Source organism: Caulobacter sp. P4_E5 (assembly GCF_056401555.1).
The window spans coordinates 1-115,343 of the sequence record NZ_JBFUJD010000007.1 but is presented as its reverse complement, the minus strand read 5'-3'; the positions used below and the strand labels follow the sequence as shown (position 1 = coordinate 115,343).

Annotated in this window: 86 protein-coding genes and 1 tRNA gene (1 of these 87 running past the window's edge); 42 read left to right on the top strand and 45 right to left on the bottom strand. The window is 68.6% G+C overall.

Features of this window, described 5'->3' with window-relative positions; genetic code table 11:
• The 4 genes from AC1DSO_RS04070 to AC1DSO_RS04055 form a co-directional block, all read left to right on the top strand.
• Positions 1 to 1,463, top strand: the 3' portion of a protein-coding gene (locus AC1DSO_RS04070; protein ID WP_477067627.1) for a helicase-related protein. The gene continues 1,084 nt to the left of window position 1, outside the view; 1,463 of the gene's 2,547 nt are visible here — the last part of the coding sequence; the start codon falls outside the window, past its left edge; it ends in the stop codon at positions 1,461 to 1,463.
• Complete coding sequence (locus AC1DSO_RS04065) at positions 1,460 to 1,759, top strand: RNA-binding S4 domain-containing protein (RefSeq protein ID WP_477067626.1); 300 nt, start codon at positions 1,460 to 1,462, stop codon at positions 1,757 to 1,759. Before AC1DSO_RS04070 ends, AC1DSO_RS04065 begins: the two co-directional genes overlap by 4 nt.
• Before the next feature lie 52 nt (positions 1,760 to 1,811).
• Complete coding sequence (locus AC1DSO_RS04060; RefSeq protein WP_477067625.1) at positions 1,812 to 2,612, top strand: hypothetical protein; 801 nt, start codon at positions 1,812 to 1,814, stop codon at positions 2,610 to 2,612.
• 95 nt (positions 2,613 to 2,707) lie between these two features.
• A complete protein-coding gene (locus AC1DSO_RS04055; RefSeq protein WP_477067624.1) occupies positions 2,708 to 3,706 on the top strand; it encodes a sensor histidine kinase in 999 nt (332 codons plus the stop codon).
• 47 nt (positions 3,707 to 3,753) lie between these two features.
• On the opposite strand, the gene AC1DSO_RS04050 is transcribed toward AC1DSO_RS04055, so the two are convergent.
• On the bottom strand, positions 3,754 to 5,838 hold the full coding sequence (locus AC1DSO_RS04050) for a putative bifunctional diguanylate cyclase/phosphodiesterase (protein ID WP_477067623.1): 2,085 nt from the start codon (positions 5,836 to 5,838) through the stop codon (positions 3,754 to 3,756).
• Between the two features lie 266 nt (positions 5,839 to 6,104).
• On the opposite strand from AC1DSO_RS04050, the gene fdxA reads away from it, so the two are divergent.
• Both fdxA and AC1DSO_RS04040 read left to right on the top strand, forming a co-directional pair.
• Positions 6,105 to 6,446, top strand: coding sequence for a ferredoxin FdxA (fdxA, locus tag AC1DSO_RS04045; RefSeq protein WP_047408863.1), 342 nt, complete (start codon positions 6,105 to 6,107; stop codon positions 6,444 to 6,446).
• 474 nt (positions 6,447 to 6,920) lie between these two features.
• A complete protein-coding gene (locus AC1DSO_RS04040; RefSeq protein ID WP_047408402.1) occupies positions 6,921 to 7,424 on the top strand; it encodes a CarD family transcriptional regulator in 504 nt (167 codons plus the stop codon).
• A gap of 88 nt (positions 7,425 to 7,512) precedes the next feature.
• Here the strand turns inward: AC1DSO_RS04040 and AC1DSO_RS04035 are convergent, their stop codons facing one another.
• Both AC1DSO_RS04035 and AC1DSO_RS04030 read right to left on the bottom strand, forming a co-directional pair.
• Positions 7,513 to 7,743, bottom strand: a complete 231-nt coding sequence (locus AC1DSO_RS04035) for a hypothetical protein (RefSeq protein ID WP_477067622.1) — start codon at positions 7,741 to 7,743, stop codon at positions 7,513 to 7,515.
• A gap of 431 nt (positions 7,744 to 8,174) precedes the next feature.
• Positions 8,175 to 9,914 (bottom strand): putative bifunctional diguanylate cyclase/phosphodiesterase, encoded by a 1,740-nt coding sequence (locus AC1DSO_RS04030; RefSeq protein ID WP_477067621.1) that lies wholly within the window; start codon positions 9,912 to 9,914, stop codon positions 8,175 to 8,177.
• Positions 9,915 to 10,111: 197 nt separating this feature from the next.
• Between AC1DSO_RS04030 and AC1DSO_RS04025 the strand changes: the two genes are divergently transcribed.
• Positions 10,112 to 11,860 carry an ATP-binding protein gene (locus AC1DSO_RS04025; RefSeq protein ID WP_477067620.1) on the top strand — a complete coding sequence of 583 codons (1,749 nt, stop codon included), beginning with the start codon at positions 10,112 to 10,114 and terminating at the stop codon, positions 11,858 to 11,860.
• Positions 11,861 to 11,899: 39 nt separating this feature from the next.
• Here AC1DSO_RS04025 and AC1DSO_RS04020 read toward each other — a convergent pair whose 3' ends face one another.
• Positions 11,900 to 13,963: an MHYT domain-containing protein gene (locus AC1DSO_RS04020; protein WP_477067619.1), complete on the bottom strand. Its 2,064-nt coding sequence runs from the start codon at positions 13,961 to 13,963 to the stop codon at positions 11,900 to 11,902.
• A gap of 304 nt (positions 13,964 to 14,267) precedes the next feature.
• Between AC1DSO_RS04020 and AC1DSO_RS04015 the strand changes: the two genes are divergently transcribed.
• Both AC1DSO_RS04015 and nhaA read left to right on the top strand, forming a co-directional pair.
• Positions 14,268 to 15,557: a DUF5690 family protein gene (locus AC1DSO_RS04015; RefSeq protein ID WP_477067618.1), complete on the top strand. Its 1,290-nt coding sequence runs from the start codon at positions 14,268 to 14,270 to the stop codon at positions 15,555 to 15,557.
• A 1-nt stretch (position 15,558) separates the two neighbouring features.
• A complete protein-coding gene (nhaA, locus tag AC1DSO_RS04010; protein WP_477067617.1) occupies positions 15,559 to 16,743 on the top strand; it encodes a Na+/H+ antiporter NhaA in 1,185 nt (394 codons plus the stop codon).
• 159 nt (positions 16,744 to 16,902) lie between these two features.
• Here the strand turns inward: nhaA and AC1DSO_RS04005 are convergent, their stop codons facing one another.
• Positions 16,903 to 17,382, bottom strand: coding sequence for an Lrp/AsnC family transcriptional regulator (locus AC1DSO_RS04005; protein ID WP_477067616.1), 480 nt, complete (start codon positions 17,380 to 17,382; stop codon positions 16,903 to 16,905).
• 101 nt (positions 17,383 to 17,483) lie between these two features.
• Between AC1DSO_RS04005 and AC1DSO_RS04000 the strand changes: the two genes are divergently transcribed.
• From AC1DSO_RS04000 to AC1DSO_RS03985, 4 genes are all read left to right on the top strand, one after another.
• Positions 17,484 to 18,467: a pyridoxal-phosphate dependent enzyme gene (locus AC1DSO_RS04000; RefSeq protein WP_477067615.1), complete on the top strand. Its 984-nt coding sequence runs from the start codon at positions 17,484 to 17,486 to the stop codon at positions 18,465 to 18,467.
• Positions 18,464 to 19,084 carry a glutathione S-transferase family protein gene (locus tag AC1DSO_RS03995; RefSeq protein ID WP_477067614.1) on the top strand — a complete coding sequence of 207 codons (621 nt, stop codon included), beginning with the start codon at positions 18,464 to 18,466 and terminating at the stop codon, positions 19,082 to 19,084. Before AC1DSO_RS04000 ends, AC1DSO_RS03995 begins: the two co-directional genes overlap by 4 nt.
• A 74-nt stretch (positions 19,085 to 19,158) precedes the next feature.
• Positions 19,159 to 19,545: a DUF6491 family protein gene (locus AC1DSO_RS03990; protein ID WP_477067613.1), complete on the top strand. Its 387-nt coding sequence runs from the start codon at positions 19,159 to 19,161 to the stop codon at positions 19,543 to 19,545.
• 130 nt (positions 19,546 to 19,675) lie between these two features.
• Positions 19,676 to 20,401 carry a hypothetical protein gene (locus AC1DSO_RS03985; protein ID WP_477067612.1) on the top strand — a complete coding sequence of 242 codons (726 nt, stop codon included), beginning with the start codon at positions 19,676 to 19,678 and terminating at the stop codon, positions 20,399 to 20,401.
• A 9-nt stretch (positions 20,402 to 20,410) separates the two neighbouring features.
• Here the strand turns inward: AC1DSO_RS03985 and AC1DSO_RS03980 are convergent, their stop codons facing one another.
• The 7 genes from AC1DSO_RS03980 to AC1DSO_RS03950 all read right to left on the bottom strand — a co-directional run bounded on the left by AC1DSO_RS03980 (position 20,411) and on the right by AC1DSO_RS03950 (position 27,402).
• Positions 20,411 to 21,298: an RDD family protein gene (locus AC1DSO_RS03980; RefSeq protein ID WP_477067611.1), complete on the bottom strand. Its 888-nt coding sequence runs from the start codon at positions 21,296 to 21,298 to the stop codon at positions 20,411 to 20,413.
• On the bottom strand, positions 21,291 to 22,298 hold the full coding sequence (locus AC1DSO_RS03975; RefSeq protein ID WP_477067610.1) for a stage II sporulation protein M: 1,008 nt from the start codon (positions 22,296 to 22,298) through the stop codon (positions 21,291 to 21,293). The genes AC1DSO_RS03980 and AC1DSO_RS03975 overlap by 8 nt, the downstream gene beginning before the upstream one ends.
• A complete protein-coding gene (locus tag AC1DSO_RS03970; protein WP_477067609.1) occupies positions 22,295 to 23,605 on the bottom strand; it encodes a DUF58 domain-containing protein in 1,311 nt (436 codons plus the stop codon). Before AC1DSO_RS03970 ends, AC1DSO_RS03975 begins: the two co-directional genes overlap by 4 nt.
• Positions 23,602 to 24,558 (bottom strand): AAA family ATPase, encoded by a 957-nt coding sequence (locus AC1DSO_RS03965; protein WP_477067631.1) that lies wholly within the window; start codon positions 24,556 to 24,558, stop codon positions 23,602 to 23,604. The genes AC1DSO_RS03970 and AC1DSO_RS03965 overlap by 4 nt, the downstream gene beginning before the upstream one ends.
• Before the next feature lie 4 nt (positions 24,559 to 24,562).
• Positions 24,563 to 25,777 (bottom strand): DUF4350 domain-containing protein, encoded by a 1,215-nt coding sequence (locus AC1DSO_RS03960; RefSeq protein ID WP_477067608.1) that lies wholly within the window; start codon positions 25,775 to 25,777, stop codon positions 24,563 to 24,565.
• The gene (locus AC1DSO_RS03955; RefSeq protein ID WP_477067607.1) at positions 25,774 to 26,400 is read right to left on the bottom strand and encodes a DUF4129 domain-containing protein; all 627 of its coding nucleotides are present in this window, start codon (positions 26,398 to 26,400) and stop codon (positions 25,774 to 25,776) included. Before AC1DSO_RS03955 ends, AC1DSO_RS03960 begins: the two co-directional genes overlap by 4 nt.
• Before the next feature lie 87 nt (positions 26,401 to 26,487).
• Positions 26,488 to 27,402: a LysR substrate-binding domain-containing protein gene (locus AC1DSO_RS03950; RefSeq protein ID WP_477067606.1), complete on the bottom strand. Its 915-nt coding sequence runs from the start codon at positions 27,400 to 27,402 to the stop codon at positions 26,488 to 26,490.
• Between the two features lie 209 nt (positions 27,403 to 27,611).
• Between AC1DSO_RS03950 and katG the strand changes: the two genes are divergently transcribed.
• Positions 27,612 to 29,801: a catalase/peroxidase HPI gene (gene katG, locus AC1DSO_RS03945; protein WP_477067605.1), complete on the top strand. Its 2,190-nt coding sequence runs from the start codon at positions 27,612 to 27,614 to the stop codon at positions 29,799 to 29,801.
• Between the two features lie 94 nt (positions 29,802 to 29,895).
• Positions 29,896 to 30,330, top strand: coding sequence for a transcriptional repressor (locus AC1DSO_RS03940; RefSeq protein WP_477067604.1), 435 nt, complete (start codon positions 29,896 to 29,898; stop codon positions 30,328 to 30,330).
• Here AC1DSO_RS03940 and AC1DSO_RS03935 read toward each other — a convergent pair.
• The 6 genes from AC1DSO_RS03935 to AC1DSO_RS03910 all read right to left on the bottom strand — a co-directional run bounded on the left by AC1DSO_RS03935 (position 30,318) and on the right by AC1DSO_RS03910 (position 36,616).
• Complete coding sequence (locus AC1DSO_RS03935) at positions 30,318 to 30,521, bottom strand: hypothetical protein (RefSeq protein ID WP_477067603.1); 204 nt, start codon at positions 30,519 to 30,521, stop codon at positions 30,318 to 30,320. The genes AC1DSO_RS03940 and AC1DSO_RS03935 overlap by 13 nt on opposite strands.
• A gap of 15 nt (positions 30,522 to 30,536) precedes the next feature.
• Complete coding sequence (locus tag AC1DSO_RS03930; protein WP_477067602.1) at positions 30,537 to 31,811, bottom strand: hypothetical protein; 1,275 nt, start codon at positions 31,809 to 31,811, stop codon at positions 30,537 to 30,539.
• On the bottom strand, positions 31,804 to 32,025 hold the full coding sequence (locus tag AC1DSO_RS03925) for a hypothetical protein (RefSeq protein WP_477067601.1): 222 nt from the start codon (positions 32,023 to 32,025) through the stop codon (positions 31,804 to 31,806). The genes AC1DSO_RS03930 and AC1DSO_RS03925 overlap by 8 nt, the downstream gene beginning before the upstream one ends.
• Positions 32,026 to 32,379: 354 nt before the next feature.
• Positions 32,380 to 34,134: an adenylate/guanylate cyclase domain-containing protein gene (locus tag AC1DSO_RS03920; RefSeq protein WP_477067600.1), complete on the bottom strand. Its 1,755-nt coding sequence runs from the start codon at positions 34,132 to 34,134 to the stop codon at positions 32,380 to 32,382.
• Positions 34,135 to 34,145: 11 nt separating this feature from the next.
• Positions 34,146 to 34,553, bottom strand: a complete 408-nt coding sequence (locus AC1DSO_RS03915; RefSeq protein WP_477067599.1) for a hypothetical protein — start codon at positions 34,551 to 34,553, stop codon at positions 34,146 to 34,148.
• A gap of 17 nt (positions 34,554 to 34,570) precedes the next feature.
• Positions 34,571 to 36,616 (bottom strand): TIR domain-containing protein, encoded by a 2,046-nt coding sequence (locus AC1DSO_RS03910; RefSeq protein ID WP_477067598.1) that lies wholly within the window; start codon positions 36,614 to 36,616, stop codon positions 34,571 to 34,573.
• Positions 36,617 to 36,651: 35 nt separating this feature from the next.
• Between AC1DSO_RS03910 and AC1DSO_RS03905 the strand changes: the two genes are divergently transcribed.
• Positions 36,652 to 37,389 (top strand): Crp/Fnr family transcriptional regulator, encoded by a 738-nt coding sequence (locus AC1DSO_RS03905; protein WP_477067597.1) that lies wholly within the window; start codon positions 36,652 to 36,654, stop codon positions 37,387 to 37,389.
• Between the two features lie 3 nt (positions 37,390 to 37,392).
• Here AC1DSO_RS03905 and AC1DSO_RS03900 read toward each other — a convergent pair whose 3' ends face one another.
• A complete protein-coding gene (locus AC1DSO_RS03900; RefSeq protein WP_477067596.1) occupies positions 37,393 to 40,035 on the bottom strand; it encodes a glycoside hydrolase family 3 C-terminal domain-containing protein in 2,643 nt (880 codons plus the stop codon).
• Positions 40,036 to 40,375: 340 nt separating this feature from the next.
• On the bottom strand, positions 40,376 to 42,532 hold the full coding sequence (locus tag AC1DSO_RS03895) for a TonB-dependent receptor domain-containing protein (RefSeq protein ID WP_477067595.1): 2,157 nt from the start codon (positions 42,530 to 42,532) through the stop codon (positions 40,376 to 40,378).
• Positions 42,533 to 42,638: 106 nt separating this feature from the next.
• Here AC1DSO_RS03895 and AC1DSO_RS03890 point away from each other — a divergent pair, with 106 nt between their 5' ends.
• The 6 genes from AC1DSO_RS03890 (at position 42,639) to AC1DSO_RS03865 (ending at position 51,249) form a co-directional block, all read left to right on the top strand.
• Complete coding sequence (locus tag AC1DSO_RS03890; RefSeq protein WP_477067594.1) at positions 42,639 to 43,007, top strand: BlaI/MecI/CopY family transcriptional regulator; 369 nt, start codon at positions 42,639 to 42,641, stop codon at positions 43,005 to 43,007.
• Positions 43,000 to 44,523 carry a M56 family metallopeptidase gene (locus tag AC1DSO_RS03885; protein WP_477067593.1) on the top strand — a complete coding sequence of 508 codons (1,524 nt, stop codon included), beginning with the start codon at positions 43,000 to 43,002 and terminating at the stop codon, positions 44,521 to 44,523. Before AC1DSO_RS03890 ends, AC1DSO_RS03885 begins: the two co-directional genes overlap by 8 nt.
• Positions 44,524 to 44,636: 113 nt before the next feature.
• The gene (locus AC1DSO_RS03880) at positions 44,637 to 45,239 is read left to right on the top strand and encodes an RNA polymerase sigma factor (RefSeq protein ID WP_477067592.1); all 603 of its coding nucleotides are present in this window, start codon (positions 44,637 to 44,639) and stop codon (positions 45,237 to 45,239) included.
• Positions 45,208 to 46,209: a FecR family protein gene (locus AC1DSO_RS03875; RefSeq protein ID WP_477067591.1), complete on the top strand. Its 1,002-nt coding sequence runs from the start codon at positions 45,208 to 45,210 to the stop codon at positions 46,207 to 46,209. Before AC1DSO_RS03880 ends, AC1DSO_RS03875 begins: the two co-directional genes overlap by 32 nt.
• A 130-nt stretch (positions 46,210 to 46,339) precedes the next feature.
• Entirely contained in the window at positions 46,340 to 49,534 is a 3,195-nt protein-coding gene (locus AC1DSO_RS03870; protein WP_477067590.1) for a carboxypeptidase regulatory-like domain-containing protein, read from the top strand.
• Positions 49,535 to 49,617: 83 nt separating this feature from the next.
• Positions 49,618 to 51,249, top strand: a complete 1,632-nt coding sequence (locus AC1DSO_RS03865) for an alkaline phosphatase D family protein (RefSeq protein WP_477067589.1) — start codon at positions 49,618 to 49,620, stop codon at positions 51,247 to 51,249.
• A gap of 24 nt (positions 51,250 to 51,273) precedes the next feature.
• On the opposite strand, the gene AC1DSO_RS03860 is transcribed toward AC1DSO_RS03865, so the two are convergent.
• Positions 51,274 to 54,399, bottom strand: coding sequence for a PAS domain S-box protein (locus AC1DSO_RS03860; RefSeq protein ID WP_477067588.1), 3,126 nt, complete (start codon positions 54,397 to 54,399; stop codon positions 51,274 to 51,276).
• Positions 54,400 to 54,715: 316 nt separating this feature from the next.
• Here AC1DSO_RS03860 and AC1DSO_RS03855 point away from each other — a divergent pair, with 316 nt between their 5' ends.
• From AC1DSO_RS03855 to AC1DSO_RS03815, 9 genes are all read left to right on the top strand, one after another.
• Complete coding sequence (locus AC1DSO_RS03855) at positions 54,716 to 56,455, top strand: PAS domain S-box protein (RefSeq protein WP_477067587.1); 1,740 nt, start codon at positions 54,716 to 54,718, stop codon at positions 56,453 to 56,455.
• A 139-nt stretch (positions 56,456 to 56,594) separates the two neighbouring features.
• On the top strand, positions 56,595 to 57,173 hold the full coding sequence (locus tag AC1DSO_RS03850; protein ID WP_477067586.1) for a dihydrofolate reductase family protein: 579 nt from the start codon (positions 56,595 to 56,597) through the stop codon (positions 57,171 to 57,173).
• Positions 57,174 to 57,298: 125 nt separating this feature from the next.
• Positions 57,299 to 57,952, top strand: coding sequence for a hypothetical protein (locus AC1DSO_RS03845; protein ID WP_477067585.1), 654 nt, complete (start codon positions 57,299 to 57,301; stop codon positions 57,950 to 57,952).
• 35 nt (positions 57,953 to 57,987) lie between these two features.
• A complete protein-coding gene (locus tag AC1DSO_RS03840; protein ID WP_477067584.1) occupies positions 57,988 to 58,227 on the top strand; it encodes a hypothetical protein in 240 nt (79 codons plus the stop codon).
• 161 nt (positions 58,228 to 58,388) lie between these two features.
• The gene (locus AC1DSO_RS03835; protein WP_477067583.1) at positions 58,389 to 59,159 is read left to right on the top strand and encodes a response regulator; all 771 of its coding nucleotides are present in this window, start codon (positions 58,389 to 58,391) and stop codon (positions 59,157 to 59,159) included.
• A complete protein-coding gene (locus AC1DSO_RS03830) occupies positions 59,156 to 60,478 on the top strand; it encodes an ATP-binding protein (RefSeq protein WP_477067582.1) in 1,323 nt (440 codons plus the stop codon). Before AC1DSO_RS03835 ends, AC1DSO_RS03830 begins: the two co-directional genes overlap by 4 nt.
• A 166-nt stretch (positions 60,479 to 60,644) precedes the next feature.
• Positions 60,645 to 61,340 (top strand): carbonic anhydrase, encoded by a 696-nt coding sequence (locus AC1DSO_RS03825; RefSeq protein WP_477067581.1) that lies wholly within the window; start codon positions 60,645 to 60,647, stop codon positions 61,338 to 61,340.
• Entirely contained in the window at positions 61,337 to 62,914 is a 1,578-nt protein-coding gene (locus AC1DSO_RS03820; RefSeq protein WP_477067580.1) for a SulP family inorganic anion transporter, read from the top strand. Before AC1DSO_RS03825 ends, AC1DSO_RS03820 begins: the two co-directional genes overlap by 4 nt.
• Before the next feature lie 60 nt (positions 62,915 to 62,974).
• Positions 62,975 to 63,391, top strand: coding sequence for a Ros/MucR family transcriptional regulator (locus tag AC1DSO_RS03815; RefSeq protein WP_477067579.1), 417 nt, complete (start codon positions 62,975 to 62,977; stop codon positions 63,389 to 63,391).
• Positions 63,392 to 63,455: 64 nt separating this feature from the next.
• On the opposite strand, the gene AC1DSO_RS03810 is transcribed toward AC1DSO_RS03815, so the two are convergent.
• The 9 genes from AC1DSO_RS03810 to AC1DSO_RS03770 form a co-directional block, all read right to left on the bottom strand.
• Positions 63,456 to 66,209: a TonB-dependent receptor domain-containing protein gene (locus AC1DSO_RS03810; RefSeq protein ID WP_477067578.1), complete on the bottom strand. Its 2,754-nt coding sequence runs from the start codon at positions 66,207 to 66,209 to the stop codon at positions 63,456 to 63,458.
• 271 nt (positions 66,210 to 66,480) lie between these two features.
• Complete coding sequence (locus tag AC1DSO_RS03805) at positions 66,481 to 68,481, bottom strand: 3-hydroxybutyrate oligomer hydrolase family protein (protein ID WP_477067577.1); 2,001 nt, start codon at positions 68,479 to 68,481, stop codon at positions 66,481 to 66,483.
• Complete coding sequence (locus tag AC1DSO_RS03800; protein WP_477067576.1) at positions 68,478 to 68,798, bottom strand: AtuA-related protein; 321 nt, start codon at positions 68,796 to 68,798, stop codon at positions 68,478 to 68,480. Before AC1DSO_RS03800 ends, AC1DSO_RS03805 begins: the two co-directional genes overlap by 4 nt.
• A complete protein-coding gene (locus AC1DSO_RS03795) occupies positions 68,795 to 70,153 on the bottom strand; it encodes an acyclic terpene utilization AtuA family protein (RefSeq protein WP_477067575.1) in 1,359 nt (452 codons plus the stop codon). Before AC1DSO_RS03795 ends, AC1DSO_RS03800 begins: the two co-directional genes overlap by 4 nt.
• Positions 70,150 to 71,451, bottom strand: a complete 1,302-nt coding sequence (locus tag AC1DSO_RS03790) for a CitMHS family transporter (protein WP_477067574.1) — start codon at positions 71,449 to 71,451, stop codon at positions 70,150 to 70,152. The genes AC1DSO_RS03795 and AC1DSO_RS03790 overlap by 4 nt, the downstream gene beginning before the upstream one ends.
• A gap of 127 nt (positions 71,452 to 71,578) precedes the next feature.
• Entirely contained in the window at positions 71,579 to 72,463 is an 885-nt protein-coding gene (locus AC1DSO_RS03785) for a LysR family transcriptional regulator (protein ID WP_477067573.1), read from the bottom strand.
• 236 nt (positions 72,464 to 72,699) lie between these two features.
• Positions 72,700 to 74,166 (bottom strand): hypothetical protein, encoded by a 1,467-nt coding sequence (locus AC1DSO_RS03780; protein WP_477067572.1) that lies wholly within the window; start codon positions 74,164 to 74,166, stop codon positions 72,700 to 72,702.
• A gap of 122 nt (positions 74,167 to 74,288) precedes the next feature.
• Entirely contained in the window at positions 74,289 to 75,161 is an 873-nt protein-coding gene (locus AC1DSO_RS03775) for an HNH endonuclease family protein (protein WP_477067571.1), read from the bottom strand.
• A gap of 191 nt (positions 75,162 to 75,352) precedes the next feature.
• On the bottom strand, positions 75,353 to 77,593 hold the full coding sequence (locus AC1DSO_RS03770; protein ID WP_477067570.1) for an AAA family ATPase: 2,241 nt from the start codon (positions 77,591 to 77,593) through the stop codon (positions 75,353 to 75,355).
• Positions 77,594 to 77,972: 379 nt separating this feature from the next.
• On the opposite strand from AC1DSO_RS03770, the gene AC1DSO_RS03765 reads away from it, so the two are divergent.
• From AC1DSO_RS03765 to AC1DSO_RS03755, 3 genes are read left to right on the top strand one after another with little or no spacing between them, the layout of a single operon-like run.
• Positions 77,973 to 80,879 carry a hypothetical protein gene (locus AC1DSO_RS03765; RefSeq protein WP_477067569.1) on the top strand — a complete coding sequence of 969 codons (2,907 nt, stop codon included), beginning with the start codon at positions 77,973 to 77,975 and terminating at the stop codon, positions 80,877 to 80,879.
• A gap of 37 nt (positions 80,880 to 80,916) precedes the next feature.
• A complete protein-coding gene (locus tag AC1DSO_RS03760; protein ID WP_477067568.1) occupies positions 80,917 to 81,750 on the top strand; it encodes a hypothetical protein in 834 nt (277 codons plus the stop codon).
• A gap of 1 nt (position 81,751) precedes the next feature.
• The gene (locus AC1DSO_RS03755; RefSeq protein WP_477067567.1) at positions 81,752 to 84,424 is read left to right on the top strand and encodes an SH3 domain-containing protein; all 2,673 of its coding nucleotides are present in this window, start codon (positions 81,752 to 81,754) and stop codon (positions 84,422 to 84,424) included.
• Between the two features lie 348 nt (positions 84,425 to 84,772).
• On the opposite strand, the gene AC1DSO_RS03750 is transcribed toward AC1DSO_RS03755, so the two are convergent.
• Both AC1DSO_RS03750 and AC1DSO_RS03745 read right to left on the bottom strand, forming a co-directional pair.
• Positions 84,773 to 85,675: an ATP-binding cassette domain-containing protein gene (locus AC1DSO_RS03750; RefSeq protein WP_477067566.1), complete on the bottom strand. Its 903-nt coding sequence runs from the start codon at positions 85,673 to 85,675 to the stop codon at positions 84,773 to 84,775.
• Positions 85,557 to 86,252: a hypothetical protein gene (locus AC1DSO_RS03745; protein WP_477067630.1), complete on the bottom strand. Its 696-nt coding sequence runs from the start codon at positions 86,250 to 86,252 to the stop codon at positions 85,557 to 85,559. The genes AC1DSO_RS03750 and AC1DSO_RS03745 overlap by 119 nt, the downstream gene beginning before the upstream one ends.
• Positions 86,253 to 86,390: 138 nt before the next feature.
• Here AC1DSO_RS03745 and AC1DSO_RS03740 point away from each other — a divergent pair, with 138 nt between their 5' ends.
• A complete protein-coding gene (locus AC1DSO_RS03740) occupies positions 86,391 to 86,777 on the top strand; it encodes a DUF938 domain-containing protein (protein ID WP_477067629.1) in 387 nt (128 codons plus the stop codon).
• Between the two features lie 170 nt (positions 86,778 to 86,947).
• On the opposite strand, the gene AC1DSO_RS03735 is transcribed toward AC1DSO_RS03740, so the two are convergent.
• Positions 86,948 to 87,024, bottom strand: a tRNA-Arg gene (locus AC1DSO_RS03735).
• Positions 87,025 to 87,112: 88 nt separating this feature from the next.
• Here AC1DSO_RS03735 and AC1DSO_RS03730 point away from each other — a divergent pair.
• Together AC1DSO_RS03730 and AC1DSO_RS03725 are read left to right on the top strand one after the other, a co-directional pair.
• The gene (locus AC1DSO_RS03730; protein ID WP_477067628.1) at positions 87,113 to 88,381 is read left to right on the top strand and encodes a dicarboxylate/amino acid:cation symporter; all 1,269 of its coding nucleotides are present in this window, start codon (positions 87,113 to 87,115) and stop codon (positions 88,379 to 88,381) included.
• 176 nt (positions 88,382 to 88,557) lie between these two features.
• A complete protein-coding gene (locus AC1DSO_RS03725) occupies positions 88,558 to 88,917 on the top strand; it encodes a response regulator (RefSeq protein WP_477067565.1) in 360 nt (119 codons plus the stop codon).
• 6 nt (positions 88,918 to 88,923) lie between these two features.
• On the opposite strand, the gene AC1DSO_RS03720 is transcribed toward AC1DSO_RS03725, so the two are convergent.
• The 8 genes from AC1DSO_RS03720 to AC1DSO_RS03685 all read right to left on the bottom strand — a co-directional run bounded on the left by AC1DSO_RS03720 (position 88,924) and on the right by AC1DSO_RS03685 (position 98,353).
• Positions 88,924 to 89,814 (bottom strand): LysR family transcriptional regulator, encoded by an 891-nt coding sequence (locus AC1DSO_RS03720; protein WP_477067564.1) that lies wholly within the window; start codon positions 89,812 to 89,814, stop codon positions 88,924 to 88,926.
• A gap of 90 nt (positions 89,815 to 89,904) precedes the next feature.
• Positions 89,905 to 90,987: an esterase-like activity of phytase family protein gene (locus tag AC1DSO_RS03715; RefSeq protein ID WP_477067563.1), complete on the bottom strand. Its 1,083-nt coding sequence runs from the start codon at positions 90,985 to 90,987 to the stop codon at positions 89,905 to 89,907.
• The gene (locus tag AC1DSO_RS03710) at positions 90,984 to 92,156 is read right to left on the bottom strand and encodes a glycosyltransferase family 61 protein (protein WP_477067562.1); all 1,173 of its coding nucleotides are present in this window, start codon (positions 92,154 to 92,156) and stop codon (positions 90,984 to 90,986) included. Before AC1DSO_RS03710 ends, AC1DSO_RS03715 begins: the two co-directional genes overlap by 4 nt.
• Before the next feature lie 5 nt (positions 92,157 to 92,161).
• A complete protein-coding gene (locus AC1DSO_RS03705; protein ID WP_477067561.1) occupies positions 92,162 to 93,409 on the bottom strand; it encodes a glycosyltransferase family 61 protein in 1,248 nt (415 codons plus the stop codon).
• 5 nt (positions 93,410 to 93,414) lie between these two features.
• The gene (locus AC1DSO_RS03700) at positions 93,415 to 95,886 is read right to left on the bottom strand and encodes a glycoside hydrolase family 99-like domain-containing protein (RefSeq protein WP_477067560.1); all 2,472 of its coding nucleotides are present in this window, start codon (positions 95,884 to 95,886) and stop codon (positions 93,415 to 93,417) included.
• Complete coding sequence (locus tag AC1DSO_RS03695) at positions 95,883 to 96,803, bottom strand: class I SAM-dependent methyltransferase (protein ID WP_477067559.1); 921 nt, start codon at positions 96,801 to 96,803, stop codon at positions 95,883 to 95,885. Before AC1DSO_RS03695 ends, AC1DSO_RS03700 begins: the two co-directional genes overlap by 4 nt.
• Complete coding sequence (locus AC1DSO_RS03690; RefSeq protein WP_477067558.1) at positions 96,800 to 97,552, bottom strand: ABC transporter ATP-binding protein; 753 nt, start codon at positions 97,550 to 97,552, stop codon at positions 96,800 to 96,802. Before AC1DSO_RS03690 ends, AC1DSO_RS03695 begins: the two co-directional genes overlap by 4 nt.
• A 9-nt stretch (positions 97,553 to 97,561) precedes the next feature.
• Positions 97,562 to 98,353, bottom strand: a complete 792-nt coding sequence (locus AC1DSO_RS03685) for an ABC transporter permease (protein WP_477067557.1) — start codon at positions 98,351 to 98,353, stop codon at positions 97,562 to 97,564.
• 437 nt (positions 98,354 to 98,790) lie between these two features.
• Between AC1DSO_RS03685 and AC1DSO_RS03680 the strand changes: the two genes are divergently transcribed.
• The 4 genes from AC1DSO_RS03680 to AC1DSO_RS03665 are packed head-to-tail and all read left to right on the top strand — an operon-like array spanning position 98,791 to position 104,667.
• Positions 98,791 to 99,783, top strand: coding sequence for a substrate-binding domain-containing protein (locus AC1DSO_RS03680; protein WP_477067556.1), 993 nt, complete (start codon positions 98,791 to 98,793; stop codon positions 99,781 to 99,783).
• 8 nt (positions 99,784 to 99,791) lie between these two features.
• On the top strand, positions 99,792 to 101,351 hold the full coding sequence (locus AC1DSO_RS03675) for a sugar ABC transporter ATP-binding protein (protein ID WP_477067555.1): 1,560 nt from the start codon (positions 99,792 to 99,794) through the stop codon (positions 101,349 to 101,351).
• Positions 101,348 to 102,367 (top strand): ABC transporter permease, encoded by a 1,020-nt coding sequence (locus tag AC1DSO_RS03670; RefSeq protein WP_477067554.1) that lies wholly within the window; start codon positions 101,348 to 101,350, stop codon positions 102,365 to 102,367. Before AC1DSO_RS03675 ends, AC1DSO_RS03670 begins: the two co-directional genes overlap by 4 nt.
• Before the next feature lie 5 nt (positions 102,368 to 102,372).
• Positions 102,373 to 104,667 carry a GH92 family glycosyl hydrolase gene (locus tag AC1DSO_RS03665; RefSeq protein WP_477067553.1) on the top strand — a complete coding sequence of 765 codons (2,295 nt, stop codon included), beginning with the start codon at positions 102,373 to 102,375 and terminating at the stop codon, positions 104,665 to 104,667.
• Between the two features lie 246 nt (positions 104,668 to 104,913).
• Here the strand turns inward: AC1DSO_RS03665 and AC1DSO_RS03660 are convergent, their stop codons facing one another.
• The 4 genes from AC1DSO_RS03660 to AC1DSO_RS03645 all read right to left on the bottom strand — a co-directional run bounded on the left by AC1DSO_RS03660 (position 104,914) and on the right by AC1DSO_RS03645 (position 114,620).
• Positions 104,914 to 106,266, bottom strand: a complete 1,353-nt coding sequence (locus AC1DSO_RS03660; RefSeq protein ID WP_477067552.1) for a glycoside hydrolase family 27 protein — start codon at positions 106,264 to 106,266, stop codon at positions 104,914 to 104,916.
• Positions 106,267 to 106,276: 10 nt separating this feature from the next.
• Positions 106,277 to 108,808, bottom strand: coding sequence for a glycosyl hydrolase 115 family protein (locus tag AC1DSO_RS03655; protein WP_477067551.1), 2,532 nt, complete (start codon positions 108,806 to 108,808; stop codon positions 106,277 to 106,279).
• Between the two features lie 55 nt (positions 108,809 to 108,863).
• On the bottom strand, positions 108,864 to 111,419 hold the full coding sequence (locus AC1DSO_RS03650; RefSeq protein WP_477067550.1) for a GH92 family glycosyl hydrolase: 2,556 nt from the start codon (positions 111,417 to 111,419) through the stop codon (positions 108,864 to 108,866).
• A 123-nt stretch (positions 111,420 to 111,542) separates the two neighbouring features.
• Complete coding sequence (locus AC1DSO_RS03645) at positions 111,543 to 114,620, bottom strand: TonB-dependent receptor (RefSeq protein WP_477067549.1); 3,078 nt, start codon at positions 114,618 to 114,620, stop codon at positions 111,543 to 111,545.
• A 457-nt stretch (positions 114,621 to 115,077) separates the two neighbouring features.
• Between AC1DSO_RS03645 and AC1DSO_RS03640 the strand changes: the two genes are divergently transcribed.
• Positions 115,078 to 115,343 (top strand): hypothetical protein (locus tag AC1DSO_RS03640; RefSeq protein ID WP_477067548.1); only part of this gene is annotated, 266 nt, incomplete at its 3' end.

The window sequence follows — 115,343 nt, the reverse complement described above, 5'->3', positions numbered from 1 at the left end:
GCTCGGCCCTGCTCCGGCTATGGGACGTCTGCCAGACGCCGGACTTCCGCAAGACCACCGACGACGACCACCAGCGCATGGCGCGCACCCTGTTCGACGACCTGACCACCGGCCGCAAGCGCCTGCCCGAGGACTGGGTCGGCGGCCAGTTCAAGGCGCTGGACCGGGTGGACGGCGAGATCGACAGCCTGGCCGCGCGGCTGTCGGGCGTGCGGACGCTGTCCTACATCGCCAACCGTCCCGACTGGGTCGCCAATCCCGCCCACTGGCAGGGCCTGACCCGCCAGCTGGAGGACCGGATCAGCGACACCCTGCACGAAAAGCTGATGGCCCGGTTCATCGACCGGCGCACCAGCGTGCTGATGAAGCAGCTGGGCGAGCGCGAGACCCTGCTGGCCGGCGTCGGCCAGGGCGGCGAGGTCACGGTCGAGGGCCACCTGGTCGGCCATCTGGCCGGCGTGACCTTCACCCCCGAGAAGGGCGCCTCGCCGCTGGAGGAAAAGGCCCTGCGCAACGCCGCCCAGCGCGCGGTCGGGCCCGAGATCGCCCGCCGCCTGGGCGTGCTGGCCAGCGAGGCCGACGACGCCTTCGCCCTGACCCCGGACGGCGCGATCCTGTGGCGCGGCGAGATCGCCGGCGCGGTGCGTCACGACCTGCCGCTGCTGGCGCCCCGCGCCCGGCTGCTGGGCGATCTGGGTCCCCTGCACGCCCGCGAGCGGGCCGAGCGGCGACTGGACGCCTTCCTGGCCGGCGAGGTCGACCGCGCCCTGGCGCCGCTGCGCAAGCTGGAGCGGGCCCTGGCCGGCGGCGAGCTTCGCGGCCTGCCGCGCGGCATCGCCCACCGCCTGCTGGAGGCCGGCGGTGTGCTGGACAAGGGTCCGGTCGATCCGGAGCTGAAGGCCTTGAGCCAGGGCGAGCGCCGCACCTTGAAGAGCCTGGGCGTGCGGATCGGGGCGTTCAGCCTCTACTGCCCCGGCGTGCTGAAGGCCGAGGCCGTGGCCTGCGCCCGGGCGCTGAACCCGTCCGGCTGGCGCGGGGCGCTGACCACGCTGGAGGTTCTGCCCAAGCCCGAACCCTCGCCGCGCGAGCTGTCGGCCAGCGGCCTGCGCGCCGTCGCCGGCTTCAGCGTGCCGGTCGAGGCGCTGGAAACGCTGGACGCCCTGCTGCGGGCCGAGCAGCGGCCCGGCGGGGTGGTCGTGACCGAGGCCTCGCTGGAGACGCTGGGCTGGACCGCGCCCCAGGCCTCGGCCGTGCTGCGGGCCCTGGACTACACCCCGGCCATCCGCGCCAAGCCCGACGCGCCGATCGTCTGGAAGCGGCGCGGCGCGGCCAGGCTGGAGCAGAAGCCGGTCAAGGCGCGGCCGGACTCGCCGTTCGCCGCCCTGGCCAAGCTGACCGAGCCGCCGCCCCGGCGGGCGCGGCCCAAGCGCCGTAAGCCGGCTCCCAAGCAGGCCGCGTCATGACGGAGGCGACGCACGACGCCGCCAAGGATTCGGTGCGGGCGGACATCTGGCTGTGGCGGGCCCGCTTCTTCAAGACCCGCTCCCTGGCCGCCCGGTTCGTCGACGAGGGCCGGATCCGCCTGACCCGGTCGGGGACCGAGAGCCGCGTCGACAAGCCCTCGCGGACGGTCAAGCCCGGCGACCTCCTGGTGTTCGGCCTGGCCGGCCGGCTGATCGCGGTGCGGGTGCTGGACTGCGGCGAAAGGCGCGGCCCCGCCACGGAGGCGCGCGGGCTATACGAGACGGTGCAGGGGTAGACCTTCGCTCCTGATCCGCTACCCTAGGTCATCACGGGGCAGGAGCTTAACCATGACGCGTCTCCTTCCTCGCCTTCTCGGGCTGGCCCTAGCCGGCTTCACCGTCGCCGCCGCGCCGGCGCTCGCCGAAACCCGCACGCCGATCCGCACCTTCGACCTGCCACAGCTGCAGCGCATGGGCGTGGCCCTCTACCGGCAGGACCTGTCGGCCTGGCGCGCCACCGACGCCGTGGCGGCCAAGGTCCCCGACCTGGCGGCCGCCGGCCTCAAGGGCTGGCTGGTCGAGGACGACGGCAAGGTCGCCAAGGTCCGCTTCCTGCGCGACCTCGGCCAAGGTCTGGAGGTCGGCTACGACGTCGACGTCAGCGCCAAGGGCGTCGGCCCGGTCACCCAGCCGAAGAATCGCGAGCTGACCGGCGAGGAGCGGGCGATGTTCGCCGCGCGCCAGACCGCCGCGTCCTTCATGTCCGGCGCGTGCCGGCCCGGCTACAACAGCGCGGTGATCAAGGATCCGGACGGCGACGGCTGGCTGGTCTGGATGCTGGCGCCCAGCCCCGGCCAGGGCGTCATTCCGGTCGGCGGCCACTACCGCTTCACGATCAGCGCCGACGGCTCGACGGTCGAGGAGCGCGACGCCCTGTCGGCCAGCTGCCTGACCATCGCCCAGCCCAAGCTGCCGCCCGGCGCCAAGACCGAGGGCATGGTGGTCTCGCACGTGGTGTCGCCGACCCCGCTCGAGACCCACGTATTTCTGAGCCTGCTTTACCGCCAGCCGATGTACGTCACCACCGGCAAGGGCGAGCTATGGGTGGTCGGCAGCGGCCAGATCGCGCCCGTGCAGCTCAAGCCGTAGACATCGCGCTCCAGCGGCGACGGGCCGCGATATTTCCACGGTCCCGCCGGCGCCGTGATACGGCTGACGGGCCCGCAACGTCCGAGAGCCCGCCATTGTCCGATCCAGAGTCCGCGCCCCACGTCTGGAACACCGAGCAGCTCCGGCGAGCGGTCGAGGCGGCGGGCGTGGCCCTTTGGTCCTGGAATGTCGACACCGATCAGTTGGTCATGGACACGCTGGGCTACGGCCTATGGGGCGTGCCGGTCACAACGGCGGTCTGCTTCGAGGACCTGTCCGCCCACATCCACCCCGCCGATCGCGATCGGGTCCGCGCCGCGTTCGCGGCGACGCGCGGGATCGTCGGCTCCTATGAGATCGACTTCCGGATCCTGGTCGAAGACGATGTCCGATGGATTTCGGCGCGCGGACAAGGCGACGACGCCGGCATGATCGGCCGTGTCATGGTCGGTGTGTTTCTCGACGTCACCGGTCGCAAGCAGGCCGAGGAAGCCAACGAACTGCTGGCGGGCGAGATGAGCCACCGGGTCAAGAACCTGCTGACCATCGCCTCGGCCCTGACGGCGATCACCTCGCGCTCGACCGAGACAGCGACGGACATGGCGCGCGAATTGACCGACCGGCTGACGGCCCTGGGCCGCGCCCACGATCTCGTTCGGCCCATTCCTGGCCAAGAGGGCAAGGCGGCGCTGCTCGGCGATCTGCTCTCGGTCCTGCTGGCGCCCTACGACGACCTGGGCGCTTTCAGCGGACGCATTCGGGTGTCCGTCCCGCGGATGGGCGTCGGAGAGGCGGCGGCCACGACGCTGGCCCTGGTCATCCATGAGCTGGCCACGAATTCCCTGAAATATGGAGCCTTGTCGGTCGCCGCCGGCACGCTGGATGTCTCGTGCACCGCTCAGGACCAGGACGTCGTGGTGGTCTGGACCGAACGTGGCGGCCCGCCGGTCAAGCCGCCCGAGGGATCGGGGTTCGGCAGCAAGATGGTCGTCAGGGGCATGTCGACCCAACTGGGCGGTTCGATCGCCTATGACTGGCCCACCCACGGGGTGATCGCCACCTTGCGGATGCTCAAGGATCGCCTCGCGACCTGATCGCGCCAGTAGACGTAAGGCCCACACCCAAACCGCCGCGCCCGCCGCTAGATCGTAAAGCTCTCGAGGAACGCCGCCACCTGGTCCGCCGGCATCGGGCGGCCGAAGTGATAGCCTTGCACCTGGTCGCAGCCGTAGTGCTCCAGCGCCTTCAGCTGGGCGGCGTCCTCGACGCCCTCGGCCACCACCTTCATGCCCATCGAGGTGCCCAGGGTGATGACGGCCTTCACGATCGCCTCGTCCTCGGTGTTCTGGACGAAGGACTTGTCGATCTTCAGGCGGTCGATCGGGAACTGGCGCAGGTTGGCCAGGCTGGCATAGCCGGTGCCGAAGTCGTCCAGCGCGATCATCACCCCCGCGTCATGCAGGCGCCTGACGGTGTCGCTGACCAGGTCCGAGCCCCAGCCCATATAGACGTTCTCGGTGACCTCGATGGTCAGGCGATCGCACGGCACGTTCCAGCGGGCCAGGCGGTCCTGGACCTCCTCGGCCAGGCGGCCGCTGCGGAACTGGGCGGCCGAGATGTTGACCGCCACGCGGCCGAACTCGACGCCCTGATCCATCCAGGCGCGCATCTGCTGCAGGGCCCGCTCGAAGGCGACGTCGCCCAGCTTCAGCGACAGATCCTGGTCCTCGAAGGCGGCCATGAACCGGGCCGGCGGCAGCACGCCTTGCTCGGGATGGTTCCAGCGCATCAGGGCCTCGAAGCCGGCGACCTTGCCCTCGCGGATGTCGACGACGGGCTGGTAGTACAGCATGAACTCGTCGGCGGTCAGGGCGGCGCGGACGTCGCGCAGCAGCTCGATCCGCTGCTCGACCTCGGAGCGCATCGACGGCTCGAACAGGATGCTGCGGTTGCGGCCCGCCTCCTTGGCCCGATAGAGGGCGATGTCGGCGTTCTTGATCATGTGGGCCGGATCGGCGTCCGGATCCCCGTGCAGGGCCGCCCCGATGCTGGCGCTGGCGGTGAAGCTGCGGCCGGCGTGCTCGATCGGGCGGCGTAGCAGCTCCTGCAGCGTCGCGATCGGCCGCATCATGTCGGCCTCGCCGTGCAGGCCGCGCAGGATCACCGCGAACTCGTCGCCGCCCAGCCGCGCGACCGTGTCGCCGGCCCGGAAGGCGCGCTGCAGCATGCCCGCCAGGCGCTTGAGCAAGGCGTCGCCGGCGTCGTGGCCCAGGGTGTCGTTGATGTCCTTGAAGTGATCGACGTCGATCATGATCAGGCCGAACATCTCGCCCAGCGTCTCGGACGCCGTCACCGCCTCCTGGAAGCGGTGCTGGAACAGGGCCCGGTTGGGCAGGCCCGTCAGCGAGTCCTTGAAGGCCAGGGTCTCGATCGCTTCGGTCTGGCGGCGGCGGTCGGTGATGTCCTTGAACAGGTTGACCAGCTTCTCGGGCTTGCCGTCGGCCCCGACGAACACCTTGCCGACCGAGCGCACCCAGGTCTCGACCCCGTCGTCGCGGTCCAGCCGGAACTCGAACACCCGGGCCTCGCCCAGCTTGCGGGTCGCCACGGCGTCGGCGCAGCGCTGGCGGTCCTCGGGATGGACGATGTCCAGCGGGTCGTTCTCGAAGGTGCACCACTTCTGCAGCTCGGGCGCGGTGCCCGAGAAATAGATTTCCTTGGTGTGCAGGTCGTATTCGCGGACCAGCAGATCGTCGAGCTCCAGCGCCATCTTCAGGCGCTGCTGGTCGCGCTCGGCGCGCAGCACGCTGTCGGCATAGCCGGTGACGTCGCGGGCCGTGACCATGACGGCGAAGGTCTCTCCGCCCTCGCGGCAGGCGCTGAACTCGGTGCGCCAGACCCGCTGGACGCCGTCCTGGTCGACGGTGGGCAGATAGCGCGAGAAGGCGATCCCCTCCTCGGCGCAGGCCAGCAGCGCCCCGACGTCCTCGGAGGCCACCAGGCCGCCGGCGCCAGCGTCGGCGCCGACCGAAACGGCCGCGGCGATCCCTTGCGTCGCCCATTCGCGGCTGACGGCCACGAGGTTCAGGTCCCGGTCCAGCAAGGCCGCGGCGAACGGAATTTCGCGGACGAACTCACCGAACGCGCGCGCCCGCGCCCTGGCCAGGGCGCGTGTGGCGGTGTCGGCTTCCACGCTGGTTTGGATAGCCAAGGCTTGTGTCTTCATAAAGTCGGCTTCCCGACGTTTGTTTTTATTGGACGTTTCTCGAGCGGCATACTCACGTTCGTTCAATAAGAAATGGTTTGCGTCCAGACGGCCCGATGTCGCGCGACACCCCCACGCGGGCCGACGACCGGTGTCARAAACACGGCCCGCCCTGGTCGCGCCTAGAGAATTCCTGGGTCCCCGGGGCGCCAAGCCGCATTGACAAGCGGCCCCTAGACTTCGAAAACGCGGCCGCCGAACTCCGTCCGACCTCAACCGAGTTTTCGATGACCTATATCGTCACCGACGCCTGCGTCCGCTGCAAGTTCATGGACTGCGTGGAGGTGTGCCCGGTCGATTGCTTCTACGAGGGCGAGAACTTCCTCGTGATCAATCCCGACGAATGCATCGACTGCGGCGTCTGCGAGCCCGAGTGCCCGGTCGACGCCATCAAGCCGGACACCGAGGACGAGGCCGACGGCAAGTGGCTGCGCGTCAACGCCGACTACGCCAAGGTTTGGCCGAACATCACGGTCAAGGGCGAGCCGCCCGCCGACCGCGAGGAGTTCGAGCGCGAGACCGGTAAGTTCGAGAAGTACTTCAGCGAAAAGCCGGGCACGGGCTCCTGATCCCGACGTCGGTCCCGAGCGCGTTGGGCGAAAGTGTGAGCGGTTTCGCCCGCCAAACGCGCTCTACGTTTGACTCTAGAGCCTGTTCATCGAGTTCAGATGATTCCGTCTGAACTCGACAGGCTCTAGGCGCGATTTCTCAAGCTCTAGCGATCACCGACCCGCGAAAGCTTGGCGGCGAAACCCCCATGCCAGGACGCAACCCTTTCATAGGGCTGAATTTTATGCTATTGTCGCTGCCGACGTGACGGTTGCGGCTATTCGCGACGGTCCGTCTTGTCGAAGAAGCCGTTTCAAAAAAGCCAATTGAACCGGCTCGCCCGATCGAAGGCGAAGGGTGTCTTAGAGGTCTATTCCAAATCCTGACAGGCTTGGCCCCGCGACCAGTATTCCGCGGAGCGGGAAGCTGTCGCCTTTGGTTTGGGACAGAACACGGCGTTCGGACCTGGCGGGTCCGCATTGATGAGGACGAACATGAGCAAGAGCGGTCTGGAATTCTCGGTCAGCGATCACGTCGTTTACCCCGCACACGGCGTTGGCACCATTCAGGCGGTCGAGACCCAGGAAGTGGCCGGTATGTCGCTCGAAGTCTACGTCATCACCTTCGACCATGAAAAAATGACCCTGCGGGTCCCCACCAAGAAGGCCAAGACGGCCGGCCTGCGCCCGCTGGCGGAAGGCAATGTCGTCAATCAGGCCCTCACCACCCTGAAGGGCCGCGCCCGGGTGAAGCGCACCATGTGGTCGCGCCGCGCCCAGGAATACGAAGCCAAGATCAACTCGGGCGACCTGATCTCGATCGCCGAGGTGGTCCGCGACCTGCACCGCGCCGAGAACCAGCCGGAACAGTCCTATTCGGAACGCCAGCTGTATGAATCGGCTCTGGACCGCATGGCCCGCGAAGTCGCCGCCATCGAGCGCATCGACCGCGAAGCCGCCATCGGCATCCTGACCAAGTCGCTGGTCAAGGCCGCCTAGGCGGACCTTTCCGGACTTTCGAAGACACGAAGACGCCCTCCCTCGCGGGAGGGCGTTTTTGTTTGGACGGAGGGGTGGAGGGCGGTCGTCACTCGGGGAGCGGAGGCTCGTCGTTCTCCGGCGATCCCTTCACGGGCTCAGCGGCCTCGATCGCATGTTTCGCCGGTTGATCCAGGACCGCGCCGAAACCCAACAGGACCGAGGCGAGCATCAGGCCGCCCTTGGTCCTGGAGCCAAGCCGGTGGGCCAGCCACCCGATCAGCGGCGCCAGCACCAGGAGCGCGACCAGCGCGATCAGAAATTGAAGCCATCCAACCATGCCACTTTAGTTGGGGCTTAGTTGGAGCTAGCCAAGTGGCGCTTGCGAAGGCGACTGAGGGTGGTGAGGGGACGCTCGGGTCGCACGCTAAACCCCTCTCTCTGAGAGAGAGGGAGGGGCCCACCGCCGCAGGCGGTGGGAGGGTGAGTGGTTACGGTCTCGCCGGAAAGTCCCAATTCCTTGGGCCCCAACGCCGACCTCCCCGGCGAAGGCCGGGGCCCAGATCGAACCCACGAGCCTCACGCGAATAGCGCGACGCGAAGGCGCGAAAACCCCAAACTCTCCGGATGAACCTGGACCCCGGCCTTCGCCGGGGGGTCGGGAGAGGGGGAGCTTCGTTCGGAGAGATTATAACCACTCACCCTCCCACCGCTTCGCGGCGGGCCCCTCCCTCTCTCTCAGAGAGAGGGATTCTGGATGGCCGCCTCGCCCTAATCCCGGCCAAACCCGCGCACGAACGCCGCCACCTCGCCGGCCGGCATCGGCTTGGCGAAATGGTAGCCCTGGACCTGATCGCAGCCATAGGCGCTGAGCGCGGCCAGCTGTTCGGGCTTTTCGACGCCCTCGGCCACCACCTTCATGCCCATGCTGGCGCCGAGGTTGATCACGGCGCGGACGATGGCGTCGTCCTCGGCGTTCTGGACGAAGGACTTGTCGATCTTCAGCCGATCGACCGGGAACTGGCGGAGATTGGCTAGCGAGGCGTAGCCAGTGCCGAAGTCGTCCAGGGCGATCTGCACCCCGGTGGCGTGCAGCGCGCACACCGTCTCGGCCACCACGTCGGCGCCCCAGCCCATATAGACGTTCTCGGTGACCTCGATCGCCAGGCGCTCGGCGGGCACGTTCCAGGCGCGCAGCTTGTCGGCGATGTCGCTGGCCAGGCGCCCGGTGCGGAACTGTTCGCTGGAGATGTTGACGGCCACCCGGCCGAACTCGACGCCCTCGTCCAGCCAGGCGCGCATCTGGCCCAGCGCCCGCTCGAAGGCGACCTCGCCCAGCTGCAGCGAAAGGTCGGTGTCCTCGAACGCGGCCATGAAGGCGGCCGGCGGCAGCACGCCCTGCTCGGGATGGTTCCAGCGCATCAGCGCCTCGAGCCCGGCGACCTTGTTCGAGGCCAGGTCGACCACCGGCTGGTAGTAGAGGTCGAATTCGCCCTGGGCGATCGCCAGCCGCACCTCGCGCAGCAGCTCGACCCGCTGCTCGACCTGGGTGCGCATGGCCGGCTTGAAGACCACGCAGCGGTTGCGGCCGCCGGACTTGGCCTCGTACAGCGCCACATCGGCGTTCTTCAGCAGGTGCAGCGGATCGGCGTCCGGGTCGTCGTGGATCGCCGCGCCCAGGCTGGCGCTGATCGTGAAGCTGCGGCCCGAATGTTCGACGGGGTTGCGCAGCAGGGCCTGCAGCACCTCGATCGGCCGCAGCAGATCCTCGGGACCCGTCAGGCCGCGCAGGATCACCGCGAACTCGTCGCCGCCCAGGCGCGAGACGGTGTCGCCCCGGCGGAAGGCCTTGCTCAGCGTCTTGGCCAGGTTCAGCAGCAAGGCGTCGCCGGCGTCGTGGCCCAGGGTGTCGTTGATGTCCTTGAAGTGGTCGACGTCGATCATCAGCACGCCGAACATCTCGCCCTGGCGCTCGGCCGCCTCGACCGCCGCCTCGAAGCCGCGCTGGAAGGCGGTGCGGTTGGGCAGGCCGGTCAGGGTGTCGCGATAGGCCAGGAACTCGATCTTGGCCGAGGCCTCGACCCGGTCGGTGATGTCCTCGTGGGTGGCGACATAGCCGACGCCCTCGATCGGCGTGTGCGAGATCCGCACGGTCCGGCCGTCGGCCAGGGCCAGCTCCTCGACGATCGACTGGCCGGGCGTGGCCACGGCGCTGCGCGCCAGATATTCGGCCACGCCCGAAATCGGGCCCTGTCCGGTCGAGAAGCCGTATTCGAGGATCGTCTCGCGCGGCGTTCCCCGCCGGCTCAGCGTCTCGGGCAGCCGGTACATGGCCACGAACGCCGGGTTGCACAGGATCAGGCGGCCGTCGCCGTCCACCATGCACAGTCCGTGCGGCATGTTGTTCAGGGCGGCGGTCAGCAGGGCGTTCTGCTCGGCGAGCGTGACGGCGGCGGTCTCGCGGGGCGACAGGCCGCGGGGCTCGAGGGGAACGACATTGGAAGACGACATTGCACTAACCTCAACTCAGGCCGGGATCGTGCGATGGGCATGCCTAACAACCGGTCGCCGAGCGCCGTGGCTTTCTGTCGCGGAATACGCGCGGCCCTTCAGCGACAAAGGTGCGCTCGGAAAGGCCGGCGCTGTGTCGCCATGACGCAGCGTTTCGCCAATGGCGCTTAAACCCTGCGGCGTCCAAGCTGGCGCGCATGAAAGCCGGCGCCTACAGATCCTATTCGCAACAGGCGTTCGAGCAGTACTATGCCCGGACCTACTCCGGCCACGTCGTCATGCGCGTTTGCAGCATCGCCCTGGTCGCGGTCTTGCTGCTGGTCCTGAAGGTGATCGGCCTGCCGATCGCCCTGGGCTGGGTCGCCGCCTTCGCGCTGTCGGAAGCCTACGCCGTGGCCTGGTGGCAGAGGGTGGTCCCGCGCCTCCCYGACGCCGGGCCCGAACAGATCCTCGCCTTCCGGAGTCAGCTGATCGCGATCACGGCCCTGCTGTCGGCCGTCGGCGCGGGGCCTATCCTGTTGGCCCACCCGACAAGCAGTGCCGGCGCGGTCTCGATGATCATCGTCAGCGCCGGCGTGCTGATGACCATCGCCGCCCAGCACACCCTGACGCGCGGCATGTTCTTCTGGACCGCGCCCGTCCCGGCGGCCGCCCTGCTGTACAGCATGAGCCAGCTGCAGTCGGGGCTGGAGGGCTGGATCCTGTTGGCGCTGGGCGTCTGCTTCCTGGTCAACGCCCGGGGCTTGCAGGTCGCCAACGCCGACTCCTACGCCGAGGTCATCAGCGGCCAGCTCAGCGCCGAGCAGGCCAACCAGGCCAAGAGCGCCTTCCTGGCGACGGTCTCCCACGAGATCCGCACGCCGCTGAACGGCGTGCTGGGCATGGCCCAGGCGATGCGGCGCGAGCCGATGTCGGCGGACCAGGCCGATCGCCTCAAGGTGCTGCAGCAGTCCGGCGCGACCTTGCTGACCCTGCTCAACGACCTGCTGGACATGGCCAAGATCGAGGCCGGCAAGGTGCAGCTCGAACCGCTGGACTTCGATCCAGAGGCGCTGGCGCGCGGCGCCTGCTGCGCCTTCGCCGGCATCGCCGTCGAGAAGGGTCTGGACCTCCACTTCGAACGGGACGGCGAGCCGGCCTGCTATCATGGCGACCCGACCCGGGTGCGCCAGATCCTCTACAACCTGATCGGCAACGCGGTGAAGTTCACCGACCACGGCCACGTCACGGTGCGCCTGGTGTTCAGGACGGCCGGCTTCGAGCTGGCGGTCGAGGACACCGGCATCGGCTTTTCCGACGAGGCCAAGGCCAGCCTGTTCGAGAAGTTCGGCCAGGCCGACGCCACGACCACCCGGCGTTTCGGCGGCTCGGGCCTGGGCCTGCCGATCTCGCGGGAGCTGGCCAACCTGATGGGCGGCGACATCGCGGTCGAGAGCCGCAACGGCGAAGGCTCGACCTTCCGCGTCACCCTCCCCCTGCCGCTGGCGGCGGCCCCCGTCGCCGCGCCCGTCGCCGCCACGGCGGAAGCCTTGGTCGACACCGCCGACCAGCCGATCAGCATCCTGGTGGCCGAGGACAACCCGACCAACCAGCTGGTGCTACGGAGCCTTCTGGGCGACGACTTCAGCCTCGAAGTGGTCGAGGACGGACGGCTGGCGCTGGAGGCCTGGCGCAACGGGGCGTTCGACCTGATCCTGATGGACATCAACATGCCGATCATGGACGGCGTCAGCGCCACGCGGGCGATCCGGGCCGAGGAGCGCGCCGAGGGCCGCGCGCGGACGCCGATCATCGCCCTGACCGCCAACGCCATGGACCACCAGAAACACGACTACCTGGCGGCGGGTCTCGACGCTCACGTCAGCAAGCCGATCGATGTAACCGCTCTGTTTTCCGCCATCGCCGACGCGGTGGCTGACCCGACCGACGCCGCCGCCTGGGCCTAGACGTCTGGGTCTAAAAGTCGGGGCTGGCGCTCGCGGCGCTCACCCTGCCGCCGACGAGGTCCCGGCCGCGGCGGTCGGCGCGTTCAGGGACACGTCCAGGCGACAGTCCAGCCCGTCGGGCGCGAAGACCATCCGGCTGGCCCCGCCAAGCTCGCCCTTGAGACTGGTCTCGATCAGTCGCGAGCCAAACCCGCGCCGGATCGGCGCCCGGACCGGCGGCCCGCCCTGTTCGCGCCAGTGGACGATCAGGCGGCGCTCGCCGTCCGGCTGCAACATCAGCCGCCAGGAGACCTGCACGAGCCCCGTCGCCGCCGACAGCGCCCCGTATTTGGCCGCGTTGGTGGCCAGCTCGTGGAATACCAGGCCCAGGGCCACGGCGAAGCGGGGCGACAGGTCCACGACCGGCCCGTCCACCCGGATCTGCTCGGCCGCGTAGGGCGCGAGCTCCTGACCCAGCAGCTCGCCCAGGCTGACCCGCTTCCAGCCGCTGCGGTTCAGCAGGTTGTGGGTCTGGGACAAGGCGACCAGCCGCGCCTCGAACTTGTCGCGGAAGTCCTCGGGCGAGTCGGCCCGCCGCGCCGTCTGGGCGGCGATCGACTGGACGGTGGCCAGGGTGTTCTTGACCCGATGGTTCAGCTCGTTGATCAGCAGGCGCTGCTGCTCCTGGGCGCTCATCGCCTCGGTGACGTCGACATTGCAGCCCGTGTGGCCCAGGAACACGCCATCGGGATCGAACCGCGGCGTGCCCTCGCAGCGCAGCCACAGGGTCTGGCCCTGGCGATCGCTGACCCGGGCGAAGATCATGAAGCCGCGCTGCCGGACGACGGCCTCGGTGAATTCCCGGTGGAAGCTCGGGCGGTCCTCGGGCCGGATCGCGCCGGCCCATCGGGGCCCGGGCATCTCCTCGTGCGGACGTCCGAACAGCACCTGGTAGTGGCGATTGACGAAGACCGTCCGCCCTTGCGCGTCGGTCATCCAGATCAGCGCCGGGGCGCTGTCGGCGATCAGTCGGAAGCGATCCTCGCTCTCGGCCACGGCGGCGAAGGCGGCGTGGCGGTCGGTGACGTCCATCACCACGCCGATCATGCGGATGGGCCGACCGCGCGCGTCGCTGATGGCCCGTCCCCGGACATTGATCCAGCGCACCTGGCCGTCCGGACGCACCATGCGGTACTCGGCGTCGTAGTCGACATGGTCCGCCAAGGCCTGGGCCAGCTGGGCCTCGCGCCGCTCGCGGTCGTCCGGGTGGACGGCGGCCGCCCAGTCGGCCTGGGTCAGAGGCGCGCCTTGCGCCACGCCCACGATCTCGCGCCCGCGGGGCGAGACGTGCAGGGCGCGGTGGGGCAAGGCCAGCTCCCAATAGCCGACCCGGCCGGCGTCGAGCGCGCCCAGCACGTCCAGCCGCCGGTCATAGAGCGAGGCGGCCAGGGCCAGGAACAGGATCACCAGGGCGCCGGCCGCGACGGCGAAGGCCAGGACCAGCGGCGGAACGCCCGAAGGCTCTGAAACATGGACCTCCACCCGCGTCAGGCGCAGGGCGGCCATGGCCGTATAGTGCATGCCGACGATCGCCGCGCCCAGAAGCCCGGCCGCGACGGCGCGCCAGAGCATCGAGCGCTCGGCGCGCGCGGCGATCAGGGCCACGGTCGAAGCGCCGACCGCGATCAGCAGCGACAACGCCACCAGACGCGGATCGTAGCCCAGCGACACGGCCGTCCGCAGGGCGGCCATGCCGACATAGTGCATCAGGCAGATGCCCGCGCCCATGAAGCCGCCGGCCACGGCCACTCGCCGCCAGGGCGCGCCGGCCTCGGCCGCGGTGAAGAACGCGCCACCCGTGGCCAAGATCGCCACGGCCAGCGACAGGGCGGTCAGCGGCGGATCGTAACGGACGGGGGCGCCGGGATCGAAGCCCAGCATGGCGATGAAGTGCATCGACCAGATGCTGGCGCCCATGGCGAAGGCGGCCACGCCCAGCCAGACGGTGCGAGCTCGGCCAACATGGGTGCGGACGCGCCTGAAGAGGTCCAGAGCGGTCCACGAACCCAGGACCGCCACCAGCAGAGAAAGCAGCACAAACGCGGGTTGATGAACGTGCTGCATACAGCTCCTGCCCAGGAGACGGGTCTCAAGCTTGGGCTCGCCGACTACGAATGCCAATGGAAAATCGCGGTTCCATCCCCATGGTGGGGCTCGAATCTTACCTAACCGGAACGCCGGGCCGCCAATATTTGTTCGATGTCCCGCATGACTTGCCCTCGCACCGCATTTCTCGCGAAAGACGATCTTGGAACGCCGGACGGTCTGGAATGGCGACGAGATCCATGGGCGCGCGCCCGACTTCGATTGCCCCGATCGGAGGAAGCGGGCTAGCTGAAGGCCGGGTAGAGGGACGGAACAGCACAGCATGAACGCCATAGCCGACGCGGTCGTCCCCAGGGGCCCGGTCACCCGCTTCCTGACGACGGCCCCGCCCTGGCTGTTCGCCCTCTATGGCGGCCTGTCGTCGTTCGCCGTCTATTTCGCCATGTTCGGCTATCGCAAGCCGTTCACGGCCGCCGCCTTCGCCCATCCGGAGGGCTGGCYGTTCGCGTTCGACTTCAAGATCGCCCTGGTGATCGCCCAGGTCGCCGGCTACGCCACCGCCAAGTTCATCGGGGTCAAGGTGATCTCCGAGATGCAGCCGCACCGTCGGGCGGTGGCCATCCTGACCCTGATCTTCGGGGCCGAGATGTCGCTGCTGCTGTTCGGCGTCCTACCCACCGTGATCGGGCCGATGGCCCTGTACCTGAACGGCCTGTGCCTGGGCATGATCTGGGGCCTGGTGTTCGGCTTTCTTGAGGGCCGCCGCCTGACCGAAGTGCTGGGGGCCATGCTGTGCGCCAGCTTCATCCTGTCGTCGGGCGTGGCCAAGTCGATCGGCAAGATGCTGCTGCTGTCGAATGTCGACGAGCGCTGGATGCCGGCGGTGTCGGGCCTGATCTTCGCGCCGTTGATGCTGGTCGCCGTGATCGCCCTAGCCCAGCTGCCCCCGCCGACAGCGCAGGACGAGGCCGAGCGCGTGCGCCGCGCCCCGATGGGCGCCAAGGACCGCGCCGCCCTGTTCGCCGCCCACGCCCCGGCCCTGATCCTRCTGATCGCCGTCTATGTGATGCTGACCGCCCTGCGCGACTTCCGCGACAACTTCTCGGCCGAGATCTGGGCCGAACTGGGCTTCAAGAACGCCGCCTCGATCTTCACCCTGTCGGAGCTGCCGGTGGCGGCGATCGTGCTGGCGGGCCTGGCCGCCCTGATGGGGGTCAAGGACAACCGCCGGGCCATGGCCTTCAACATCGGCTTCGTGGCCCTGGGCTTTGTTTTGCTGGGCGCCTCGACCCTGGCCTATCAACTGCACGTGCTGCCGCCGGTCTGGTGGATGGTGCTGGCCGGGGCCGGGCTCTACATGGGCTACACGCCGTTCAACGCCATGCTGTTCGATCGGATGATCGCCGCCACTGGCAAGGTCGGCACGGCGGGGTTCCTGATCTATGTCGCCGACTCGTTCGGCTATATCGGCAGCATCTCGCTGCTGCTGGTGAAGTCGTTCGCCAAGCTGAACATCGAGTGGGGCCAATTCCTGGCGGGCGGGGCCTATATCGCCTGCGGCCTGGGGCTGATCGGATTGTTCTTCGCCAATCGGTTCCTCAGGACGCTCTGACATGGCCTTGCGGATGATCAGCCTGAGGGCGCGGCAGGCGCTGAGCCAGTTCCTCAAGGACGAGGCGGCCGGCGGCTATGTGCTGATGGTCGCCGCGGCCCTGGCCTTGATCGTCGCCAACTCACCGCTGGCCGGGGCCTATTTCAAGGCCCTGGACCTGCACTTCGGCTTCGCCCTGGGACCCGTGCATCTGGACGAAAGCGTCCTGCACTGGATCAACGACGGGCTGATGGCCCTGTTCTTCCTGCTGGTCGGGCTGGAGATCAAGCGCGAGGTGCTGGACGGCCAGCTGTCGCGGCCCGCCGACGTGGTGCTGCCCGGCGCGGCGGCCTTGGGCGGCGTCGCCCTCCCCGCCGTGATCTACCTGGCCTTCAACGCCGGCCACCCGGACAGCATCGCCGGCTGGGCGATCCCGTCGGCCACCGACATCGCCTTCGCGCTCGGGGTCCTGGCCCTGATGGGGCCGCGCGTGCCGACCTCGCTGAAGGTGTTCCTGACCGCCATCGCCATCATGGACGACCTGGCGGCCATCGTGATCATCGCCCTGTTCTATACCGAGCAGCTGCACCTAGCGGCCCTGGCCGGCGCAGGCGGGGTGCTGCTGGTCCTGATCGTCCTGAACCGGCTGAAGGTGATGAGCCTGTGGCCCTATCTGCTGCTGGGTCTGGCCCTGTGGTTCCTGGTGCTGGAGTCGGGCATCCACGCCACCCTGGCCGGCGTCGCCCTGGCCCTGACCATCCCGCTGCGGGCGAACGGTCCTTCGCCGCTGCATCGGCTGGAGCACGCCCTGCACAAGCCGGTCGCCTTCGGGGTGACGCCAATCTTCGGCTTCGCCAACGCTGGACTTTCCTTCGCCGGCGTCGGCCTCGCCGCCCTACTGGACCCTGTGCCGCTGGGCGTGGCCCTGGGCCTGTTCCTCGGCAAGCAGTTGGGCGTGTTCGGCGTCGCCTTCGGCCTGGTCAAGCTGGGCTGGGCGCGGCTGCCGCGCGGGGCGTCCCCCGGCCAACTCTACGGCGTGGCGGCCCTGTGCGGCGTGGGCTTCACCATGAGCCTGTTCATCGGCGGCCTGGCGTTCAAGGATCCGCACCTGGTCGACGAGACCAAGATCGGCGTGCTGGTCGGCTCGCTGGCCTCGGCGCTGCTGGGGATGGCGATCCTGCGAGTGGCGAAGGCGGGGAGCGAGTAGTCCCTTACCCAGAAATCCGTGTCATCCCGGAAGCCTCGCAGAGGCTGTCCGGGACCCAGGGCCAAGCGCATCGCGGCGGCCCCTGGGTCCCGGCTCTCCGCGCTACGCGCTCCGGCCGGGATGACACTGAAAAGGGAACCTGCCGACTGGAGAGAGGACCTAGTCCTCCGCCCCCACCGACACGCTCAACCCCACCTTGGTCCGCTCCATCACCACCGAGGTGCGGAACCGCCGGACGTTGCCGTTCTCGAAGAACAATCGATGGGTCAGGGCCTCGAAGTCGGCCATGTCCTTGGCCAGGCAGACCAGGGCGAAGTCGCTCTCGCCGGTGACGTAATAGGCCTGCTGCACCTGCGGCTCGTCGCGGATCGCCGCGCGGAAAGCGGCCAGTTGCTCGCGGCGTTCGCGCTCCAGCTCGACCATGATCACGAAGGTCATCGGCTGGCCGACGGCGGCCGGGTTCAGCACCGCCGCCTCGCGCTCGATGACGCCGGCCCCGCGCAGCCGCTTCAGCCGCCGCTGCACCGAGGCCACCGACAGGCCGCAGGCGTGGGCCAGGGCGTCGATGCCCAGGGTGGCGTCCCGCTGCAGCTGGTCCAGCAGGATGCGGTCGGCCTTGTCGAGCGCCGGGACAGACATGATCGATTTCACTCATTTTAAAGTTCAATTCCGGGAAACTTAGTCGATCCTTGGCCATTCAGCGAGACAAACAGCGCGCCGATCTCCGCTAGCCTAGCGGCATGACCGACGCCCTGACCTTCCGCCCCGATCCCGAGGCGCCCCGACGCACCCTCGGCGTCCTGCCCGGCTTCGCCGCCACGCCGCTGCGCGGCCTGCTTCAGCCGAACGGGCCCGCCGTACTGGTCAAGGACGAGCGCGATCGCATGGGCCTGGGCGCCTTCAAGGCCGTCGGCGGGATCCATGCGGTGGCGGTGCTGGTGGACGAGATCCGCCGCGACGATCCCGACGCGGTCCCGACCTTCGTCTGCGCCAGCGCCGGCAACCACGGCCTGGCCGTCGCCAGCGGCGCGCGGCTGTTCGGGGCCAGGGCCCGCATCCACCTGTCCCGCGCGACGCCCCCGGTCTTCGTCGACCGCCTCCAGGCCGCCGGGGCCGAGGTGGTGATCAGCGACGGCCGCTACGACGACATCCTGCTGGACGCCCGGGCCGACGCGGCGGCCACGGGCGCGGTCCTGCTGTCCGACACTGCCGACGAGGGCCACCTTCGGCCGCCGGCCCTGGTCATGGAGGGCTACACGATCCTCGCCGAGGAGCTGCGGACCGTGTTCGAGGTCTCGGGCCGCTGGCCGACCCACGTCTATCTGCAAGCCGGGGTCGGCGGCCTGGCCGGCGCCATCGCCCACATGGTCCGCGCGACCTGGCGTCAGCAGCCGCGCCTCGTGATCGTCGAGCCCGACGCCGCGCCCTGCCTGGCCGCCAGCGCCCAGGCGGGCCGGCCGGTGCGGGTCGAGGGTCCAGACTCGATCATGGGCCGCCTCGACTGCAAGGCGCCGTCGGTCCTGGCCCACGCCATCCTGGCCCGCTGCGACGTCGAGTACGCGACCGTCAGCGACCCCGCCGCCCGCACCGCCGCCGACCACCTGGCCTTTGCCGGCTTGTCCACCACGCCCTCAGGCGCAGCCGGTTTCGCCGCCCATTTGGCCAGCGACCTGTCGCCGGAGGCCCGCCCCCTGATCTTCCTGACCGAAGGACCCCTGTCGTGAAGCTGCTGTACCAGACCCACTCGCCGTTCGCCCGCAAGGCCCTGGTCTTCGCCCACGAGGCCGGCCTGGCCGACCGCGTCGCGGTGATCCACCACGAGACCAGCCCCACCGCCCGCAACGAGACAGTCTTCGCCCTGAACCCGTTGGGCAAGGTCCCGGTGCTGATCACCGACGATGAGGAAGCGATCTTCGATTCCGGCGTGATCTGCCAGTATCTGGACGGCCTGCATGGCGGCCCGCCGCTGATCCCCGCCGACCCGGCCGCGCGTATCGCCGCCTTGCGGCTGCAAGCCGTGGCCGACGGTCTCTCGGAGGCCGGGATCCTGGTCCGCTGGGAGACCACCCGGCGTCCGCCCGCGCTGCGCTATCCGCCGCTGGGCGAGGGCCATCTGGCCAAGGTGGCGGCCGGCTGCGCCTTCCTGGAGGCCAGTTTCGAACCGCGCGAGACCCCGGGCCTGGCCGAGGTCGCCATCGCCACGGCCCTGAGCTGGCTGGAGTTCCGCGCCGTGTACGCCTTCCGCTCCAGCTGCCCGCGCCTGACCGCCTGGTACGACGCCTTCAGCCAGCGCCCCTCGATGCGCGCCACGGCGCTGGAAGGCGAGACCGTGGACGTCTGAAACACTCGCGCCTTGAGCCAGTCACGCTTTGGCGCGAGGATAGGGATGGCGGGCGCCAATGGGAGTGGAATGACATGCGTTTGCTGATCGGATCCGCCGCGCTTTGCGCGCTGCTCGTCGCCGGGCCCGTGCTGGCCGCCGACGCCCCGAAAACCAAGTCCGACCGGTCCTGCTTCCGGTCCGACGACGTCAACGGCTTCACCGTCGTCGACGACCAGACCGTCGACGTGACGATCACCCCGAAGAACGTCTATCGCCTGACGCTGTTCGCGCCGTCGCCCGACATCGACTGGTCGCTGCGCATCGGCATCGACTCGCGCGGCCGGTCCTGGATCTGCCAGGGCTATGACGCCGACATCGTGGTGCCGGCCGCCATCACCGGCCTGCGCCGCTATCCGGTGACCGAGGTCCGCAAGCTGACGCCGGAAGAAATCGCGGCCACGCGGAAGAAGAAGGGCTGAGGCCGGTTGCGGCGCGCGGGGTCGCCTTCTAAGCTCGCCTCAATCTTGAGGTGAGCAGACACAGATGACGACCCTGGACGCCGTTGGCGACTCGTTCGATTTCGGCCGCGTAGTGCAGCGGACCTTCCGGGTGATCGGCCAGAACTTCGGCCTGTTCGCCTTGAGCGCCATTCTCCTGGTCAGCGCGCCCAGCTTCATCGGCACGATGCTGGGCCTGAAGTCGCGGCTGGCGGGAGACTATTTTTCGGCGGGCGTCATCGGCGGCGCGATCGTCGCGGCGTTTGGCAGCCTGCTTCTGCAAGGCCTGGTGGTTCACACCGTCGTCGAGCGAATGAACGGCCGCGCCGTTGGATTCGGCGACGCGCTGCGCGTGGCGGCGCGCTTCGCCTTGCCGCTGTTGGGGCTGGGGATCGTTCAGGGGTTGGGGGTCTTGATCGGCCTGCTCCTTTTGGTCGTCCCGGGCCTGATCCTCAGTGTGATGTGGTCGGTGACGGCGCCTTGCCTGATCGTTGAGAAGCGAGGCGTCTTCGCGAGCCTGCAACGCAGCCGAGATCTGACGCGTGGCCACAGGTGGTCCATCGTCGGGATTTTCCTCGTCTACTTCGTCCTCAGCATGATCTTGGGGATCGTCGTCGGGTTGCTTGGCGCCGCGGTGGGCTTCGGGGGCGCCATGGCCTTTTCCGGAGCCGTGTCGGCGACCGTCACGCCGGTGGCCGTCATGTCGACCTTCCTGTCGTCCCTGATCAACGCGGCGCAGTACGTGCTGATCGCCGCGGGTGCGGCGTCGATCTATTACGAGCTGCGCACGACCAAGGAAGGCGTCGCGCCCGAGCAGCTGGCGTCCGTCTTCGACTGAGGCTCGCCGTCAGACGTCATGCTTGTCGCGGCGTCGCACGCCCATCAGCAGCCGCGCTTCCAGCCGCTTGCGCAGGGCCGCGTAGTAGGCGCTGAGGAAGTCGTAGTCGTCCTCGTCCGCCGCCCGGATCCAGCCGATCTTGCCGACGATGCGGTCGGCCACGGCCCGCAGGGTGCGACGGTCGCGCTGGCGTAGAACGTCCTCCAGCACGTGCAGCTCCTTGGCCCCGTAGGCGTCCATCTGCTCGACCGTGAAGGCGTAGCGGGTCAGGCGCTGGGCGCCCTCGTCGGCCATGTCGCGGGTCAGGGTCCGTTTGGGCGTCCGCACCACCCAGGTGCCGCCGACCAGGTCGCCGACCCGCAGGCGATCGGCGTTGAACAGCGGGAACAGCGCGAAGATCGCCGCCCAGGCGAAGCCCAGCAGGTACATCCAGCTCTCGACCCCGCCGTCGCCGGTCGGGGCGAACAGGATGATGATCGGCAGGAACACCTCCAGCTCGCGCATGGCGTTGCGCGCGAAGATCGCCCCGGGCCGCAGCCGGCCGCCGTCGCGGGCGGCGACGCGCAGGCCCATGATCCGCTTGCCCGGCGTGGCGGCGGCGGCCGACAGCTCGAAGCCGACGAAGTAGAAGTTGCGCAGCAGGAAGAAGCCCAGCAGCCAGATCACCGCCATCAGCTCGGCGCCCTTCAGGCCCATGGCCCCGACCGCGCCCAGGCCCAGCAGCAGCACCGCCAGCGAGGCGACGACCAGCACGCCGAGGATGATCACCGCGTCCAGCAGGAAGGCCCCGGCCCGCTGACCGGCGTCGCCCAGCTCCAGCCGCAGGTCGACGCCCTCGGGCGTGACGAAGGCGCGGATCATCTTGGCGTCGGGCGGGACGATCGCGGCCTTAGCCATTCTGGCGGGCTCCGCGCTGTGCGTAGAAATAGACGCCCCACATCACCGCGGTGACCGCCGCCACCGCGTAGCGCGCCGGGGTCAGGGTGATCAGCTGGCGGCCGAAGCCCTCCAGCAGGCCGGCCAGGAACAGCATGACCACCACCCCGCCCATGACCGTGGCCGCGTGGCGGCCGGCCTGGGCGATGGCGTCCAGCCGTCGGTCTTCGCCCGGAAAGGCCACGGCCCAGCCGATGCGCAGGCCCGCCGCGCCGGACAGCACCACCGCGAACAGCTCGGTGACCCCGTGGATCAGCAGCCAGCCGCCGGCCTCGACGCCCAGGCCCCGGCTGGCGAACAGGGTGAAGAAGGCGCCCAGGGTCGCGCCGTTGTAGAGCACCAGGGCCGCGGTCGGCAGGCACAGGGCGAAGCCCAGCGCGAAGGCCAGGATGGCGATCTGGGCGTTGTGGGTGAACAGGAAGGTGGCGAAGACCGACAACCCGTCCTTGCCGCCGCCAAACAGGGTGTCGCGCAAGGCCTGGGTCGAGGCGGCCGGATCGCGCCCGCCGGCCATCGCCTTGGGCATGAAGGCATAATACCAGTCGGCCTCGTGGCTCACGAGCCAGGCGGCGATCAGGGCTCCGACCATCAGCAGGGCGAAGCTGGCCAGGGTCTCGCGCCACAGCCCCTTCACCGCCTTGGGCCAGGTCTCACGGAAGAAGGCGGCCAGCTGCCCCCACAGCGTCTCGCGGGCGCCATAGACGAAGAAGTACGCGCGCGCGCACAGCGTCTCCAGATAGTCGATCAGGCCCCGGTCCAGCGAGGTGGCGCGGGCCACCGACAGGGCCGATAGGGCCGAGCGGTACAGCACCGGCGCGGCCAGGATGTCCTCGTCCGACAGGTCGGCGATTCCGCCCTTCTCGACCTTGCCGATCAGCCGCTCCAGCCGCCGCCAGTCGCCCTCGCGCTCCTGGCGGAAGCGCTGGCTCTTCAGGCGGGGATCGACCTTGATCTCAATCACAGCAGGTCCCTCCGCTTGAGGTCGACATAGGCGTTAATCAAAGCAGGGCCGATCCGGGCCGCCGGAGCCTCGACGATGTGTGCGCCCAGGCGGCGCAGGCGGGCCACCACCGTGTCGCGTTCGCGCAGCAGGCCGGCGGCGACCACGGCGCGCGAGACGTCGGCGGGCTCGGCCGGCTCTGCGGCCGCCATGTCCTCCAGCTCTTCGTCCTGCATGATCACGAACAGCACCAAATGCCGCTTCAGCAGCCGGGCCGAGGCCTCGATCATCAGCTCGGCGGCGGTGGGATCGGTGAAGTCGGTGAACACCACCACCAGCGAGCGCCGCCCCAGCTTGGTCGCCAGGGTGGTCAGGGCCAGGGTATAGTTGGTCTCTTCGGCCGAGTAGTCGATCTTGCCCGCCGCGTGCTGCAGCTGCCGGAAGGCGTCGGCCCCGCCGACCACGCCGGTCAACAGGCGCGGGGCGGAGTCGAACGCGAAGAAGCCGGCCCGGTCGCCCGATCTCAGGCAGGCATAGGCCAGCAGCAGGCCGGCGTTGATCGCCCGATCGATGCGCGGCGCCCCGCCCACCGGCTCACACATGGCCCGGCCGCAGTCCATGGCCATCACCACGTGATGGTTGCGCTCGGTGCGGAACTCCTTGGCCAGCAGGTGGCCGTGGCGGGCCGACTGCTTCCAGTCGATGGCCCGGCGATCCATGCCGGGCCGGAACTCGCCCAGCGACTCGAACTCAGAGCCCTCGCCGCGATCGACCTGCGACTTGGCGCCGATCAGGGCGTCGCGGGCCAGCATCTTCACGGCCTCCTCGCGCACGCCCCGCAGGTCGGTTCCGACGGGGGCGTCGAGATCGAGGGCGAAGACCTTCTGTTTCCAGGCCAGGCCCAGCGGCCCGGTCCAGCGGACCCATAGCCGGCCCAACCGGCCCTCCCCGCGCCGCTCTGGTGTCAAGGGAAAGCCGAAGGTCGCGACGCCGGCCTCGACTTCGCCGCGCGCGAACGGCGTGGCCAGGCCCAGGCGCGGATCGGCCTCCAGCGCCGCCTCGGCCCGCGCCGGCGCCCGGCCCGCGAACCGCGCCGAGAAGGCCGCCCGCGCCGTCCGCGCCACCGCCAGGAACGGCCGCTCGGGCGCGTCCAGGGTCAGCTTGCCGCGCGAGCCGCCGGACAGGGCGTCCAGCGCCAGGGCTAGGGCGACCACCGCGATCCAGCCCGGCCCCACCAGCCAGCCGGCCGGCGTCAGCACGCCGACCAGCAGCGCCAGCGGCAGGCCGACGGCGGCGATGACTACGGCGCGGCGGGTGGGATAGATCACCGGGGCGCCGCCACCCGCTCGACCAGGCCCTTCAGCACCAGGTCGACCTTGCGGCCCTCGATCTCGGCGGCGGCCGACAGGACCAGGCGGTGGCGCAAGGCGGGGACGGCCAGGCGCTTGACGTCGTCGGGCACCACATAGTCGCGGCCGTCGAGGGCCGCGGCGGCGCGGGCGGCGACGGCCAGCATGGCCCCGGCGCGCGGCGAGGCGCCGGTCTCGATGTCGGTCGACTCGCGGGTGGCCCGAACGAGGTCGACGATGTAGCCGACCACCTCGTCGGTCAGCCGCACCTGGGCCACCGTCTCGACCGCCGCGTCGATCGCCGCCCGCTCCAGCACGGACGCGACGCCGAACGCCGCCGGGTCCATCTGGCCGCTGCGCGCGCCGTGGGCGACGATGATCGCCCGCTCTTGTTCCGGAGTCGGATAGTCCAGCACGTGCTTGAACAGGAAGCGGTCCAGCTGGGCCTCCGGCAGCGGATAGGTGCCCTGCTGCTCGATCGGGTTCTGGGTCGCCACCACGGTGAAGCGTGGGCTGAGCGGGTGCGAGATCCCATCGATGGTGACGTGGCGCTCCTGCATGGCCTCCAACAGGGCGGCCTGGGTCTTGGGCGGGGTGCGGTTGATCTCGTCGGCCAGCAGCAGTTCGCAGAACACCGGCCCCCGCGTCAGGGTGAAGGTCGAGGTCTGGAAGTTGAACAGGTTAGCGCCGATCACGTCGCCCGGCATCAGGTCCGGCGTGAACTGGATGCGGCCAAAGTCCAACGCAACGCTACGCGCGAAGCTCTGGGCCAGGAGCGTCTTGGCCGTGCCGGGCGGGCCTTCCAGCAGCACGTGGCCGCCGGCGAACAGCGCCACCAGCAACAGGTTCACCGCCTCGTCCTGGCCGACCACGGCCTTGCCGATCTCGGCGCGGATCCTGGCGGCCAGCGCCCCGACTGCGGCGACGTCCACGACTTTACTGGCGTCCACGGATCAGCTCCTGTTTCCAAGCATGAAGGTCGCGCGCCACCCGCATCAGGTCGGACGCGGTCGCGGCCTGGGCGCGGTCGGCGAGCGCCGAATAGGTATGGGCCGCGCCGACGGTCGTGCTGGCGCGGTCCAGGAAGTCGATGAGGGCTTGGCCCTCCAGCCCGCGCGGCGCGCCGATCGCTCGCGCCGTCGAGGCCTGGACCAGGCGGGCGTACAGCGGAGCCATCTTGGGCTCGCGCCCGGCCAGCCGGATCAGGCCGGCGGTGTTGTCGGCCAAGGCCGTCTTGCCCAGGGCCACGGCGCGTCGCGGGGGCCGAGAGGGACCGAAACGCACCGCCGCCTGCGCGCCGGCCAGCACGGCCAGGACGACCAGCACCAGGGTCGCGCCCAGCAGGGGCGGCTCCAGCGCCAGGCGGATCAGGCTGCGCGAGCGGGTGAAGCCGTGCTGGGTCAGGTCGAAGATCACCGACGTGTCCGGCGCACGGATCAGATCCAGCAGGGCCACGGCGGTCCGCGCCCCGTCCGCCGTCTTCAGGGCCGGGGTGTTCAGCAGGTCGGGGTCGGCCAGGACGTAGATCCAGGGGTCCTCGCGCATCACCAGCACCGGCGCGCCGGTCTCGTCGACGACCACCGGCGTCCAGCCGGGGCCGGACAGGCTGCGCAAGCCTTTCACGCGGACCGGGCGCCCGATCGGTTGACCGCCCGGCCGCGATAGCCGCACGACCCGCTCGCCCGGCGCGGCCTTGAGGACCAGACCCTTGCGCGTCGGCTCGGGCAGGACGGTCGTGCTCAGCTGGGTCGGCAAGTCGTCGATCGTCCGGACCCAGCCACGATGGCGCGGATCGGGCGCGGCCTGCCACTTGGGCAACACGACCAGCAGGGGGCCGTAGGGTCCGACGCGCTTCAAGCCTTCAGGCGACATCCCTGGGGCGGGCGTGAACACCAGAAGCCCGCCCTCGGCGCTGGCCGGCAGCGGGCCTCGGCTGGTCAGGACCGGTTCGCCGGCCAGACCCAGCAGGCGCACCAGGGCCGCATAGCCCACCGACGAGCGCGATAGGGCATGCGGGCCGCCGTCATCGCCCTTCTTCAGCTCGGGCGCGTAGGCCGACAGCACGCCCAGCCCGGCGACGCTGATCACCCCGACCAAAGCCAGGACGATCATGGTCATGGGCGAGAAGCCGCCCTCCGACTTGCCGCTCATCGGCTCCACCCTTCCGGTAGGGCGAAGGCCTCATAGGCCGCGCGGCAGGCGGCGAAGTCGTCGTTGTCGACCGGCCGGCCGCCGAACAGGCCGCGCTCGACCACCCGGGCGATGCTGGCGAAGCCCGGCCGGGCGGCCTCGGGCAAGGCCGGCAGCACGGCGATCTCCCGCGCGGTCAGCGACACGCGCAGGGCCTTGGGCCGATGCTTCTGAATGTCCTCGACGCTGCGCAGCAGCAGCAGGTGCGCCGCCTCCAGGAACCGCCCCTCGCCGGCCAGCCGATCGGCGGCGGCCAGCAGGTCGCGCGCCTCGCCGGCGTCGGGGCGCCAGGGCGGATCGGCGCTCAGGCGCGGGCCTTCGGGCCGGGCCGCCGGCTTGCGCAGCCGCAGGATCTCGCGGGCGATGGCGTAGAGGATCAGCAGAGCCAGGGCCGCCAGCCCGACCCAGAACACATATTTCAGATAGGGGGCGACGACCTGCAGCGCCTTGCCCACCCACAGCAGCCAGTCGGGGATCTTGGGCGGGGCCAGCATCGACCGGTCGAACTGGAAGCCGCCGTCGTGCGCCAGCCGCTGCTGCGCCTGATCGACCGCGCCGCCGGACGCTTTGTCTGAAACCCTCACGCCCCGAACCCGACCGCCTCGCCCCGCGCCACGACGCGCATCATCGACTCAACCTAACGGCGCGGCAACGGAATTCGGGCGATGGGCCTAGACCATTCCCGCCGCCGCGCCCTCGGCGAAGCCGCGCAGCCGCCCGGCGATCACCGCGCCGACCGCCTCGACGACCGGGGCGCGCGGGAAGTGGGCCCGCCAGGCGATGCGCACCGTCCGCCCGGCGCGGGCGGCGAGCGGACGCAGCACGATGCCGGCGTCCTGGGCCGCGCCCGCCGCCAGGCCGGGGATCAGGGTCGTGCCATAGCCGGCCGCCACCATGTTCAGCAGGGTCGGCAGGCTGGCGGCCCGCAAGGCGCCGCTGGCCGCCGCCTCGGCGCCGCAGGACTCGATGGCGTCGATGGTCTGGTCGCGCAGGCAGTGGCCGTCCGACAGCACCAGGATGTCCGGGGCCAGGTCCGCCTCGGCGATCACCGCGCGCCCGGCCAGCGGATGGTCGGGCGGCAGGGCCGCCAGGAACGGCTCGGCGAACAGCGGGCGGCTGACCAGATCGGGTCCCGGCGCCTCGGTGGCCAGCAAGGCCGCGTCCAGGTCGTGGGCGCGCAGCCGCTCCAGCAGGGCCACCGTCTGGTCCTCCCACGGCTCCAGCTCCAGGGCCGGCAGGGCTTCGCGCAGCGGCGCGAAGATCAGCGGCAGCAGATAGGGCGCCAGGGTCGGGATGATGCCCAGCCGGAAGCGCCCGGCCAGCGGATCGCGCATGGCGCGGGCCGTCGACAGCAGGGCCTCGGTCGAGGCCACCGCCGCGCGGGCGTGGTCGATCAGCTGCAGGCAGGCGCTGGTCGGGGCGGCCGTCTTGCTGCCGCGCTCGAACAGGGCCACGCCCATCAGGTCCTCCAGCTTGCGGATCTGCACCGACAGGGTCGGCTGGCTGACGCCGCAGGCCTTGGCGGCCCGTCCGAAGTGCTCGTGCTCGGCCAGGGCCAGCAGGTAGCGGAGGTCACGCAGGTTCATAGGCTCAGCCTATCACCCCCATTAAAGCTTACGACTTCTATTTATGGCCCCGTTGGGCGCACAGTCGCTTAGGCCAGCCGACAGAGACGGCCGTCGGGAAGAAGCGCCAGGACCCCAATCCCGGCCAATGTCGATGCCTCGTCACTGCCGACGCGCGGCCGCGTCAGTTCAGAACCACCGATCAACAGAGTCAGAACCGGAGACACCCCATGGACGGAAGCGAACTCGTCGAGCCGACCTCCAAATGCCCGCTGAAGCACGGCGTCCGGTTCCACACCAGTTTCGGAGGCCGCTCGAACCGTGACTGGTGGCCCAACCAGCTGAACCTGAAGATCCTGCACCAGCACTCGGCGCTGTCGAACCCGATGCCGCAGGGCTTCCGCTATGCCGACGTGGTCAAGACGCTGGATATCGAAGCTCTACGCCAGGACATCGTCGCCCTGCTGACCGACTCTCAGGACTGGTGGCCGGCCGACTACGGCCACTACGGCCCGCTGTTCGTGCGGATGGCCTGGCACAGCGCCGGCACCTATCGCACCGGCGACGGCCGTGGCGGCGCGGGGGCGGGCCAGCAGCGCTATGCCCCGCTGAACAGCTGGCCGGACAACGGCAACCTCGACAAGGCCCGCCGCCTGCTGTGGCCGATCAAGCAGAAGTACGGCGCCAAGATCAGCTGGGCCGATCTGATGATCTTCGCCGCCGACGTCGGCATGGAGACCATGGGCTTCAAGACCTTCGGTTTCGGCTTCGGCCGCGAGGACGTCTGGGAGCCGGAGGAGGACGTCCACTGGGGCGCCGAGGACACCTGGCTGGCCGACGCCCGCTACACCGGCGAGCGTGAGTTGGACAAGCCGCTGGCCGCTGTCCAGATGGGCCTGATCTACGTCAATCCCGAAGGCCCGAACGGCAAGCCCGACCCGCTGGCCGCCGCCCACGACATCCGCGAGACCTTCGCGCGCATGGCCATGAACGACGAGGAGACGGTCGCCCTGATCGCTGGCGGCCACACCTTCGGCAAGGCGCACGGCGCGGGCGACGCGGCCCAGGTCGGGGTCGAACCCGAAGGCGCGGGCGTCGGCCAAATGGGTCTGGGTTGGAAGAACAGCTTCGGCAGCGGCGTCGGCATCCACGCCATCACCAGCGGCCTGGAGGGCGCCTGGACGCCCAACCCGATCGCCTGGGACAATGGCTTCTTCGACACCCTGTTCGGCCACGAATGGGAGCTGACCAAGAGCCCCGCCGGCGCCTTCCAGTGGACGCCCAAGGACCCGAACGCCGGCCCGATGGCGCCGGACGCCCACGATCCCGCCAAGAAGCATCCGCCGATGATGCTGACCACCGACCTCGCCCTGCGGCTGGACCCCAACTACGGCCCGATCGCCAAGCGCTTCCACGAGAACCCGGACCAGTTCCAGGACGCCTTCGCCCGCGCCTGGTTCAAGCTGACCCACCGCGACATGGGCCCCAAGGCCCGCTACGTCGGCCCGCTGGTCCCTCGGGAAGAGCTGCTGTGGCAGGACCCCCTGCCCGACGCGGCCCATCCGCCGATCGGCGACGCCGACGTCGCCGATCTGAAGGCCAAGGTGCTGGCTTCGGGACTGTCGGTCCCGCAACTGGTGGCCACGGCCTGGGCCTCGGCCTCGACCTTCCGCGGCTCGGACAAGCGCGGCGGCGCCAACGGGGCCCGCATCCGGCTGGCCCCGCAGAAGGACTGGGCGGTCAACCAGCCGGCCCAGCTGGCCACGGTGCTGGCCAAGCTAGAGGAGATCCGGACCAGCTTCGGCAAACCCGTCTCGCTGGCCGACCTGATCGTGCTGGCGGGCTCGGCGGCGGTCGAGAAGGCGGCCAAGGACGCCGGCTTCGACGTCGAGGTCCCGTTCGCGCCGGGCCGCGTCGACGCCTCCCAGGACCAGACCGACGTGTCGTCGTTCGCGGTGCTGGAGCCCAGGGCCGACGGCTTCCGCAACTATCTGAACACCGACGCGCCGCTGACGGCCGAGGAGTTGCTGATCGACCGCGCCCAACTGCTGACCCTGACCGCGCCGGAAATGACGGCCCTGGTCGGCGGCTTGCGGGCGCTGAACGCCAACACCGACCAGTCGCAGCATGGCGTGCTCACCCAACGTCCGGGCGCGCTGACGAACGACTTCTTCGTCAACCTGCTGGACATGGGCGTGGTCTGGACGGCGACCTCGGAAGAGGAAGCCACGTTCGAGGGCCGCGATCGCAAGACCGGCGCGCCGAAATGGACCGCCACCCGGGTCGACCTGGTGTTCGGCTCCAACTCGCAGCTGCGGGCGCTGGCCGAGGTCTATGCCGAGTCCGACATCACCTTCGTGGCGGCCTTCGTGGCGGCCTGGACCAAGGTGATGAACGCGGATCGGTTCGACCTGGCTTGATCGACAAGGGGCGCGGCCGGGATCGGTCGCGCCCGTCTCGAACTGGGCAGGGCGCGGCGACACACGACCGCGCCCGTTCCGCTGGGAGGACCGGATGCCACACACCGTGGACGCCGTGTTTCAGGAAGAGCTGCGCCGCGCCGGCCTGTCCGGCCGGGGCATGCTGCCGCATCTGCTGGCGCTGCTGAGGGAGTCGCCCGAGACGCATCTGTCGTTGTCGGACATCGCCGGCCTGACCGTGGAAGCCGGCCTGGCGATCACCGCCGAAGACCTGGCCCGGCGCCTCGAGGCCCTGGCCGATCACGGCCTGATTAGCCGCCTGCCGACCACGACCACCGAGATCGTCTTCGACACCGTGCCCGAGCCGCACTCGCACATCCTGTACGAGGACTCCGCGCAGATCGTCGATCTGCACGTCTCGGCCGAAACCCTGCTGCTGATGGTCCGCGACGCCCTGGCCCAGCACCCGGAGGGCGTGGACGTCATCATGCGCTTTCGGCGACAGGGGTCGCCACCTCACGACTCGTGAAAGGGCTCCCGGCGCGGCGCACCATGCCGCCGGGCCGCCTCGACCAAGGTCCGGTCGCGGTCGTCGGCCGTGCGCCCGCCCCCGGCCAGCAGCCGGACCCCCAGGACCAGGCCCACCCCAACGGCGGCGATCCGCGGGGTCACGTCGACCAGTGTGCCGTCGAGGAGGCCGAACAGAGCGGTTTCCAACATCACGCCCCTCCGCGCTCAGATCGCCAGGTCGGCGGCGGCGTTGCGCGCCTCGGCCGCCAGCCGGCGCCAGCAGTCCAGGACGTCCACCACCGAGCTGTTGGCGGCGAACGGCTGGCCATGCTCGGCGCAGGCCATCATCTGGGCGGACCCGGCGCGCAGGTCGTCGGCGATCGCGGTCCAGTCGTCCCCCAGCCGGGCCAGCCCGCCGACTTCCAGGCCCAGCGCGGCCGCCGGGGCGATGACGTCGTGGAAGATCAGCTCCTGGCGCGAGCGCAGCGGCGGCTCGAACGCCCAGCGCTGGGTCGCCCCACCGCGCTTCAGCGTGGTGAAGACCGGCGCGCCGTGCCGCCAGCCCCCGTCGCCCGGGCACTCCAGCGCCAGGGTCTGATAGCTGACGTTCTGCAGATAGAGGTCGGACGACACCGACACGAAGAACCGCGCGGCCTCCGCCGGCGCCTGATCCCGGCGCACCACGCGGGGCCTTGGCCCCCGGTCCGCGAAGGTGAACGGCGGCGGCCTGCGGGTCAGCGGAATGAGGTCTTCGTCCTGATCGACGACCAGGACGAGATCGGGATCGACGGCGCTGATCAGCACATAGGCGTCGCCGCTGGGTTCCAGGATCCAGGACTGGCGCTTGTCGAAGGTGGCCATGTCGCTGGCGCAGGCCCAGCCGTCGTCGTCATGGCTGAGGCACATGCCGGGGACGTGGGGCAGCACGATCCGCACCGGCGGGTTACGCTCTCGCCGGGCGAAGGCCTTGCCCAGGCGTTCGGCGGCCTGGGCCAGCGGCGTCATGGCGCCGCTCAGCGCGCCGGCGCGGCGGGCCCTCTCCTCGGCGGCGCGGCATAGGGTTTCCAGGATCGCCTGGCAGGCCTTGGCCTCTTCCAGCGACGGTGGTCGGGTCTTCAACGGACCCAGCAGGGCGGCCAGACGACGATAGAGATCCGGCGCGACATCCTTGGCGTAGCTGACGATGTCTTCCGCCAGAGTCCTGGCGTCGTCGCGCACGGCGGTGTCCCAGGTCTCGGCGGCGGTCGCGAACGCGATCCAGGCATCCAGCAACGTCTGGTCCGAGAACCAGGTGACCCGGGCGATGTCGGCGACCGGCGCGGCGCGGCGGCGCCCCTCGGCGACCATCAGGCACAGGCGTCGCCAGGCCCCGGTCTCCAGCGCCGGCAGCCTTTCGCGCGCCGCCGTCGCCGGCTCGGCCACGACGCCGCCGCAGCCGGCCACGCTCCGGGCCTGGGCAGGACTGGAAGGTCGATCCGCGAACAGCCTCAGACTACGCACCGGTTCGCCCGAAACGACCGTCGAGGATCCCCGTGGTGGCGTAGTGCAGGACCCCCTCGATGAGGTTGGGCACCTGCGCCTCCGGCAGGCCCTGCTCACGCGCCCAGACCTTCAGAACGTGGCGAAGCAGACGCGCGGCCGCGTCGTCGACGGGCGGGACGGCGTTGAGAATGGCGTTGGAGGCGTTGGAGGTTTGGTCTTGGTCGAGAAGCATGGCGTGGCTCCTGATGAGGCAAGCGGTCACGCACGCGGCGCGACCCGGGAAAAGGCAGGGTCGAAAAAGGCGGGACCCGACCGGCGGGTGGCCGGGTCCCTCAGTCGGTTCACGCGGCCGACGGCGAGCGCGGACAAAGGCGGTGTCGGTCAAGCAAGCCTCCCAGTGATGAGGGACTGCAGAGACGTTCAGCCGCCCGGACCTTGCTCGTCGCGGTCGACAGCTAGACCATGGGGAAAAATGACCGTTTTCGATGTGCGGATCTGCACAACGAACAAAGATCGGAGACCGGCGATCTTCGAAACACGCCTGGCGCGCAAACGATTGAGTGCTCGCCTGGTGTTGGAGCCCGCTTTAGGACGCGCGGGTCAGGCTGAAGATCGGGGTGGCCGCAAAGCCTTTGTGGCCCTGGGTGCGGCCGACATAGCCGCAGCGGACGCTGTCGCCGTGGAAGGTCGCCAGGGCCCCGGCCAGGGCTTCGCTGACGCAGGCCGAGCCAGGGGCCACGTCGGGTTCGATCCGCGCGGCGACGACGACATGGGCGCCGATCACGGCGGGGGTCCGGGTCAGCGGGTTGGTGCGCAGGTGCACCGGCCCGTAGTGCCCGCCGATCCGCAGGCCCAGCGAGCGCGGCAGGCCTAGGGAGCGAAGATCCAACGCCTTGTGGGTCTCCAGCAGGGCCAGGGCCGCCAGGGCGGCGTCCACCGGCTGGTCGAAGACCAGGAACAGGCCGTCGCCCCAGGTCTCGACATGGCTGGGCCGCGCCGCCAGTCGCTCGATGGTCCGAGCCATCTGGCCCATCACGATCTCGATGAAGGCCGGGATCTGGTCGTCGCGCAGGGCGCCGAAGCCTCTCACGTCGGCGAACAGCATCGCCTTCATGGCCCGCCGGGGCGGTTCTTCCGGATGAGCCGGGGCGCGGTGCGGCGGCGGGGGCCGCTCGATCCGGATGACCGCCCGCCGACGGCCGCCGCGCGCCCAGTAGGCCAGGTCGTAGGAGACGCCGGCCGGCCCGTCGGTCTCGTGGCCGTCCCACACCGCCAGTTGGATCGCTTCGGTCGCCAAGGTCTGGGCCCGCAGCACGGCGCAGCCCATGGCGACCTGGCTGGAATAGGCGAAGATCTGCTCGTCGCCGATGTAAGGGTCCTGCGAGGCGTAGCGGATCGACGTCGCGGCGCTCATGCAGCGCTCGAAACGCGCGATCCATGCGGCGCCGAACGGCGCGACCGACACCTCGACGAACGACTCGCGGCTGACCGGCAGCACCACGTGCAGCTCCGCGCCCGCGGCCAACAGGGCCTCGGCGAAGACGATGTCGGCCCCCGCCGCCAGGCTGCCATAGCCGAAACCGACGCGCTGCTCGCGCAACTGCGCGTCGATCTGGCGACGCAGGGCGCAGTCGGCCTCGGTGGCGTCGCTGGCGGGTCCCAGGATGTGACCGGTGAAATGGGCGCAGACCGGCGGCCGGAACGGCGCCAGCCAGGCCGGGTCGACACCGGTCTCGCGGCACAGCATCTCGAGCTGGCGCAGGGTCGAGGCGTGGGCGGCGAAGGCCTGGGGCGCGTGGGCCAGGGCCCGGACCATCGTCAGGCGCGCCGCTTCGAGGTCGCCGGTCAGGAACCGCGCCTCGGCCCGGCTGGCCGCTTCGTAATAGGCCGCCTCACCCGTCAGGTCGGGCGGCGGCGGGATCTTCAGCGCCTCGGCGGCGCGAGACCGGGCGCCGACCGGATCGCCGGCCACCAGGGTCATGGTCGCGGCGTTGATCGCGCCATACAGGCCGCCAAAGCGGTGAAACAGCGCCTCGTAGCGACGGATCGAGGCCCGGGCGAAGGCGACGCGGCGGCGACCGCGCGCGGACAGGGCCACGTCCTTCAGAAGCCGGGCACCCAGGGCGACGGCGTCGGAATCCCCATCCGCGCGGTCCAGGCCCAGCCGGACATATTCGGCCCGCGCGAAGTCCGCCGCGCCCGACCTCGCAAGGCAGAGCACGGCGGCGTAGGCGATGTCGCGTGAGGTCTCGCCCGCCTCGAGGGCGGCGTGGGCGATGTCGTAGGCCGCGAGGATCTCGCCGCGCTGGATCAGCGCGGCGACCTTGTCCTTGTCGAACATCGCGCCCGGGATCAGGGAACGTGGCCCGTGCCGTTCTCGACGTCGGGATCGAGATCGATCTTCTGGTTGTGCGAGTCGGTCATGAACAGGCTGTAGCTGTACGTGCCCATCCGCTGGTCTTCGTAGATGATCTTGAACTGGGTGCGCGGCGACGGGTCGCCGCCGTCGATCGAATACGGCACCCAGACATAGCTCGAGAAGTTGACGCCGTAGTCGTTGGCGACCTCGATCGGCCGGGACTGGAACTTCCAACCGGCGTTGATCAGGTCGTCGCACAGGGTGAAGACCAGTTCGCAGCGCTCGCTAAGATCGAGCAAAAGCCGCTTCGGACGCAGCGGATCGATGACATTCATGAAGTTGTAGCGGTCGTCCAGCCCGATGACGAGTTGGACAACCTTACTGGGAACGGGTTCAGTCATTTCTATATAGCCCCCTATCAACTTGCATCTCTACCTGCGGGAGAGCTCCTCCAGAACGCAAGGAATGCGGGGTGTTCATAACCTTGTTTGGTTAAGCCGATCACAATGGCGTCGGCATCCGCGCGCCTTCCAAGCGCCAGATAGGCTCGCGCCAAGACGTCCAAGCTGGCCGGCGGCAGCGACCGACGGCGCGTCGACAAGGTCGCCGCCGCCGCCTCCGGCTGCCCCATGGCCAGCTGCGTAAAGCCCAGCAGGCGCACGTGATCAATCTTCGCGGCCCCCGCGCCCGGCGCGTCGCCGATGTCCTTGGCCAGCTTCCGCGCGAGCGCGCGCGCCTCGTCCAGGTCGCCTGCGCGCTGGGCCAGCAAGATCGCCTGCTGGGCCAGCCGTCCCTCGAGGTCGGCGCGCCAGGCCGTATCCTTCGCGCCAGTCCGCAGCTTCGCGACGCCCGCCACCGTCGCCGCGTAGGCGACGCGCGCCGACGCCGGGTCCGACCAGAGGTCGCGGTCGACCTCGTCCAACTGCCCGACGACCAGATATTCCCGCCAACGGGCGTTGGTGGGATCAAGGGCGGCCAGTTCGCGCAGCCGTCGCATGGCGACCTGAGACCGCGCGCGCGCCTCGGCCACGCGTCCCACGTCCAACTCCAGCCGGGCCAGGGCCAGTTCGGTGGCGACGCTCTTGGCGGCCAGGCGCTGGTCGTTCGGGCGCCCGGCCACGCCCTCGGCCAACAGTTTCGCCGCGGCTTCGCGCTCGAGCAGCGCCTCGCGCGGCCGGCCCGAGACCAAGAGGGTGTCGGCGATCCACGCGTGGGTATTGGCCGTGTCGCCAAGGCGCTTGGCGTCCTTGGGCGCGCGGACGCGCTCGGCGTCGAACACGGCCAGGGCCGCGCGGAACGCGGTCAGCGCCTCCTCCGGACGCCCCTGTTCGAACACGAGCATGCCGAGATTGTTGTTGGCGTAGGCCACCTCGATCCGCCAGTCCGCGCGGCTGACGTCCAGCTTGACCAGCGCCCGCGCCAGCTCGGCATAGCGCTTGAAGCCGCGCTCGGCGCTGGCGACGTCGCCCTGACGCCATTCCATATAGGCCAGCCAGAAGACGTTCTGGGCCTCGTCGAAGATGCGCTCGCCGTTGGCGGGGTCGCGCTCGACCAGAGCGTGGGTGGTCGCCGCCGCCTGGCCGAAGGCGTCCTTAGCGCCGGCGATGTCACCGCGCTGCTCGCGGATCGTGCCAAGCAGGGTTTGCGCCTTGGCCCGCTGGGCCAGCGCCTTGTCGTCCAGCCGGTCGGTATGGGCCTTGGCGTAATAGGCCAGCACCTTGGCGCTGACGCCGTCCAGCACGTCGAGGCGGCCCACCGGCTCCAGCTGCTGGCGCAGGTCGCCCAGCATGTAGGCCACCAGGGCCTCGGTCTCGTCGCGCTGCTCGCGGGCGATCTGGCGGGACTTCAGGGTGGTGACGGTCATCGCGCCCATGCCCACGGTGACGACAGCGGCCAGGGTGGTGAAGGCGGCCATCAGTTGCAGGCGCCGACGCGCATCGCGCTGAACCAGCTGGTCGAGGCTGACGCCGAGCAGCCGCGCGGCGATCTTCAGCCGAGCCAGCCGCTTGCCGTCGGCGTCGCGGCGCAGGTCGACGGCCAACGGCTCGACGTCCTCGGGCAGGGCGGCGCGCAGGGCCGGCGGCAGCACGTCGCTCAGCGACGCCTGGTCCGATGTCGCGGGGGTGATCACGCAAAGGACCGCGCTCGGACCTCGGTCCTTCAAAAAATAGGCGACCTCCTGGTCCACCCAGCGCGAGGTCGCGGCGGTCGGCGAGCACAGAACGATCAGGGCGTCGGAGCGGTCGAGCGCGTCGCGGATGGTTTCGCCAAGATCAGCGGCGGCGCTCAACTCGTCTCGGTCGCGAAAAATCGGTCGAAGATCGCGCGCGATACTGGCGTCGCCGCGCACCGACAACCTGGGCGGAGCGCGATAGCTCTCTAAAGCGCGATGAAGCCATTCCGCCGCTTGGCGGTCATGGTGACTATAGCTGATAAAGGCCTTGTAGCGCTGCCGGTTGTTCATTCGCCGCCCCCCTCGACAGCGTAGGACCCTAGTCGATGACCGTGATTCCTTCACCACCCCAACGCGCGTCGGCCGCGACGGTCGATCCCGAGGACTATCGCGGCAACAAGCTGTTCCGGCACATGACGCGCGACGAGGTGGCGGCCCTGGCGCCGCAGGTCGAGAACCTGCGCTACGGCAAGGGCGAGATGATCCTGCAGCGCCACGACCTGGACGGCGGAATCTACCTGCTGCTGGAGGGCGCCTTGCTGGCCAACCAGTACGCGCGGTCGGGGCGCGAGGTCGGCTATCGGCGCATTCTGCCCGGCGGCTATTTCGGCGAGATCGCGGCGATCGACGGCCTCCCCCGCTCGGTCAACATCGTCGCCTTGGAGGATGCGCGGCTCGTGCGCCTGCCCCAGCGCCTGGTGATGCGTCTGTTCGAGGAATCACCGCGCTTCATGCGGGCGCTGCTCGAGGACATGGCCGCCCTGACCCGCGCCCTGACCGACCGCCTGTTCGAACTGACCGCCGTCTCGGTGGCCTGCCGCGTGGACATCGAGCTGCTGCGCATGGCCACGGCGGCGGGCGGCCACGGCGAGGAGGCGGTCATCCATCCCTGCCCCACCCACGCCGAGCTGGCGGTGCTGGTCGGCAGCCAGCGCGAGCCGGTGACCCGCGAGCTGAACCGCCTGGCCGGCCTGAACATCATCCGCCAGAGCGGCCGCACCCTGAAGATCCTCGACATGGCCGCCCTGGCCGACGAGGTCGAGCGCATCGGCGGCGAGCTCTAGGCTCTAGTTGGCGAGAGCCTTTTCGCCCGTGATCCGCAGCCGGGCGGCAACACCCGAGGCGGCGGTCAGGCCAGGCCGCGACACCGGCTGGCCGCCGCCGATCCACAGCTGGGCCTCGCCGGGCTGGACAGAGCGGCGCCCGGCGGCGTCGACAGTGGCGAAGGCGTCCGGGTCCAGGTCGAAGGTGACGGTCTTCGTCTCGCCCTTGCGCAGCGACACCCGCTGGAAGCCCTTCAGCGCCCGGATCGGCGCGCCGGCCGCGCCGGGCCGCGAGACATAGAGCTGGACCACCTCGTCGCCGTCGCGGCCGCCGGTGTTGGCGACGGGCACGGCGACCTTGACCCGCTCCCCGGCGGTGACAGCGCCCTTCAGCACGGGCTTGCCGTACGAGAAGCGCGTGTAGGACAGGCCGTGGCCGAACGGGTAGAGAGCCTCGCCGCCGAAATAGCGATAGGTGCGGCCGGCCATGCCGTAGTCCTTGAAGGCCGGCAGCTGGTCGGCCGTGCGATAGACCGTGATCGGCAGGCGGCCCGAGGGACTGAAGTCGCCGGCCAGCAGGCCCGCGATCGCGGTCCCGCCCTCGCCGCCCGGATACCAGGCCTCGACCACCGCCGGCAGGGTCTTGTCGGCCCAGTTGGCGCTAATCGCCCCGCCGTTCATCAGTATAAGGACGACTGGCTTGCCCAGGCCGTGCAGGCGCTCCAACAGCTGCTCCTGCGGGGCGGGCAGGTCGAGGCTGGTGCGGTCGCCGCCGGCGAAGCCCGGGGCGTGGACCGACATCTCCTCGCCCTCGACCCGGGCGGTCAGACCGCCGGCGAAGATCACCAACTCGGCGTCCTTGGCGGCGGCTAGGGCGGCGTCGCTGTCGTCGGCCGGCTGGCTCCAGGTCAGCCCCTGGGTCCCGCGCTCGCTGTCCTGGCGGGCCTCGACGGTGATGGCGTAGGTCTTGCCCGCCTGAAGGTCGATGGTCTGGGCCGTGGACGGGTCGACCGCCGCGTTCCAGAAGTCGGCGATCACCTTGCCGTCGACCCGGATCCGCCAGCCGCCATCGCCGGTGAGCGAGAACCCGTGCGCGCCGGTCTGGCCGGGCGTGACGAAGCCGCTCCAGCGGATCGAGCTATGGCGTTCCGTTCGCGTGGGCCAGCCCCAGCGGAACTTGATGTTGGCGTCGACCCGCGTCTCCACCGGCGCGCCGGCGAGGTCCAGATTACCGAACTCCTCGACCTTCAGGCCCTTGGCCGCGCAGGTCGCGTCCTGGCAGAAGATAGCGTCCGGGGTCGGGCTGCTGGCCGGACCGACGACGCCCGTCCCCGGGACATGGATCACCTTGGCGTCCGGAAAGCGCGCGCGGATCCCGGCCAGCACCGTCACCGGCTTGGACGGCGTGCCGTTGTAGTTGCCGACCAGGGCGTCGACGCTGTCGGCGTTGGGGCCGATCACCGCGATGGTCCTCGGCGCGGCCTTCAGCGGCAGCAGACCGTCGTTCTTCAGCAGCACCAGCGACGACCGGGCCGCGCGCAGGGCGACGGCGTGGTGAGCCGGCGTGTCGTTGTCGGCGGCGGTGATCTTGCCCCACGGCCCGCGCGTCGGCGGATCCATCAGGCCCAGGCGGTAGCGGACCTCGAACAGCCGGCGCATGGCGACGTCGACCTCGGCCTCGCTGACCAGGCCCGTCCGCACCGCCTCGACGATGGCCGGCGCCTCGACGCCCTTGGGACCGCCGAAGTCGCAGGCCAGGTCGGTGCCGGCTTTCAGAGTGGCGGCGAAGGCCTCGGCGGCGGTCTTGCGATAGGCGTGCGAAGTCGGCAGGTAGACATCCGCGACCGCGGCGCAGTCCGAGACCACATGGCCCGAAAAGCCCCAGTCGCGACGCAGGCGATCGGTCAGCAGGGCCGGATTGGCGCAGGCGGGCAGGCCGTCCACGGCATTGTACGCGCACATCACCGCCTGGGCGTGGGCCCGCGTGATCAGCGCCTTGAAGGCCGGCAGATAGGTGTCTTCCAGGTCGTGCGCCGACGGATGGATGTCGTCGCGATGGCGGTCGGCCTCGGGCCCGCTGTGGACGGCGAAGTGCTTGGCCGTGGCCGCGGTCTTCAGGTGGTCCAGGTCAGGTCCCTGCAACCCCTTCACGAAGGCCACGCCCATCTCGGCGGTGAGGACGGGGTCCTCGCCATAGGTCTCCTGGCCCCGGCCCCAGCGCGGGTCGCGGAAGATGTTGATGTTCGGCGACCAGACCGTCAGGCCTCGGTACTGGACGGTCGAGCCGTCGGGGGCGACCTTCTCGACGTACTTGGCGCGAAACTCGGTGCTGATGACGTTGGCGGCCTCGCCCATCAGCTGGGTGTCGAAGGTGGCGGCCAGGCCGATCGCCTGCGGGAAGACGGTGGCTTCGCCAGCCCGGGCCACGCCGTGCAGACCCTCGTTCCACCAGTTGTAGGCAGGCACGGCCAGGCGCGGGATGGCGGGCGCGGCGTGGCGCAACTGGCCGGCCTTTTCCTCCAGGGTCATCCGCGCGACGAGGTCGGCGGCGCGCTGAGCGGCGGGCAGGGTCGGGTCGGAATAGGGCGTGTCGGCGGCGTGGGCCGCTCCCGCCAGCGAACCCAAGATCAGCGAGGCCGAAACCAGCCAGTGGCCGTGCTGTCGCATGGCGAATCCTCCCTTATCCCGGGCCGTTCCAGCCCTCGCGCCCGGCTCGCCGCCGGTGTCACGCGGCCAGAGATAGACACGCGAAATCGGGACTGGGAAGAGAAAAGTTACCGGTCACATTCGTGCCGGCGACGGCCCTTGCCAGCCCATCTATCCATGACGAACGGCGGGTCGCGATCCGCACGAAAAACCGGGCGTACATTCCCGAAACTTACGGGCGACTACGCGAGATTCCGGGCGCGGCGGGACGGCAACAATCGGCCACGGCGCGGCCAAGCGTCCCGGGCGGGCTACATGCTGACCGTGCCCGTCGAGAACCTGCCGGCGGAATAGCCCCCCCCTACTGCGGTCCGCCGGGACCTTGGAAGTCGAAGCCCGGATCCTTGCGGTTCTTGCCGACCCCGAACGTCCAGGCCAGGCTGACGCGAAGCCAACGGGCGTCGAAGTCGCGGACCACCACGCTGTTCAGCGTCGGGGTCTTGATCACCTGCTTGTCGCGATAGAGGTCGAGCGCGTCCTGGACCGTCACCACCAGCGACAGACTGTCGTTGATCTTGCGACGATAGCCCAGGTCGATCGCGGCGAACGGCATGCCGTAGCCTTGCGGCGTCAGGCGCTTGCCGGCCATGAAGCCGTTCAGCTGCAGCAGATCCTTCGACGTCACCTGCCAGCTGAGCCCCGCGCGCCCCTGGGCGGTGACGGCCGAGCGCTTGCCCGGGAAGCCGAGGTTCGAACCGTCCATCTCGACCCAGAAGAAGTTGCTGCTGACATTGTAGGTCAGTTTCGGCGTCAGCTTGCCGTTCAGCACCAGCTCCAGCCCGCCGTTGCGGGTCTGGGCGGCATTGGCCTTGGTGGTGACGAACACCCCGCCGCCGATGTCGGAGACGATGTCGGTCACGACCTTTTCGTTCTCGCGATAGTACAGGGTGGCCAGGGCCATGGTCGGGGCCTTGCGATACTGCCAGCCCAGCTCGAACGAGTGGGTATGCTGCGGCTTCAGCGCCGGATTGCCGACCCGGTAGTTCAGCGGATCCAGGAAGAACGGCACCGGGTTGAGGTCGAACGGGCCAGGGCGCTGCAGGCGCTGGCTATAGCTGGCGGTCAGCTTCTGGCGGTCGTTCAGCGGGTAGGACAGGTGCAGGCTGGGCATCAGCCGGGCGGTGTCGTTGTCGGTCTTATGGCCCAGCGCGGTCAGATCAAGCTTCGACTGCTCGTAACGCAGGCCCGCCAGCACCGTCAGCTCGCCGACCGGGCGCTCGTAGGTGACATAGGCCTGGTTCAGTTGCTGCTCGTAGAAGAACTGGCTGGTCAGGGTCGGATCGGCCGTCAGCCCGGCCAGCGAAGGGCCCCTGAGCCCCTCGTTGTCGTAACCGTTATCGTCGAATTGCAGGTCGAAGCCGAGCTTCAGGGTCTGGCCCGCGCCCATGGGCCGGACATAGTCGCCCTTCAGGTCGGTCTGGCGGGTGTCGTAACCCAGGCGCTGCTGGTCGAACACGCTGGTCGCGGCCGGCAGCGAGCCTACCGTGTGACCGGTGCGCGTGCGGTTGTCGTCGACGACGTCGTAGCTGATCTTCAGCGTCAGTTCGTGGCCGTCGCCGTCGAACTTCCGGCGCAGATTGCCGCTGATCGCGCCGTTGTCGCGCCGCTGGCGGATGGTCAGGTCCCGCTGATAGGCCTGGACCAGCCCGCCGCTGGCGTCCTTGCGCGTCGTGGCGCCCAGATTGTCGAGCGCGAAATCGACGCGGCTGACCCGGGCCTCGCCGCCGATGCGCAGCTTGTCGGTCACGTCGTAGTCGACGGAGCCCTGGCTGCTCAGATTCTCCATGTCCAGCTGGGTCCGGGTCTTGACCTCGCTGTCGATGGCGGCCTGCTGGCGACGCTCGTATTCGGTCTGGCTGGCCGGGTCGCGGCGGTAGTTGACGTCGCCGGACGCCGACAGCTTGCCGCTGTTGTAACCGACATTGGTGCTGATCGCGCCACGGCCGGAATCCCCGCCAGTCAGGCGCAGCGAGCTGGTGCGGCCCGCGCCCTTGGCCTTCTTGGTGATCAGGTTGATGACCCCGCCCGTCCCGTCGGCGCGGAACTCGGCCGAGGGGTTGGTGATCACCTCCACCCTGTCGATCCGCTCGGCCGCCATCGACTGCAGCGCCTGGCCGCGGCTGTCGCCCTGGAACTGGCCCGAGGGCTTGCCGTCGATCAGGATGGTCACCGACGGATCGCCCCGCAGGCTGACATTGCCCTGCACGTCGACCTCCACCGAGGGCAGGTTGCGCAGGGCGTCGGCGATCGAGCCGGACTGGGCCGAGAGATCGCCCGAAACGCTGTAGCTGCGGCGATCGATCGAGGTGCGCACCGCCGGCGCGTCGGCGGTCACCGTGACCGCGCTGACGCCCGTCGAGGCTTCGGCCGGCTTTTGCGGCGCGGCCTGAGGTGCGGGCGTGGCGGTGGAGGCGGCTTGGGCGGCGGCGAGCACGACCCCGACGAGACCGATATGCACTTTGACTTTCCCCTCGGGTCGCTGGCGTCAGCGACGGAATGAGCTATCATACAGCTGTATTCTCACATAGAATACAAATGTAGTTTCTGTAATGCGGAGAGGGCGCGTGCGAATTTCGGGCGCCGAGAGCCAGATCATGGAGGCGCTGTGGCGGCGCGGCCCTCTGACGCCGGACGGCGTCGTCGCCGAGGTCGGCGAGGCGCACGGCTGGGCGCCGGGCACGGTCAAGACGCTGATCACCCGCTTGCTGAAGAAGGGCGCGATTTCCGGCGCCCGCGAGGCTGGCGGCTATCTCTACCGGCCGCTGATCTCCCGCGATGATTATGTGCAAGCCGAGAGCCAGGGCCTGGTCGACCGCCTTTTCGGTGGCGAAGTCGCGCCCCTGGTCGCACATTTCGCGCAGCATCGGGCGCTGACGGCCAAGGACGTCCAGCTTCTGAAGGACCTGATCGCGGACATCGAGGACGATGACTGAGGCGCTGGAAACCCTGCTGCGCGTCAACCTGGCCCTGGCGGCCGCGATCGCCGTGGTCATGGCCGCGCGCGTGCCGGTCCGACGCCTGTTCGGCGCGCGGGTCGCCTACGCTCTGTGGATCCTGCCGCCGTTGGCCGCGCTGGCCATGCTGGTTCCGGCGCGGGTGGTCACGGTGACCGCGCCGACGCTGCCCGCCCTGGCCCAGCCGGCCAGCGGCGCGCCCTCGACGCAAGCCGCCGCCATGGCCGCCGCGTCGTTCGATCCCGGACCCTTGCTGGCGGGCCTGTGGCTTGTCGGCGTGGCCGCGAGCCTGGCATGGCTGATCTGGCGTCAGGTCCAGTTCGCCCGCGCCGTGCGCGCCGGACAGGCGGGACCGGCCGTGGTTGGGGTGCTGCGCCCGCGCATGGTGACGCCCACTGATTTCGCCGAACGCTACACCCCGCGTGAACGCGAGGTGGTGCTGGCCCACGAACGCACCCACCTCGAGCGCGGCGATCCGCCGGTCAATGCGGCCGTCGCCCTGATGACCTGCGTGAACTGGTTCAATCCGGCCTGCCACGTGATGGCGCGTTGGCTGCGGATCGACCAGGAGCTGGCCTGCGACGCCCGCGTCATCGCCGCCCATCCCAAGGCCCGCAAGGCCTATGCCGAGGCCATGCTGAAGACCCAGCTGGCCGCCCGGCCCTTGCCGCTGGGCTGCCACTGGTCCAGCCACCCGCTGGCCCAGCGCGTGCGGCTGCTGTCGCGTCCTTCGCCCAGCCGCGCCCGCCGTCTGGTCGGCGTCGGCCTGACCCTCGTGCTGGGCCAGGCCGGGGCCATCGGCGTCTGGGCGGCGCGTCCAGCCGAGTTCGTGCTGGTTTCAGAGGCGCCCTCCGCCCCGGAGGCGCGGCCCGCGATCGTCTCGGCGTCGCCTCGGGCGACCGAGGCTCCGCCGTCGCTGCGCCAGCCGACCAAGCCTGCCCCGCCGACCGCCAAGGTCGCCGAGACACCGGTGGTCGCCGCCACCCCCGAACCTGCGCTGGCCCAGGCCGAGATTCAGGCCGCGCCGACGCCGGCGACCGCGCCCCCGCCGTTCGCCGACCTTCGCAGCCCTCGGATCATCCGCGCGATCGCCGACCGATCCCTCGTCGAGCCCGGCTCGGCGGTGCGGGTGATCGCCAGCGGCCTGGCCCCCGACGGCGCGCCGCTTTGGGCCGACTTCACCGCCTTCGGCTCGCAGCGCCTCTATCGCAAGGGCGCCTACGCCCGCAGAGGCAGCCGCTATTCGCTGTTCACCAGCGTCGTCCAGGAGGGCCAGCGCCTGCGGGTCACGGTCAGCCTGGGCAAGGCCTTCCGCCCGGAGCTGACCGGCTCGATCGACCTGGCGCCCAACGAGACCGGGATCCTGCGCTTGCCGACCGGCCAGGCCATGGTCGTCACCGCTCTGGTGCGGGCCGAGACGCCGGAGGAGATCGAGGAAGGCCAGCGCCTGTCGGAATACGCCGAGAACGCCGTCGGAATGGGGCTGAAGCTTTAGACGGCGCCTGTCGCCCCCGCGCATCGACTCTTCCGCGTGCGTCGCAAGTGAGTGTCACAATTGCCGTCTAGGCAGGAACCGCCTTCGGGCGATGTCCAGCCAGCGGAAGACGGATGAGCGGCGCCGACAGGGAAAGAACACGGTGGTTCCTGCGGAATATCCTGCCGCACGAGTCCGCGCTGAGGGGTTGGCTGTCGCGCCGCCCGCTGCCGGGCGTCGACGCCGACGACGTGATCCAGGAAGCCTATTCGATCCTGGCCGAGCTGGAGACGGTGGAGAGCATCCGCTATCCGCGCGCCTATCTGTTCCAGGTCGCCCGCTCGGTCATCACCCGCCACGTCCGCCGCGCCCGCATCGTGCCGATCCATACGGTCGACGACCTGGAGCGGCTCGAACACAGCGACGACGCGCCCTCGCCCGAGCAGCACACGATCGACCGGGACGAACTGCGCCAGCTGGCCCGCGCGATCGCGGCCATGCCGGTCAAGACGCGCGAGGCCTTCATCCTTCGCCGCGTCAAGGACTTGCCGCAGCGCGAGATCGCGGCGCGGATGCGAATTTCCGAGAATACGGTCGAGACCCACATCTCCCGAGGCGTCCTGTTCTTGATTGATTGGTTCGGCCGTGGCGGAAACAAGCGGTCCCAAACCTCTAAGACCCTGGAAGCGGAGATTGCCGGGATAGATGGCCGAGCGAGACACCAGTCGAGACATTGATCAGGCGGCGTCCGGCTGGACGGCGCGGCTGGATCGTGGGCCGCTGACCCCGAACGAAGACGACGCGTTCCAGGCCTGGCTGCGGGCGGATCCCCGCAGCCGCGGCGCCCTCCTGCGCGCCCAGGCGCTGTCGATGATGAGCGAGTCCGCCCAAGCTCTGGGGGACGGCTTCGATCCGGTCGCGTTCCAGGACGCCCGGCGCCCAAGGTTCGCGGGCCTGTCTCGCCGCCAAGCCCTGACCTGGACCGGAAGCGCGGCGGCGGCGGCTTCTCTCGTGGCCCTGGGCGTCGCCCTGCCCGCGGCTGGCGCCGTCGTCAGCACCCGGCGCGGCGAGATCCGCCTCGTGCCGCTGAAGGACGGCTCGACCGTGCTGCTGAACACCGAAAGCCGCGTCCGGGTGAAATACGACGACGGCCAGCGCTGCGTCACCCTGCTCGAGGGCGAGGCCTATTTCTCGGTGGCCCGCGACGAGCGGCGGCCCTTCGTCGTCGAGGTCGATGGCCGTCGCCTGCGCACGGCCCAGGCGGCGTTCCGGGTCCGCAAGCTGGACGCCGATCCCGTGGACGTGCTGGTCAACGAGGGTCAGGTCGATCTCGCGGTGGGGGGGCGGACAACCGCTCCCTTGGCGCTGAAGGCCAATACGCGGCTGATCCTGTCCGATGCGGTCGGCGGGGCTGTCGAGCATCCCCAATTGATCGCGCCCGAAGCGGTGACCCGCGAACTGGCCTGGCGCGAAGGCAAACTGGCCTTCGAGGGCGAAACCCTGAAGCAGGCGGCGGAAACCTTCGCGCGCTACAGCGACACGCGGATCCAGATCCGCGACCCCGACCTGGCGCGCGAACCGGTCACCGGCCTGTTCGCCGCCAACGACCCGGTCGGCTTCGGCCGCGCCATCGCCCACGTGTTCGACGCCAAGCTGGCCCAGGACGGCGACGCCATCGTCCTGACCCGCCGCGCCTCGGCGGAATAAGAAGTTTTTGTTACCGCTAGCGGAAGCCTCCGGCTGACGGCTCTCAACCGCGAACGTCGCGACCAACGCGACGATTGGGGGCTGTCAGCCAATGCGTTCTCGTTACTCCATCCTCTCCTGCGGGGCAGCCGTGGTCGCGCTCGCGATCGCCGCGCCGGTCCACGCGCAGGAGCGCGTCTTCGACATTCCCGCCCAGGCCGCGGTGCGCGCCATTCCCGAGCTGGCCCGCCAAGGCCAGGTGCAGATCGTGGCTCCGGCGCGCAATCTCGACGGGATCCGGACGCCAGCCGTCAAGGGCCGCATGGATGTCCGCACGGCGCTGCGCCTGCTGATCGCCGGCACGCCGCTGCGGATCGACTCCGACGACGGACAGATCATCACCCTGCGCTCGTCGACGGCGGGCGCCGCTCGCCCCCAGGCTAGCGCGGGCGCCGGCGTCATTCGCGGTCGCATCTTCAACACCGCCACGAACGAGTACGTGCGCAACGCCGAGGTCCGGGTCGAAGGCGCGCCGAGCGTCGCCTATTCCGAAGACGGCGGTGATTTCCGCCTGACGAACGTTCCGGCCGGCGACATCACCGTCGTGGTCAAGTACGCCGGCCTGCAGGAATCCAAACAGGTCGTCACCGTCACGCCGAACCAGACGGCGACGGTGGAGTTCGCGCTTCAGCCCTACGCCGCCACGAGCGAGGGCGTCGAGGCGGTGACGATCACCGCCAAGCGTGACGGCCAAGCCAGCGCGATCATGGAGCGCCGCGCCTCGACCAACGCCAAGAACGTCGTCGCCGCCGACAACTTCGGCGCCCTGACCATGGGCGACGTGGGCGAGTTCATGAAGAACATGCCGGGCATCTCGCTCGACTATACCGAGGTGGACGCCACCGCCGTGCGCATCGGCGGCCTGGATCCGAAGTACTCGACCTTCACCACCGACGGCGCGCGCATGGCCACGGCCACGTCGAACAACAACAACGGCCGCCAGAACTCGTTCGAGCAGATGTCGATCACCGGCGTCGACTCGATCGAGCTGAACAACACCCTGCAGGCCAGCATGGACGCCGACTCGCCCGGCGGCGCCATCAACCTGCGCAGCAAGTACGCCTTCCAGCGCAACAAGCGACTGCTGCGCTTCCAGCTGGGCGCCGTGGGCACCTCGGACTCCGGCCTGTCGAAGGCCTATTTCCCGGACGACAAGAAGCACGCGCGGATCTTCCCGTCGGCGCAGATCGGCTATGCCGACGTGTTCCTGGACGGCCGCCTGGGGATCGCGTTCAACGCCAGCTACAACGCCAACTACGTCCAGCAGGACCGCATCCAGACCGACTGGTCCTACCTCGCCAGCGGCCGGGTCATTCCCTATCAGGTGATGTGGCGTCCGGGCCCGAAGCTGACCAGCCGCAAGGCCGCCAATCTCAGCGTCGACTACAAGCTGACCGACCAGTGGGCCGTGTCGCTGCGCAGCACCTATTCGTTCTACGACGTCGAGTACTTCAACCAGTACACCTACCTGATCTTCGGCACGACGACGGCGTCACAGACGACGGCGGACTCCAACTCGACCCACATCGCGGTCAATCCGAACGGCACCAACACCCGCCTGCACACCCAGTACTCGCACCGCTACGCCGGCACCCCGTCGGTGCTGATCGCGCCGAAGCTGGAGTACCGCGGCGACACCCTGGAGGCCGTGCTGCGCGGCAGCTATTCCAGCTCGGAATTCCATTTCCGCGACAACAACAAGGGCTTCTTTCAGCGCACGGACAATTACCTGACCCGCATCGGCTTCACGCTGGATCGCGCGTCGGAGGATTCGAACGCCTGGACCTTGCAACAGACCGCCGGCCGCTCGTGGAGCGACCCGACCAGCTTCAATCGCGACGACGACATCGGCAACAACATCCGCACGTCGGAGTCCAACGCCGGCAACCAGATGTACGGCGTCAACCTGGACCTGAAGAAGAAGCTCGACCTCGGGCCCGTCCAGCTCAAGGTGCTGGCGGGCGCCACCTATCGGACCAACGTCTGGAAGACCAACGAGGGCTCGTTCCAGCAGTTCCAGTACGTCGGCCCCACGGGCGACCTGACCCAGAAGGCGCCGGAGGCGGTCATCCCCTGGACCCGCAACTACGACTTCCGGATCCACGGCTTCGACGCCGGCAACATGAACGAGCAGGACTGGCGCGCCGACAGCAACTACGCCGTCTACGACATCTACAAGGCCCATCCCGAGTACTTCGTGCCCGACACCGTCGGCAATCTGAAGCGCAAGCTGGACAACAACAAGAAGGTCGGCGAGACGGTCAACGCCGCCTATTTCGAGGTCCAACCGCGTGTCGGCCGCGCCCAGTTCGACCTGGGCCTGCGCTACGAGAAGACCGAGACCGACGCCCGCGTCGCCGACATCCGTCCGGCCAAGGAGGTCACCGCCGCCGGCCTGTCAGTCAGCACGGTTCCCGGCCTGCTCTACCAGTACCGCAACGGGACCTACGTCACCCGTCACGGCGAGTATGACGACTGGTTCCTGAGCGGCGGGGCCAAGTACGACTTCAGCAAGAAGCTGGTCGGCCAGCTGGCCTTCAGCCAGTCGATCCTGCGGCCCGACTACGGCAATCTCGGCGGCGTCGTCGCGGTCGACGACAACACCCTGTTCGTCACGGTGCCCAACCCGCTGCTCAAACCCGAGCACTCGACCAAGTACTACGCCGGCCTGCAGTACTACCTGGAGCCGTCGGGCGTCATCGGCATCTCGGCCTATCAGCTGGACGTCAAGGACATGCAGGTCACCGGCATGACGGTGAACCCCGAGGACGTCGGCTACAACCCGGGCGACTACGCCGGCTACACCTTCCGCAGCGCCCAGAACCTGCCGGGAACCAGCACCAACAAGGGCGTGACGCTGGAGTACGACCAGCAGCTGACCTTCCTGCCGGGCGCGTTGCGGGGCCTGGGCCTGCGCGGCTCGATCACCAAGATCGATCCCGACGGCGAGCGCGTGAACCTGCCCAAGACCGCGGCCAACTGGGGCCTGCGCTACAGCTACGGCAAGTTCGACGTCCAGCTGACCGGCAACGCCCAGGGTAAGTACCGCACCAGCGCGCTCAACAACACGCCGACCACGCCCAACAACGGCATCCTCTACCACGCCGCCCGCGAGCTCTGGAACGTCAGCGCCAGCTACAAGATCAACCGACAGTTCGAGGTGATGCTGGCCGGTCGCAACATCTTCAACGCGCCCGACGTCATCTATTCGAACGTCCGCAGCCGGGTGCAGCAGTACAGCATCTACGGCTCGATGTGGAACGTCGGGATCAAGGGCTCCTTCTAAGCTTCCTCTGAACTTCACCTCCCGCGGCCGTCCGGTCGCGGGAGTTTTTCTTTGTTCTCATCTTCCTTTGTTGGGGGACCGTCATGGTTCTGACGATTGATCGACGCAGTCTGGTTCTGGGCGGCGGGCTGGGGCTGGGCGCCCTGCTACTGCCTGCCGGGCGCGGCCTGGCCGCCGAGCTGCTCGGCGCGACGGGCTTCACCCACAATGTGGCCAGCGGCGAGCCCGGTCCGGACTCCATGCTGCTGTGGACGCGCTACGTTCCCGCCGCCGGCGACGATATCCTGAACCTGCGGGCCGAGGTGGCGCTGGACCCGGCGTTCACCAAACTGGTGGCCGGCGGCGACGTCCGCACCGGCGCCTATCGCGACTGGACCGCCAAGGTAACCGTCGACGGCCTGAAGCCAGGCACGGTCTACTGGTATCGCTTCGTCGCCCCGGACGGGACCAAGTCTCCGGTCGGCCGCACCAAGACCCTGCCCGTGGGCCCCGTCAGCCGCTTCGGCCTGGCGGTGTTCTCGTGCTCGAACCTGCCCCAGGGCTTCTTCAACGCCTATGCCCACGCGGCGGCGCGGACCGACCTGGACCTGTGGCTGCACACCGGCGACTACATCTACGAATATGGCCTCGCCTCGACCCGCGAGGCCGACTGGGCGCCGGGCCGCAAGGAACAGCTGCTGCCGGCGACCGAGATCCTGGCCATCGCCGACTACCGCCTGCGCTACGCCAGCTACCGCGCCGACCCCGACCTGCAACGCCTGCACCAGATGGCCCCGATGGTGGCCCTGTGGGACGACCACGAGTCGGCCAACGACAGCTGGGAGGGCGGCGCCCAGAACCACCAGCCGGCCACGGAGGGCGACTGGACCGTCCGCCGCGCCGCGGCCATGCAGGCCTATCGCGAGTGGATGCCGGTCTCCGAAGAGCCGTGGAAGGCCTATCCGATCGGGACCCTGGCCACGCTCTACCGCACGGAGTCGCGGCTGCTGGCCCGCACCCGGCCGGCCGACATCGGCGCCAGCTTCAAGGCCGCCGATCCCGACGCCGCCCTCAAGGCGTTCCGCGACGGCGTCTGGCGCGATCCCGCCGCCACCATGCTGGGCGCGACCCAGGAGGGCTGGCTGGCGCACGCGATGAAGGCCAATGCCGGGGCCTGGCAGCTGGTCGGCATGGGCACGATCATCGGCCGCACCGTGATGCCCAAGGACGCCGCCGACTGGCTGCGCCCCGAGACCTCCGACAAGAAGGCCGCCGGCTACCGCAACAATATCCGCGCCGCCCAGGCGGGCCTGCCGATGTGGATGGACCGCTGGGACGGCTATCCCGCCGCTCGCGCCCGCCTGCTGACCTCGGCCCAGGCCGCCGACGCCGACCTCGTCATGCTGTCGGGCGACAGCCACAACGCCTGGGCCTATGGCCTGGTCGAGGACGGCCGTCCCGCCGGCGTCGAGTTCGCCGGCCACGCCGTCACCTCGAACGGCATGGAAGGCGACATGGGGGCCGATCCGAAGCTGGTCGCCCAAGGCTTCATGGCCGCCAATCCCGAGCTGAAATGGGCCGACACCAGCCAGCGCGGCTACATGATGGTCGATGTCACGCCCCAGCGCGTCACCGGCGAGTGGCTGTTCCTGCGGACGGTGAAGGCCCGCGACGTCACGCTGGCGGGAACGCACCGGATGCAGGTCGAACGCGGACGGAGGGTTTTCGCGGCGTAAGCCGCGGCATGGGCGGGGCCTCGCTCAGGCGATCGCGCGGGTGATCGCGGTGAGCAGGCTGGCGCCCGCCAGCGGCTTGCCGACGACGCCGTCGAACAGGCCCGAGCTTTCGATTTGATCGACATCGGCTGAGAAGGCGAGGATGGGAATGGCGGCGTTGGGCCCGTTCTCGGTGCGAATACGCCGGGCCGCGCCTGCGCCGTCGAGGCCCGGCATCCGAAGATCCATGAGGATGAGGTCGAACGGCGCGCGGCTGGCGGCGGCCACCGCGCCGAGGCCGTCGACCGCCTCGCTGAGCTCGACGTCGAACGGCGTCAGCATGGCTCGCACGAGTTCGCGGTTCGTCCGGTTGTCGTCGGCCACCAGGATCCGGCAACCGGCCGGCAGGAGGATCTCGTCCTGCTCCGACGCCACGGACGCGACGGCGTCCACGATGGGCGCGGGAATCGCGAACCAGAAACAGGCCCCCTCGCCCTCCCCGCCGCGCACGCCGATGTCGCCGCCCATGGCGTCGGCCAGACCCTTGCAGATGGCCAGGCCCAGGCCGGTGCCGCCGTGCTTGCGCGTCGAGGAGGCGTCGACCTGGGAAAATCTCCGGAACAGGCAATCGACCCGGTCGTCGGGGACGCCTGGACCGGTGTCGGTCACCGTGAAGGTCATTCGTTCGCCGAGCGGTTCGAAGGCGACATCGAGGCGGACGCCGCCCGTCGTCGTGAACTTCACCGCGTTGCCGATCAGGTTGAGCAGGATCTGGCGAACCCGATCGGGGTCGGCGCGAACCGTCCGGGGCAGGGCTTCCAGGTCGCTTACCGTCAGCGCAAGGCCTTTGGCCGCGGCCTGGGCCGCGAACAGGTCCAGGGTCTCGGCGGCCATCTGGGCCGGCGACATCGGTCGGGCTTCGATCTCGACCTGTCCGGCCTCGAGCTTGGAAAAGTCGAGGATGTCGTTGATCGTCGACAGCAGGGCCTGGCCGGCATTGGACGCGCGGCGGAGATAGCCGCGCGTGGTGTCCGACAATTCCGGTTGCTCTTCGGCCAGGCGCGAGAAACCCAGCACGGCGGTCAGCGGCGTGCGCAATTCATGGCTCATATTGGCCAGGAACTCCGACTTGACCGCCGCGGCCGTCTCGGCCTCGGCCCGGGCCGCGCGCAGTTCCGCCTCCAGAGCCCGTCGCGCGGAGGTGTCGCGCACCACGTCGGTGATGCCGGTGATCGCGCCCGTCTGGGGATCGAAGGCCAGGGTCGGACGCCCCTCCAGCCACAGCACACGACCATCCTTGTGCCGGGTGCGGAACTCCACGGGCGTGACCGGCGCGGCGCCGCGTGACTTGAACTGAGCCGCGACCGCGGTCCTGACCCCGGCCGCGTCAGCGGGATCGATCCAACTGAAGATATCGCTGCCCACGACCTCCTCGGGCGCGAAGCCCGTCGCGGGAAGCACCGACGGCGAGATGTAGGTGACCCGCCCCTCGACGTCGCTGTGCATGATCAGGTCGCTGGCGTTCTCCGCCAGGAGCCGATAGCGGGCCTCGCTCTGGGACAGCGCGATCCGGGACTGACGCTGCTCGGTGATGTCCCGCATCGTGCCGACGACAGCCACGACCTTACCGTCGGCGTTCTTTTCGACCGCGCTGGCGCCGGTGATATAGCGCACCTGCCCGTCCGCCCGAACGATCCGGGAGACCRCTTCCTCAATAGGCTCGCCCGTGGCCAGCGCAGTCGCCAGGCGCCGGCGGCCGGCGGCCTGGTCCTCGGGGTGGGACATGGACATCAAGGCGCTGAAATCCAGCGGCAGCGCCGGATCCAGGCCGTAGATCTGGTACATCTGCTCGGACCAGGTCACCAAGGTTGTCTCGGCCTCGAAACGCCAGTGCCCAACCCTCGCCATGCGTTCGGCCATGGCGGCCCTCTGGGCCTGCTCGCGCGCTTCGTCCCGAGCGGCGATCGTGGCGTCCTCCAGCAGCTTGCGCTCGGTCGCGTCGCGGATCACCGCCACGATCTCGAAGGGCGCTCCCTGGCCGTCGCGCACCAAGCGGAAGCTGGTCTCCACCCAGACCGTCCGCCCGTCCTTGTGCACCGCCCGGTGCTGCAGGGTCTTCTGGTCAAGACCTCGCGACAGCTGGTCGAAGGTCGCCAGGACCAGAGGGTGATCGGCCTCGTGGACGAAGGCCTGGGCCAGTTGGCCGGTCATTTCCTCGGGCTGATAGCCCAGGATCCGCTCGATGGCGGGCGAGATGTAGTTGCTGCCGCCGTCGAGACGGATGCGCGTGATCACATCGCCCATATTGTCGGCGAGCAGCCTGTAGCGCCGCTCGCTGCGCCTGGCCGCGTCCAGGGCCCGCGCCTGTTCGGTGATGTCCTGAAACACGCCGAACACCGCAACGACCTCGCCCTGCTCGTCGAGTTCGCACAGGCCTTTCGACACCACGTCGCGCGTTTCGCCGTCAGGGCGATGGATGCGGAGTTGGAATTCGAACGCGCCCCTGGCGGCGATCGCCCGGCGGACGCTATCGACGACCCCGGCCTGGTCCTCGGGATGATAGAGGGCCAGCGAGTTTTCACGGTCGGGAACGAAGTCCTCGCGCCTGACGCCATGGATTCCATAGACCATGTCCGACCAGCTCACGACGCCGGTGGCGACGTCGATGCGCCAATAGCCAACGCCCGACACGCTCTCGGTGAGTTCCAGCAGGCGACGCCGCTCGCCGGCCAGGCGGTGGGCGCGGGCCAGCTCCAGCTCGTCGACGACGATCTTGGCCAGCATTTTCAAACGCTCGAGCTTGGCGGGCGCCGGACGTCGACGGGCGCGGGTGTCGAGGACGCACAGCGTGCCGAGGGTACGGCCGTCGCGGGTCGTCAGCACGGCGCCGGCGTAGAAGCCGATCTTGGCGTCGCCGGTGACCAGGGGGTCAGTGGCGAACCGAGGATCCGCCGCCGCGTCCGTGACGATCATCAGCGCGTCGGGCCCCATTCGCAGGGCCTCGGCGCTGAAGGTCCAGACCTGGGGCGGGTCTTCCGGCGTGGGCTTCGGGTCGGACAGGGCGGAAATACGTTCGACCTCGGTCAGCGACACCAGGGCGAGCGGAGTCTTGAACAGGTCGGCGGCCAAGGCGGTGACGAGATCGAACCGTTCCTCGGCCGGCCTCCTCAAGGCCTTGAGTATTCGAAGCGCTTCAAGTCGTCGCGCTCCCGCTCCCTTCATGGCCAGACGTTCCCCTTTTCACCGTTGTCGCACGCGAGCTTCACCGCAGAGGTTAACCTTGGGCGCGACAATCGGGCGCAGGCGGGAGGCGCCGCGACGGGGCCCGGGGACGGGCGCGGCCCCTTGACCGTAGCGGCGCACGGCGACCTATGGTCGCATAGGCGCTTCGGGCGACCGAACGTGTCGCCTACCGGGACGACGGGACTCTGGAACAATCGGCGATCGGACGACCCGAGCGCCATGGACATCGGTTGACGGAGTAGTCGTGTTCGACCTGGAAAAGTTGCAGCCCATTCTCAATACCGCGATCGATGCGGTCGTTGTGATGGACGCGCGCGGCCTGGTCGCCGACTGGAGTCCCCGCGCCCGGACGATGTTCGGCTGGGCGCGGCACGAGGTCGTCGGACGGCCTCTGGCCGAAGTCATCGTGCCGCTGCATCTCCGCGAGGACCACAGGAAGGGCCTCGAGCGCTTCGTGGCGACGAAGACCAGCGGGGTGCTGGGCAAGATCCTGGAGCTGAGCGCCCTGCGCAGCGATGGCGAGGAATTCCCGGTCGAGCTGTCGATCACCACCTGGGGCGAGGGCGACGACCCGCTTTTCCTGGGGTTCATCCGCGATATTTCCGATCGCCGCGACGCGATCGCCCGGCTCGCCGCCAGCGAGGCGCGGTTCCGCGCGGCGGTGGCCGCGGTCGAGGGCGTGCTGTGGACCAACAACGCGGACGGCGAGATGGTCGGCGAACAGCCGGGCTGGGCGAAGCTGACGGGGCAATCACCCGCGGAGTATCAGGGATTTGGCTGGGCCCAGGCGATCCATCCCGACGACGCCCAACCCACGATCCAGGCCTGGCTGGCCGCGGTGGCCGAGCGCCGCCCGTTTCTGTTCGAGCACCGTGTGCGCCGTCACGACGGAACCTGGCGGACCTTCCAGATCCGCGCCGTCCCGACCCTGGACGCGGACGGCTCGGTGCGGGAATGGGTCGGGATCCATACGGACATCACCGAGCAGAAGCTCGCCGAAGGGCGGTTGCGCGAGAGCGAGGCGCGTTTCCGGGTCATGGCGGACGCGGCGCCGTCCCCCGTCTGGATGACCAGCGCGCAAGGCGGCATCGAGTTCGTCAACGAAGCCTTCGTCGAGTTCGCGGGCCGCGACCGAGAGCAGCTGCTTGGCGACGTCTGGATCGACCTGATCCACCACGAAGACATTCCCGGCGTGCTCGCCCGCCGCCTGCAGGCGCGCGCCAAGCTCGAATCCTACAGCTTCGAAGCCCGCTTTCGATCCGGCCTCGGAAGCTACAAGTGGATGCTGGCCAACGCCCGGCCCAGCTTCGATGAGACCGGCCGTTTCATCGGCTATCTGGGCATGGCCATGGACCTGACCGCGATCAAGGAGGCTCAGATTCATCAGCGCCTGCTGATCAACGAGCTCAACCACCGGGTCAAGAACACCTTGACGGCGATCCAGTCCATTGTCCGGCAAACGCTCAAGCCGGGTGAAACGCCGCCCCACGTCCGCGAGCAACTGTTCGAGCGGCTGATGGCGATGTCGGCCGCCCATGACGTCCTGACCCGCGAGAATTGGACGAGCGCCGCCGTCGAGGAAGTCGTGCGCCAGGCCGTGCGCCCCTTCATCGACAACAACGATCTGGCCCGGATCACCATGGACGGACCCTCGCTCAGGGTGGGCCCCAGCGCGGCCCTGGCCCTGGCCTTGGCCCTGCACGAACTGGGCACGAACGCCGTGAAATACGGTTCGCTTTCGGTCCCGACAGGCGTCGTGCGGATCGACTGGTCGCTAACCAGTCCCGATAGCGCCGAGCTGACCTGGCGGGAGACGGGCGGGCCGCGGGTGGAAATCCCCGCGCGGAGGGGCTTCGGGGCGCGGCTGCTGAGCGGCGGCTTGACGTCCGACCTGGGCGGGCGGCCGGAATTGATCTTCGCGCCGGCCGGCGTCGAGGCGCGCCTGCCGCTCAGGATCGACAGCGCGGGAAGCCAGGACGGGTGATGGCCCCCTCGCGCCGAGCGCGCGAACCCCGGCGATAGACCGGCGCGAAAAAAATGTAGCGCGCTGTCGGAAGTGGTCGATCCGGCCCGTCCTTGGGCAGGCAACGGAGGAGAAAGCCGTGAGAGACCTGATCCTGAAAATGAGCATGTCGGTCGACGGCTTCGTGAGCGACCTGGAGGGCCGGAACACGTGGATGTTCGGCGCCGATCAGGAGGCGAAGGCCTGGAGCGTGGACTACATATCGAACGCCAGCCTGCACATCATGGGCAGCCGCAGCTTCCAGGCCATGTCCGGCTACTGGCCGACCTCCACCGACGCATTCGCGCCGCCGATGAACCAGATCCCCAAGGCCGTCTTCTCACGACAGGGTTCCGCGATTCTGGAGACCGCCGGCGCCGGAAGCGGGCAGGCCGGCGAGCCGCAACCCGGCGCGGACAGTTGGGCGAAGGCCTATGTGGCGAGCGGTGACCTTGCGGAGGAAATCGCGGCGCTGAAGGCCCAAGACGGCAAGCCGATCATCGCCCACGGCGGCGCCGGCTTCGCCCGCAGTCTCGTCGCCCAAGGCCTGATCGACCAGTTCGCCCTGCTCGTGGCGCCCATGGCGCTGGGCAAGGGCCTGCCGCTGTTCTCCGACCTCGCCGCGCCGGCGCCGCTCAAACTGGTCAGCTCGAAGGCCTTTCCGGGCGGCGCCGTGGCGCAGATTTACCGACCGGCGTGACGCCGCGCCATCCGGCGCTGTCATTCTTTGTCACAAACGCGATGCAGAGCCGAAAGGCGGCCTCGCCACTCTCGAACTGTTGAAGGGCGCTCCGCGATGGAGCGGCCCTGTTCGGGAGAACGAGGATGAGCAAAACCCGCAGCCGCCTGCCGACGCCGACCCTCGTCGCGATCCTGGCGGTCGCCGCGGCCGGCTCCGCCAGCGCCGAGGCGGTGCGCCTGCCGGCCAAGCAGGCGGCCCTGAGCGCCGACCATTTCCACGCCCACGCCCGGGTGATCGACGATCCGCTCGACATCGAGACGGTGGTCAGCACCGAGCGCGGGTTCCAGACCGGCAAGGGCCTGTTCCGCTCGCCGACCAACGACAATCACCTGCGGGCGGTGGTCGACAAGCGCTCGGGCGCGACCCGCTTCGAGGTGCGCCAGACCCTGACCTATCCGGGGCCCGTGCGCGGCTACGGCGAAGTATCCTACCAGAGCGCCCAGTGGCCGGTCGCCGCGCCGCTGACCCGGATCAAGGACAACGCTGGCCACTGCTTCCTGTTCGAGGCGCCGGAAGTCTGCCGCGAGGAAGTCGCCTTCGACGTCTCGGAAAGCGAACTGCGCCGCGCCGCCGCCGCGCCGGCCGCCTGGGGCTTCAAGTTCAAGTCCGACACCGGCCACGAGCACCGCGCCGCCATCACCCCCGCCGAGATCGCCGGCCTGCTGAAGGCCGTCGACACCTACCGCCGCGACCTGCCCGCCCTTCAGGCCCAGGCCGACACCGTCACCGGCGGCTGAACCACCCGCACCGTTTCCCCGGAGTTGTTTCCCATATGCATGTTCTCGCGTCCCTCGGCCTCGCCGCCGCTTGCCTGATCGCCTCCCCCGCCCTCGCCGGCCCGGCGGGCGCCGGCCTGACCTTCACCGAAGAAGTCGCCAAGAAGAACCTCCAGAAGCGAGCCGCCGGCGTCCAGGCGAACCCGTGCGTCGCGCCCAAACCCGTCGCCAAAACCGAGTCAGCGCCCACGCCGAAAGACGGCGCCGGCCCGCCGGAAGCCTGCCGCGCCAGCTAGCGCCCCCAGACGGTCGCCGAAGCCCCTTGATCAGCGGCGACCCGCCCTCGCGCGCCCCCTACCGGCACAAGACGCGCGAGGGCCCAATCTTTCGGCGGCCGGCTGAAATCGCGCGCCGCGGCCTTGTCCACGGCGCCGCCGCGCCTAAGTAGCCCGGGCATATGGATTATTCAGGTCACGGACTGATCGCTCCGCCGCGTGAGTTGGCGGCGGTGCCGCTCGCCCCCACCGTCCTCGTCGTCGAGGACGATCCGGCGCTGCGCACCCTGCTGATGCGGCTGCTACGCGAGGAGGGCTTTCAGCCGCTCAGCGCCGGCCACGGCGCCGAGATGGCCCGGGTGCTCGAGACCAATACGGTCGACCTCATCTTGCTGGATCTCATGCTGCCCGGCAGCAACGGCTTCGACCTGTGCCGCGCCATCCGCCGCGACAGCGACGTGCCGATCGTCATGCTCAGCGCCCGCGACGACGAGACCGACCGCCTGATCGGGCTGGAGCTCGGCGCCGACGACTATATCGGCAAGCCCTTCAGCAAGAAGGAGCTGATCGCCCGCATCCGCGCCATCCTGCGCCGCACCCAGAACGGTTCGCAGTCCAACCAGCCGCGCGGCCATCAGCAGATGACCTTCGCCGGCTGGAGCCTGGATCCCGGCCGGCGCGAGCTGCTGTCTCCCGACGGCGCCTTCGTCGAGCTGTCGGGCGCCGAGTTCGACCTGCTGCTGGCCTTCGTCAGCGCGCCCCAGCGGGTGATCGGCCGCGAGCGGCTGCTGGAGATGTCGCGCGCGCGCTTCTCGGACGCCTCGGACCGCAGCATCGACGTGCTGGTCAGCCGCCTGCGCCGCAAGCTGGCCGTCACGGGCCAGGCGGAGGCGCTGCTGCGCACCGTGCGCGGCGTCGGCTACATCTTCACGGCCGCCGTGGAGCGGCGATGAAGCCCTGGCGGCTCTGGCCGCAGCGGCTGGTCAGCCAGGTCACCCTGGTCCTGATGCTGGCCGTGGCCCTGGAGTTCATCGGCAGCTCGATCCTGTTCGAGAACAGCCGCCTCTATCCCAATCGCGACAACCAGGTCCGGCGCGCCGCCGAACAGCTGGTCACCGCCGAGATGATCCTGGAGGCCGCGCCGGCGCACGAGCGCGCCGCCCAGGCGGCGGTGATCTCGAACCGGACCACCGAACTCTCGTGGTCGGCCCTGCCCAGCCTTGTCGATCCCGAGCGCTCGGCCGAGCGCGAGCTGAAAACCCGCTTTCGCGACGCCGAGCCCAGCCTGCGCGGCCGCGACCTGCGCCTTTACGCGGAGACCGACCGCGCCCTGCCGCGCGACACCCACCTGAAGGCGGCGCTTAGGCTCCGCGACGGCTCGTGGCTGACCCTGAAGACCAAGATCCGCGCCGCGCCGTGGGCCGTGCTGCTGAGCAGCGTCGGCTCGGCCTTCATCCTGGGCCTGGGCGTCATCGCCGCCGCCGCCCTGGTGTTGCGCAATCTCAGCCGTCCCTTGCGGGCCCTGGCCGAAGCCGCGGACAAGGTTGGCAAGGGCGCCCACGTCCGCATCGCCGAGAGCGGCGCCCGCGACCTGAAGCTGCTGGCCGAGGCGTTCAACGCCATGCAGGATCGCATCGCCAGCCTGCTGCGGGCCCGCACCGAGGCCCTGGCGGCCGTGGGCCACGACCTGCGCACGCCCCTGGCGCGCCTGCGCCTGCGGGCCGGCTTCGTGACGGACGCCGGCGCTCGCGAGGCGCTGGAGGCCGACGTCGACGAGATGACCGCGATGCTGGACTCGCTGCTGGCCTATCTGGGCGGACAGGAGGATCCGGAACCGCCGCGCCGCACGGATCTGGCGGCCATCGCCATGACCGTGGTCGACGACGCCGCCGACGCCGAGCGCCCGGCGACCTATGCGGGGCTCGACCACCTGCCCGTCCAGGCGCGGCCCGTCTCGCTGAAGCGGGCGATCAGCAATGTGGTCGAGAACGCGCTCCACTATGGCGGCGTGGCCGCCCTGAGCCTGACCCGCGAGGGCGACACCGCCGTGGTGGCGGTCGAGGACAATGGGCCCGGCATACCAGAGGCGGACCTGGCCGAAGTGTTGCTACCCTTCCATCGCCTGGACAGCGCTCGCGCCCGCAACACGGCGGGGCTGGGGCTGGGCCTGACCATCGTCCAGCAGATCCTGCGGCGCGAAGGCGGCGTCCTGGTGCTGAAGAACCGCCCCGAAGGCGGCCTGCGCGTCGAGCTGCGCCTGCCGGCGCTCTAACGCGACCCGGCCCACCAAGACATCCTTTGTCACAAAGCCGCTGCACCGCAGCAAAACCACGAAACGACCTTGGTCCTCGCGTCAGGCGGTTCTCGCCGTGGACGCCCGCCGCGGCGCTTGCATCCCCTTTTTCCTCGCGTCGCGGCGGCCAATCGACGGAGGTCCCTTGGAACAGTTTCTCGAACGCGCCGCGTTGTTTCGCGGCCAGGTCTTTCCCGCGCAGAGCGCTCTCTACGAACGCCTGGCCAGCCACGGCCAGAGCCCCAAGGCCCTGATGATCTCGTGCGCCGACTCCCGGGTCGTGCCCGAGCTGATCACCCAGGCCGTTCCCGGCGACCTGTTCGTCTGCCGCAACGCCGGCAACATCGTACCGCCGTTCTCGCAGGCCAATGGCGGCGTCTCGTCGGCGGTGGAATATGCCGTGATCGCCCTGGGCGTGCGCGACATCGTCGTCTGCGGCCATTCCGACTGCGGGGCCATGAAGGCCTTTTCGCATCCCGAGGCGCTGGAGAAGATGCCCAATGTCGCCGCCTGGCTGCGCCACGCCCATGCGGCCCACAGCGTGGTCTGCTCCTGCTACGGACACCTCGACGACCACGGCCGAACCCGCGCCCTCTCCCTGGAGAACGTGGTCGTCCAGATCAACCACCTGCGCACCCACCCGTCGGTGGCCTCGGCGATCGCCAAGGGCGAGCTGACCCTGCACGGCTGGTTCTTCGAGATCGAGACCGGCCAGATCCAAGCCTATAACGGCGACACCGGCCAGTTCGAGCAGGTCTACGAAGGCGCGCCCCTACCGGTCGCCCAGCGCCCGGCCCGCCGCATGGTCGCGGCCGATCATCTGGGCATCGCCGCCGAATGACCCAGTTCGCAACGTCCTCCCCCAAGGAATCCCCCTCTTCTAAAGAGTCCCTGGGTGGCAAGCTCGGACTCCAGACGATCCTGTCGCGGGACTTCACCGCCTCGATCGTCGTCTTCCTGGTGGCGATGCCGCTGTGCATGGGCATCGCCGTCGCCTCGGGCGTTCCGGCCGAGCGCGGCCTGGTCACCGGCATCATCGGCGGCCTCATCGTCGGCGCCCTGGCCGGTTCGCCGTTGCAGGTCAGCGGTCCCGCCGCCGGCCTGGCCGTCATCGTCTTCGAGATCGTCTCCAAGCACGGCCTTTCGATGCTGGGACCGATCCTGCTGCTGGCCGGCCTGATCCAGCTGCTGGCCGGCGCGGCCCGGCTGGGCCAGTGGTTTCGGGCCATCTCGCCGGCCGTCGTGCACGGCATGCTGGCCGGCATCGGCGTCCTGATCGTCGCGGGCCAGTTCCACGTGCTGTTCGCCGACAAGCCCAAGGCCCACGGCCTGGAAAACCTGGCCGCCATCCCGGCCGCCCTGGGCGGCGTCTCGTTCTCCAGCCTCGGCGCGGTCGAGGCCGCCCTGACCGTAGGCCTGGTCACCATCGGCTCGATCGTGGTCTGGGAGAAGTTCCGCCCCGCCAAGCTGAAACTGGTCCCCGGCGCCCTGCTGGGCGTGCTGGCCGGCGCCCTGGTCGCCGCGGGCTTCGGCCTGGACGTCCAGAAGATCGCCGTGCCCGAGTCGATCGCCGCCGCCATCGCCATCCCCGGCGCGGGCGACTTCGCCAAGCTGGCCGATCCAATGCTGCTGGTGACCGCCCTGGCCGTCGCCTTCATCGCTTCGGCCGAGACCCTGCTGTCAGCGGCCGCCGTCGACCGCATGCACGATGGTCCCCGCACCAAGTACGACAAGGAGCTGTTCGCCCAGGGCGTCGGCAACATGCTGTGCGGCGCGGTCGGGGCCTTGCCGATGACTGGCGTGATCGTGCGCAGCTCGGCCAACGTCCAGGCCGGGGCCGTCTCGCGCCTGTCGACCATCCTGCACGGAACCTGGATCCTGGCGTTCGTGGCCCTGCTGCCCTGGCTGCTGCGCCAGGTTCCCAGCGCGGCCCTGGCCGGGGTGCTGGTCGTCACGGGCTGGAAGCTGGTCAGCCTGGATCACGTCCGCCACCTGTTCGCCCGTTACGGCCTGCTGCCGGCGCTGATCTGGGGCGCCACCTTCGTGATGGTGGTGGCCACCGACCTCTTGACCGGCGTGCTGGTCGGCATGGGCCTGACCTTGCTGGAGCTGATCCCGAACCTGAAGAGGATGCGCCTGCGCGTCTGGCGGCACGACGTCGATCCCGACCAGAGCGAGATCCGCCTCGAAGGCGCGGCCACCTTCATCCAGCTGCCGAAGATCGCCAAGGTGCTCGACACGGCGCCGAACGGCGGCCTGGTGAAGCTGGACACGCGGGGCCTCACCAGCCTGGACCACACCGTCGCCGAAGCGCTCGGCGACTGGCTGAAGTCCAAAGCCAGGGCCGGCGTGAAGGTCGAGCTGCCCAGTCCTTGCGCGTTCGGCGACCGTCTCCGCGCCGCCGTCGCCCACTAGTCCCACCGCGGCCCGGGGACGTTTCGGTTCCCGGGCCCTTTTTCCTCAAGAGTCCCCCCGATGACCAAGGCCCAGGAGCGCGCCGCCGAGATCGCCGCCCAGGTTCTTTGCGCCTATCTCAGCCGCAACACCGTCTCGCCGGACGATCTGCCAAGCCTTTCGGCCCGCACCTACGCCGCGCTCGAAGCGGCGCTCGTATCCGGTGCGGGCGGAGCGCCTATCAGAGCCCTCACCGCCGAAGAGATCGCCGCCAGCGTCAGCCACGACGCCATCGTCAGCTTCGAGAATGGCCGGCGCTATCGCTCGCTGCGCCGCCATCTGAAGCAGCTGGGCCTGACCGACGAGCAGTACCGCGCCAAATGGGGACTGCCGGACACCTATCCGCTGGTGGCGCGCAGTTTCTCGGACCTTCGCTCGAACGCCGCGCGGGGCCAGCGGTTCGGCGCCCTGGGTCCCGCGGTCGTCGGCGGACGATGACCGTTCCCGGGCTTCCGCTTGGAAGCGCCCCTGATCTCCAAGAGGTCGGGGCGCTCCCTAGCGGTCAGAACCGCGCGTCGAGACGCACGTAGGATTGCCGTCCGAACGGATCGGCCACCGAGCTGAGATAGCCCGTGTACTTGGCGCTGGGCGCGGCGCGGTCGAAGACGTTGATCGCCCCCAGGGTCACCCGATAGCGCTCGTCCTCGCCGAACGCGTAGGCGTACTGCAGGTCCAGCACCGTCCAGGACTTCACCCGCGCCGCCGTCGTCGCGGTCACCGAGATCGCGTAGTCGTCGACCACGCCCGAGACGTAGCGCACGGTGGCGCTGGCGAAGTGCGGTCCCATCGACCAGTCGATCGAGGACAGGTTGCGGTACTTGGGCGCCGCCGCCGCCGTGGAGGGCGAAGTGGTGGTGTTGTTGCGCCGTTCCACCCCGTCATAGACCCGCGAGCCGGTGTCGATGTCGTACTTCAGCAGGTAGCTGAGGTTGTCGCGCAGGGTGAAGGTGCTGTCGCCCCAGTCGAACGACCAGCTGCCCGCGATGTCGAGACCCGAGGTCTGGGTGCCGCTCTTGGCGTTGTAGCTGGTGACATAGACCGTCTGGGCGACGCCGCTCTGGTCGCGGACCACCTGCGGCCCGTTGGGCGCGGCGTTGATCACCGCCTGGCCATTCTGCACGGCGATCTGGTTGTCGTACTTGAAGGCCCACCAGTCCAGCGACAGCGAGGCGCGGCGGACCGGCAGCCAGGTGACGCCGAGATTGCGCACCTTGGAGGTCTGCGGCTTGAGGTCGGCGTTGCCGATCGTCGTCACCGTCCGGAAGTTGGTGGTGCCCAGCACCGGGTCGGTGATGTTGACGACGTTGTTGCTGATCGGTCCGCTGGTGGCGTTCTCCAGGCCCGGCGCCTGGAAGGCCGTGCTGGCCGAGGCGCGCAGGGACAGGCTCTCGACCGGCCGCCAGATCAGCGAGGCCTTGGGGTTGGTGGTCTTGAAGCCCCCGTAGTCCTCATGGCGCACCGCCAGGTCCAGGTTCAGTCCTTCGACGATCGGCAGGTTCCACTCGGTGAACACGCTCTTGATCGTGCGGTCGGCGTCGCGGTCCACCGAGGGTCCGCCGAACGCGGCGTAGCCGCTGCGCAGCAGGTCGGAATAGTGGATCGACTCCGCTTCTCGCCGCCACTGCAGGCCGACGGCGCCGGAGATGTCGCCGCCCGGCAGGCGCAGTTTTCCCAGCGTTCCGTCCAGCACCAGGTCGGCGATCTCCATGTCGCGCACCGCCCGGGTGAACACCTCGGACTGGATGTTGAACAGGACGGCCGGGTTGTTGGTCTGGTTGTCCTTGGCGAAGGGGCTCAGATAGTAGCAGTTCCCCTGCCCGGCGACGGCGCCGACACCCGGGCCGTTCCAGCGATAGTTGCAGTTCTGGCCGCCGTAGCCGTTCAGGGCGGCCTGGAACAGGTTCATGTCGGTGTCGTGGTCGCGGAAGACGTTGCTGGACCACGACGAGGTCAGGGTGGCGGCATAGTTCCAGCCGCCCAGCAGCGGGCCCTTGGCGCCCAGGACGTTGTGGAACTGGTTCGCCTCGTTGCGCTGGACATTGTAGTTCAGCCCCGCCAGGCCCTGCGAGCCGATCGGCCGGCCGACATAGTAGACGGGCACGCCGAACGGATTGCCCGGGTTCGAGGCGGGCACGACCGGCGGCGTCGCGCCGTTGTGGTTCTGGGCATAGGACGGCACGCCGTAGCGCTGCGAGTCCTGGTGATAGATCGCCGACTCCAGAAACAGCGTGTGCTCGTCGGTGAGGTCATACTGGCCCTCGAGGTGGATCAGGCCGCTCTGGCTGGCGCCACGGATCGGGTTCTGGGCCTGGAAGCTGAACGCGCACGAGCCGATGGCGTAGCCGGGTCCCGCGGCCGACGGCGTGAAGACGCTCTTGGTCACCGCCGAACCGCAGTTGGGATCGACCACGGCCAGCGTGCCCGCGCCGTTCCTGTAGGTGTCGTAGAGGGTCGAATAGTTGACCCCGCCGATCACCACGTCGCCGCCCGCGGCGGTGCGCGGCCGCGCGGTCAGGGTGAAGGATCCCGGGTTCGCGCCGGCGCCGGACGAGGCGTTGAAGATGTTGGTCACCGCCCGGTCGGCGTTCTGCAGCCGCTCGATGTCGGTGTACGAGGCCGAGGCCACCAGGCGCGAACGCTCGCCCTTGGCGCCCCACATCGCCTGGACCTGCCAGGCCGGGGAGTCGGCGATGTGCGTGTACTGGGCGCTGGTCTTGAAGCCTTCGAAGCGGCCGTCGGTGATGATGTTGAAGACGCCGGCCACGGCGTCCGCGCCATAGGTGGCCGAGGCGCCGTCCAGCACCGTCTCGACCCGGGCGACGGCGATCGGCGGCGTCAGGCTGTTGAGGTTGACATAGCCGTCGGACTTCACGACCCGGCGGCCGTTCATCAGCACCAGGGTCGCGCCCGAACCCAGGCCGCGCAGGTTGGCCGAGCGGGTGTCCTTGCTGTCCTGGCCGCCCTTGGCCAGGTCCTGGACGCCGCCCATGCTGCCGATGTTCTGCGGCACGTAGCGCAGCAGATCGCCGATCGAGACGACGCCGGTCTTGGTCAGGGCCTTCTGGTCGACCGAGACGATCGGCGAGGCCATGTCTTCCTGTTTGACGTTGCGCAGGAAGCTGCCGGTGACGATCACCGCGTCGACCTGGGTGGTCTCCGAAGCTTGCTGGGCGCGGGCGCCGCCCGCCAGCAGGGCCGCGGCCGAAACGCCGCCCAGGCTGGCGAGCAGCCAGCGGCGCTGGTTGGAATTGTGCATGATGGATCCCTCCCCTTGTTCTTATTTCGGCGCAGGACGCCGTACGGTCGCGAGCCCTCGCGACCGGTGATGCAGAGACGTTGTGCGAGCTTGGGCGGCGGCCCGTTAGGCGCGTGGCCGCTAGGTCAGAATGTGATCCACTCTGATGTTTCCTCCTGTCGCCGGTTCACTTTCGCCAGCGTGTGAAATCGTTGTTACGCGATAAGCCGAACCCTAGGGAAATGGCATTTCCTGATCGATTGATCAGTCGTCGTTATGAATAGTCCCGCCCTCAATCCGGCAGCCGGACGACGCCGGTCTGGACCGTGATCCGGTCGCGGAAGGCGGCCTCCAGCGCGATGGGCGGGAGGTTGTCCAGGGTCACCGGCGGGGCGGCGCCGGGCGCGCCGCCCCTGGGGCGCGTGCGCACGATCTGGCTGGGCGGCAGGGCCTGGCCCGTCGTCAGATGGGTCCACATCAGGTCCAGCGCCCGCAGCGTATAGTAGGCCAGCGGCACGAACCGCGTGTCGAACCCGGGCCCGGCGAAGCCGAAGTGCTCGGCGTTCTCCACCTCGATGTAGCGCAGCTGGCTCTTGCCGCCTTCTCGCAGGCTGTTGGCCGCCAGGTACGGCCGCGAGCTGAAAGCCGGCGGCACCCGATTGTCGGCCCGCCCGTGGACGATGATCGCCGGCTTGCCATGCAGGTCGCCGCTGGCGAGGAATTCGGCGATCCCGGCCTGGACGCGGCGAGCCTTGGCCGAACGCCCGACCGCCAGCTCGCGCAGGCAGCGCGCCCCGTCCAGATTGTAGTCGGCGCGGCCGGTGCTGGGCGAGACGGACAGGTCGTTGCGGCGCGGCCCGCGCGGGTCGTTGTCATTGACCAGGTCGATGCTGCCGGTCGGCGCGCCGCCGGCCGCCTTGGCGAAGATCTCGGCGATCTCGGCCGGCGGAACCGCCCTGGGCTTTCCCTCGCCGTCGACCGAGGCGTAGCTGTAGCCACAGATCCGATCCTCGACGCCGAACCGGCCGTGGTCGCTGGCGTATTTGGCCGCCGTGGCGTCCGGACCGATCAGGTAGCCGGCGGCGTTCAGCACTTCCGTCTCGGGATCGAAACCATAGGCCAGCAGCCGGTCCTGGGCCTCGCGCGCCTGGGCCTCCAGCGTCGCCGCCGTCAGCAGCCCGGCCTGGGCCAGCGAGGCGCAGCGGTCCTTGGCGTGGACCAACCTGTCGACCAGCGGGGCTTCGGGCATGGCCAGGGCCGCGCACGGTTCGTAGAGGTTGGCGAAGGTGAAATAGTCCAGCAGGGTGCGGCCGCCGCCCGCCCGAACCTTGTCGCCCCGCACCACCCGCAGCGCGGGATCGGGCCGCACCTGGACCTGGGGCTCGCCGGCCACCAGGCCGTCGATCAGGCCCTCGGCGTCCTTCTCGCCCGCGTACAGCGTCGCGCCGCCGCCGTTCGAGCCGCCGGACACGATCACCAGGGTGTTCCCAGCCGTCCAGCCGCCGCCGTCGCGGGCGTTCAGCTGCCAGAGCGCGTAGCGGATCGCGCGCAGGACGTCGGCGCCCCACTGGCTCTCGGGATTGTGGCGGGCGTGGGCGGCCTTGAACGCGATCCGGTGCGGCCAGCGGGCCAGGAAGGCGGCCTTGGCCTTGTCCGACAGCGGGGCGGTGAAATGCGACAGCGCGCCGGCCTCGGCGGCCTTGGCCGTCGTCCCGTCGATCATGGTGACGGTGTCGCTCTCCAGGTCGTGGGCGCCCGTGCCGTGGCCCTTGTCGGTATAGACCACCGCGCAGCCGTGCTGCAGGCCCCAGAAGCCCGTCGCCCCGATGTCGTGATAGATCCCGAACGAGCCCGCCTGGGGCACGGCCAGGATGCAGCGGCGCTCGCGCGACAGCTTGGCGGGGATCTGCAGCAGGACGGCGCTTTTTCCGCCGTCTGGAGCGCGGGCATAGGCCAGGTATTCCTCGCCGGCCACGCGACCGCCGTCCGGATAGGGCTGGCCGGCAGCCGCGTCGATCGTCGGTCCGAACAGCCGTCCCCAGCCCGACCCCGTATCCATCCGGCCGGCCAGGGTCGCGCGCCGCAGCTCGGCGGTGGTCGGATGCAGCGGATCGGCATAGGGGGCCGGCTTGGCGGCCAGGCCGACCAGGTCGTCGGTGACGCCGTCGAAGGTCAGGTGGCGCAGGACGGTGATAGTCTTGGGCGTGTCCGCCGCGCGGGCCGGAACGGCCAGCAGGGTCGCTAGGGCCACGCCCCCCAGCACGGCGGCGCGCAGGCTCCGACGACCGGTCATCGCGAGGTCTCCTCCGGCGTGAGGTCCAGTTCCAACAACAGGCCGCTGAGGCACTTGCCGTGGGCGTCCAGCGCCAACGAACGGGTCACCCCGCCGCCCAGGGCGCCGTTCAGGACGAAGTTCAAGGCCAGCAGGCCCGGCAGCTCGTAGCGACGGACCTCGCCGCGCACGATGCCGCCCAGGTGGCGCTTGACGCGCTCGGGCGTCAGGACCGCCCGCACCCGCTCGTAGTCCGCCGCGTCGTAGGCGATGACCGAGATGTTCGAGACGTCGCCCTTGTCGCCGCTGCGGGCGTGGGCCAGTTCGCGGAGCTTCATCGCGCTGCCTCGTGGATCACGGCCGGCCGGACCAGGTCGCGCTCGATCAGGGTCGAGACCACCCCGACCACCGGGGTCACCAGGCGTGTGGCGCCGCCGCCGCCGGCCGGGCCGTTGGTGTAGAGGGCCTCGACCTCGCGACCGACGCGCTCGGCCTCTTCGCGGGTGAGGGTGCGGGCCACGACGCGGGCCCGCACCTCCATCGGCGCGAACGCCGAGGCCAGGTGCTCGGGCGCGACGGCGTCGACGCCGATCAGCTCGAACCGCGTCTCCTGCGGCGTCAAGCCGATCAGGCGGAAGCGCTCGGCGATGATGTCCAGGGCCAGGCGGCCGCGCGCCACCGCGCTGGAGCCGGCATAGGAGATGGCCCCCTCGCCGATGAAGCCTTCCTTGCGGCCCAGCGACACCTTCAGCTGCGCGGGACGCGGCCCGCCGCCGCCGCCGCGCACCGCCACCCGGTCGGGGCCGACCTGCTCGAACGCCACGGTCGAGAAGTCGGCGGTCACGTCGGGGGTCAGGTAGCGGGCTGGATCATGCAGTTCGTAGAGCAGCTGCTCGGTGCAGGTGGCGACGTCGACGCGGCCGCCGGAGCCCTCGACCTTGGTGATCACCGCCGAGCCGTCGGCGGACACCTCGGCCAGCGGAAAGCCCAGGCGCGCCAGGTCCGGCACCATCTTGACGTCGGGATCGGCGAAATAGCCGCCGGTGACCTGGCCGGCGCATTCCAGCAGGTGGCCGACCACGGTGCCGCGGCCCAGCCGCTGCCAGTCGTCCAGCGCCCAGCCGAACTCGTGGACCAGCGGGGCCAGGAACAGCGACGGGTCGGCGACCCGCCCGGTGACGATGACCTGGGCGCCGTGGGCCAAGGCCTCGACGATCGCCTCGCAGCCCAGATAGGCGTTGGCCGAGATCAGGGCGTCGCCCAGACCTGCCACGTCGCCGCCGATCTCGAGCAGGGGGCGCAAGGAGCCGGCCATGACGTCCAGCACGTCGTCGCCGACCACGGCCGCGACCTTCAGGCCGGGCAGCCCCATCTCGTCGGCCAGCGCGGCGATCCGGCGCGCCGCCGCCACCGGATTGGCCGCGCCCATGTTGGAGACGACCCGGACGCTCTTCTCGACGCACAGCGGCAGGACGGCGCGCATCCGCGCTTCCAGCAGCGGGTCGTAGCCGGCGCTGGGGTCACCCAGGCGGGTGCGCTGGGCCAGGGCGATGGTGCGCTCGGCCAGGCACTCGAACACCAGGTAGTCGAGCCGTCCCTCGCGGACCAGTTCGACGGCCGGCTCGATGCGGTCGCCCGCGAAGCCGGCCCCGGCGCCGATGCGCACCACGCGGGAGGAAGGAGAAGACGTCAAAGCGGAAACAGCCCCAGCAGAAGGCAAGCCAGCGCCATGACCAGCGACGCGGCGTACAGGAATGGGAACGAAAACTTCTGGTGCGCCGACAGCTCGACACCGGCCAGGCCGGCCACCAGGAAGGTGGCGGGGGTCAGCGGGCTGACGGGGAAGCCGGCGGTCATCTGGCCGACCAGCGCGGCCTGGGCCACCTGGATCGGCTCGCCGCCCAGGCGCGCATGGGTCTCGGCGATCACCGGCAGGACGCCGAAATAGAAGGAGTCCGGATCGAAGACCATGCTCAGCGGCATGGCCACCAGGGACAGCACGAACGGGATGTGCCGGCCGCCCTCGGGATGGACATGCTGGACGACCGCGTCGGCCATGGCCTTCAGGAAGCCGCCGCCGCCCATGATCCCGGTGAACGCGCCCGCCGCGATTAGCACCGAGGCCATCAGCAGCGCCGAGCGCGCGTGGGCGTCGATCCGCGCGCGCTGGTCGGCGACCTTGGGATAGTTGACCAGCAGCGCCACGGCGAAGGCGATCATGAACACCACCGCCGGCGGCGCCAGCCCCGCGACCAGCGCGCCCATGGCGCACAGGGTCAGCAGCAGGTTCAGCCAGAACAGCCCGGGCCGCGCCAGGCCCGCCTGGGTCAGCGCCTCGGCCACCGGTTCGGCCGCCGTCGCGCCTTCGTCGGCGTCCAGCAACGCCAGGCGACGCTCCTCGCGCTTGCCCAGCCACCAGCTGACGGCGAACACGAAGGCGAGGCCGGCGATCTGGACGCCGATCATCGGGCGGAAGATGTCCAGCACCGGCACGTGTAACGCCGAGGCGGCTCGAACGGTGGGCCCGGTCCAAGGCAGGAAGTTCACCCCCGCCGCCAGCGAGGCCACGCAGGCCAGCACCCGGCGGTCCATGCCCAGGCTGTCATAGACCGGGCGCATGGCCGGGATGGCGACCAGGAAGCAGACCGCCCCCGAGCCATCCAGATGGATCAGCAGGGCCAGCAGCGCGGTGCCGACGGTGATGCGGCTGGGCTTGCGTCCGACGGTCTTGAGGATGCGCGAGACGATCGGGTCCAAGAGGCCGGCGTCGGTCATCACGCCGAAGAACAGGATGGCGAACACGAACATCGCCGCGACCGGCGCGATCTTGGCCACGCCCTCGACCATCAGGGCCGGCGCGTGGCCGCCCTGCCCCGCCGCGATCGCCGCCGCCAGCGGAACCAGGATCAGCGCCGCCACGGGCGAAGCGCGGTTCGACAGGATCGCCGCCGTCAAGGCGATGATCGCCGCCGCGCCAATCAGAGCGAGCATGGTGAGCGTTTCTTCCGGGCCGCCGTTATCGGCTTGTCCGCGCCATATGCCGGCCCTCTCGCCTCCAGCACAAAGCGGAAGATTTGATGGATTGATAGCCGGAACGAATTAATGCCGGCGAGCAGCGCTATGGCTGCTGGCAAACACTATCGATGAAGGCCTGGACCACGGGCCGCGCCGGTGAGTTCCGGCGACGCAGCAAGACGATGGTTCGGGTGAAGGCGGGGTCGTCGATGGGGCGAGCCGCGATCCTGGCCTGGGTGCGGATCTCCACCGCCGTCGACGGCAGAATGGCGACGCCGAGCCCCGCCCGGACCAGGGCGACGGCGGTCGTCATGTAGCGGACCTGGCAGGCCGGCGTCGCCGTCTTGCCGGCCGCGATGAACGCCGCGTCCACCAGGTCGCGCACGCTGCTGCCGCGGTTCATCAGGATCAAGGGATAGGCCGCCAGCGTCTCGACGGTGACGTCGGCCACGTCGGCGATGGGGTGGCCCTCGGGATAGACCACGGTCAGGGCGTCGTCGAACAGCTTGACCTGCTCAAGGTCGGCGGCGTCGGCGTCGGCCATGGCGATGCCGAAGTCCACCCGGTCCTCGCGCACCAGCGTGGCGATCGCGCTGTTCAGCGCGTCCTCGACCTCGAAGGTGACGTTGGAATGGTCCAGCTGGAAGCGCGCGATCAGGTCCGGCAACAGGGTCGCCGCGCACGACGGCAGGCAGGCCAGGCGCACCACGCCCTTGGCCCGCGAGACGAAGTCGCGGGCGTTGACAACCGCGCCCTCGAACTCGGTCACCAGGCGCAGGAAGATCGGCAGCAGTTCACGGCCGACATGGGTCAGCTCGACCGACCGCGTGCTGCGGTCGAACAGGCGCAGGCCCAGGGAGTCCTCGAACTGCCGGATGCGGTTGGTCAGCGCCGGTTGCGACAGGCCCAGCACTTCGGCCGCGCGCGTGAAGCTGCTGGTCGAGGCCACGGTCACGAAGGCGCGGATCTGCCCCAGCGTTATGTGCATGGCTTGCCCTCCAGCCTCCCGAAGCGGGACACACTCGTGTCGGTGCACATCGGAAACCGTCAGCGACGGCTCTCGCATTGTAAGCGTTGGTATATGAGAAGCGCTGACGTCCTGACTAGAACGAAGCTTGGCTTCTGGCGCAGAGCGTCCCATCCCTCACGCCCGACTTTCGACGCCGGGTAAGGGGCGAAGCTGTGGCACGAGGCCGCGACGCCCGGCAGGCAGTTCAGTATGAACTACTGGTCAAGCAGGTTCACGGCCTTTCTCACAGCAGTCACTCGGGCATCACTCTGGCCCAGGTCCCAATATCTGGTGTGGCTGAACGACGTCGCTTGGCGATCGATCTGAGCCAGATTGACGTCCGTGACGGCAGGACCAAAGTGGGTCGCCAGAGGGCCGCTGATAACGTCGCCCTGGAAGACGAGACGTGACGGATCAAAAACGTTGGTCCAGCGCACCGCCGCGAAGGGTGCAGCATGATGTAATATCCAGCTCTTCGGCGCCTTGCCGGGATAGGCCATCAACTTGCCGTCGCCCTGACCCGGCGCGACCAAGCGTGCTGAAATGGCTTTGGCCTTGACCTTGGCGTCCAAGGACTCGCGGACCGGCGGACAACACGGCAGCTCGCGTCCCGTCTGCCGACGGCTAAGGTCGGCGTCGTCCTTGGCCAGCAGGAATTCCGCGTGGGTCAGGGGGCTGCCCAAGGTGACCAGATCACTGATGAGCCAGCGGCGCCGAGGGACGTCGGCGCGTGTTGTCCGGGTCCACAGCTGGCGCCGAAACTCGGTTTGCGCGGCGATGAACGCCGATCGGGTTGCGGAACTCTGGGCGCCCCCGAGAGTGGCGGCTGCGCCTTCGACCTTCCTGAAGGCTTCGAAAGTGGGCGTGCCTTCCTCGACCGTGCGTGCGGCGTCTTGCTCGGCCCAGAAGTAACTTACGAGATCATACGCCAGAATCGTTCCGAGACTGTGCCCAACCACGACGACCCTGGAATAGGTCGCGTCGGCATGGAGGGCCCGCAGCAAGGCGAGACCTCGCGCCCTTACAGCGGCGCGTGCAGCGACATTGTCGGGGTCGGCGCGCGTATAGCGGACGACACGGCCAAACGTCTGGGCGGCGACCCGATGGATCGCGACCAGTAGACCTCCCGCGGCGGCCACCACCAGCGCCCGAGGCAACCAGGCGGGCATATGCGCGGTCCAGACCGCTTCGGGCACCAGGGCGAGGGCGCCCAGTCCGACGACGACGAGCGAGGCGAACCACAGGGCGAACCAGGCAGAACGTACATCCCTGGGCACCTTCGAAAGCGGCCGGAACAGCAAGTAGCGGACCCAGCCCACAAATTGATCCCAGGTGGAGCCGGCCGTCAGGTCAGCCCAGTAGAGTTCGTAGAAATCCGTGCGCACGCCACGCGGGAAGGCCTGGCTCTTCAGGCTTTCCTGGGTGGTCAGACGACGCAATTCCAGGGACCCCGTCCGCTCGTCCGGCTTACTCCAGACCGGATTGACACCCCCGCCGGCAGGGCGTGGCGCGGCTACGGAAGGGTCATGCTCCCAGAGCGTCGAGACAAAACTCTTGATGGTGTCCATCGGGATCTGTTCGCCCATTCCGTGGATCAGGACGACGGCCTGCTTGCCTGGAACGGGCGGTGCGCCGGCGGGCGCGGCGACGTCAGCCTCGCCGGTGCTCTTCAACTTGGCCATCGGATCGCCTCATGGATGACGTGAGCTAAGGATCAAGATCGGCGCTGATGGGACGCAGGGCCGAGGGCTTCGAACGCGCACTGACGTCAGCTCATAGCTGGCGCTTAGAGGGTTGCCCCAGATCACGCGGGGCTAGGCAACTGCGCAAGCGCGCATAGCTGAACCAGCAGGGCCTGATCGATCTGCGGACTGGCGTAGAGGCCACGCAACAGGCCCATCTGCTGACGCAGCAGGTCAGCGGAAGCCTGATCCGATCGATCGACATCAAACGCCGCCTTGGCAGCATGATAGCCACGCGCAAGGACCCGCACGGCATCAAACGTCGCGATCATTGCGCCGACCAGAGCTTGGTATGGACCTGTACGGAATCTGGTCAGTTCGTTTCCGACACGCACGCGTCGATCGATCAGGTGCTGCGCCCCGGGCGCGAGGCGAAGATCCGCGTCGATCTCCAGCATGTGAGTCATCACGCCTCGGAGAAGAACCGCTCTTTCAGCGCGCGCCGCCACCAGCTCATGGCGATCCAGACCGCAGACCGCGATCGTCGTCAGTCCGCGGGGGTGGGCCGCCTCCTGGGGCGTCGCGGCCGGCTCAACGAACCCCTGGCAGAAGAACCGCAGGTGATCTCCCGGTTCTGGGGCGGGGGCCGGCGCCGACGGGTCGAGAAGCAGCGGGACTTCGGCGTTCACAGCGCTGGGCGTCGCGGCCCTTAGTGTGCCGGTCGCGAGGGGGAATTTGTTCGCCTTACCGGACTTGCTCGCGCGCAACACATCCTGACGCGTGCTGCGAAGCTGTCCTCGCTCGCGGTTGCAGTCCCCGCATGACGGCAACAGGTTCTCCCAATCGGCCGCTAACCAATAATAGCCTGGCTTACGGATGACGCCGTCGTCATCCAGGTAGCCCTGCTTGGGGCGATAGTGTTCAACGTCCATGGGGCCGGTTACGGCATAGACGCTTTCGCAATAGGCGCAGCGGTTGCCGAACAGGTCCGACAAGGCTGCCTTCACCGGCAAGGCCCGGTAGCAGGAAAATTTGGGCGGCTTGGTGGGCTTTGGGGGGAGTGGGTCCAGGTCTGGCGCGATATCGCCATAGAACCACAGCGCATGTTCTCGCTCGGTGAGACCATTGGCGCCCCGCCGGTTCAGCGCCGCTATGGCCTCCGCCGAGAGTGATCGGGCGACCCGTATCATGTCGCGACGGCGACCGGCTCGGACGCTTCCCAAAGCGATTTCAGCTCGGCGTCGAGTTCAAGCGCCTGACGACTGCGATCTTTCTCGACCCCGGCCCGTTGGGCGACGAAACGGTCGATGGCGTCAAGCATCAGGCGTTCCCGTTCCGTATTGCCTAGGTCCTGTCTTTGATTGATCTGATCGCGGAGCGCGGCGGCTTCCTGATCCTCGGCGGCCGTGCGTCGTGTCTTGCGCAGTAGAAGCTGGTAGCGATCGAACAGCACCTGCAGATCAGGGTCCAAGGTGCTGCCCAAACCGAAGTGCTCGGAGGTGAGGATCTGGTCGATCCTCAGGCCGGAGATCGACGGCAGATCCTGGACCAACTGAATAGTTCCCTTCGGGCCGCGACGCAGCAAGGACACCTCGCCATCCCGCAGGCCCCGCAGACAGAGCGGCTCGTGGGTCGTGGCGATAACCTGGATGCTTGGGAGGATCTCGCGGATGCCCCGCACGAAACGCAGTTTCCATGAGGGATGAAGATGGTTGCCCACCTCGTCGATCAGGACCAGGCCTTGGGCGAGTTCGGGCGCCTTCCAGGCCGGCAGCACCACTTCAAGAATGTCCGCAATCAGGGCGATCACAGTCTGGTAGCCGTCGCAAAGGCGCTTGAGGGGCACAAAGCCGCTTTTCTCATCCAGACCAACCTCGTCGTCGCGGCGCACCAAGGTCTGTCGAGCGGTGAGACTGAGGGCAATGCGGATCGCGCGGGCCGCGTATTCGAAGGTTTCGCGATCGGCCTTGGCGAGCCATCGCTGGGCGTCGACCAACGGCGCGAAGGGATCGAAAAGATTGTCGATCCGGGCATAGTCGGCGCCGTCGCGCGTCAGCTTGGGCTTACGGGGAAGCAGGCGCGTGGAGCCGTAGGCGAGCACCATCTGCTGCGCGCCACGCCCCCAGCGTTCGACGCGACCATCGGGATAGATGCGAAGCCGACGCGGCTCGGTGGCCCCGCTCAGCGTCACGGACACCTCTCCAAACTGGGCGCCTTGGCGCACCATAAGACCGAGGTCCAAATCGTAGGCTTTGACGACACGATCGAAATAGTGATCGCCGACCAAGGCCAGTGCGATGGCCTGGAGCACCGTGCTCTTGCCGGTCGAGTTGTCACCCAGGAGCATCAACCAGGGCGCCTGCTCGCCGCGGTCCGCGATGGTAAAGCTCAGACGCCCGATAGCGCGCAGATTTTGAACGCTGACGGTTTCAACACTGCGATCGCGCGCCGAAACGTAGGCGGCGATTGCTTCTGAAGAGCTATCTTCCAAGGAATAGTTTTCTTGCTCGCGCTGGTAGGCGCTTTGCGTCGCCTTGGCCTTTCGAACGTGGGCCGGGGTGATGACCGGTGTTAAGGCGGCGTCGCTGACGCTTGAGTGACTAAGGACGCGTTCGACCTCCTCGGATCCACGGCTCCGGACCGAGGCGATCATCTGGCGACAGAGCCCGGCGTACGGCGCGTCGTCCCTACAGGCGGCCACCACTTCCTTGATCGTGTCCTCGGCTGCCCCTTCGGCCTTCATTTCGAGGAACGTAGAGATGGTGCGCAGATCGCCCTGGATCTGGGTCGCCCGGGATCGCCGCGCCAAGACCAGCCCGAGCCGGTTCAGGCCGAGGATCTCGATCGTTGCTGCGCCCCGGTGCGTAACGCCAGAGACGAGGCCATCGCTTGAGAATGCGAGATGCTCGGATACCTCGTCCGCGCAGGGATCGAGCAGCAGCGGCGCCTCGCCGAATATATCGCCTTCGACACTGGCTCTAGTCGTCTCATCCTCGAGTGGAAAGCGACCGCCCTTGCCGGCTCGAGCTAGCCCCGTTGGCGTATCTTGATTGGATAAGCGATTACAGTCGGGGCAAGATAGGTAAAGGTTGGTCCACTCATTGGCCAGCCACCAGTAGTGAAGGGGCAGGAGCTCACCGCTCGCGCCAAAGACGCCGCTTTTCGGCCGGTATGCTTCAATATCTCCGCGCTGGGTCGCGCCGATGGGGCTTTCGCAATAGGCGCATTTGCCGTGAAACAGCTGCTGTAGCGCTTCGCGCACGCTGGTGTGCCGATAGGCGGTGAAGGCGAACCCGCCTCGCTGTCGGTGACTTTCGAAATCGGCGTAATAGACCTTCGCCTTTTCGTGCTCGCGATCCGCCGGCGATTTGACGCCCCTTCGCAACACAAATGGCGCTTCCACGCGCGAACGATCGATCCGTATCACGTGTCCGACTCCCCCAAGCCGCGCCTCAAGCATAAGCCTATCGGCTCGCCACCTATGGCTGTCTTTACAACATCTGCAACAAAAGCGTTTCTTGCAAGATAGGCGGTCCAGACAGCTGACGATTTGCCGAAACGATCCGATCGCCCCGGAGTCGACGCCGATCTTTGACCCGGCGATCCCGTCCCCGGAGGTGGGCGCGGGCCGCGCTTCAAAAATGCAATTTTGAATTGACGCCAGCGCACTGAAACGTAAAGCTAAGCTTGTATAGACTTCGCCTCACTCGCTTTGCGAGAACGTGGCCGTTGCTTGGTTTGCGTGGAGTACCCCCGCGAGTGCGCGGGTCGATTAGCCGTAAGCTCCAAACCTTCTGGGACATGAGATGGCGACCTTCGAGACCCTGCTGCAGGCGGGCCGCTCACTGGCGGACGACATCGAACTGTTGAAGGCCTTTCGCGACCTCGCCACGGCATGGTGGAGGGCCGCCGCCGAGGTCGAGGACCTGCCCAGCCTGGAGGCCTTCCTCGAGCTGAGCGGCAAGGACATCGAGTCGGACGTGGCCAAGGCGGCGTTCGCCAAGCTCGATGCCGAGGCGCTCCGCGTGAAGATCGCCGGCCTGGTCGGCAAGATCGCCGGCGCCGAGGCGAAGATCCCTGAAAAGTACAAGCTTCTGCTGCGGAAGATCTCGACCTTCGACTCCGCGGGCGCTGACAGCGACCTTGGCCTGGCGGCGTGGCGCCTGATCGACAAGGAGACGCCGCTGCCCGTCGGCGACAAGTTCACCCTGGGACTCCAGACCAAGGCGAGCCTGGAGTTCGAGGCCGGCGACGCCTGGCGCTACGCCAGCGACGCCATGCCTGCGCCGCTTTTGCGCATCAGCGCGGTCGGCGACCTGGCAGCCAAAGCGGGCGCAACCCTTCCGTTCCAGCCTTGGACCCTCGGCGCCAAGGCCGCGACCTCCGCCCACGCCGAGCTGCACTATTACTATGACGTGCGGGATCAGGATGCGCTGTTTGGCGGCGCGGTGGCCCAGCGCCTGACACAGCTGCCTAGTCCCTTCAGCTTCGAGGCGGTGTGGGACGCCTTCGCGACGACCGATCTGGCCGGGGTCATCTACAAATTCGAAGGCGCGGCCTCGGCCGAGGTCGAGGTCTCACTGGCCGACACCCTGGCGTTCGGCGCGGGCGTCGTCGGCGCACTGGGCGCGGCCGTGAAGCTCTCGGTCGACTTGCACGGCGGCTACGCGCTGTCCTTCCGCGCCGCCTCGCCCGCGCAGAGCGGCGGACGCCAGATCATCGCGACCCTGTCCCGCGTGACCGGGAAGGGGGCGAGCGCCGGCCTCTCCCTGGGGTTGGACATCGACCTGTCGTCCTTGGCGGGTCGGGTCCATGAGATCCTGCAGAAGGCGATCAACGTCTGGCAGGGCGGCCTTGAGAAGATCCAGCCCTATCTGTCGCCCGGGATCTGGGCCCAGAAGGAGGCGGGCGATCTCCTGAGCAACGCCGCCAAGGCTATCGTTGACGACGAGGCCCTGCGAGGCGCGATCGTGCGCGATCTCCAGGGCGCGCTCGGAATCGACACCAGCGACAAGTCCGCCGTGACCGCGTGGGTCGCCGGCGAGGTGTCGGGCGCGCTCGACAAGTCGGGTCTGCTGACCGCGGCGCAAGGCCAGGCCGACAAGGTCGTCGACCAGCTGGCGGGACGTCTTCCGGCCTTCGCCCAGGCGCAGTTCCGCGACCAGCTGAAGGCGGCCGTTGAGGCGCTGTCCGGCAAGGTCGAGACTGCCTTCAAGACCGAGGTCGATAAGCTGGTCGGTCAGGACGCCGCCAAGATCAAGGCGCTCGGCGTCGAGCTGAAGAAAGCCGGCGAAGCCAGCAAGGCCGTGTTCGCCAGCGCCGACGACGCCCTGGCCGGCGCCCGCAGGCTGGTCGCACGTTACGACGCCCTGTTCCGCAAGGTCGTCGCCGAGGCGGAAGACGCCGCGCGCCGCAAGGTGGCCGCCCAGGTGCTGTTCGAGGAGTCGCGAGACAGCGAGACGTCCTATCAGTTCTCCGGCGTGCTGACCGGGCGCAACGAGGGCGCGCGCGCCGTTTTCGACGCCCTGACCCGCGGCGACCTCAAGGCGCTGCTGCCGCTGTTCGATCAGCCGTCCTCGTCCGGGTTCGATCTCGATCGCGAGAAGTCGTCGATCCGACGGTTCAGCAAGAGCGAAAGCAAGCTGGGCTACGAGGTGGTTCTGTTCGGCTTCGCCATGAACGGGGCGACGCTGCTGTCGGGCGAGGCCGCCGCCTTGGCCGACGGCGCGGGCAATATCCAGATCGACACCCAGGGCCAGCTGGTCAAGCGCTTCACCGGACCAACGGAAGGGCGGGAGATCTCGTTCGTCGATGTCTACGGCCTGCGGCTCCTGCGCGCCCTGGAAGGCGCTCCGCCGTCGGTGCGGCGCGCCCTCGATGTCGGGGTCAACCTCAGCCACAAGGACCAGTCGCTTAAGCGTGGTGAGCTGGTTGGGTTCATCCAGAGCCTGGAGGATGTCGGCCTCCTGGCGGCCAACACCACCGACGAAAGCGTGAAGCAGTTCGACGCCTGGCGGATCGACGGATCGGACAAGCGCCTGGCGGCGGACCTCAACGCCAAGCTCTGGCTGACGGGCAAGGATCCGATCACGCTGTTGAAGCTGGGGCAGCGGCAGAACGGCCAACTCACCGACGTGGCGCGCCGCGCCATCGTCGAGGCGGGCATCCAGGCGCTGCTACGCGCGCACGCCGTGAAGACCAAGGACTTCAGTGAAGCGGTCAACACCGTCAACGCCGAGCTGATAGGGAATTTCGCTAAGGTTCACGGGCGGGAGCGGACCGTGGCCGAGGTGTTCCTCGACTACCCCGCGAAATGGCCGCCGGTGGGCGTCAACTGGACCACCGATGGCCAGCGCCATTTCGACTACTTCCTGCAGCAGCACGAGCGGTTGAGCAATCTGGTCGCGATGATCGACCTGATGGGCGACGTCTATGAGGCCTCGCCCGCCGATCCGAGGGACCCCAAGCCCGATCCGCATCTCTGGGACGAGCGGGAGTATCGGACCGCCCAGCGCGATATCGCCTCGACTGGCCGGAGCTGGCTCAAGCTGAACAAGAAGTACCTCTTCTGGGCTGGCAAGGATGTCCATCCGCTGACCGTGGCGCTGCTGCTGGCCATCGTCGACCTGGCCGGCGCGCCTCAGCGTCCAATGACCCTGACCATGACCTATCGTCCCAGCAACGGGCCGCCCCAAACGGTGGTCCTGGCCTAGCGGCCGCCTTCGCATCCAACAGACCAGGGGATTGTCCATGCCGAACAAGCGCCATGTCCCTTACCTGCTCGCGCTGCACCGACATCGTCCTCTGGCGATGTGGCTGCTGCTGCTGTTCGTGGTCCTGATCGCGGCGCTGAACGCCATGCGCTTGACGCCCCACTTCCAGTGGATCTGGGTCTGGACCCTGGTCTTGGTGACGGTCAGCCTGATGATCATCGGCGGGGCGGTAAACGGTCGCCTGGAGGGCGTGCTGATCGACAGCCGCAATCGAGTCAGCCTGTCGAAGTTCCAGATGGTGCTGTGGAGCGTGGTGGTGATTTCCGCGCTGATCACGGGCGCGTCTCTGAACCTCTTCCACAAGGTCGACGACCCGCTGAATATCCTGCTGCCGCCAGAACTGCTGTTCGCGATGGGCATCGCGGCGGGATCCTTCGTGGCGACGCCGACCCTGCTGGGGCTGAAGGCCGATCAGGCCGAGTCGACGACGTCGCTGGAGACCACCTCCGAGCGGCTCAACCTGTCGGCCGACGAGGCCAGCGCCACCGGTCGCCTGTTCAAGCTGACCTCTCCGCAGCTGGCGTCCTGGACCGACATGTTCCGTGGCGACGACGTCGCCAACGCGGCCTCGGCCGATCTCAGTAAGGTCCAGCAGTTCGCCATCACCCTGCTGCTGATCGGCGTCTACTGCGCCAACCTGTGGGCCGCGTTCGCCGGGAAGACCTTCCCCCAGATGCCGGTGCTGTCGGGCAGCTTCGTGACGCTGATGGGCATCAGCCACGCGTCGTACCTGGCCTACAAGGCCGCCCCGCACGGATCTCCAAAGGCCGAGGACGACGGCCGCGACCCCCGCCTGAATGCGGTCGGCTGACATGGCTGAGCAGACCTATGCCGTGAAGGCCAACCGCCTGAACCTACGCCGCGAACCGGGGTTGGAGGCGGGCATCCTGGCGACCCTCAACAAGGGGCAGACCGTCGCCGTGCAAGACGGGCTGTCCGAGGACTGGTGGAAGGTGCGCCCGACCGGGTCGCCGCTGGAAGGCTATGTCGCTCGCCGCTACCTCATCCAGCTGAGCCTGGCGCCGTCGCCCGTGCCCAGGGAGGCCAATGCGGTGCTCTGGTCGGCCACCGAAGCCCAAAAGGGTCGGGTGGCCTACAAGCTGGGCGCCAAGCACAGCAGCCAGGGGCAGATCGACTGCTCTGGCTGGGTGGCGGAAATCACGCGCGCGGCCTTCGACGCCGTCAACGCTGCGGCCAGGCCGGAAGTGGTGTTCGAGCGTTCGGACTACGGGGTGTTCGAGACCCACTCCGACGGCATCATCTCCCAGATCGAGGCGCGGACGGGCATGGCGCTGCATGGCGCAGCGGTCGTGGCCTCGGCGCTACGCGAAGGCATGCTGATCGGCTGCAACTTCGGCGAACACGAGTGGGAGAAGAACAAGCCGCCGCGGGTCTATGGCGTCGACCACATCGTACAGGTGATCCGCTCGCCCGGGACCGGTGAACTGTGGATCAGCCAGAGTTCTTCCAGTGGCCGGGGCGTGAACAGCATCCTCCTGGTCGACTGGCTCAAGGGGGTGGCGGCCTTGGCCCAGACGGGCCGGCTGCACGCGGTGGACCCCTTCTTGATGGCCGACCGCAACGGCGAGTACCTACGCCTGGTCGGTGAGACCGCCAGCCTGGAACCGCTGCCCCAGGCGCCGAGTCCCGCGCCGGTGACCCTGACCTCGGCCCCTGCGGGGCCGCCCACCGTCTCCGACGAGGCCTGGAACCTGATCGTCGAGTTCGAGACGGGCGGAAGGGCGCTCTACGAGCGAAAGTACACGCGCCCGACCTGGCCGGGCGGGAGCTCGGGCGTCACAATCGGCATCGGCCACGACCTGGCGTTCACCACACCCCAGGCCTTCGACCGCAACTGGGCCGCCTTGCCGCTGGACGCCCGCACGCGCCTGAAGGCGACGATCGGCCTGACGAAGGCGGCGGCCAAGGCGACCATCCCGAGCCTCTCCGACATCGTCGTGCCGTGGGTGGTGGCCGAGGCCGTGTTCCGGGCGGTCGACCTGCCCGCCACGATCGCCAAGACCAACGCCGCCTTGCCCAATTGCGACCTGCTGTCTGGCGACTGTTTTGGCGTGCTGGTCTCGCTGACCTTCAATCGCGGCGACGATTACACCTCGCCGCGGAAGCCGGGCGACCCCATCGATCGCCGCAAGGAAATGCGGGCCATCCGTGCGGCCATGGCGGAGAAGAACTTCGCCGTCATCCCGGCCCTGCTGCGGTCGATGATACGGATCTGGCAAGGCCAGGACGTCGAGGCGGGACTGACCCGGCGACGCGAGGCCGAGGCCGCCCTCTTCGAGAAGGGGCTGCGCGAAAGCGTCACCGTCGCGCCGTCCCTGGCCAATGCGCCGGAGGCCTCGATCGTCTCCGAGGTCGCCCAGGCGCCCACGCCGGACGAAGCGTGGAGCAACACCACCCAAGAGGAGGCGGTCGCCAAGGCCGTGGCGGCGCCCGATGACGTCGCCGAACACCAGGCCGACATCCTGGCGCGCTCGCAGGTCATCTGGGCAAGCGACGCCAAGGCCATCGACTATGCGCATCTCCAGTCGATCCAACCGCCCGGCGAACGTTTCGCCTTCCAGGCCGCCGATCTGGAGGCCCTGGCGCGGCTGAACGACTTCGTGCTCGACACCCAGACGCCGATCCTGTTCGGCCTGCGGGGCTGCGGCCTGATCCAGGCCGGCGACGGCTTCCAGGACGAGGCCATCCTGCTGGACCGCAGGCCTGACCATCAGTCGGCGCGCTGCGTGATGGGCGTATGGGATCGGGCGGCCGGCAGGATCGCCGTCTTTCCAGCTTCGACCGTGCCCAACGCCAAGGCCGTGGTGGGTTGGACCCGGACGCACGAGGCGGGCAACATTCTGCCGACGGGGCTGTATCGCTACATAACCGGCGCGCACAACGGCAAGCCCGGCTGCTTCGTCCTGCGCAAGACCGAGTCCGACCGTCGCGTCGTCGTGGTGCGGCGGTCGTCCAACGATCTGCGCTATGAGCGGACCGACATGTTCGACGTCTGCGCGCCGGGCGACAACATCCACCCCAGCTTCTACGGCGGGCCGGACAGTTTCAGCTCCGTCGGCTGCCAAGTCGTGGTTGGCTCGGCGACCCCTGGCGGCGTGCATTCTGGCCCATGGGCGAAGTTCCGCGCCGCCGCTGGCCTGCCGGCGCGGGGCGCGGCCGCCGGAACGCCCTATCTCTACATGCTCCTGACCGGCGCCGAGGCGCTGCTGGCGTCCGACCTACGCCGTCGGGGGCTGGCCGGCGACGCGCCAGAATGGCGGGCGCTGCGCCGGCTGCGATTTGGCTCGAGCGGCCAGGCGGTGTTGAACTTGCAGCAACACCTGGCCCTGTCCGGTCCCGACGGCAGTTTCGGTCCCAACACCTCGTCCTGGCTGCACAAGCTTCAGGCCGAGCGGTTCGAGGGCCGTTGCGACGGCATCTATTCGCCTTCGCTGGATGAGGATCTGGAGTGGCGGGTTCTTTGAGGTCTGGGGTGAGCCGCGCCTAGCGAGCGTAGGCGAACTCGATCTCGACCAAAGCGCCGGGGCGGAAGGAGGACTGCAGTGTCGGGACCACTTAACGCAGTCCGGATAAGGTATTGATTTTTATGAGAAGGCGCAATTCGACGACCTGAGGCCACCACTTAAGGCTGGCACCAAAAAGGATGTCGACCACTTAAGACTGACCCGAAAGCCAGATAGAGCATCCATGAACGCCGGTCAGTGGACGCTCAGCTCGTCGATTGCGTGAACGAGCGCATCAAGCTGGTCGCGTAGTCCCAGGATACTAGCCACCGGCAGCAGCGCCTGGCGGCCGGACAGCTCCTCATAAAACTATCTCGCGTCCGCAGTGACCAACTTGTTCTCCGGCGCGGCGGCTGCAACGCCGATCAAGCCATCTCGAACTTCATACACTCGATCGGCACGAATGCGTGCCTCTGGTCGATGGGCGACCAAAACGATTGTCGCACCGGTCCCAGATAGATTGCTGAGCACCCTTCTTTCGGTCTCGACATCCAAGGCAGAGGTGGCCTCGTCGAGGATGAGCAGGCGCGGCCGACCAAGAAGGGCTCTCGCTAGCAGAATGCGCTGGCGCTGCCCCCCCGAAATGCTTGCAAGCGAGTCAGCAAGATATGTGTCCAGCCGCATGGGCAATGAGCGAATGAATGTGTCCATCTCGACCAGCTTCAGTGCCTCGTAGATCGCCTCATCTGAGACGCCCGTGCGGAATAGCGTGACGTTGTCGCGGATCGAGGCAGAGAGTAGTCGGTCACTCTGGAACAGAGAACCGAGGCCTCGGCGCGAGGAAGTGGCCGCGAGGCCATCGATCGTGACCTTGCCGACTTCCGGTGCCACCATGCCGCAGATCAGCTTGGCAACCGTGGACTTTCCCGCGCCAGAGCTTCCCACTAGTACAACGAACTCCCCCGGCTCGATTCGAAGGTCGGCGTCCCGCAGAACGGGATCCTCGAAGTCGCTGTAGCGAAACGTAACGCCGCGCAACGCTACTTGGCCGCCTTGAATCGTATCGACAGGGGCCGGCCGCATGGGGGACTGCTGGATGATCTCATTGGCCTGACGCAAGTGGACCGAATGGGATTTATACCGCGCATAGAGGTCAAAGGCCGTGACCAGCGACTGGGACAGCAGGTCTTTGTAGGCATTCAGCGCGACAAAGGCGCCCAAAGAATGATGGCCACCAGAGACGAAAAACGCGGCCATGGAGACGAAGGCCAACCAAGTATCCAAGACTAGAGCTTATCCGGCCACCCGACGCGAATCTCTTATTCAGGCTCAAGCCACCGTCGCTGGTGTCATTGCGCCGCCGCGAGGAGCTCGATTGGCTACTGCTGATGACGGACAAACCGTCAACCAGCGCGCGTTCGGTAATGCTGGAGCTTTCGAGCCGGTTACGCCGGACCGAGAAATTTCCCGCGATAGGAAGGCTACCCGAGCCAGGGCTCTTATTGACGACCAGAGCATAGCCACCATTGGAAACCGCCGAAGCAGTCACAGTCCCGGCGAAAGGCGGCTTGGCCGCCTTGCCCGATGCCTCTGCGGTGACGAGGTTAATGAGGCCGGCCCCCCCCTCCGGGCTGAAGGCGGCCGAGGGATTGGTCATGATCTCTACGCGCGAGAAACGCACGGCGCCAAGCGACTGGAGAACGTCTGCTTGGTTGGCACCATTGAGTTCAGGTGCGGGCTGTCCATCGATGAGAATTGTGGCGCCGCTTGAGCCTCTCAGCTTCAACGGGCCTCCCGGTTCGATGCTCAACGACGGGATGCCGTTCAGCACGTCAGCTAGGCTGCCAATCTGGTGCTGCGGCGTACGAGCGATATCGTAGCTGCGGCGATCGGAAAGTCTTCAACGACACCTATCGCGGCAAAGCGTACTTCCATCACGCTGGGCCAACTATCTCGGGGCAGCAGTTGCTCTCTTGGCGGCAGCTGAATCGATTATTGGACCAACCTTCTGTGTCCGCTGGTGCTGGATGCGTCGCAACCGGACACCTGGCCCGTCGAACGAGCCGACGCTGTTCTCGCCATCAACATGATCCATATCTCGCCGTGGACGGCCACGGCCGGCCTGATGGCGGGCGCTGCGCGTGTGCTGCCTGCGGGCGGCGACCTGTTCCTGTACGGCCCCTTCATCGAGGGCGACACGCCGACAGCGCCCAGCAACCTCGAGTTCGATCAGAGCCTGAGGCGACGCAATATCGAGTGGGGAATTCGCCGCCTGGACCATCTGGTCGCCTTGGCGGCCACCCATGGCCTTGGCCTTTCCGAACGTCTCACCATGCCCGCGAACAACCTAGTACTCGTGTTCCGAAAGACGTAGCCGCTAGGCACGCTCGGCCAAGGTCCGTTTCTCGGAGGCGCGCAAAGGTCCGTTCGTGGCGCACATTGGCCACGCGGCTAAACGCTGAACTTGCGATTAGCTCGCATTATCGTCGGTCTTAACTTGGAATCGTGCCGATTCTAAGTTGTCCCGACATGCAGCAACTCGCCTGGCGGCCCGGAAGGGACTCGAACCCCTGACCTTCGCTTTAGGAAAGCGCTGCTCTATCCTGCTGAGCTACCGGGCCGCGTTTCGCGCGGGTCTGGGTCAATAGCGCAAGAAGGCGGGCGTGCGAACCCCGTCGGCGACGCTCGGGGGCGAACATGATGCGGCATCTGAAATCCGTCTATGTCCAGGTGCTGATCGCCATCGCCCTGGGGGTGCTGGTCGGGGCGCTGTGGCCCAAGGTCGGGGTCGCGGTGAAGCCGCTGGGCGATGGCTTCATCAAGCTGATCAAGCTGGTGATCGCCCCGGTGATCTTCTGCACCGTCGCCGGCGGCATCGCGCGGATGGGCGACATCAAGGCGTTCGGCCGGGTGGGGATCAAGGCGCTGCTCTATTTCGAGGTGGTCTCGACCCTCGCCCTGATCCTGGGCCTGGTGGTGGGGCGCACCCTGAAGCCGGGCGCGGGGTTCAACATCGATCCCAAGACGCTCGACCCGTCGATCGCGGCCGGCTACCTGGCCAAGGCCCAGCATGGCGACGGCCTGGTCGCCTATCTGCTGCACCTGATCCCCGACACCTTCTTCAGCGCCTTCGCCGAGGGAAACCTTTTGCAGGTGCTGGTCGTCGCCATCCTGACGGGCTTCGCCTGCACGCGGCTGGGCGACTTCGGCGACAAGGTCGCCAATGTTCTGGAGGACACGGCCAAGCTGTTCTTCGGCGTCATCCACGTGGTGGTGCGCCTGGCGCCCTTGGGCGCGTTCGGGGCCATGGGCTTCACGATCGGCAAGTACGGGATCGGGGCGCTGGTGCAGCTGGGCGCGCTGGTGGCGACCTTCTACGTCACCTCGCTGCTGTTCGTGCTGGTGGTGCTGGGCGCGATCGCCTGGGCCAGCGGCTTCTCGATCCTGCGCTTCCTGGCCTACATCCGCGAGGAGCTGCTGATCGTGCTGGGCACCAGCTCGTCGGAGTCGGTGTTGCCGCAGATGATGGAAAAGCTGGAGAACGCCGGCGCGCGGCGCTCGGTCGTCGGGCTGGTGATCCCGACCGGCTACAGCTTCAACCTGGATGGCACCAACATCTACATGACCCTGGCCACCCTGTTCCTGGCCCAGGCGACCAACACGCACATCTCGCTGGGGCAGGAACTGGCCCTGCTGGGCGTGGCCATGCTGACCTCCAAGGGCGCGAGCGGAGTCACCGGGGCGGGCTTCATCACCCTGGCCGCGACCCTGGCGGTCGTTCCGGACATTCCGATCGCGGCCCTGGCCGTGCTGGTCGGCGTCGACCGCTTCATGAGCGAGTGCCGGGCCTTGACCAACCTGATCGGTAACGGCGTGGCCACCCTGGTCGTCGCGCGGTGGGAAGGCGCCTTGGACCGCGACCGCCTGACGCGTGTCCTGCGTGGCGAAACCGCTCCGGTCGAACCCGCCGTCGCCTGATCCCGGGACAGGCGAGCGCGCATCCCGCCACGGTGGGCAAGCTTGTCCGGCGCCGTCTGCATGTTAGGGTTTCAAATACAACCGACGTGCGATGTTGGAGCGATGTTGAATCTAACGCCCCGGGACGCCGTCGCACGGTTCGATAGCGGCTTGGCGACAAGGATGAATCTCGCCGCATGAAGCCGCCCAGCAAGGTGATGATCGTCGAGGACGAGGCGCTGGTGGCCATGATGGTCGAGGACATGCTCGGAGACCTGGGATGCGAGGTCGCCGGTTCGTTCGGCGCGGTGGACGACGCCCTGGCCTGGCTGCGCAGCGGCGAGCCCGCCCCGGACGGCGCGGTGCTGGACGTCAATATCGGCGGCGAGATGGTGTTTCCGGTCGCCGAAGCGCTGCGCGAGCAGGGCGTGCCGTTCGTCTTCGCCACCGGCTATGGCGATCTGCCCCGCCGAGGCTTCGAAAGCATCGAGGTGCTGGCCAAGCCGATCAATGTCGGGGCGTTGCGCCAGGCAATCGACAAGTTCCGGGCCGAATAGACGGCTTCACTCCGCCTCGCGGAGGAAGTCGATGAAGGCCCGCAGCGGCGCCGGCGCACGTCGCCGACTGGGATAGTAGAGGTAGAAGCCTCCATAGTAGGGGCACCAATCCTCCAGCACGCGGACCAGCTTGCCGGCCGCGATCAGGTCGGCGACCTGGTCCTCGAAGGCGAAGGCCACGCCGACGCCGTCCAGCGCCGCCTGGATCATCAGCCCCTGGTCGCCGAGGGTCAGGGGACCATCGACCTCGATGTTCAGCTCGACCCCGTCGCGCTCGAACTCCCAGTGATAGAAGCGGCCGCTGGCGAAGCGGAAGCGGATGCAAGGCAGGTCCTTCAGCTGCTCGGGCGCGGTCGGCCTGGGATGGCCCGCGAAGAAGGCCGGCGCGGCGACGATGGCGCTGCGTTGGCGCGGGCCGATCGGCACGGCGACCATGTCCTGGGCGATGGTCTCGCCGAAGCGGACGCCGGCGTCGCAGCCCTCGGCCACCATGTCGACCAGGGCGCCGTCGACGATGATCTCGACCTTCACCCCGGGTTGGCGGGCCATGAAGCGGTTCACGGCCGGCAGCAACACCAGTTCGGCGGCGCCGCGCGAGGCGTTGAAGCGCAACGTGCCCATCGGCTGGTCGCGGAAATTGTTGAGGTCGTCCAGGGCGTCGTCGATGTCGCGGAAGGCCGGGGCCACCCGGGCGAACAGCCGCTCACCGGCTTCGGTCAGGGCGACGCTGCGGGTGGTGCGGTTGACCAGGCGCAGGTCCAGCCGCTCTTCGATCCCTCGTAGGGCGTGGCTGAGGGCCGACGGCGTGCAGCCCAGCGCGTCGGCGGCGCGGCGGAAGCTCTTGTGGCGGGCGATGGCCAGGAAACTGGCCAGGTCCGCGGGGGCGATGGGCCGCATTGCTGAGCCTTACTCACGGATGGGCGAGAACCGCGATGATCAACTCATCGAAGATTCAGGTCCAGGGCTTCCGCCGTCGCCGCGCCTATCCTATCGCCCGAACCGCAGGACAAGGATCTGGTCGATCTGGTTGGCGTCGTAATTGTCGTCCGAGGCCAGGACGAGGGTGCGGGCTCCGTCCTTCAGGCGCGGTCCCCAGGCCATGGCTTCCAGATTGTCGATCCGGACGCCCAGGCTGTCAAAGTTCAGCAACAGTCGCTTCTCGACAGGCCGGACGGAGGTCTTCGCCAGCCTCTCGACCGCCGAGACGTCCTGGGCCTTGGCCAGGTCGGCCAGGTACAGGCGGATATGGTAGCTGTAGCGCCCATCCGCGCCCTTGGCGGCCGAGCGTTCCAGCACCAGCAGGCGATGGTCGTCCAGGGTCAGTATTTCGCTGACGCCGTTGTCATTCACGCCCACCGGCGAGGCCGCCTGCACCGGGTCCAGCGGATAGGCGTACTGCGCCAACGGCCGTCCCGAACGGTCCAGGCGGGTCAGGCGCGTCAGGCCGCCCTGCGCCACCGAAGGAATTGGGCCGTCCTGCGCCAGCGGCCATTCCATCGACAGCCACATCGATCGTCCGTCAACGGACCATGACAGGCCCTCGGTGGTCGCGTTCTTGCGCGCGCCGGTCTCGCCACCGGCATGGAAGGTCAGCATTTCGGGAACCACCATCCGGCTGACCGGCGCCCCGTCGGCCTTGATCCGCCGCACCGCCGGCGGATAGCCGTGGTCGAAGTCGCCCTCGGTGGCCCAGATCAGGTCGTGGCTCAGCGGATCGAAGCGGATCGCCTCGCCGTCCGCCGCCTCGGTTCCGGCCTTGCGGTCCGGGAAGGTCTCGCCGTCCTCACGGCGCAGCGGAACCATCTTCTCCAGCGTCGGTCCGCAGGGCTGGCCAGCGCGCAGATCGAGCCGACCCAGGAAGACATGCGACGGCCCGTGCTCGGACTTGTCGTCGCTGATGAACGCCCAGAGGTCCGAGCGCGGATCGTAGTCGATGCCGGAGATGCCGCCGTAGCCGCCGCCCTCGAAGACGATCCCCTTGGGCGTCTCGCAGGCCTTGATCAGCGACAGCCGGTCGTTCGCCGTCGCCGGCGTCGCCGCGAGCAGCGCGGCCAGGACCAGCGCCTTCAAAGCCGCAACGCCGGCGCGAGAAGCGGACCGTCGTCCCAGCCCGCCATGGCGGACGTGGCCTCGGCGCGCTCGATGGCCACGGTCAGCTTGCGGCGAAACTCGGCGGGGTCGATCGTGAAGGGCTGGCTCTGGGCCTCGATCGTGTGCAGGCGCGGGCGACCGTCGGACGGCAGGATGTAGCCGACGTCGTGGCGGCGGAAATTGCCGATCCGCGACTGCACCTCGACCAGCCAGTTCAGCGCCACCACCTGGCAGCCCGGCGGCGACAGGAGCGTGTTGTGCAGGCCCGAGCCGAACTCGCCAGCCACCACGCGGGCGCGCGAGAAGATCCGGGCCTGGTCCGTCCAGGAGAGGGTTTCGGGCCGCAGCACGGTCAGGCCCAGCTCCCGCGCGATGCCCTCGATCTCGGGTTCATTGACCATCTCGCGGAAGACCCCGGGCGCGCGAAGCCCCGCGCGGCTGACGAACACCTTGTCGAAACCGGCGCCGCGCGGCCAGGCCAGCGCCTGTTCTTCCAGCTTCCACCGGAGGAAGTCGTGGAAGATATAGTCCTTGTGCAGCATGTGCGGCAGCAGGGCCACGTCGACGTGGAGCGCCTCACGGGCCGGGTCGTAGGTGACGATCTCGTGCCCCGGCAGCATCTGGCGGACAATCCGCGCCACATAGCCGGGGGCGCTGGCCGGCAGCACCACGGGAGCGGTGACCCCGCTCGCCGCCAAGGCCTGGATCAGGAACAGCTTGGGATACATCTCGGTCAGCCAGTGACCCCAGACGAAATTGAAGTGCGTGATCACGAACGCCCGCTCAAGCCGACGCTTGGCGGGCGCGGAGAACGCCCAGCGCTCGGGCGTGATGCCGTTGTCCCACCAGTGCTTGACGTAGCTGGGATAGGGGCCGTCCGCGTAGACGAGCTGGCCGTCCAGGGTCAGATGCCCGCCAGGACCGCCCACCAGCACGTCGCGGACGACATAGAGATCGATGGCCGGCGTCGGCCAATCGTACCGGTGGTCGGCGTTCATCTGCTCGCCTTCGCACGGCCACGGCATCGGGCGCGCCAGGACATAGCCGCTGTCGCCCATCAGGCGCGCACGAACGGCCCGGCCGCCGCCGGCCAAGGCCGTGGTCAGCGGGACGAGGTCGCACGCGGTGATGTCGATGGACTGGACCATCGCCCCTAGAGCCCCCCGTCGAGGAAGCCGAGGAAGGCCGGCAGATCCAGCCGCCAGCTAAACGCCGCGTCCGGACGAAGCCATTCCTCCAGCATCATCTCGACCTGACCGACCGGCGAGGGCGAGAAGAAGGCGCGCCAGTCCAGGTCGGCGAACAGGGCGAGGTTGCGGGACCACGCGGCGGTGACGTTTGTCGGCTGCAATTCGACCACCTTGGTTCCCGATCGGCAGAACAGGATATTGGCCAGGGCCGTGCCGGCGGCGGCGACGACGACGTCGGCCCCGTGGAACAACGCCACCTGTTCGCGGACCGATAGGGTGGCGGGCCTGACGATCGTGAAGCCGCGCGCCGCCAGGGCCGTCTCCAGGTCCAGCTCGTTGAGCAGCACATGGTCGGCCGAGCCCCGGCGACTGACATAGATGCGCCGTGGCCCGACCGTGGGATCGACCGCCGACGTCGCCAAGATCCGCTCGCGAACGCGATCCAGCGGCGCGTTGGGCGCGTGCAGGAAGTGATCCAGGGTCGAGGCGTAGATCGCATCCTCGATCCGCGCCAGCGGGGCTTCGATCACGCGGGGCGGGGGCGCCGAGCCCAGCAGCAGGGCCAGGAGATCGCGATGCCAGGGCAGCAGGGGCGGCGCGATCGCCGGGAAGCGCCCGGTCGCGCCCGTCTCGATCGCCGCGACCAGGGCTGGCAGGCACTCGATCAGGAAATGGCCATAGTTATGCAGCCCTCCCCACGCCATGAAGATGGTGGCGCGCTCCAGCCGCGGGACCTTGTTCGGCGGGCGAAACACGGCTCGGTCCCCTTCGACGCGAACCCCCGGCAACAGGCCCAGTGTGGGCGTCAGATACAGCGCCTCCTGGACCGTTTTCTGGAACACTTGCCCCTGGTCGTTGAACACCGCGCCGAAGGCCGGGGCGTGCCAGACGCCTGGCGCGCGAACGAGATCGACAGACGCGCGACGGACGCCGCCGGCGCCCGCGGCCCACGCTGGCGCGCCGACACCGCCGACGCGGCCCGTCAGTCGCAGGCGCGTTTCCGCCTCCGCCTCCACGCTCTCGGGCGTCACCTCCGCGATAAGGCCCGGCGCGGCGGGAACGTCACCGTCCAGCACATTGGCGACGCGGGACAGAACCGCCGCCTCACTGACGACCGTCAGCGGCAGACCCGGGCCCAGCGGGCGTTCCGGGACCAGGGCCTTCAGTCGGCTCGTCGCGCCCTTGGCCACGCGGCGAGCGACGCGTAGCACCCGCCTCACAGCTCGAAACTCGCCCGATAGCCGGCGCGGGAGACGATGGCGGCGGTCAGCCGTTCGATCGCGTGGGCGGTCGTGCCGTCGACGCGACCTAGCTCCGGCCCGAAACCCAGCTCGGCGTCGTCCAGGTCCGTCAGTGGCGCGAAGGCTTCCGTCCGCCCCCAGAACATCGAGCCGGCCGCGAACGGCGTCTCGGGACGCGGCTTCAGGCCCATGCGCGCGGAGAGCCGCTCGACGTCCGGACGGTTGTTGTCCATCACGTCGGGATCGCCCATCCGCATGCGGGCCTCTGACGAGGCCAGCAGGCCCAGCTTCGGATCCTGGGCGAAGGCGCGCAGGGCCAGGACCGCCGCCTCGCCGCCCAGCAGGCCGTCGACCAGCGCGGCGCGCCACTGGTCGCCCTTGGGCTGGTGCGGCGAGCGCTTGGAGTGCAGCTTGCAGAACACCGAATAGCCCAGCGCCCGCGCCCGGCGCAGGGTCTCGACGAACGGCCGGATGTCGCGTCCGCGGTTCTCGGCGATGGCCAGGTGGGCGTGCGGAAAGGCCTCGCGGGCCTTGGCCAGGTCGCCCTCGCTCCAGGCTTCCGGCACGGTGACCATCAGGTCCAGCACGTCGGCCGTGGCGGCCAGGCGCTCGGCGAACCAGTCGATCAGCTCCGGATAGAACAGGTGCAGCAGGGTCACCGCCTCGGCGCGCTTGGCGAAGCGCGCCTGGGCTTCCGCGACCAGCGGATGCTCGTCGGTCAGGCGCGGCAGATAGGCGCTCAGCGCGGCGCGGGTGGCGTGCAGATAGCCATGGCCGAACCAGCGGTCGGGCTCCAGATAGGCCCCCTCGCCCCACTCGTTCCAGGCGTTGACGAAGGCCAGGCCCTGGCCTTTCGGGTGCTTGGCGTCCGCGTGCTTCAAGGCGCCCGACAGCCAGCGCAGATAGCGCTCGGGGTCGGCGTTGTGGAAGGCGTGGCCGGCCCAGGGCTTGCGCGCCTGGTTGTCCCAGCCCGGCATGACGCCCGGCACGAAGGCGGCGTCGGCCTGCGAGAGCTCATCCAGCTTGTGCTGAACCACCGTCGGATAGTCGTAGACCTTGCCGGTGAAGTTCGGATGCAGGGGCGTCACCGACTTGGTGATCTCGCCCTCGACGATGGCGTGCGGCGGGAAGTCGATGATCCCGTCGAAGCCGTGGCCGGCATGGTCCTGGAAGCCAAAGGCCGTGGTGCACAACAGGTGCAGCTCGCCGATCCCCATGGCCCGGGCCTGGGCCCGCCAGCGGTCGGTCGTGGCCTTGGAGTCCGGCAGGATCTCGGGCCGATACAGCACCATCACCGGCTTGCCGCCGACCTTCAGGTAGCGCGGGTCGCGGATATGGCGGGCGATGTCCTCGAACACGGCCTCGTCATCCTCGGGCGAGTGGTCCTGGCCCATCAGGACGTCGCTCTCGTCGCCGTCCCAGCGCCGCGTCCAGTTCTCGTTGGCCCAGCACAGGGCGAACGGCAGGTCCAGGGTCGGATCGGCCAGGAACAGCTCGATCGGCCGCTCCAGCAGGCGTTTTCCGGCGAACCAGTAGTAGTGGAAGCAGAAGGCGTGGACGCCGGCGCCCTTGGCGAGATCGATCTGGTGGGCGATCACCTCACGCTGGCGCAGGTCGTAGAAGCCCAGGTCGCCCGGCAGGCGCGGCTGGTAGTGACCCAGGAACTGCGGCTGGGCCTTGGAGACGTTGGTCCATTCGGTGAAGCCCTTGCCCCACCAGGCGTCGTTCTCCGGGAACGGATGGAACTGGGGAAGGTAAAAAGCCACCACCTTCGGCGCATCGGCCGGCAGGGCGATCGGGGCGGCGATCGGGGCAGCGTAGTGGGGGCTGCGCAGGTTCTTCGCGACCTGGATCGCGTGGGTATAAGTCGCCCGCACCGGGCCGGTGTCGCCACCGGCGGGACGGGTCGCCCGCGCCCGGTCCAGCACCGCCCGCCCTCGCCGCCAGGCCGCGCCCGCCGGCTTGCGCAGCGGTCCCAGCAGCGGCTTGATCGCCTGGATCGCCGCGCCCTTCAGGCCGCGCGGATCCTGGCCCAGGTCGCCGATGCGCGAGACCTTGAAGTCCGACACGGTGAACGCGCACGCGCCTTCCGAGGGGTCCAGCCGCACACCGTTCAGCTGCCAGCTGCGGGCCGGCAGCGAGGCGAACCAGCCGTCCGGGCCAGCTTTCAGACGGGTGTAGGAATCTTCCGAAAAGCCGTCGCCCCAATCGGCGTAGAGCGCCGGACCGACCAGCTGTCCTTCGACCGCCTCGAGCTTGACGTCGATCCGCACCGCCTTGGCTGCGCGCAGGGCGGCGCGCTCGGCGCGGGTCGCGGTCCAAACCATCTGGGGGTCGCCGCCGGCCGCCGCCAGGACCGGCCGCCCCTGCGTGTCGAGGCCCCGGACCGCGACGTCGCGGCCGGGCTTCAGGCCGCCAAACACCAGCTTGGGCGGCGGGCGACTCATGCCTTGCCCGAAAGGCGGGCCAACAGCCGCGCGAAGAAGCCCCGCGGCGCGTTGGGGACGCGCTTGCGGATGACCACCGCCGCCTGCCAGAAGCGAGCGGGATCGTCGACATAGCGCACCACTTCGCCGCCGTGCGGCGCGGCCTGCTTGGCCACGAACTTGGCGGTCACGACCGTCTCGCCATAGACGTCCGGCTCGCGATAGTCGCCGCCGCCCGACGGCAGATAGGCAATGCCGTTGTTGGCCAGGTCCGCGCGCAGCTGCGGCAAGCGGTCCTTGTACGCCGACAGGGCGGCCAGCCAGGCATTGGGAGAGTCGGCGTCGGTGGCTTGCAGGAAATCGAGGAATCGGGGCGGCTCGACTGTGAACACCAGCTGACCGCCGGGCGCCAGCACGCGCAGCAACTCGGCTAGCCAGGCGCGGAACAGGTGCGGCGGCAGGTGGGTGAAGACCGAGTAGGCCGTGATCAGCCGGAACGAATCGTCGGCGAACGGCAGCGGCTGACCGTTGGTGATCGTCTCGAACCGGCCCGGCAGATTGGCTTGTCGGCAGAAAGCGACCATGTCGGGATCGATGTCGACTCCGACCATGTCCTCGGCCCTGAAGTCGCGCAGGAAGAAGCGCCCGATCCGCCCCCAACCGCAGCCGAAATCCAGATAGCCCTTGCCGCTGGACCGCTTGTAGGCGCGGTCGCTCATGCTCTCATGGGCGAAACGATAGAAGACGCCCGCTTCGTTCAGCGCGTCTTCGTAGGCCGAGCCGACGAACTGCCGCTGAATCTCGGCCGACGGGAAGTCGGGGAACACCAGGCCGTCCTGGGTGCGCTCGGCGACCGAGCGCTTCAGGCGCGCGATCCAGGCGCCTGGACCTTCGCCCCGGATGTCTTCGTGGGCGAGAAGGCGGGTGGAGACTGTCATGCGACTTGGGCTTCCCGGTAGGCTAGCCACTCTTCGGTCGGGCCGAGGAAGATGATGCGACCGGCCTGCAGCTCGCAGACGCGGTTGCAGACGCGACGGACAAGGTCGTGGTCGTGGGTGGCCATGACCATGATCTTGGCGTCCTCGACCATGCGGTGCATGCGCTGAGCGGCCTTCTGCACGAAGGCGGCGTCGCCGGCGCTGAGCCACTCGTCCAGCACCAGGATATCGGCCTCGAACTCGGTGGCGACCGAGAACATCAGGCGCGCCAGCATGCCGGCCGAATAGGTGCGGACCGGCAGGTGCAGGAAGTCGCCTAGCCCCGAGAACTCGGCGATGGCGTCCACGCGGCTGTCGATCACCTTGCGCGACAGGCGGCGCATCAGGCCCAGCTTGTGGATGTTGCGAAGGCCGGTCGCCTCCATGTCGACGCCGGCGTTGATGGCGATCATCGAGGTGATGTCGCCGTCGATTTCCAGCTCGCCGCGGGTCGGCGAATAGATGCCGGCGATCACCTTCAGCAGGGTGGTCTTGCCCGAGCCGTTATGCCCGACGAGCGCGATGCGGTCGCCCTCGACGATCTCGAGATTGATATCCGACAGCGCCTTGACCGCGGCGACGTCGCCGGCGGCCTTGTACATCTTGCCGCCGACCGCGAGGTTGAACACGGCGCTGCGCAGCGATTGCGAGCGCAGGCTGTAGACGAAGTAGTCGAGGTCGACGTTCGTCAGCTTGATCCGGTGCGTCATCGCTGTCTCCTACAGCCAGAAGACCACGCGCTTGCGGAACATGGCCAGCAGCGCGAAGGCGATTATCGCCAGGACACCGGTCATGCCCAGCGTCCACCACCAGTCGAGCGCGGCGGGGGCATGGCCAGTCAGCGGCGCGCGCAGTAGTTCGACCTGGTGGGTGAACGGGTTGAGCTCGACCATGCGGCGGCTCTTGGGGCTCAGGTTGTCGGTCACCCAGAATACCGGCGTCACATAGAAAAGAAGCTGGACGACATAACTCATCATGTAAGCCACGTCGCGGAAGCGGGTCGACGGGATGGCGATGATGAAGCCTTGCAGGCAGACGATCAGCAACATCACGACCAGGGCCGGGATCAGCGTCCAGTGAGGCGCGACGAACCGGCCGATGATCAGCATCACCGCCCAGAAGGCGATCGCCTGGAACAGGAAGTTCGTCGCCGCCTTTTGGGCGTGCAGGAAGACGTAGAAGCTGAGCGGCAGGCGTTGGCTCTGCATCAGGCCGGCGTTGTAGAGGAAGATCGCCTGCGCTTCAGCCATGGCCGTGCCGACCAGCGACCAGGCCAGCAAGCCGGCCACCACCTGCGGAAAGGTGCCCATCAGGTTCACGCCCATCATGGCGCTGACCAGGAAGGCCAGGGCAAAGGCGACAACCAGCAGGTTGCAGGCCATCCAGAACGGACCCAGGATCGAGCGCTGGAAGCGCGACGCCGTCTGGTCCAGGCCGAGCCGCCACCACAGGGGGGCGAGGCGAATGCCGTCTCCCACGTCCTTCAGCGCCGCCATCAAGGGACTCGGCATGCGGATCCTTCCTCAACGCCTCACGGCGGTCAGCAAGGCGCCTGCTTACAGAGCCCCGAGCCGCCCGACAATGCTTAGGAAGGCCGCCGAGCGCGGGTTTCCCAACTCGCGCCCGACCTGTTGCGTAAAAACTTTAGTCGAGCTTTCGGGACCGTCCGGCGCGCCGATCCCCCGCGCGCGCTTTATGCGCTATATCTCGGACAATTGGACCGGCGCCGTCGAACGGGGGATGAAAGCGCCGCCCGGATCCGAGTATGCTGACGCTCGAGGCGCCCGTGACGGCCCGTGCGCGCGGCGCGGGCCGAGGAGCCTCTCAAGGCCAGGTTTGAAACACAATTTCTTAGTTTGCTTGACATGGAATATGCCTTCCATACACCTGTCCCAAAACCAGAGTGATGCTCGGCATCCAATAATCAGACATTAGGAAGAGAAGCCCCATGACCCGCCCTCTGCCGTCGCGCCGACGCTTCTTCGGCCTGGTGTCCGGACTGGGCCTGGTGTCAGGAATGGGGCTGACGGCCGGCTTGCTGGGCGCCTGTTCGCGCGGCGGCCAGGACGCTTCCGAGGTCGTGGTCAGCTTCAACGATCTGTCGCAGCCGTTCTTCGTGGCCATGCGCCGCGAACTCGAGGACGAGGCCGGCAAGCTGGGCGTCAAGGTCCAGGTGATGGACGCCCAGAACAATTCCGCCAAGCAGATCGCCGACCTCGAGGCCGCCGCCGTGCAGGGCGCCAAGGTGGTGATCGTGGCCCCGACCGACTCCAAGGCCCTGGCCACCGCTACTGATGAATTGGCCGAGCAAGGCGTGACGGTGATCTCGGTCGATCGCAACATCGTCGGCGGCAAGACGCCGGTGCCGCACGTCGGGGCCGACAACGTGGCCGGCGGCCGCGCCATGGCCGACTGGGTGGTCAAGACCTATCCGAACGGCGCACGCGTGGTGGTGATCACCAACGATCCCGGCAGCTCCAGCTCGATCGAGCGGGTCAAGGGCGTCCACGACGGCCTCGCGGCCGGCGGCCCGGCGTTCAAGATCGTCACCGAGCAGACCGCCAACTCCAAGCGCGACCAGGCCCTGACGGTCACCCAGAACGTGCTGACCTCGATGCACGACACCCCGCCGGACGTGATCCTGTGCCTGAACGACGACATGGCCATGGGCGCGCTGGAGGCCGTCCGCGCCGCCGGCTTCACGCCCGACAAGGTCAAGGTGCTGGGCTTCGACGCCATTCCCGAGGCCCTGGCCCGTATCAAGGCCGGCGAGATGGTCGCGTCGGTCGAGCAGAACCCCGGCCAGCAGATCCGCACCGCCCTTCGCCAGGCGGTGGCCAAGATCAAGACCGGCGCCGCGCCCAAGAGCGTCAGCCTGATCCCCGTGCTGATCACCAGCGCCAACCTCGCCGAGGCCTCGCGCATCGCCGAGGTGAAGTAGGCGACGCCATGGCTCTTCTGGACGTCAGCCAGGTCAGTAAGCGCTTTCCCGGCGTGCTGGCCCTCGATCAGGTCCGGCTGCAAGTCGGACCCAAGGCGGGACAGGGCGAGGTCCACGCCTTGCTGGGCGAGAACGGCGCGGGCAAGTCGACCCTGATCAAGATCCTGTCGGCGGCCCACGCGGCCGACGAGGGGACCGTGACGTTCGACGGCCGGCCGCTGGACCCGCGCGACACGCCCCTGCGCCGCCAGCAGCTGGGCATCGCCACGATCTACCAGGAATTCAACCTGTTCCCGGAGCTCAGCGTCGCCGAGAACATGTATCTGGGCCGCGAGCCCAAACGGCTGGGCCTGATCGACTGGAGCCGCCTGCGCGCCGACGCCCGCGCCCTGCTCGACGAACTCGGTCTGCCGCTGGATCCGGACGAGCCGGTCCGCCGCCTGACCGTGGCCGAGCAGCAGATGGTCGAGATCGCCAAGGCGATGACCCTGAACGCCCGGCTGATCATCATGGACGAGCCCACGGCCGCCTTGAGCAGCCGCGAGGTCGACCGCCTGCACGCCATCATCGCCGGCCTGAAGGCGCGCGGCGTCAGCGTCATCTACGTCTCTCACCGGCTGGCCGAGGTGAAGGCCATGTGCGACCGCTACACGGTGATGCGCGACGGCCGCTGGGTGGCCAGCGGCGACGTCGCCGAGGTCGAGGTCGGCGACATGGTCCGGCTGATGGTCGGCCGCCACGTCGAGTTCGTCCGCCGCGTCCGCTCGGGCCCGCCCGGGCGCGTGGTGCTGAAGGTCGAGAGCGTGACCCCGCGCCGGCCGCGCCTGTCCACGCCGGGCTATCTGAAGGACATTCGCCTGGAGGTCCGGGCCGGCGAGATCGTCGGCCTGGCCGGCCTGGTCGGGGCCGGCCGCACGGACCTGGCTCGGCTGATCTTCGGGGCCGACGCCATCGCGTCGGGCTCAATCCATCTGGACGACAAGCCGCTGAAGCTGAAGTCGCCGCGCGACGCGATCCGGGCCGGCGTCATGCTGGTGCCCGAGGACCGCAAGCAGCAGGGCTGTTTCCTCGACCACTCGATCCGCCACAATCTCAGCCTGCCCAGCCTGGGACCGCTCAGCCGGTTTGGCCAGTGGGTCGACGAGCGCGCCGAGCGCGACCTGGTCGAGACCTATCGCCAGAAGCTGCGCATCAAGATGGCCGACCAGGAGACCCCGATCGGCAAGCTGTCCGGCGGCAATCAGCAGAAGGTGCTGCTGGGCCGCTCGATGGCGCTGGCGCCCCGCGTGCTGATCGTCGACGAGCCCACGCGCGGCATCGACATCGGCGCCAAGGCCGAGGTTCACCAAGTGCTGTCCGACTTGGCCGCCCAGGGCGTGGCGATCGTCGTCATCTCCTCGGAGCTGGCCGAGGTCATGGCCGTCAGCGACCGGATCATCGTCTTCCGCGAAGGCGCGATCGTCGCCGATCTCGAGGCCGACGCGGCCACCGAAGAAGGCCTGATGGCCTATATGGCGACCGGCGCCGGCCGGCCCTCGCCGTCAGGAATGGAACTCTCTCCCCAATGACCGCCTCCCCGACGCTCTCCCCCGAACCGACCGCCCAGCAGGCCGCGCCACCCCCCGGCCGTCGCTTCGATGTGCTGGCCTTCGCGCGCAAGCACCGGACGATCCTGTTCCTGCTGCTGCTGATCGCCGCCTTCGGGATCGTCAACGAGCGCTTCCTGACGATCCGCAACGCGCTGAACATCCTCAGCGAGGTGTCGATCTACGGGATCATCGCGGTCGGCATGACCTATGTGATCCTGATCGGCGGCATCGACGTGGCGGTCGGCTCGCTGCTGGCCTTCGCCTCACTGGCGGCGGCCTATGTGATCACCACGGTGGTCGGGGAGTCGCCGGTCAGCTGGCTGATCGCCCTGGCCCTCTCCAGCGTGGTCGGCCTGGTCGGCGGCTATATCCACGGCAAGGCGGTGACCTGGCTGCACGTGCCGGCCTTCATCGTCACCCTGGGCGGCATGACCGTCTGGCGCGGCGCGACCCTGATCCTGAATGACGGCGGCCCGATCTCGGGCTTCGACGCGGCCTACCGCTGGTGGGGCACGGGCGACATCCTGTTCGTGCCGGTCCCGGTGGCGGTGTTCGCCCTGGTGGCGATCGTCGGCCACGTGGTGCTGCGCTACACGCGCTATGGCCGCCAGGTCTACGCCGTCGGCGGCAACGCCGAGGCCGCCCGGCTGTCGGGCGTCAATGTCGATTTCATCGTCACCAGCGTCTACGCGGTGATCGGCGCCTTGGCCGGCCTGTCGGGCTTCCTGCTGTCGGCCCGCCTGGGCTCGGCCGAGGCCGTGGCCGGCACGGGCTACGAGCTGCGCGTCATCGCCTCGGTGGTGATCGGCGGGGCCAGCCTGAGCGGCGGCTCCGGCGGCGTCGGCGGCACCATCCTGGGCGCCCTGCTGATCGGCGTGCTGTCGAACGGCCTGGTGATCATGCACGTCACCTCGTACTTCCAGCAGGTGGTGATCGGCCTGATCATCGTCGCCGCGGTCGCCTTCGACCACTACGCCCGCACCCACAAGGCCTGATTCCGATGCGTCTCCTGAGCGGTCTTCTCCTCGGCGCCGCCCTGGTGGCGCTGCCGCTCGCGGCGCTGGCCCAAACCGCCGCGCCCGACCTGACGCAAAAGGTCGACCCGTTCGTGGGCGTCGACGGCGGCGGGGTCACCGGCGGCAATACCGTGCCCGGCGCCGGCGTGCCGTTCGGCTTCGTGTCGCTGAGCCCCGACACCACCAACGCCGACACCAACGGCTACGATTCCAGGAGCCCGATCATGGGCTTCAGCTACACCCACGTCAGCGGCACCGGCGGCTCTGGCAAGTACGGCAACTTCCGGGTCACGCCGACGGTCGGACCTCTGAAGCTGAACCATCTGCACTTCGGCAAGACCGACGAGCGGGCCTCGCCGGGCTATTATTCCGTCGGCCTGGGCAACAGCGACGCCGAGCGGATCAAGGTCGAGCTGACGGCCTCGCGCCGGGTCGGCTTCCAGCGCCTGACCTACCCCGCCGCCGCCGACAGCCAGCTGATCTTCGACGTCAGCTCGGTGGTCGCCATGCGCGGGCGTGGGCAGCGGGTACGGCTGGCCAAGGTCGAGCTGATCGACGACCACACCCTGGCCGGCGAGGTCACGGTCGAGGGCGGCTGGAATCCCGCGCCCTACACCCTCTATTTCCACGCGGTCGTCGACCGGCCGGCCAAGGCCTTCGGGGCCTGGAAGGCCGGCCAGGGGACGTTCGAGGCCAAGCCCGGCGTCGGGCGCTCGGAAGGCGGTTCACAGGTCAAGAGCCCGGCCACCCGCCAGGGCCTGATGATCGAGTACGACACCGAGCGCGAGTTCTCCAATCGCCTCGGCGCCTATCTGACCTTCGACACCACCAGCCAGCGCCAGGTCCAGATGAAGCTGGCCGTGTCGTTCGTCAGCGCCGCCAAGGCCCGCGCCAACCTGGCCGAGGAGATGCCCGGCTGGGCCTTCGACGCCTATCGCCAGGCGGCGCAGGCCCAATGGGCGGACGCCCTGGCCAAGATCCAGGTCGAGGGCGGCACGGACGAGCAGCAGCGGATCTTCTACTCGGCCCTTTATCGGGCCCACACCATGCCGCACGATCTGAGCGGTGAGAACGTCTGGTGGAAGTCCGACGAGCCCCACTACGAGGACTTCTACACCCTGTGGGACACGTTCCGGACGCTGCACCCGCTGCTGACCGTGATCCAGCCACAGCGGCAGCGCGACATGCTCCGCTCGCTGATCGACACCTACAAGCACACCGGCTGGATGCCCGACGCGCGCATCGCCGGGGCCACCGGCATGACCCAGGGCGGCTCCAATGGCGACGTCCTGGTGGCCGACGCCGTGGTCAAGCGCCTGGGCGGTTTCGACCAGGCCCTGGCCTATGAGGCGATCCGCAAGAACGGCGAGGTCGACACCGACCAGCCCTTCCTGCAGGGCCGGGTGCTGAAGGACTATCTGAAGCTGGGCTATGTGCCCTTCACCCAGACGCGGTCGGCTTCGCGCACCCTGGAATACGCCTATGACGACTACGCCATCGGCGTGGTGGCCAAGGCCCTGGGCAAGACCGCCGACGCCAGGCGCTATCTCGCGCGCGCCGGCAACTGGAAGAACCTCTGGGACGACAAGCTAGGCTGCGTCCGCCCGCGTTACCCCAATGGCGAATGGGTCGAGAACTACAGCTGCACCTACGAGTATCCGGACCGCTCGGGACCGTGGTGGGACGCGCCGTTCTACGAGGGCAATTCCCTGCAGTACTCCACCTATGTGCCGCAGGACGTGGCCGGGCTGATGGCCAAGGCGGGCGGCCGCGAAGGCTTCGCCACCTGGCTGGACCAGCTGTTCGACGGCCACTACTCGCAGGGCAACGAGCCCGACATCCTGGCGCCGTACCTCTACATCCACGCTGGCCGGCCCGATCGCACCGACGAGATCGTCCGCCAGCTGATGGCCAAGCACTATCACGCGACCCGCACGGGCCTGCCGGGCAATGACGACGCCGGGGCGATGTCCAGCTGGTACGTCTGGAACGCCCTCGGCCTCTATCCGAACGCCGGTCAGCCCTACTACTACATCGCCTCGCCGGTGTTCGCGCGCGGCGTCATCGCGCTGGAGGGCGGCAAGACCTTCGTCGTCGAGGCCCCGGCGACCTCGGAGGCCAACCGCTACGTCGCCGCCGCGACCTTGAATGGCAAGCCGCTGGACCGCGCCTGGATCACCCACGACGAACTCGCCAAGGGCGGGGTGCTGGCGCTGACCATGGGCCCGAAGCCGTCGGCCTGGGCGACCACGTTCATGGCTCCGCCGAACGGGCAGTGAAGAAAAATCCCTCTCTCATAGAGAGAGGGAGGGGCCCGCCGCCGCAGGCGGTGGGAGGGTGAGAGGTTTCGCCGTAAGCCGGAGAAACCGAGGCCCTTTCACCGCACGCGCCAAAGGTGCGAGTTCATGTTCCCGCTGTGGCGCCTTCGTCAGAGCCCTGTTCTGGGAGACTGTAACCACTCACCCTCCCACCGCTTCGCGGCGGGCCCCTCCCTCTCTCWYAGAGAGAGGGATTCCGGTGGGCGCTCAGCGCGCGGCCAAGCGATACAGCCCCGATCCGTGCGACGGCAGCTGAACCGAGAACCGGCCGGCGACCTTGCCAAGATCGCTCCGCGTCCAGAGGTCCCGCGCCGTGACCGCCCCAGGCAGGCCCATGGCCTTGAGGTCGACGCCGACCTCGCGCGCCTTGCCGCCGGTGTTGAACAGGGCCAGGTACGCATCGCCGTTCGCCGCCTTCGCCGTCCAGACGCGGATCCCGTCCTCGACGAAGTGCGGCTGGTTGCTCCGCGAGGCCTGGTTGACGGCGATGACCTCGGGATTGGTCAGCAGGGCCTTGGTCGGCGCGTCGAGGTGGCGGAGATCCCCGCCCATGATCAGCGGCGAGCGGGCGATCGACCACAGGGTCATCAGGGTGCGCTGTTCGTCGGGCGTGAACTTGGTGTCGCGCTCGCCCAGAGCCAGGCGGCCCAGCGGCAGCATGTCGGCGTCGGGCCAGCCGCCGTCGCCGATATAGGGCGACCAGTTTTCCAGGCGCGTGAACTGGGCGTCCAGCATCTTCCAGTCGTCCCAGAAGTCGTCCGAGATCCGCCACATCTGGGCGTGCTTCTTGGCGTGGGCGCCGCGCACGACCGGGGTCTCGCCCGGCGACATCGACAGGATCATCGGCCGGCCCGAACGGCCGATGGCGCGGTGGATGGCCTCGATCTCGGCCGCGTGGGCGTCGTAGGGCCGGCTGAGGTCGTCGACCTTGACGAAGTCCACGCCCCAGGAGGCCAGCAGCGCGAAGACGCTGTCGTAATAGGTCTGGGCGCCCGGCTTGCTCATGTCGACCCCGTACATGTCGGGGTTCCACGAGCAGATGCTGCGCTTGTCGACGATGTCGGCGATCGGGATGTTGGTTCCCAGCACCTTCAGGCCGCGCTCGACCGCCAGGCGCGGGGCGCCGCGCATCAGGTGGACGCCGAAACGCAGGCCCAGGGCCCGGCAGCGGTCGGCCAGCGGCTTGAAGCCTTTGCCCCCGGCGCTGGACGGGAAGCGGTTCGGCGCCGGCAGCAGCCGGCCGTTCGGGTCCAGGGTCGGGACGGGCTTGGCCGCGTATTCGTAGCTGCTGGCGCCGGGCTCGTACCACTGGATGTCGACGGTCAGGATGTCGTAGCCGGCGGGCAGCAGCTCGCGGGCCATGATCCCCGCCTGCTCCAAGGTCTGGGCCTCGGTGATCGTGGTGGCGAAGCTGTTCCAGCTGTTCCAGCCCATCGGCGGGGTCGGGGCCAGCAGGGGTTTCTTCTTGACAGGCGGCTTGGTCGCCGCGGCGGCGGGCAGGGCGCCCAGGGCCGCGGACGCGCCCAGCAGGCCGCGACGGCTCAGCTTCATCGTACTCATCGGGACGCCTCTAGTGGTTTTCGTGGGTCGGGATCACCTCGGGCGTGACCAGGCGCAGCTGATCCAGCCCGACGCGGCCGGCGCGCGAGACAACGGTGACCGTGTGGCGGCCCGGCGAGAGCACGGGGCCGGCGGTGGCCTTGAGCAGATTGTCCAGCACCCCTTGGGCCCAGGCCGGCGAACCGACCGTACGCGGCCAGCGGACGCGCTGGGGCGCGGCCCCATCGACGCTGACGTCCAGCTCGATCTCCTTGGCCTGGCCGTCGGGGAAGATCGGCAGCACGCCGACCTGCACGCTGCGGCCCGCCGCACCGACCTCGACATTGAAGGTCAGGGTCGCGCCGGGCGCGTCGGCGATCATCACCCCACGCCCCCGGCCCACGCCCTCGACCAGACGCCAGCCGGTATTGGTCAGGAAGGTCTCGGCCTCGACGATCGGCGAGCCGGCGGGCGCATTGCCGTCGACCACGGCCAGGAACTTGGCCGGATCCGAGATCAGGCCGCCGCCGGGCATCGGCACCGGACGGGCGCGATAGATGCGCCACTGGCTGTCGGCCGGCTCCTCGGGCATCAGCCAGCGCCACTTGCCGCCGGCGATCTTGGTGTTGAAGCGGTCGGTCAGGGCGGTGATCTCGCCCTGGGCGTCCACCGCGGCGGCGCCCGCCGAGCGGGCCATGACCTGGTCGTCGTCGATCAGCTCGTTGTAACGCTCGGCGGCGAAGAACCGCATATTGGCGGCGGCCGAGACGCGGATCGGGAACTCGACCAGCTCGAACCAGGCGTCGGCCTGCTCCGGCGAAACCTGAGCCCCCGCCGCCTTGGTCGCATCCACCAGCTTGCGGAAGGCGCGGAGCCGGTCGTTGACCTCGTCCGGTGTATAGCTGCTGAGGTGGCGGCTCTCGGCCTTGGGCTGCCATTCCATGTGCTCGGGCCGGCGCTCGAAGTTCAGCCGGTAATAGGTGTCGAGCAGGTCGGCGGTCTTGCCGGCCAGGGCGGGGCCAAAGGCGCGGCCGCTCCAGTCCTCCAGGAACTGCCGCTGGCTCTTGCCGCGCCAACGATCGATGTCCCAGGCCATCTCCAGGAAGTGGCTGGTCCCGATCTCGGCCGGCTTGATGTCGCCGACATTGGCCACCCAGACGTTGCGCGCGCCCTTGTCCCAGGCGTGGATCATCTCCTCCTGAACCAGGGCCGGCGGCGTCGTACCCAGCCACAGATAGGACAGCGGATAGCCCAGGTACGACAGGTGGTAATAGACCCCCGCTCCGCCCTTGCGGTTGGCCTCCTCGGCGCTGGCGAACTGGCGGATGTAGCCGAAATTGTCGTCGGGCCAGACGATGGTGACGTCGTCGGGGACCTTCACGCCGGCCCGATAGATCTCCAGCACTTCCTTGTACGGAACGAAGATCTGCGGAACCTTGGCTAGATCCGGCGAGACGTTCTTGCTGAGGATCTCGCGCTGGTCGGCGATGATCCTGTCCAGCAGGGCGACCTTCTCCTGGATGGTCTTGGGCCCGACCATGCCGCTGTCGTGGATGCCGCGCATGCCCACGGTCCACAGGCTTTCATAGCCGGCGTTGGTCTTGGCGCGCTCTTCCCAATAGGCCTTCACGCCGTCCGGATTGGTCGCGTAGTTGAACTTGTCGGGCGCGTCCTTCCACTCGCCGACATTGTTGCGCAGCATGGCCTCGGCGTGGGACGAGCCCATGACGATGCCGTACTCCTCGGCCAGCTTGGCGTTGGCCGGGTCGGAATTGAACGGCGCGGTCGTGTGGTGCATGGCCGGCCACAGGGTGTTGGCCTTCAGGCGCAGCAGCAGGGTGAAGATCCGGCGATAGGTCTTGGGTCCGATGTCGCCGCGCTCGGGGTCGAAGGTCTTGGCCGCCCACGGATAGAGGCCCCAGTCCTCGTCATTGACGAACACGCCCCGATAGCGGACCGACGGCGGGCCGAAGCGGTGGACGCCGGCGCGCACGAACAGCGTGTCGCGATGCTGCGGCGTCACGTCGGCCCACCAGGCCCAGGGCGAGACGCCCATGGCCTGGGCGACCTCGTAGATCCCGAAGGCGGCGCCGCGACGATCGCTGCCGATCACCACCAGGGCCTTGTCGACGCCAGGCAGCGGACGGTCGACCGAGGCGATGACGAAGCTTTCCCAGGCGCCGGTCAGGCGCGAGACGTCGACCTTCTTGGCGGCGACCAGCTGGTCGATCAGCTTGCCATGGCCCAGCGTGCCGACCAGGATGACGGTCTTGCCGGCGGGCGCGGCCGCGACGGCGACCGACTGCCCCGTGACGGTCTTGATGTCCTCGGCCAGGTCGTCGGCGGCGTGGCGGACGACGGCGGCGTCGGCGGGATCGACGACAATGGTCGGCGCCTTGCCCGGCTCGACCAGCACGAAGCCGCCGCGCGGCAGGCTGTCGCTAAAGATCGGCTCGGCCTCGGCCGCGGTCCGCGTGGGCTGGGCCGCGATGGCCCCGGTCGTCACACCAAGGCACAGGGCGAGCGCCCAGACTCCCGCGGTCGCGGATCGAACCCACTGCATCGATATTCCTCAGACAAATAGCTCGCCGGCCACACTAATGGACCTTGAGCTCAGATCAACGGCACGCCGACCCGTCCGCCGCGATCAGCTCGATTTCCGCGACTTGGACGGCCTTGCCCTTGGTCACCTCGAACCGGTAACGCGCATAGGCCTTGGCGGTCAGAGCGAACGTCTGGGTCGCGTGACGGTGGGCGAAGCTTTGACCGCGCCGCGCGTCCAGCTTGACCCAGCGCTTGCCGTCGAAACCGCTGAAGCGCCAGGCGGTGGGATCGGCGATGTCGGGACCGACGCTGACCGTATAGGCCTTCAGGCAGGCGGCGGCCGGACGGGTGAACACGGCCGACTGGCCGGCCGAGGCGGTCCAGACGGTCGAGGTCTTGCCGTCGGTCAGGGCCGGAACGTCAGTCTCCGCCTTCAGCACCGCGCCGTCATAGGCCCACTGGCCGGGGGTCGCGCTCATCGCGAAGCTCAGCACCCCGCCGGCCAGCAGCTGCGCCTGCGAGATGAACGGGGCGGACAGCGGCGTTCCGTTCAGGGCAGCGCCGGCGATGTACGGATGATCGGCCGCGGCGTTGGTCGCCAGAATCTCCAGCGTCTTGCCGCCTTCCAGATGGACGACGCTGCGCGGGTGACGCGGCCCGTGCAGGTAGAAGAGATCGCTCCCCAGCTTCGGGAACAGGCCCAGGCGGTTGAAGACGTAGTTGGAGCTCATCGCTCCGGCGTCCTCGTCGCCCGGATAGGCGGTGTCGGTGAAGTGCTTGAACACCTCGCCCGACCAGTAGGACGACAGGTCCGCCCGGCCCAGGGCGTGAAACAGCCAGGGCGTGGCGAACGACGGCTCGTTGGTGATGTCGATCAGGCCGGCGTCGAGGGCGTGGTTCAGGCGCTCGTTGAACCGCACCCGCCCGCCCATGGCCTCGACCAGGCCCGGCAGGTCGTGCAGCACGCCGTAGGAATAGATCCAGGCCGTGCCCTCGTAATAGCCGACGTTGTTATGGACCTTGCCGTCCCAGCCCAGCTTCGGATCGATGTCCTGGAACTTGCCGTCGGGATAGCGCGGCATCAGGAAGCCGTTGAAACCGTCGCTGGTGGTCTCCGGGTTCCAGATCTTGCGCCAGTTCTGGGCGCGCTGGGTCAGGGCCTGGGCTTCGTCGGCGTGACCCGCCTTCGCGGCGACCTGGGCGGCGAAATAGTCGTTCAGCGCGAAGCCTAGGGTCGACGACCCTGACTTGGCGCGCTGGTTGTTGGGCTCGGGGCTGAGGTCGCCGACCCCGAAATAGCCGCTCTCCAGATAGCGCGGCCGGCGGCGCTCGAAGGCGTTGAAGTGGGTCACGCGCCAGGCGTCGGTCCAGGTGACGCCGGGGGCGCCGCGCAGGGCCGCCTCGCCCAGCACGTTGTCGACCTCGTCGCCGCCCTGGCCGACATGATAGTTCTGGCCGCCGATGATCGCGGTGTCGGCGGCGCCGAACTTGTCGAAGGTGTGGATCAGCGAGTTCAGATTGGCCGCGTAGTCGCTGGGCCGCAGCACCGACATTAGCGGGAACAGCGTCCGGTAGGTGTCCCACAGCGTGTAGTGGTCGTCCCAGTTCGGCCGCCCCAGCTCCTTGGCCGGCTGGTCCAGGGTGCGGTCCCGCGGGTGGGTCGAGGCGTGGTAGAACGCCGTGTAGAACCGACGGGTCTGAGCTTCGGACAGGCCGGAGACCTCGATCTCGCCCAGGCGGTCGTTCCAGGCGGCCTGGCTCTGCTGGCGGACGCGGTCGAAGCTCCAGTCGGGGATCTCGCGGTCCAGCAAGGCCTCGGCGGTCTCGGCGCTGGTGAAGGACACCGCGATCTTGACCAGCAGCGGCTTGTCCTTGTCGGCCTTGAAGGTCGCCCACGCCCCCAGGCGCGCGTCCGGCCCGGTCTTGCCCTCGGTGGCGCCGGCCAAGCGGTCCTGCTGGTTGAACACGCCCCAGGCGGTGGGCTTCTGGTCGAACTTGGCGACGAACCAGATGTCGATCAGGGCCGGGTTCCAATAGCCCTTGGCCTTGACGTGGCCGACGATCTTGCCGTCGGCGGGGAACAGCTTCACGTCGGCTTGGTCGGAGGCGACCAACCCGCCGACCTTGCGCGTGACGTCGAAGACCAGCTGGGCTTGATCCGTGGCCGGATAGGTCAGGCGGTAGATGGCCGAATAGTGGGCCGGGGTGACCTCGACCCGGGTGTCGTAGCGCGACAGGCGCACCGAATAGGCGTCGGCGGCCAGGACCTCGTCGGCCTTGGGCGACAGGTGGGCGGCCTCGTCGAACTGGGCTTGGCCGACCTGGGGCGACAGCAGGAACGTGCCGTAGGTGGTGACCCCGCCCGACCCTTGGGAATGCAACTGGGCGAAGCCGCTGATCGGCTCGGCGGCGTTGTAGCCAGCGTTGCTGGGGTTGGGGGTCTCGGGCGACGGATGAATGGAGCCGTTGGGCCGGGTGGGCCCGGGAATGGTGTCGCCTTGGTTGTCGTTGCCGAGGCCGACGGTAAGGGCGGGCAGCCTGTACAGAGACGGGTCGGGCGCGGCCTGGGCGATCGGGCCGGCCGCCAGGGCGGCTAGCACCAGCAGGGGCGTCGCGCGAAATCCCGACATGGAAAAACCTTCCGCTTACTGATCCGACTTACCAGTCCGGCGAGAGAGCAGCGATCCTCGCCGAGAAAATATAGCCGGTCCACGAATGGACCGGCTATCAAGTGGCTTCACGGGGAGTGAAGGTTAGAAGGTGGCGCGCGCCGTCAGGGTGAAGGTGCGGCCATCGTAGTCGACCCAACGCGACACCTTGGTGTCGTTCTCGTACTCGAAGCGCTTCGAGTCCGTCAGGTTATAGGCGTCCAACGACACGGTGAGATTGTCGTTGATGTTGTACGAAGCCGACATGTCCAGCTGACCCCGCGCCCGCACCGAACGGGCGGCGCCGGTGTAGGTGCCGTTGGCGTTCAGCGGATAGTCCGAGCGGTAGTTGTAGACCGCGCGCACGCCATACTTCGGCGTCTCGTAATAGCCGATGAAGTTGACATTGTGCTTGGAGATGCCCGGGAACGGGGCGATCGCGGGGCTCTTCGAGGTCGTGTAGGCGTAGTTGAAGCTGCCGCCGAAGTTCTTCCAGAAGCCCGGCAGGAAATCCAGGTTCTGCTGGATGTTGAACTCGACGCCCTCGACGGTGGTCGGCTTGTCGAGGTTATAGGCGCCGGTGGCGTTGACGTGGATCTGTCGGGTGGCGTTGCTCAGCGCGGTGGCGTTGCAGTAGGTGCCGTCCCACGACAGGGCGCCGAAGCCCCAGGTCGAGCCGTCCGACGGGCAGATGATCGCCGGATCGGTGGTCGTGGCGACGCGTTCGGTGATGTTCTTGTGGAAATAGGCTAGCGAGATCAGACCGTTGGGACGGTTGTACCACTCCAGCGACAGGTCGAACGACTCGGCCAGATAGGGCTTCAGCTTGTTGTTGCCGATCTGCACCGAGACGTCATAGACGTTGACCGAGCCGGAGCTCAGGCTGGTGTTGAAGATCGCACCCGGGCTGACCTTGGTAGACGGCGAATACTGACGCGGGTGCGGGCGGACATAGGTCTTGTAGTAGGCGCCGCGCAAGATCAGGTCGTCGGTGACGTCGGCCACGAAGATCGCCGACGGCAGGAAGTAGTGGTACTTGTTCTTGTATTCGTCGGTCTTGAACGCCGTCGCCGAGCCGATCGAGTCGGTCGGCGGGGTGGTGCGGTCCAGGGTGGTGATGGTGTTCCGGGTGTCTTCGTAGCGGCCGCCGAAGTTGCCGCGCACGCCGTGACCGAAGATCTCGGTGTCGTACTTTGCCTGGATGTAGAACTGATTGACGTCGTTCTCGTTGGTGAAGTTCTTGTCGTAATAGCTGCTGTCGGCGTACTGGATGTTGAAGCCCTGGCTCGACAGGCCACCGCCCTGATAGGCCGTGACCGGACGGACGGCATTCAGGAACTCATGGATGTTCAGCACCTGCCAGTTACGGCTGTAATCGCCGGCGGAGCCGCCCATGAAGTCATCGGCGAACGGCGCCGTAACCATCATATTCGAGGTGATCTTGTTCAGCTGAGCGCCGTAGGCGTAGACCCGATAGCCGGTCGACACATACTTCTCGCGCTCGAGGCGCACGCCGGCCTGCAGGCTCTTGATCGGGCCGAACTTGACGAAGCGCTCGGCGTCGAAGGCGACGGTGTTCAGTTCGTTCCTGGCGAAGCTCTCGGTGCCCTGGATCTGGATCTGGTTGGTCGAGTTGGCCTTGGTCCCGTTGTTGTAGAACGACGTCGGGTCGCCGGGACCGCCCCAGGTCCAGGTCTGGCCGTTGGTGATCGAATTCTGCGGCGACGGGGTGGTCGTGTATTTGAAGGCGCCGATGTCACCAAGACCGGTGGTCACCGAGCCAGTAATGCCATTGCCGCCCGCGCGGGTGTAGTTGGCGACGTCGACCTCGGTCTCGACCGACGAGTTGGCGCCCTTCGACAGGGTCAGGGCGGCGGCCAGGCGCCAGTCATCGTTGCTCCACTCGACATTGCCGAGCACGCCTTTCGACTTCTGGTGCTGCGAGTACAGACGCGTCGAAGACAGACCGTTCATGTTGTTGAACGTGTAGCTTGGATAGAGATAGCGGCCGTCGTTGGTCTTGATCGGCGTGCCGGTCGGGGTGATCACCGTGCCGGCGCCGGCCGTGGCCGACGGCAGGACCGTGTTGATCAGGAAGTACTGGACGGTGTCGGGCAGGTCGCGGTCGGTCGCGAAGCCGATCAGGCCGATCTTGGTGTTGTCGTTCGGCTTCCACTCGAGGCCGCCCGAACCCGACCAGACCTTACCGACGTTCATGCGGGTATACTGGCGGATCTGGCTGTTGGCCCAGACGCCGTTGGTGGCGGTCGACCCGGTGTTGCTGGTGATGAACGGCGTCGCGGCCGTCTGCGACAGACCCAGGGCCTGGCCCAGCGAGCGGCAGTACGAGGTCGCGCTGGCGGGGCAGGCGTTGGCCGAGAAGTACTGGCCATACGTGGCGTTGAACTGTGTCGGCGTCAGGCCCGTCATCGCCGACGTCAGGTAGTCGTAGCTGTTCAGACGGACCGTATCGCGGCGGAAGTTTTCCTTCTTGTAGGCCAGCGTCCCGAACACGGCGAGCGTGTCCGACAGATGCTTGTTGTAGCCGATGGTCGCCGCCGGGGCGTTCAGGTCCCCTAGGGTGTTGTGCTCGAAGGACACCTTCATGAAGCCGCCGTCCTTGCGCGACAGCGCCGGGGCGATCTGCATGTCGACATTGCCCGAGAGGCCGCCGGACACGGTGTTGGCCATCGGCGACTTGGCGATCACGAAGGCTGAGAAGATGTCGGAATTGAACGCGCCCAGCGGCGTGCCCTGGTTGTCGCGCAGCAGCGGCGGATAGGCGAACGACTGGCCGTTCAGCGTGGTGCGGGCGTACTCGCCCGGCATGCCGCGCAGGTTGATGGTGGCGTCGCGACCCTCGGCCTCGCGGTTGATCTGCACGCCCGGGATGCGCTGCAGCGCCTCACCGACGTTCAGGTCCGGAAAGCGGCCCAGGCCGTCCGACGAAATGCCGTCGGTGATCTCGATGGCGGTCTTCTTGGCGCGAACCGCGTTGGCGTAGCTCTGCTTGAAGCCGGTGACCACGACCGCCTCGAGCGTGTCGGTCGAAGACGCGGCCGAAGACGCGGTTTGCGGCGCGGCGGCGGTTTGCGCCGCGGCGAGCGTCGGCAAACCGGCGATGACGGTGGCCGATAGCAGCGCGATCTTGAGGACCCGCCCCCGGGTGTTGTTGATGCTCACGATAGTCCCTCCTCCTCGTTGTGTTCTCGGCGCCTTGCTGGCGACTTATTGGCCTGACCTCTTTAGCGATAACAGGTCATGAGCCCCCCTTCAATTTGTCTGACGATTGTCGTTGACGACGGCCAAACCGTGCTGCCATTATGCAACAATGGAAGCAACACGCTGATTTGAAACGTTTTTTGGAGTCACTTCGGCTTAATTGGCATATTTTTTCACAATCTTACGTTAGAAAAAATATTTCGACTATGCGAAGTGGTCAGGCCAAATTATCAACCAAGAATTGCGACATCCGCTCAACGCTCGCGTCCAGGTTTGGACGCGCGGCCTCCGCAAGGAGGCGCGCCTTTCGGATCGCTGTAGGGGAACGTCGCAATCGGATTCGCCGCCCTGCCTTAGCGGCGCTGTTGCACGAGAACGAATGCATAATGGTCAAGGCTGGAAACGGGGAGACGACCTAATGACGCGGGGTTTGATGGCGGGCGCCGCCTGGCTGGGGATCGCCCTCGCCGCTCAAGCGGAAGAGATCCAGGTCCAGCCGGTCCAGGTGGACGCCTCGCGACCGGACTGGGAGAACCCGGCGGTCTATGCGCGGGGTAAGCTGGCGGCCAGCGMCACCCACTTCCCGTTCGAGAGCCGCGCGGCGGCCCTGGCCGGCGACCCGACCCGCTCGAGCCGCTACCAGACCCTGGACGGCCAATGGTTGGTCATTCAGCTTCTCGCCAT

What these genes read in the sequence shown, in the direction of transcription:
- AC1DSO_RS04020 (WP_477067619.1), bottom strand. Translation starts at nt 13,963, where the DNA reads ATGCAGCACGTTCATCAACCCGCGTTTGTGCTGCTTTCTCTGCTGGTG.
- AC1DSO_RS03725 (WP_477067565.1), top strand. Translation starts at nt 88,558, where the DNA reads ATGAAGCCGCCCAGCAAGGTGATGATCGTCGAGGACGAGGCGCTGGTG.
- fdxA (WP_047408863.1), top strand. Translation starts at nt 6,105, where the DNA reads ATGACCTATATCGTCACCGACGCCTGCGTCCGCTGCAAGTTCATGGAC.
- AC1DSO_RS03880 (WP_477067592.1), top strand. Translation starts at nt 44,637, where the DNA reads ATGAGCGGCGCCGACAGGGAAAGAACACGGTGGTTCCTGCGGAATATC.
- AC1DSO_RS03850 (WP_477067586.1), top strand. Translation starts at nt 56,595, where the DNA reads ATGAGCATGTCGGTCGACGGCTTCGTGAGCGACCTGGAGGGCCGGAAC.
- AC1DSO_RS03805 (WP_477067577.1), bottom strand. Translation starts at nt 68,481, where the DNA reads ATGACCGGTCGTCGGAGCCTGCGCGCCGCCGTGCTGGGGGGCGTGGCC.
- AC1DSO_RS04005 (WP_477067616.1), bottom strand. Translation starts at nt 17,382, where the DNA reads ATGTCTGTCCCGGCGCTCGACAAGGCCGACCGCATCCTGCTGGACCAG.
- AC1DSO_RS03650 (WP_477067550.1), bottom strand. Translation starts at nt 111,419, where the DNA reads ATGTCGGGATTTCGCGCGACGCCCCTGCTGGTGCTAGCCGCCCTGGCG.
- AC1DSO_RS03950 (WP_477067606.1), bottom strand. Translation starts at nt 27,402, where the DNA reads ATGAACCTGCGTGACCTCCGCTACCTGCTGGCCCTGGCCGAGCACGAG.
- AC1DSO_RS03810 (WP_477067578.1), bottom strand. Translation starts at nt 66,209, where the DNA reads ATGCACAATTCCAACCAGCGCCGCTGGCTGCTCGCCAGCCTGGGCGGC.
- AC1DSO_RS03835 (WP_477067583.1), top strand. Translation starts at nt 58,389, where the DNA reads ATGGATTATTCAGGTCACGGACTGATCGCTCCGCCGCGTGAGTTGGCG.
- AC1DSO_RS03875 (WP_477067591.1), top strand. Translation starts at nt 45,208, where the DNA reads ATGGCCGAGCGAGACACCAGTCGAGACATTGATCAGGCGGCGTCCGGC.
- AC1DSO_RS03700 (WP_477067560.1), bottom strand. Translation starts at nt 95,886, where the DNA reads ATGAGTCGCCCGCCGCCCAAGCTGGTGTTTGGCGGCCTGAAGCCCGGC.
- AC1DSO_RS03720 (WP_477067564.1), bottom strand. Translation starts at nt 89,814, where the DNA reads ATGCGGCCCATCGCCCCCGCGGACCTGGCCAGTTTCCTGGCCATCGCC.
- AC1DSO_RS04030 (WP_477067621.1), bottom strand. Translation starts at nt 9,914, where the DNA reads ATGTCGTCTTCCAATGTCGTTCCCCTCGAGCCCCGCGGCCTGTCGCCC.
- AC1DSO_RS03665 (WP_477067553.1), top strand. Translation starts at nt 102,373, where the DNA reads ATGCGTCTCCTGAGCGGTCTTCTCCTCGGCGCCGCCCTGGTGGCGCTG.
- AC1DSO_RS03785 (WP_477067573.1), bottom strand. Translation starts at nt 72,463, where the DNA reads ATGCACATAACGCTGGGGCAGATCCGCGCCTTCGTGACCGTGGCCTCG.
- AC1DSO_RS03910 (WP_477067598.1), bottom strand. Translation starts at nt 36,616, where the DNA reads ATGAACAACCGGCAGCGCTACAAGGCCTTTATCAGCTATAGTCACCAT.
- AC1DSO_RS03940 (WP_477067604.1), top strand. Translation starts at nt 29,896, where the DNA reads ATGCCACACACCGTGGACGCCGTGTTTCAGGAAGAGCTGCGCCGCGCC.
- AC1DSO_RS03655 (WP_477067551.1), bottom strand. Translation starts at nt 108,808, where the DNA reads ATGCAGTGGGTTCGATCCGCGACCGCGGGAGTCTGGGCGCTCGCCCTG.
- AC1DSO_RS03695 (WP_477067559.1), bottom strand. Translation starts at nt 96,803, where the DNA reads ATGACAGTCTCCACCCGCCTTCTCGCCCACGAAGACATCCGGGGCGAA.
- AC1DSO_RS03820 (WP_477067580.1), top strand. Translation starts at nt 61,337, where the DNA reads ATGACCCAGTTCGCAACGTCCTCCCCCAAGGAATCCCCCTCTTCTAAA.
- AC1DSO_RS04065 (WP_477067626.1), top strand. Translation starts at nt 1,460, where the DNA reads ATGACGGAGGCGACGCACGACGCCGCCAAGGATTCGGTGCGGGCGGAC.
- AC1DSO_RS03760 (WP_477067568.1), top strand. Translation starts at nt 80,917, where the DNA reads ATGCCGAACAAGCGCCATGTCCCTTACCTGCTCGCGCTGCACCGACAT.
- AC1DSO_RS03980 (WP_477067611.1), bottom strand. Translation starts at nt 21,298, where the DNA reads ATGGCTAAGGCCGCGATCGTCCCGCCCGACGCCAAGATGATCCGCGCC.
- AC1DSO_RS03840 (WP_477067584.1), top strand. Translation starts at nt 57,988, where the DNA reads ATGCATGTTCTCGCGTCCCTCGGCCTCGCCGCCGCTTGCCTGATCGCC.
- AC1DSO_RS03905 (WP_477067597.1), top strand. Translation starts at nt 36,652, where the DNA reads ATGACCGTGATTCCTTCACCACCCCAACGCGCGTCGGCCGCGACGGTC.
- AC1DSO_RS03885 (WP_477067593.1), top strand. Translation starts at nt 43,000, where the DNA reads ATGACTGAGGCGCTGGAAACCCTGCTGCGCGTCAACCTGGCCCTGGCG.
- AC1DSO_RS03900 (WP_477067596.1), bottom strand. Translation starts at nt 40,035, where the DNA reads ATGCGACAGCACGGCCACTGGCTGGTTTCGGCCTCGCTGATCTTGGGT.
- AC1DSO_RS03925 (WP_477067601.1), bottom strand. Translation starts at nt 32,025, where the DNA reads ATGCTTCTCGACCAAGACCAAACCTCCAACGCCTCCAACGCCATTCTC.
- katG (WP_477067605.1), top strand. Translation starts at nt 27,612, where the DNA reads ATGGACGGAAGCGAACTCGTCGAGCCGACCTCCAAATGCCCGCTGAAG.
- AC1DSO_RS03765 (WP_477067569.1), top strand. Translation starts at nt 77,973, where the DNA reads ATGGCGACCTTCGAGACCCTGCTGCAGGCGGGCCGCTCACTGGCGGAC.
- AC1DSO_RS04000 (WP_477067615.1), top strand. Translation starts at nt 17,484, where the DNA reads ATGACCGACGCCCTGACCTTCCGCCCCGATCCCGAGGCGCCCCGACGC.
- AC1DSO_RS03815 (WP_477067579.1), top strand. Translation starts at nt 62,975, where the DNA reads ATGACCAAGGCCCAGGAGCGCGCCGCCGAGATCGCCGCCCAGGTTCTT.
- AC1DSO_RS03960 (WP_477067608.1), bottom strand. Translation starts at nt 25,777, where the DNA reads ATGAGCGGCAAGTCGGAGGGCGGCTTCTCGCCCATGACCATGATCGTC.
- AC1DSO_RS04060 (WP_477067625.1), top strand. Translation starts at nt 1,812, where the DNA reads ATGACGCGTCTCCTTCCTCGCCTTCTCGGGCTGGCCCTAGCCGGCTTC.
- AC1DSO_RS03800 (WP_477067576.1), bottom strand. Translation starts at nt 68,798, where the DNA reads ATGAAGCTCCGCGAACTGGCCCACGCCCGCAGCGGCGACAAGGGCGAC.
- AC1DSO_RS03990 (WP_477067613.1), top strand. Translation starts at nt 19,159, where the DNA reads ATGCGTTTGCTGATCGGATCCGCCGCGCTTTGCGCGCTGCTCGTCGCC.
- AC1DSO_RS03755 (WP_477067567.1), top strand. Translation starts at nt 81,752, where the DNA reads ATGGCTGAGCAGACCTATGCCGTGAAGGCCAACCGCCTGAACCTACGC.
- AC1DSO_RS03670 (WP_477067554.1), top strand. Translation starts at nt 101,348, where the DNA reads ATGACCGCCTCCCCGACGCTCTCCCCCGAACCGACCGCCCAGCAGGCC.
- AC1DSO_RS03845 (WP_477067585.1), top strand. Translation starts at nt 57,299, where the DNA reads ATGAGCAAAACCCGCAGCCGCCTGCCGACGCCGACCCTCGTCGCGATC.
- AC1DSO_RS03675 (WP_477067555.1), top strand. Translation starts at nt 99,792, where the DNA reads ATGGCTCTTCTGGACGTCAGCCAGGTCAGTAAGCGCTTTCCCGGCGTG.
- nhaA (WP_477067617.1), top strand. Translation starts at nt 15,559, where the DNA reads ATGGCCTTGCGGATGATCAGCCTGAGGGCGCGGCAGGCGCTGAGCCAG.
- AC1DSO_RS03685 (WP_477067557.1), bottom strand. Translation starts at nt 98,353, where the DNA reads ATGCCGAGTCCCTTGATGGCGGCGCTGAAGGACGTGGGAGACGGCATT.
- AC1DSO_RS03915 (WP_477067599.1), bottom strand. Translation starts at nt 34,553, where the DNA reads ATGACTGAACCCGTTCCCAGTAAGGTTGTCCAACTCGTCATCGGGCTG.
- AC1DSO_RS03790 (WP_477067574.1), bottom strand. Translation starts at nt 71,451, where the DNA reads ATGCTCGCTCTGATTGGCGCGGCGGCGATCATCGCCTTGACGGCGGCG.
- AC1DSO_RS03830 (WP_477067582.1), top strand. Translation starts at nt 59,156, where the DNA reads ATGAAGCCCTGGCGGCTCTGGCCGCAGCGGCTGGTCAGCCAGGTCACC.
- AC1DSO_RS04035 (WP_477067622.1), bottom strand. Translation starts at nt 7,743, where the DNA reads ATGGTTGGATGGCTTCAATTTCTGATCGCGCTGGTCGCGCTCCTGGTG.
- AC1DSO_RS04040 (WP_047408402.1), top strand. Translation starts at nt 6,921, where the DNA reads ATGAGCAAGAGCGGTCTGGAATTCTCGGTCAGCGATCACGTCGTTTAC.
- AC1DSO_RS03680 (WP_477067556.1), top strand. Translation starts at nt 98,791, where the DNA reads ATGACCCGCCCTCTGCCGTCGCGCCGACGCTTCTTCGGCCTGGTGTCC.
- AC1DSO_RS03660 (WP_477067552.1), bottom strand. Translation starts at nt 106,266, where the DNA reads ATGAGTACGATGAAGCTGAGCCGTCGCGGCCTGCTGGGCGCGTCCGCG.
- AC1DSO_RS03710 (WP_477067562.1), bottom strand. Translation starts at nt 92,156, where the DNA reads ATGGTCCAGTCCATCGACATCACCGCGTGCGACCTCGTCCCGCTGACC.
- AC1DSO_RS03690 (WP_477067558.1), bottom strand. Translation starts at nt 97,552, where the DNA reads ATGACGCACCGGATCAAGCTGACGAACGTCGACCTCGACTACTTCGTC.
- AC1DSO_RS03920 (WP_477067600.1), bottom strand. Translation starts at nt 34,134, where the DNA reads ATGTTCGACAAGGACAAGGTCGCCGCGCTGATCCAGCGCGGCGAGATC.
- AC1DSO_RS03865 (WP_477067589.1), top strand. Translation starts at nt 49,618, where the DNA reads ATGGTTCTGACGATTGATCGACGCAGTCTGGTTCTGGGCGGCGGGCTG.
- AC1DSO_RS03935 (WP_477067603.1), bottom strand. Translation starts at nt 30,521, where the DNA reads ATGTTGGAAACCGCTCTGTTCGGCCTCCTCGACGGCACACTGGTCGAC.
- AC1DSO_RS04050 (WP_477067623.1), bottom strand. Translation starts at nt 5,838, where the DNA reads ATGAAGACACAAGCCTTGGCTATCCAAACCAGCGTGGAAGCCGACACC.
- AC1DSO_RS03780 (WP_477067572.1), bottom strand. Translation starts at nt 74,166, where the DNA reads ATGGCCAAGTTGAAGAGCACCGGCGAGGCTGACGTCGCCGCGCCCGCC.